This is a genomic window from Brevundimonas sp. UBA7507 (assembly GCF_002478355.1).
In the GTDB taxonomy this organism is placed as follows: Bacteria; Pseudomonadota; Alphaproteobacteria; order Caulobacterales; family Caulobacteraceae; genus Brevundimonas; species Brevundimonas diminuta_D.
Window position 1 is genome coordinate 116,342 of record NZ_DLNP01000011.1, and the last position, 97,642, is coordinate 213,983.

Genomic DNA, 97,642 nt, shown 5'->3' on the forward strand with positions numbered 1-97,642 from the left:
GCCGGACGGCTCCTGACCGCCCGCGCGGGCTGCCCGGCGTGGATGTCGCGCCCGCGCCGCTCGACCTCCCGCAGGATCGCCGCCAGCTCCTTGTCGGTCAGATGCTCGATGCCGATGAAGGCCGCGTCGGCCTTCTTCACCGCATAGACCAGCTCGTCCAGCTTGGCGTGCATGGCGGCGGCGTCGCGGTTCTGGGTGTTCTGGATCAGGAAGACCATTAGGAAGGTGACAATGGTCGTGCCGGTGTTGATCACCAGTTGCCAGGTCTCGCTGTACCTGAACACCGGTCCCGTCACGGCCCAGATCAGCACCACCGCCAGGCAGACGATGAAGGTCCACGGCCGCCCCGCAAGCTTGGCCGTTGCGTTCGCCAGATGATTGAACAGCTTTTCCATTCCGGCGGAACGGCGGCCGCAGGGCCAGGTTCCGCCGGATCAGAGTTCGCCTCAGTCCGCCTTCTGCGGCGCCCGCGTTCCGATGGTGCGATCCAGGAAGTCCAGATAGGTCCGCCACTGATGCAGCTGACGATCATTGCCCCGAATGCCGTGGCGCTGGCCCGGATAGAGCATGGTCTCGAAGGGGATGCTCTTTTCCTGAAGGGCGTTCAGAACTCGCGTGGTGTTCTCGAAGATGACGTTGTCGTCGGCCATGCCGTGCATCAGCAGCAGACGCCCGGTCAGATTGTCGAGGCGGTTCACCACGTCCGAGGCGGCGTAGCCGTCCACGTTCGCCTGCGGCGTCGACATATACCGCTCGGTATAGGCGGTGTCGTACAGGCTCCACTCCGTCGGCGGCGCGCCCGCCAGGGCGGCGGCCAGCCCCATCTTCGGCTCGGTCAGCGCCATCAGGCTCATGAACCCGCCGTAGGACCAGCCCATCATGGCGATCCGGCTGTCGTCGACATAGGGCAGCGAGCGCAGATAGTCCGCGCCGATGACCTGATCCGCGATCTCCGGCTGACCCATCTTCAGATAGAGGGCCTGTTTGAAGGCGGCCGAGCGATCGCCTTCGCCCCGGTTGTCCAGGCGGAAAACGATGTAACCGGCCTCGGTCAGCAGTTGCGTCGTCGCCGGCTGCCAGGCGTTCTTCACCCCGCCCCCCGAAGGACCGCCATAGACCTGCATCACCACCGGATACTGCTTCGACGGATCAAAGCCCGGCGGCGTGGTCATCTGCCAGACGAGGGTCTCGCCGTGGCTTTGAAGGGTTCCAAAGGTCGGCTTCTGCTGGCGCTCGGCATAGGGCCAGAAGGGGTGGCCGGGCTGGAGCCTGTTCTCCTCGATCCAGCGCACGCGCTGGCCGTTGATCGAATACAGGGCCGACTGCGCCGGGGTGTTCACGTCGCTGTAGTTGCCGACATAGGCCGTGCCGGTGTTGTTGACCGACGCGCTCCACCAGCCGCCGCGCGGGGTGACTTCCGTGGGGCTCAACGTCCGCTTGTAGCTGGCGCGGAACAGCTGCTGCTCGATCGGATATTCCCTGCCGTCGCGCATGGAGGCGGTGAAGAAGACCTCGCCCGTCTCCTGATTGACGCCGTCCAGCGCCTTGACCGGATAGTCGCCGCGCGTGATCGCCCGCAGGCGGCGGCCGTCCTTGTTGTAGAGATACAGGTGACGCCACCCGCTCTCCTCGCTGGACCAGATGAAGTTCCCGTCCTTCAGCGCCTTGAAGTCATGGGTGACGTTGACCCAGGCGTTCGAGGTCTGACTGGCGATCACCCGGCTGGCGCCCGTGGCCGGATCGACGCTGAGCAAGTCCAGCCGCTTCTGGTCGCGCGACAGGCGCTGGACATAGGCGACCGAGCCGTCCGCCGCCCAGTTCACCCGGCCCAGATAGATGTCGTTGTCAGCGCCCAGGTCGACCTTGACCCGCTGACCGCTCTGCACGTCCTGCACATACAGCTCGACCACGGCGTTGGGCCGTCCGGCGCGTGGATAGCGTTGCGAGATGACCGAGGCCCCGCCGCCCGTGATGTCCAGGCGCGGAATGACGTCGACCGTGCTCTCGTCCGTGCGCTGCAGGGCGATGTAGCGTTCGTTCGGGCTCCACCAGTAGCCGGTGTCGCGATCCAGCTCTTCCTGGGCGATGAACTCAGCCGTGGCCCAGGTGATCAGATCCTTGCCGTCCGTGGTGATCGCCTGTTCGGCGCCCGTCTCCAAGTTGACCAGGACCAGGTTCTGATCGCGCACGAAGCTGACGAAGGCCCCCTTGGGCGACACCTTGGCGTCGATCTCATCGGCCGCCGTCTCGGTCAGGCGCCGCACCGAGCCGTCGGCGCGGTTGGCCAGAAAGACATCGCCCTCCAGCGGCGCCAGGATATAGCGGCCCTGCTCGTCCCACGAATATTCGACAACGCCGCGCTGGGAAATCCGCATCCGCTCGCGCCGCGCCTTCTCGGCCTCGGACAGTTCGCCGGCGTCGGGGACCAGGGCGCGGGCGTCGATCAGCTTGAACGGCTCGCCCCCCTTCACCGGCGCGGCCCACAGGTCCAGCACGTCCACGTCATCCTCGCGCGAGCGCAGGAAGGCGACCAGTTCGCCGTCGGGCGACAGGCTGACGCCCTTGGCCACCGGCCCGGCCAGGGACGGATTGGCGAACACCCGCTCGACCGTCAGGATCGAGGACGCGGGCGCCGTGGCGGCGGGCGGAGCCGCGGGCTGCGGCGAGGATTGGGCGAAGGCCGAGGTCGCAGCCATCAGGATCGTCGAGGCGAGAAGAAAAGTGCGCATGGCGGTGAAGCTAGAGACGGAATCTTCCGTCGTCATCCGCAATTCGTCCTTCTCCCCTTGTAGGAGAAGGTGGGCCCGAAGGGCTCGGATGAGGGGTTTCTCCGACAGAGGCCAAAGCCGCGTGGTCGGAAAGGTTGCAAAACCCCTCATCCGTCAGGCTTCGCCTGCCACCTTCTCCCGCAAGGGGAGAAGGATCGCCGCACCACCCTTTCGCAACCGCCCGCGACAGCCTAGGTAGTCGCCATGTCCGACGCCTCCCTCGCCTCGCCGCCCGTCAAGGCCAGTCCTTTCCACGAACTCGAAGTCCTGTGGGTCCGCCACTGGAACGACCAGTTGTTCAGCTTCGGCGTCAAAAGGCCCGAGGATTTCCGCTTCCGATCGGGCGAGTTCGTCATGATCGGACTGCCCGGCGAAGACGGCGGCAAACCCGTGCTGCGCGCCTATTCCATCGCCTCGCCCTTCTGGGCCGAGGAGCTGGAATTCTTCTCCATCAAGGTCGAGGACGGCCCCTTGACTTCGCGCCTGCAGAAGATCGTCGCGGGCGACAGCGTCCTGATGGGCAAGAAGCCGACCGGCACCCTGGTTCTGGACGCTCTGACCGGCGGCGAGCGTCTGTGGCTGATCGGCACCGGCACGGGCCTGGCGCCCTGGCTGTCGGTGGCGCGCGACCCGGAAACCTACTCCCGCTTCAAGCAGGTCATCGTCTGCCACACGGTGCGAAACGTCGCCGACCTGGCCTACCGCGACTTCTTCAGCCACGAGATCCACGACGATCCGCTGATCGGCGACGAGGCCAAGGCCCAGCTGACCTACTATCCGACCGTGACCCGCGAGCGTTTCGAGACGCCGGGCCGGATCACCGACCGCATCAAGTCGGGCGACCTGTTCGCCGACCTGCAACTGCCCATCGGCTTTGCGCCCAACAGCGACCGCGTCATGCTGTGCGGCTCGATGGCCATGATCAAGGAGACCGGCGAACTGCTGGAAACCTACGGCCTGAAGGAAGGCTCGAACGCCGAACCCGGCGACTATGTTCTGGAGCGCGCCTTTGTCGGCTGACCTGATGACCTCTCCCCGCACCGTCGCCATCGACGACCGCAAGGCCCCGGAAGACTGCGCCACCATGGCCGATGTGCGTCAGGGCGTGGACGCCCTTGACCGCGCCCTTGTGACCCTGCTGGCCGAGCGCCAGCGCTACATGGACGCCGCCGCCCGCATCAAGCCGAACCGCGACGCCGTCTTCGACCAGGCCCGTATCGACGACGTGGTGGCCAAGGTGCTGAAGGCGGCCGAACCCGCCGGCCTGTCGCCCGACATCGCTGAGCCGGTCTGGCGCCTGCTGATCGACCGCTGCATCGCCCACGAGTTCGGAACCTGGGACAAAACGCGGGTCTGAACTTCCTTCTCTCCTTGCGGGAGAAGGACAGTCGCCCTCAGCCCTTAAGGCTCTTCAACGCCAGTTCATGGCGATAGGCCGCCACATCAGCCAGGGCCGCGTCCAGCGCCGTCTTCACCCGCTCCAGCCCGGCGGGCGCGGCCGCCTGCTCGCCGAACTCCACCTCTTCGCAGATCTGGGCCAGGGCCTTGGCCCCGATGCCCGCCCCGGCGCCGCGGATGGTGTGGACGGCGTCGCGCCAGCCTTCGCTGGACGCGTCCAGCATGGCCGACCACATGCGGGCCTGTTCGGCGAACAGGCCCAGCACCTCCTCCGTCACATCATCCATGCCCGCCGTCATGGCTTCGAGGACGGTGAAATCCACCGCCCCCGACAGGTCGCGTCTCGCCATCAGGCCTCGGACTCCTCGCCCTTGGCCAGGCGCGAGTTGCGCGACGACCACAGCAGGTACAGAGCCAGACCGAACAGGTTCCACAGCAGGAAGTAGAGTTGCGTCGAACTCTTCAGGCTGAAGAAGAAGACGATGCAGCCGACGATGGCGATGCCGCCGACCAGCCACCACAGCGGCGCCTTGAACTTGCGCTCGCGGTTCGGCTCGCGCACGCGCAGCACGATCAAGCTGACGCCCACGGCCATGAAGGCCATCAGGGTGCCCGCATTGGCCAGCGACGCCAGTTCGTCCAGGCGCATGATGCCGGCCAGGAAGGCCACGACGATGGCGGTGAACACCGTCACCACGGCCGGAACGCCGCGCTTGGAGATCTTGGCCAGACGGTTGGGCAGCAGGCCGTCGCGCGCCATGCCCAGGAAGATGCGGCTCTGGCCGAACAGGAAGGCCAGCAGCACGGTCGGCAGGGCGATCACGGCGGCGGCGGCGATCCACTGGGCGGCGACGCCCTGGCCCAGGCCGCGCATGATGTGGGCCAGCGGCTCCGGGCTGTCGGCGAAGCTGGCGACCGGGGCGGCGCCGATAGCAGCGGCGGCGACGGCGATATACAGCACGGTGCAGACCACCATCGAGCCGACGATCCCGATGGCCAGGTCACGCTCGGGCTTCTTGGTCTCTTCGGCCGCCGTGGCGATGGCGTCAAAGCCGTAGAAGGCGAAAAAGATGATGGCCGCCGCCGCCATGACTCCCGTCTGCACGAAGGGCGCCCCGAAGCCGTGCGGCATGAAGGGGGTGAAGTTGGCCGTATCGAAGTGCGGCATGGCGATGGCCACGAACACCACCAGGGCGGCGATCTTCACGAACACCAGAATGGCGTTCAGCGTGGCGCTCTCGCGCGTGCCCAGCAGCAGCAGGCCGGTCACGATCGCGATGATGAAGATGGCCGGCAGGTTGATCAGCCCGCCCTCGACGTGCGGCCCCACGGTCAGCGCGAACGGCAGGTCGACGCCCAGCCCCGCCAGGAAGGGCACGGCGTAGCCGGACCAGCCGACGGCCACCGTCGACACGACCAGCGAATATTCCAGGATCAGACTCCACCCCACGACCCAGGCAAAAATCTCGCCCAGCGCGGCGTAGGAATAGGTATAGGCGCTGCCCGAGGCGGGCATGATGGTCGACAGCTCGGCGTAGGCCAGGGCGGCGCAGGCGCACACCAGACCGGCCAGGGCGAAGCTGATCAGCACCGCCGGCCCCGCCAGACCCGCCCCGACCCCGATCAGGGTCAGGATGCCGGTGCCGACGATGGCGCCGACGCCCAGCGCCATAAGGTGCGGCCAACCCAGGGTTTTCTTGAGCCCCGGCCCCGAATGCGGGGCCAGCATCGCGTCGATCGAGCGACGACGGTTCCAGAACGCCATAATCTCTACTCCCCCTCGCCGCGTCTTTCCGGCGGCTGATTCAAGGCGCGACCTTAGCGCGCGATGCAATCGCGATAAAAGATGCATTTGACGCTTGCACCCGACACCGGTCCTGAGTAATAGGAGCGCCCTTCGCCAAGGCCATCAACGCCGCCGCGAAGGACCGGCGCCACACCAAGGGCGCAGACGACGGTACGGGTGATTAGCTCAGTTGGTAGAGCAGCTGACTCTTAATCAGCGGGTCCACAGTTCGAACCTGTGATCACCCACCATCGTCTCATTTCTTTGCATCGTTGGATGGCTGTCGCTTCGGCGCGAAACCATCCTGCCGCGTGCGGTTTCTGCTAGAAGACGCGCATGTCTGACGCCGTCTCGATTCCCGCCGCCCCCGCTTCCTCTCATGGCCCGCTGACGGGCGTGCGCGTTCTGGACCTGTCGCGCGTGCTGGCGGGTCCGTGGGCGACGCAGACCCTGGCCGATCTGGGCGCCGAGGTGATCAAGATCGAGCGGCCGGGCGCGGGCGACGACACCCGCCACTGGGGGCCCCCCTTCACCACCACGGCCGACGGCCAGCCGGGAGACGCCGCCTATTTCCTGTGCGCCAACCGGGGCAAGAAGTCGGTCGAGCTGGACATCGCCAGCCCTGAAGGCGCCGAGACCGTGCGCCGCCTGGCCGCGACCTGCGACGTGGTGGTCGAGAACTTCAAGACCGGCGGGCTGAAGAAGTACGGCCTCGACTACGCCTCGCTGGCGGCGGTCAATCCGAAGCTGGTCTATTGCTCCATCACCGGCTTCGGCCAGGACGGGCCGGACGCGCACCGGGCGGGCTACGACTATATGATCCAGGCCATGGGCGGGCTGATGTCGATCACAGGCCAGCCCGACGGCGCGCCGGGCGCCGAGCCGATGAAGGTCGGGGTGGCGGTCGTGGACCTGTTCACCGGCCTGTACGCCTCCAACGCCATTCTAGCGGCGCTGTGGCACGCACGGGCGAGCGGCGAAGGCCAGCACGTCGACATCGCCCTGTTTGACGTCCAGGCGGCCATGCTGGCCAATCAGGCGACCAACTACTTCGTGTCGGGCAAGGCGCCGAGCCGGATGGGCAACGCCCACCCCAACCTGGCCCCCTATCAGCCCTTCCCCTGCTCGGACGGCATGGTGATCATCGCCGTGGGCAACGACGGCCAGTTCCGCGCCCTGTGCGGCGCCCTGGGGCTGCAGGTCGAGGATCGCTTCGCCACCAACGCCCTGCGGGTCGCTGAGCGCGAGGCGCTGGGGCCGCTGATCGCCGCGAAGACGCAAGGCTTCACCATGCAGGGGCTGATGCAGGCGCTGGAGGCGGCGGGCGTGCCCTGCGGCCCCGTCAACACCATCGACCAGGTGTTCGAGGAGCCCCAGGCGATCCATCGCGGTCTGACCGTCGAGCAGACGCGGCCCGACCTGGCCGATCCCGTCCGCACTGTGGCTTCGCCTATCCGCCTGTCGAAGACGCCGGTGCGCTATGACGCCCCGCCGCCGAAACTGGGGCAGGATACGGAAGCCGTGTTGGAGGCGTTGAAGCGGAAGAGCTGATCTCGCGGCTCAGCTGACCTGCCGCTTCTCCAGCTTCCGCGCCAGGGTGCGGCGGTGCATCCCCAGGCGACGCGCGGTCTCGGAGATGTTGAAGTCGGTCTCGGCCAGCACCTCGTGGATGCGTTCCCACTCCAGCGTCTTGATCGAGGTCGAGCGCGCCGTCAGGGGCGCATCGGGATCGCCCGCCTCGCGGCCGAAGGCGGCTTCGATGGCGTCGGTGCCGGCGGGCTTGGCGAGGTAATGCCGCGCGCCCAGCTTGATCGCCTCGACCGCCGTGGCGATGCTGGCGAAGCCCGTCAGCACCACGATCACCAGGTCGGGATCAAAGGCGTGCAGCGTCTGCACGCAGGTCAGGCCCGACGCCGTTCCCAGCTTCAGGTCCACCACGGCGTAATCGGGATGGTGCGTCTTCAGCAGTTCGACCATCTGGTCATGGCTGTGAGCCGAGACGACCTGATAGCCGCGCCGCTCGAACGACCGACGCAGGGTGCGCGAAAAGGACTCGTCGTCCTCGACGATCAGAAGCTGGCGGGGTTCGTCGGTCATCTCATTCCCTCTTTCCAGGCTCCTCATTTCGGCGCCAGGGCGTCGATCGGCAAGGTCAGGCGCACCATGGCGCCGGCAGCGCCGCCCTGCCCTTTCGGGCGATTCACAGCCACGACCGTCCCGCCCAGCTTGCGCATCACATTCACCAGCAGGAACAGCCCCAGGCCCGAGCCCGCCCGCGCCTTGGTCGACTGATAGGGCTGGCCCAGCTTCTCGAGGATCGCCGACGAGAAACCCGGCCCGTCGTCCTCGAAGGCGATAAACAAGCCGCCCGCGTCGGCGGCGGCCCGCACCTCCAGGTTTCGCGCTCCGGCTTCATGAGCGTTGTCCAGAAGGGCGCTGAACACCTGCTTCAAGGCGGGATCTACGATGATGGACGGATTGCCGGGCGCCGGACCGTCCAGGGTCACGCGCATGGCCTCGCCCGACTTGTCGGACCATTCGGCGATGATCTCCTGCAGGAAGGCCTTCAAAGTGGTGACGGTCGGCGCCTCGCCCCGCGCCTCGCCCGCCGACATCAGGATGTTGGTGACGATGGATTTGCAGCGCTCGACCTCGGCCTGCATCTGCTCGATGTCCTGCACCAGGTCTTCGTCGCGGTTCAGCACGGGCATCCGCCGCCAGTCGCTGAGGATGACGGAGAGCGAGGCCAGGGGCGTGCCCAGCTCATGCGCCGCGCCTGACGCCAGCAGGCCCATGCGGACGATGTGGTCCTGTTCCGCCGCCTGCTGCCGGGCCTCGGCCAGATAGGCGTCGCGGGCGCGCACGTTCTGGCTGGTGCGGGTGACGAAGGCGACCAGCAGCACGGCGATCAGGATGAAGTTGATCAGGGCGCCCTGCTGGATCAGGCCCAGTCGCGCATCGGCCCCGGCGGGCAGGTCCAGCGGCTGTCGCCAGATCGCCAGAAAGGCCAGGCAGGCGCCCGTCGCCAACACAAAGCCCCAGGCGTAGGCCGGGCGCAGCAGCACCGCCGCCAGCACTACCTGCATCAGATACAGGGCCGCGAACGGATTGGTCGCCCCGCCGCTGAAGTAGAGCAGCCAGCTCAACGCCGCCACGTCGACGCATAGGGCCAGCAGGATCTCCGGGTCAGTGACGACCTTGCGCCGCAGAGTGACGGGCGCGCTGACCAGGTTCATCACCGCCAGGGCCGTCGGCGCCAGCAGCAGCGGCCCTAGCGGCAGATGGATGCCTAGCCCCCAATGGACGATGACGATGGTCGCCACCTGGCCGATCACAGCCAGCCAGCGCAACTGGATCAGCAGCAGCATGTTGCGCCGCCCCGCCGCGCCCGGCGACACGGGCGTCTCGGCGTTGGCGTCCATGCCCATCAGGGTGCGGGCGAAGCGGCTCAGGGTCTGGGTCTGCATCATCGGCCCGCGAGCCTACGGCGCCGCTCTTCGCGCAGCCACAGCACCGCACCGCCCGCCGACATCAGCGCTAGGCCGAACCAGGTCAGGGCGTAGACCAGATGGCTGTTGGCGAACCGCACCACGGTCAGCCCGCCGCGCGGCCAGCCGCCCGGATTGGGCGTCGCATCCGCGTCGATGAAATAGGGGGCGACCGGGCCGCTCAACTGCTTGGCCTCGGCGATCGCCGCCACGTCGCGCGAGAACCAGCGGTCGCCCGCCGGATCGTTGTCGCGCAGGAAGCCGCCCTTGGGCTCGCTGATCCGCAACAGGCCGGTGACGGAGACAGGCCCCTCGACCTGACCTTCGGCGCGGGTTTCGGGCGCGGCGCGCTCGGCCGGAACGAAGCCCCGGTTGATCAGGACGGTGAAGCCCCGCGCATCCTCCAGCGGCGTGACGACCCAGAAGCCCGGCCCCAGGTCCGTCACCGCCTTCACCCGTACCTCGCGGTCATGCGCGAAGCGACCGCTGGCGATGACGCGGCGGTACTGGTCCGCCTCGCGCGTCACGGCGTCGAAGTCTGCAGGCCCCGGCGCCGGGACAGGATCGGCGTGGATGCGGCTGTCGACCTGACGGATCAGCTCCTGCTTCCACGCCAGGCGCTGGACCTGCCAGGCGCCCAGCGCCGAAAAGCCCGCGATCAGCACGGCGAACGCCGCCAGCCCCGCGACCCGTCGACGGCGTGACGCCAGACGGGCGGCGGGTTCAGGGGCCGAAGATGACGTCAAGCGGCGCCTCCGCGTGCGAGAGGGCTCAGCCCATCCCCTGCATGTCGTGGACGGGCATCATGTTGGTGTTCAGGTGATACATGACCCAGACCGAACCGGCGACGGCGATGACCACGATCACCAGGGTGAAGATCAGCGCCAGCATGTTCCATCCGCCCTCGGACTTATGGTTCATGTGCAGGAAGAAGATCATGTGGACCACGATCTGCACCACGGCGAAGCCGGTGATGATCAGACCCGTCAGCTGCGGCGCCAGCACCCCGGCCATGACCAGCCAGAAGGGAATGGCGGTCAGCACGACCGATAGGGCGAAGCCGATCAGATAGCCCTTGTAGGTGCCGTGATCGTGGTCGTCGCCGTGGTGATCGTCGTGATGGTCCACGGCGTGCTCGTTTTGGGCTTCAGCGCTCATCGCAGCATCCCGAACAGATAGACGAAGGTGAAGACGCCGATCCAGATGACGTCGAGGAAGTGCCAGAACAGGCTCAGGCACATGAGGCGGCGCTTGTTGGCCTGGATCAGGCCCTTCTGACCCACCTGAATCATCAGCGTGATGAGCCAGATAATGCCGAAGGTGACGTGCAGGCCGTGGGTGCCCACCAGGATGAAGAAGGCCGACAGGAAGCCGCTGCGCTGGGGCGTGGCGCCCAGGTGGATCATGTGGGCGAACTCATAGAACTCGATCCCCAGGAAACAGAGGCCGAACAGGCCCGTGACCGCCAGCCAGACCTGCGTCTGCGCGACCTTGTTCCGGTACATCGCCAACATGGCGAAGCCGTACGTGATCGACGAGAACAGCAGCATCGACGTGTTCACCGCCACCAGCGGCAGGTCGAACAGATGCTTGGGCGCCGGGCCCGCCGCATAGTTGCCGCCCAGCACGGCGTAGACGGCGAACAGGATCGCAAAGATGAGGCAGTCGCTCATCAGATACATCCAGAAGCCCAGCATGGTGCTGTGGCCTTCCGGGTGGTGCGGCTCCTCTACCGGGTGGAAGATCGGCCGCCCGGCCTCGTCGACATAGTCGGGGTTGAGGGAAGGTGCGTGGCTCATCGGATCACCCTTGCGTCGCTGCTGCGGCCGCCAGGGCCTTGGTGCGCGCGTCCTCGGTCGCTTCAACCGTTTCGGCCGGGATGTAGTAGTCGCGCTTGTAGTTGAAGGTGTGGAAGATGGCGTAGGCGATCAGCGCCGCGAAGCTCGCGGCCGCCAGCCACCAGATGTACCAGATCAGCGCGAAGCCCACGATCAGCGACAGCGCCGACAGGATGAACCCCGCTCCGGTGTTGGACGGCATGTGGATCGGCTTGAAGCCTGCGGTCGGACGCTCATAGCCGCGCGCCTTCATGTCCCACCAGGCGTCGCCGTCGTGGATGATCGGCGTCTTGGCGAAGTTGTAGTCCGGCGGCGGCGACGAGGTGGCCCACTCCAGGGTCCGGCCGTGCCAGGGGTCGCCCGTCTCGTCGCGCAGCTTGTCGCGGTTGATGATGCTGACAGCGAACTGGATCAGCATGGCCAGGATGCCGACGGCGATGATCGCCACGCCCACGGCGGCGATGATGAACCAGATCTGATAGGCCGGGTCGTCGAAGACCCGCATCCGCCGCGTCACGCCCATGAAGCCCAGGACGTACAGCGGCATGAAGGCCATCCAGAAGCCGACCACCCAGCACCAGAAGCTGACCAGGCCCCACTTCTTCTCCAACTTGAAGCCGAAGGCCTTGGGCCACCAGTAGTTGATGGCGGCGAACAGGCCAAACAGCACCCCGCCGATGATGACGTTGTGGAAGTGGGCGATCAGGAACAGGGAGTTGTGCAGCACGAAGTCCGCCGGCGGCACCGCCAGCATGACGCCCGTCATCCCGCCGATCACGAAGGTCAGCATGAAGGCGACCGTCCACATCATCGGCAACTCGAAGCGGATGCGGCCGCGATACATGGTGAACAGCCAGTTGAACAGCTTGGCCCCTGTCGGGATCGAGATGATCATCGTCGTGATCCCGAAGAAGGAGTTCACGGATGCGCCCGAGCCCATGGTGAAGAAGTGGTGCAGCCACACCAGGTAGGACAGGATGGTGATCACCACCGTCGCATAGACCATCGACGTGTAGCCGAAGAGCTTCTTGCCCGAGAAGGTCGAGGTGACTTCGGAGAAGACGCCGAACAGCGGCAGGATCAGGATGTAGACCTCGGGGTGGCCCCAGATCCAGATCAGGTTCACGTACATCATCGGGTTGCCGCCGAAGTCGTTCGTGAAGAAGTTGGTGCCGATGTAACGGTCCGCCGACAGCAGGACCAGCGTCGCCGTCAGGATCGGGAAGGACGCCACGATCAGAACGTTGGCGCACAGCGAGGTCCAGGTGAAGACCGGCATCTTCATCAGGCCCATGCCCGGCGCGCGCATCTTCACGATGGTCGCGATCAGGTTGATGCCGGATAGGGTCGTCCCCACCCCCGCGATCTGCAGCGCCCATATGTAATAATCGACGCCGACGCCGGGGCTGTAGCCAATGCCCGACAGCGGCGGATAGGCCAGCCAGCCGGTGCGCGCAAACTCGCCGATGAACAGCGAGGCCATGACCAGCACGGCCCCCATCGTCGTCATCCAGAAGCTGAAGTTGTTCAGGAAGGGGAAGGAGACGTCGCGCGCCCCGATCTGCAACGGCACCAGATAATTCATCAGGCCGGTGATCATGGGCATGGCCACAAAGAAGATCATGATCACGCCGTGGGCGGTGAAGATCTGGTCATAGTGGTGCGCGTTCAGATAGCCCTCGGACCCGCCGAAGGCCATGGCCTGCTGGATCCGCATCATGATGGCGTCAGCAAAGCCGCGCAGGAACATGACCAGACCCAGGATCATGTACATGATCCCGATCTTCTTGTGGTCCACGGTCGTGAACCACTCCTTCCAGAGATAGCCCCACAGCTTATAGCGGGTGATCAGGGCCAGCATCCCCAGACCGCCGATGACGACGACGGCGAAGGTGGCGACCAGAATGGGCTCGTGGAACGGAAGCGAGTCCCAGTTCAACCGGCCCAGAAGCGGCGATGTGGTTTGTTCGACAGTCATGATCGTTCAGGCGCTCAGGATTGCGACGCGGCGGGCGCGGACGCCGTGGAAGGCGCGGAGAAGAGGGAGGCGAAACGCTCGCCCGGCTCGGATCGGCCGGGGCGTTCCAGCCCCTGCCCCATGACCCGGTTCAGCGGGGTGTCGCGGGCGACGTCCTCGCCGAAGGCCTGACGACGACGGGCGGCGTCGACGGCGGCGGCCTCGGCCTCCAGCGGGGTGCACAGCGTCATCACATAGGACTCGCCCCCGCCGAACACCGCGTCGCCGCGACGGGCGTATTTGTCATAGACCAGCGGCAGGGTGTTCTTGACCGCCGCCAGGCCCAGCCCGCCCTTGCGGTCGATGTCCATCATCTCGCCCATGCACATCTTGCCCGGCTCGACGCACATGTTGACCACGGCGTCGAACAGACGCGGATCAACCGAGCCGTAGTGGATGACCGGCACCTTTTCGCTGGGCTTTTCCAGCTCCAGATAGGTCTCGCGGTCCAGACCCTGATCGGCGGCGCGCACGCCCGCGACCCACTGGTCGAACCCGGCCTGATCCATGCCCCGGAAGGCGAAACGCATGTTCGAGAAGCCGTCGCCGGAATAGTTGGCCGAGAAGCCGACGTATTCGCCCGGGCGGTTGATGACGGCGTGCAGCTTCGTCTCCATGCCCGGCATGGCGTAGATCTGGCCGGCCAGCGCCGGGATGTAGAAGGAGTTCATTACCCCGGTCGCGGTGATGTGGAAACGGATCGGCCGGTCGACCGGCGCGACCAGCTCATTCACCGAGGCGATGCCGTATTCGGGGTAGATGAACAGCCATTTCCAGTCCATGGCCACCACCTCGACCTGCAGCGGGCGGTGATCCTCGGACACGGCCTGTCCCTCGGCGATACGGTCCAGCGGACGATAGGGGTCCAGCAGGTGGGTGCCCGCCCAGGTGATGGCGCCCAGGCAGATGATGATCAGCAGCGGCGCCGCCCAGATCACCAGTTCCAGATGGGTCGAGTGGTCCCAGTCCGGCTCGTAGCGCGCCTCCCGGTTCGATTCCCGATACTTCCAGGCGAAGAAGACGATCATCGCCATCACCGGAATGACGATGATCAGCATCAGCGCCACCGACCAGACCAGCAGATCGCGCTGCTGGGCGGCGATGTCTCCGGCGGGCGCCAGGACCACGGCCTCGCAGCCGGGCAGCAGGGCCAGAAGGGGCAACAGCAACAGGGGGCGCAGTCGGCGCACGGCGGCTCCAGTCGAGGTTCGAGGCAAGGGCACGGTCATCTTGCAGGCCCCGTAACCCCGCCCCCGAACAGGCGACATTGGACAATCTGCCCTATCCCCTGTTCCGACCATCGGGAGCAAAGGGGCTGTTTCAACATTCTATTGTCGCGGGCGCGCGTGCGCCCCGGTTCCTGGAGCCTCATCGGTCATGAACGCAGCCAGCGGCGCGCCTTCTTCAGAGCCCCTCGAGCGGGACGCCAGCCGGATCAACGCGCGAGACGGCAAAATCGACGCGGGCGAAATCGCCATCGGCGTCATCATCGGCCGGACGTCGGAATTCTTCGACTTCTTCGTCTACGCCATCGCCTCGGTCGTGGTGTTTCCGCAGCTGGTCTTCCCCTATGCGGGGCCGCTGGGCGGGACGCTGTTGTCCTTCGCCGTCTTCGCCGTGGCCTTCATCGCCCGGCCGTTCGGCACCGCCCTGTTCATCGCCGTCGACCGACGCTTCGGGCGCGGGACCAAGCTGACCATCGCCCTGTTCCTGCTAGGCCTGTCGACGGTCTGCTTGGGCTTCTTGCCGGGACACGCGCAGGTCGGTCACTGGTCGGCCGCCATGCTGATCGCGCTGCGGATCGGTCAGGGCGTGGCCCTGGGCGGCGCCTGGGACGGCATGGCCTCGCTTCTGGCCGTCGCCGCGCCCGAGAAGCGCCGCGGCTGGTACGCCATGGTGCCGCAACTGGGCGCGCCCTTCGGCCTGATCGTGGCCAGCGCCCTGTTCGCCTATTTCCTCAGCAAGCTGTCAGCCGCCGACTTCATGGACTGGGGCTGGCGCTATCCCTTCTTCGTGGCCTTCGCCATCAACGTGGTGGCCCTGTTCGCGCGCCTGCGCATCGTAGTGACGCCCGCCTTCCAGGCCGCCTTCAAGACGCTGGAGCTGCACCCCACGCCCGTGACCAAGGCCGTGCGAGAAGAAGGCGGAGGCATCGTCATCGGCGCCTTCGCCCCCCTGGCCAGCTTCGCCATGTTCCACATGGTGACGGTGTTCCCGCTGTCGTGGGTCTTCCTCTACACGGACGAGGCGCCCAGCCGCTTCCTGATGATCGAACTGATCGGCGCCGTCTTCGGTCTGATCGCCATCATGGCCTCGGGTTGGCTGGCCGACCGCTACGGCCGACGCGCCCTGCTGGCCGTCACGGCGGCGGGCATCGCCGCCTTCTCGGGCTTCGCGCCCCAGCTTCTGGACGGCGGCCCGGCGGGCGAGCTGACCTATATGATCCTGGGCTTCATCCTGCTGGGCCTGTCGTTCGGTCAAGCGTCCGGCTCGATCGCCTCCAGCTTCAGCCTGACCAACCGCTACACGGCCTCGGCCCTGACCTCGGATCTAGCCTGGCTGTTCGGCGCGGGCTTCGCCCCGCTGGCGGCCTTGGCGCTGTCGGGCAAGTTCGGCCTGGTGGCGGGTGGCGCCTATCTGCTGTCGGGCGCCATCTGCACCCTGCTGGCGCTATGGCTGAACCGCGAACTGGCCAAGGGCCGCGCGGGCGCCAAGGCGTAGGGCTTTCTCTAAGGCCCAAGATCAAGGGGCGCGGCCATCCGGTCGCGCCCCTTTTCAATTCCCCCTTCCCCTCGATGGGGGAAGGGCCGGGGATGGGGGTGCAGACGCGACGCTGACGAATGAAGCGCGAGAGACGCCGCGTCTCCGCAACCTTCTTGCAAAACCGCCTGCCGACACCCCCACCCAACCCTCCCCCATCGAGGGGGAGGGCTTCAGGGGTAGCGCCTCAGCCCTGCGCCTTGGCCTTGCGGCGCCAGTGGGTCAGCAGGTGTTCGGTGTAGCCGTTCGGCTGTTCGCTGCCCTTGAACACCAGATCGCAGGCCGCCTGCCACGCCGGGCCGTCATAGGCCGGCGCCAGCGGGCGATAGGCCGGATCCCCAGCGTTCTGACGATCCACCACGACGGCCATGCGCTTCAGCGCCTCCATGACCTCGTCCTCGGTCGTGACGCCGTGGCGCAGCCAGTTGGCCAGATGCTGGCTGGAGATGCGCAGCGTCGCCCGATCCTCCATCAGGCCCACGTCGTGGATGTCCGGCACCTTGGAGCAGCCGACGCCCTGATCCACCCAGCGCACGACATAGCCGAGGATGCCCTGCGCATTGTTGTCCAGCTCCTGCCGGATCTCGTCGGCGCCCGGCGCCTCCGTCGCGAACGGCGGGGTCAGCAGGGGCGTCAGTCCGGTCGGCGCGCGCGTCGCGATCTCGGCCTGACGCGCCCAGACGTCGACCTCGTGATAGTGCAGGGCGTGCAGGGTCGCCGCCGTAGGCGAGGGAACCCAGGCCGTCGAGGCGCCCGCGCGCGGATGGCCCGCCTTGGCCGCCAGCATGTCGCCCATGCGGTCCGGCGCCGCCCACATCCCCTTGCCTATCTGCGCCCGGCCCGACAGGCCCGCCTTCAGGCCGATATCGACGTTGCGGTCCTCATAGGCCTTGATCCAGCCCGTCTCGCGCACCGCCTCCTTGCGGACGACGGGGCCGCCCTCCATCACCGTGTGGATCTCGTCGCCCGTGCGGTCCAGGAAGCCGGTGTTGATGAAGACCACCCTGCCCTTCGCCGCCGCGATACAGTTCATCAGGTTGACGCTGGTGCGACGCTCCTCGTCCATAATGCCCATCTTCAACGTCAGGGCGGGCAGGCCCAGCATGGCCTCGACCGCCCCGAACAGTTCGTCGGTGAAGGCCACCTCGTCCGAACCGTGCATCTTGGGCCGCACGACATAGACCGAGCCCGCCGGACTGTTGCGCGCCTCGGCCGGACGGCGCAGGTCGTGCAGGCCGATCAGGCCGGTCATGGCGATGTCCAGCAGATGCTCGGGCGTCTCGCGCCCATGGGCGTCCAGTACGGCGTCGGTGGTCAGGTGCAGGCCGACGTTGCGCACCAGCATCAGGCTGCGCCCCTTCAAGGCCAACCGCGACCCATCCGGCGTCGTATAGAGGCGGTCGGGGTTCAAACGCCGCTCGACGGTGCGCCCGTCCTTCTCGAAATCGGCCTGGAGATCGCCGCGCATCAGGCCCAGCCAGTTGGCGTAGACCAGCCGCTTGTCCGCCGCATCGACGGCGGCGACGCTGTCCTCGGCATCGGCGATGGCGGACAGGGCCGCCTCGACCAGCACGTCGGCGACGCCTGCCGGATCGCTCTCGCCGATGCGGTGCGCGCGATCGATGACGATCTCCAGATGCAGGCCGTTGTGACGTAGCAGAACGCCCGACGGCGCATCAGCCGCTCCGGAATGGCCCGCGAACACATCGGCGCCCGCCAGCCCCGTCTCCAGCCCGCCGTCCAGCGTCACGATCAGCCGCCCATGCTCGACTCGATATGCCGTCGCCTGAGCGTGCGATCCGGTCGCCAGCGGCGCCGCCTGATCCAGAACGGCGCGAGCGCGGGCGATGACCTTGGCGCCGCGTTCGGCGTCATAGCCGCCCGCCTTCGGCGCCTCGCCCAGCGCATCCGTGCCGTAGAGGGCGTCATACAGGCTGCCCCAGCGGGCATTGGCGGCGTTCAGCAGGTAGCGGGCGTTGGTCAGGGGCACGACCAGTTGCGGCCCGGCCAGGGTCGCGATCTCAGGATCGACGTTCGCCGTCTCGGCCCGCACGCCGTCGCGTTCAGGCTCGATGTAGCCGATCTCGCGCAGATAGGCCTGATAGGCGTCTTGATCCGGCTGACCCGGATAAGCGCGGTGCCAATCATCCAGCTTGTTCTGCAGCTGGTCGCGACGCTCCAGCAGGTCACGGTTGCGGCGGCCGAAGCGGGCCAGCAGCCCCTCGACCCCGGCCCAGAAGCCTGCGGCGCTCACGCCCGTATCCGGCGTCGCCTGATCGCGCACGAACGCGTCCAGCTCTGCGGCGACCTTCAGGCTGCCGTGGCGGACATAGGCGTCGGCGGGGGTCTTGGGGGCGTCGAACATGGCGGTCTCCTTCATCGCCCAGACTAGTCGCGTCCTGCCGCGCTATCCACGGCGAAGAAAGACGCCTATCTTTGCGTAATCCACAAAGATGAGACCCCGCCATGCTGGCCGAGTATGAAATCTTCGTCCGTGCGCTGGAGGAAGGCAGCCTGTCCGCCGCCGCGCGGCGGCTGGACCTGTCGCCCGCCGTGGCCTCGCGCAGGCTGGCGCGGCTGGAGGACCGGCTGGGGGTGCGGCTGATCGAGCGCACCTCGCGTCGTCTGGCCCCGACCGAGGCCGGGCGGCTGGTCTATGACCGCGCGGCGCAGCTGCTGGAAGGGGTTGAGGATCTGGAGGCCGTGGTGTCGCGCCGTACGACCCAGGCGCGCGGCCTTCTGCGCGTCTCGGCGCCGACCTCGTTCGGACGGCGACGGCTGGCGCCCCTGCTCCAGCCGTTCCTGGCGGCCCAGCCCCGCCTGACGCTGGAGCTGAACCTGAGCGACGCCTTCGTCGACCTGATGGCCGAGGACGTGGACGTGGCGGTGCGGATCGGCGGCTATGAGGCGGAGAACCCGCTGATGCATCGCCTGGCGCCGAACCGGCGGGTGCTGTGCGCCTCGCCCGCATATCTGGCCGAGCACGGCGCGCCGGACAGTCTGGACGACCTGCGCCGCCACGCCCAGCTGGCGGCCGAGAACCAGTCGACCTGGAGGCTGGAAGGCCCCGAAGGCCCCGTCGTCTTCCGCGCCCGCAGCCGGGTGCGGACCAACTCAAGCGAAGTGGCGCGCGAACTGGCGCTGGCGGGCGGCGGGGTGGCCCTGCGCTCGACCTGGGACGTCGGCGACGAACTGCGCGACGGGCGGCTGAAGGTGGTGCTGCCGCAGTATGCCGGATCGTCGGACGTGGCGATCTTCGCCCTGACGGCAGGCCGGGCGCGGGCCGAAACCCGCGTCCGCGCCTTCATCGACTTCCTGTCCGGCCTCTATGGCGAGACGCCGGAGTGGGATCGATAGTCCTTCTCCCACAAGGGGAGAAGGACTGCGCATTATTTCATCCAGCGATCCAGCCAGGACGACATCTCATACAGGGTGTGGCCGACCGATTCCCGCGCGCGATAGCCGTGATCCTCCTTGGGCAGGACGACATAGCGCGCCGTCGCCCCATTGCCCTTCAGCGCGGCGTAGAAGCGTTCCGTCTGGATCGGGAAGGTGCCGGAGTTAGCATCCGCCTCGCCGTGGATCAGCAGGATCGGCTCATTCACCTTGTTGGCGTAGGTGAAGGGCGACATGGCGTTATAGGTCTCGGTCGCCTCCCAGTATGACCGCTGCTCGGCCTGGAAGCCGAAAGGCGTCAGGGTGCGGTTATAGGCGCCCGAGCGCGCGATGCCCGTCTTGAACAGGTCGGTATGCGCCAAGAGGTTCGCCGTCATGAACGCGCCGTAGCTGTGCCCCCCGACGGCGATCCGCTCCCGTTCCGCCACGCCAAGCGCCACCACGGCGTCGACCGCCGCCTTGGCGCTGGCCGACAGCTGCTCGATGTAGGTGTCGTTCGGCTCGGCCCCGTCGCGGCCGATGATCGGCATCGTCGGGTTGTCGAGAATGGCGTAGCCCTGGGTCAGCAGGAACAGGTGGCTCGATCCCGACGGCCGCACGAAGCGGTTGTCGGTGTCCACGACCTGACCGGCCACGGCGGCGTCGGTGAACTCAGCCGGATAGGCCCACATCAGCAGCGGCAGCGGGCCGTCGCGATCCTTGTCGTAACCGGCGGGGAGATACAGCGTCCCCGACAGCTCCACCCCATCGTCGCGGGTGTAGGTGATCAGTTGGCGCGTGGCCCCGGCCAGTTGCGGCGCCGGATCGGGGAAGTTCGTCAGTTGGGTGACTCCGCCGTCCAGGTCGCGCACGCGCAGGTTGGCCGGATCGGTGCGGCTTTCGCGATAGGTGACCAGCTTGCGGCCCCCTTCGTCCAGCACTCCCACGACGCTTTCATACTCGCCCTGGGCCGAGCGCCAGACGCGCTCCGTCTCGCCCGTATTCAAGTCCATCAGGTCGAGGAAGGGATAGGCGCCCTCGCGCGTCGCCCCGTCGCCCTCGACGAAGACCTTTGAGCCGTCGGCGTTGAAGCGCATGACCGAACGGCCGCGCGCGTTCGGCTCGGTCACGACCGAGCCGGGATCGTTGTAGCGATCCTGATAGTTGCGATCGACCAGGACGCGGCCCGCGCCGGGGTTCGATGGATCGACCAGGGTGCGCGTCTCGTGCCGGGTGTTGAACCAGCGGCTGTTGACGATGGCGGCGTCGTCCCGGCCCCACGTCGTTCCGGCGTAGCGTTCCTTCAGGTCGGCCAGGGTCTGCACCCGGTCGTTGAAGGGCGCGCGCAGCATGAAGACGCGGTCGCGCACCTCGGCGGCGTTGCGCGGATCGCCGCCGTCCTGAGCCTCGGCCCAGACCAGGGTGGCGTCGGCGTCGGCCCGCCACTGGACCGCGCGCGGACCCGGCGCCACGGCGTCGAACGGCGTCGGCACGTTATCGCGCAGCGGCAGATCGGCCACGCGGTGCACCTGACGCCCGTTCATGTCGGTGACGATGACGTCCGAGGGGAACAGGCTGGCCGGCACGACGTAGGAATAGGGCTTCTTGACCCGGGTCTGCAGGATGTAGCGCCCGTCGGGCGAGGTCGAGACGCCCAGGATGACGCCCGGCTGGCCCACCGAGCGCGCGCGGCCGTTCAGCGACACCACGGTCGGCTGGCTGGCGAAGTAGTAGTCGAACAGGGCCTCGTCACCCACGTTGGACAGCAGATCCTGATAGGTCCGCACCGGGGCGGCGCGGCCGCCCGTCTCGGTGATGATCGGACCTTCGGGCGGATGGTCGACGTTGGGCGCCAGGCCGCGCCCGGCCGGAACCGCCAGAACCAGCAGGCCCGAGGAGTCCGACAGCCAGGAGAAGCCCGACCCCGCCGCCGCATTGACCATCGGCCCGTTCAGCTTGCGCGCCTTGGCCTGGGCGACATCGGCCGTCCAAAGCTCCAGCCCGTTGGGCGCATTGACCAGGAAGGCCACGGCCTGGCCGTTCGGCGCCCAGCTGACGTTGGTCAGGCGCGCATTGGCGGGCAGGCCCGTCACCGGGCGCGCAGGCCCGCCGTCGACCGCCTGGAAGCTGAGCCCCGTCAACCAGGAGACGCGGCTGTTGGCCGGGCCGTTGTTCTTGGGATTGATGCGATAGCCCGCCAGCCGCAGCATCGGCTCGGCCAGTTCGGCGATGGCCGGCAGGTTGGAGCGGTCGGTCAGCAGCAGGGTCTTGCGATCCGGGCTGACGCTGACGCCCGGATTGGGCTTGGCGTCCAGGATCTGGGCGATCGGCGCCGGCGGCTGCTGATAGGTCGGCGCGGCGTCCTGGACGACCGCTGCGACCGGCAGGGCCAGGGCTGGAACGGCGGCGGCGAGCACTAGGGCGGGCAAGGCGGCCCGCAGCAGACGATGGCGCATGGATTTTCCCCACTGAGACGAGTCTTATGTGGCGCTAGGTGTGAGACCCCTGCGGTCCAGGGTCAACCGTCAGGCTTGTCACGCCATGCCTTCCCCTGCGTTGCGCTTGCCGCTTGCTCCGCTTCCCGGCCCGCTTTAAGGACGGAGGAGACCACGATATTCATCAGTTGGTGAAAAAGGGAGTCCGATGGGCAAGATTTACGCTGACGTGAAGTCCGCGCTGGAGGGGCTGACATTCGACGGCATGACCGTCATGTCCGGCGGCTTCGGCCTGTGCGGCATTCCCGAGAATCTGATCGCGGGTCTGCGCGACACGGGCGTCAAGGGTCTGACCGTCATCTCCAACAACGCGGGCGTCGACGGCTTCGGCCTGGGCCAGTTGCTGGAGACGCGCCAGATCGCCAAGATGATCTCGTCCTACGTCGGCGAGAACAAGGAGTTTGAGCGCCAGTACCTGGCCGGCGAGCTGCAGCTTGAGTTCAACCCCCAGGGCACCCTGGCCGAGCGCATCCGTGCGGGCGGCGCGGGCATCCCGGCCTTCTTCACCGCCACCGGCGTCGGCACCCTGGTCGCCGAGGGCAAGGAAGTGCGCGACTTCGACGGCCGCAAATACGTCATGGAGACGGGGCTGGTCGCCGACCTGGCCATCGTCAAAGCGTGGAAGGCCGACGAGCGCGGCAATCTGGTGTTCCGCAAGACGGCCCGCAACTTCAACCCGATGATGGCCACCGCCGGAAAGGTGACGGTCGTCGAGGTGGAAGAGATCGTCCCCGTCGGCTCGATCGACCCCGACCACATTCACACGCCGGGCGTCTATGTCGACCGCCTGATCCAGACCGTGTCCGAGAAGCGCATCGAACAGCGCACTGTCCGCAAGCGGGAGGCTTGATCCAAATGGCACGTACTCGCGAACAACTGGCCGAACGCGCTGCTAAGGAGCTGCAGGACGGCTTCTATGTGAACCTGGGCATCGGCATTCCGACGCTGGTGGCCAACTACATCCCCGAAGGCATGACCGTCACGCTGCAGAGCGAGAACGGAATGCTGGGCATGGGCCCCTTCCCCTATGAGGGCGAGGAAGACCCCGATTTGATCAACGCGGGCAAGCAGACGATCACCGAGATCGCCGAGAGTAGCTATTTCTCTTCGGCAGACAGCTTCGCCATGATCCGCGGCGGCCACATCAACCTGTCGATCCTCGGCGCCATGGAAGTGGCCCAGAACGGCGACATCGCCAACTGGATGATCCCCGGCAAGCTGGTGAAGGGCATGGGCGGGGCCATGGACCTGGTCGCCGGCGTCAAGCGCGTGGTCGTGGTCATGGAGCACGCCAACAAACACGGCCAGTCCAAGGTGCTGAAGGCCTGCACCCTGCCGCTGACCGGCACGGGCGTGGTCAGCCGCATCATCACCGATCTGGCGACCTTCGACGTCAAGCCGGACGGTTCGGGGCTGGAGCTGATCGAACTGGCCGAGGGCGTGACCCTGGATGAGGTCGCGGCCAAGACCGAGGCCGACTACACGGTGGCGGCGGGCGTGGGCTGAACCGCCCTCGCCCCTCTGTAAAAAAACACAAACCCCGGTGACCGCGAGGCCGCCGGGGTTTTTCATGTCTTCCTTCTCCCCCTGTGGGAGAAGGAATTTAGTCCCGCATCGCCTGAAAGCCCTGCTGATCCGTCCAGAGGACGATCTGACGGCTGGTCTCGGCCGTGGCGCGGTCAAAGGCGGCGACGATGGCCGACTGACGGTTCACGCCTGCGTTCTCGCTGACCGTGATGCGGTCCTCGGCCACGATCGAACGATCGCCCGGCCGGACCAGACGCAGCAGCACGACGATGGTCGCATCCGGTACGGCGCCCGGCGCAGCGTAGGACGCCTCGAACCGGCGCACGTCCACGCTCAGCAACAGGCCGTCGCGCGTCAGCGGACCGCTGCTCAGCACGGTGCACGTCCCGCCGTCCAGGAAGGCGTTGCGCAGGGCTTCCTCAAACAGAGTCTCGGCCGGAGACACCCAGCGCGCGCCCTTGATATAGGCCGCCTCGGTCCCCGTCACAGCCAGGATGCGGTCGCCGCGCGCCGCTTCGGGAAAGTCCACCCGGCGCATGGAGACATGGACATCCGGGCAGGCCGAGGTCGCACCCGTTCCGGCATAGGCCGAGGCGCCCCCGAAACGATACAGCTGAACCGGGTCCGGCGACGACAGCAAAGCGCAGCCAGACAGGGCGACCGACGCCCCCGCAATCATCAGTGTGGAACGGATCACGGCTGCACCTCGATTTCCTTGGACGGCGCCTTGGCGATGAACTCACGCGGACTGTCGCGCACGTTGTCAATGAGCGACTGCAGCGAGCGGGTCGCCCGATCCAGTTGGCGAATAGTGTCGTTCAACTGCGGCACGGTCTGCGTGCCGAATTCGCCCAATGGCCCTTCCAGTCCGGTCGCAGAACGGTTGATCGAGGCGATGGCGGCCTGCGCCTCGCGCGTCGCCTGGTTGATGTTGGCGATGGCCTGCTTGCCGTCGGTGTCGACCATCTGGCGCGCGCTGGCGCCCAGGGCCTGATACTCGCCGACAGCGGCGTTGGCCTTGGTGATGGTCTCTTCCAACTGCTGGAACATGCCCTTGCGGGCCTCCAGTTCGGCGGTCAGGGCCTCGACGTTCTTCACGCTGGTCGAGAAGCTGCGGATGTTGTCGTCCGACATCACGCGGTTGATGCGGTTCAAGGCGTCCACCGTCTGGGCCAGCACCGTGCCCGATCCGCTCAACAATTCGGCGATGGGGCTGGGCTGGCTCTGGATCACCGGCACGACGTTGTCCGGATACTGGTCCTTCAGCAGCGGGCTGTCCGGGGCGCCGGCGGTGATCTGGATGTAGTTCAGGCCGGTGATGCCCTGCGGCTCCAACTGGGCGCGCGAGGTCACGCGCACCGGCGTCGTGCCGTTCAACCGCACGCGGGCGATGACCTGATCGCCCTTCTTCGGATCCAGATTCAGGTTGGTCACCTCGCCGACGCGGATGCCGTTGAAGTGGACCTCTCCCCCCTCCGACAGGCCGCGCACCGGGCCGTAGAAGACGATGTCGTAGACGTCGAAATCCTTGTTGAACTGCAGCCGCGCCAACCAGATGGTGAACACCGCCAGCGCCAGCAGAAGGGCGACTGTGGCGATGCCGACGGCGGCGTAATGAGCGTCTCTTTCCATCGTTTCGCGTCCTCCTCAGGCCGCGCTCTTATGGGCGGCGCGTCCGCGCGGCCCCAGGAAGTATTCCTTGATCCAGGGGTGGTTCGAGCGTTCCAGCTCGGCGACCGGCGCCTTAGCCACCACATGCTTGTCCGCCAGCACGGCCACCTGGTCGCAGATGGCGTAAAGGCTGTCGAGGTCGTGGGTGATCATGAAGACTGTCAGCCCCAGATCCTCCGACAACTGGCGGATCAGATCGTCGAACGCCGCCGCCCCGATCGGGTCCAGCCCGGCCGTCGGCTCGTCCAGAAAGACCAGTTCGGGGTCAAGAGCCAGGGCGCGGGCCAGGCCGACGCGCTTGCGCATCCCGCCCGACAGCTCGGCCGGCTTCAGATAGAGGGCCTCGGGCTTGAGACCCACCATGGCCACCTTCATCTCGGCCAACTCCCGGATGGTCGTCCTCGACAGATCAGTGTGCTCGACCAGGGGCGAGGCCACATTATCCAGCACCGTCAGCGACGAGAACAGCGCCCCCTGCTGAAACAGCACGCCGGTGCGACGCTCGACGGCGGCCGCTTCCTCCTTGGTCATGGCGCTGCGGTCCTGCCCGAACAGGCTAACCTCGCCGCCTTCCGGCTCCTTCAGGCCGATGATGGAGTTCAGCAGCACGGTCTTGCCGGTGCCCGACCCGCCGACGACGCCCAGCACCTCGCCGCGCATCACGTCCAGATCCAGATCCTGATGGATCACCCGCTCGCCGAACTGGCTGAGCAGGCCCCGCACCTGGATGACGGCCTCGCGGTCGTCCGGTTTGCGCGTCTCAGCCGTCATATTTTCAGCTCGATGAAGATCAGGGCGAAGACGGCGTCCAGCAGGATGATGGCGAAGATCGCCTGCACCACCGCCGCCGTCACCCGGCGCCCCAGGCTTTCGACGTCGCCCGCCACCGACATGCCCTGGCGGCAACCGATGGCCGCGACCACCAGAGCGAAGACCGGCGCCTTGATCAGACCGACCATCATGTGGGTCGGCATATAGCCGTCCTCGACCAGCCGCTGGAAGAAGAAGGCCGGCCCCAGGTTCAACTGGCTCCATGACACCAGGACGCCGCCCAGCAGCCCCCCCACCATGCCCAGGAAGGTCAGCAGCGGCAGCATGACCAGCAGCGCCGCCAGACGCGGGATCACCAGGGCCTGAAAGGGATCGACGCCCATCACTCGCATGGCGTCCACCTCCTGCGTCATGCGCATCGAGCCGATCTCGGCGGCGAAGGACGAGGCTGAACGGCCCGCCAGCAGCACGGCGGTGATGACCACGGCGAACTCACGGAAGACGGCGACGCCGATCAGTTGCACCGTGAAGACCCCCGCCCCGAACTGGGTCAGCAGGTCCACGCCGATGAAGGCCACCACGGCGCCGATGAAGAAGTTTGTCACCACCACGATCGGAATGGCGTCCAGGCCGGTGCGTTCCGCCTGGCTGAACCAGGCGGCCCAGCGGATGCGGCCGGGGTGCTTCAGCGTGGTCAGCACCGCCGCCATCAAACGGCCCAGGAAGGCCAGGGACAGCATGGCCTCAGCGCCGAAATCATAGACCCCGCGCCCGACCTTGGCGAAGCCGCGCGTCATGGGGGCCGAGCGGCGCGGCGGCTCGGCCGTCATGCAGTCCAGCTTGGCCACCATGCGATACAGACGCCCGGCTTCGGGTCGCGTCGACCAGGCGGATTCCGGGATAGGCCGGCTCATGGCCTGGGCCACGGCCAGGGCGCCGGCGGTATCGAAACGGCCCAGGTCGTCCAGGTCCAGCGCGGTCACGGATCGACCGTCCAGCTCGGCCTTCAGCCGATCACCCATCCGACCGACGGCGACGGTCGACCAGTCGCCGGCCAACCGCAAGCGCGTCTGTCCATCCTGGCTTTCATCAATCTGGAAGTCCGCCCGATTCATGAATCCGACACTGACACAGGCCCGCCCGCACGCATACGCCGCTTAAAGCTCTGCTTTTCGCATTGTGTCAACGACCGATGACTCCCGATCTCTTCCGGCGCTGCTCGACACACGCCAAGGCCCGCCCGTCACGGCGCAGCTTTCAGAACGTCGACCAGCTATTTTCGTTCAGCGGGCCGCGCCGAACGCAACCTCGGGAAACGACCTAGCGCAGATAGTCCAGCAGGGAGACCTGGCGAAGCTGGCTGACCACCTGAGCCGAGGCCTGCAGGGAGATCTGCGCCAGCTCCAGTTCGGTGACGGCTTCGGCCATGTTGGCGTCGGTCTTGCCGGACAGGATGGTGTCGATCGAAATCTTGCGCGCCTCCTGGGATTCCAGCAGGCGGTCGACGCGGTTCTGCATCCCGCCGTTGGCGGCCTGCAGCTCCACCATCCCCTTCGCCGCCGCCTCGAAGCGGCCCATCTGAGTGGTCAGAAAGGTCTTCTGAGCGTCCGTCATCTTGCCGTCCAGCGGCGTCGTCTGATGCTCCAGCTGGATGTCGCGGAAGATGGCGAACAGCTCCGATCCCATGGCGTCGGCCAGGAAGCCCGTGTCCATCGAGACGTTCTCGTCCAGCCAGGACGACTGCTTCAGCTGGTCGTTGTGGAAGGCCGCGCTCTCATCGGGCAAGGCCGCCAGCTTGGCCATCATGCTGGCTCCAGGCTGACCGGGAATGTCGGGCAGGTCCACCGGCGCGCGATCAGTGACCCCGCCGCCGAACAGATACTTACCCTGATGCTTCATGTTCAGCCCGTCCTGAGCCTCCATGAACAGACTGTTCAGCGTCCCCATCAGGGTGTCCATCCGCCCGGCGGCGATGGCGTCGGCGATGGCCTGACGCGCCGCCGTCGAGGCGTCTGCGACCCGATCCATCGCCAGATCCTGGGTCTCCAGCCGAGCCGTGACGGTCTTGTTGGTGTCGATGAAGGTCTGGATGCGGGTCTGGCTCGTCATCAGCGCGCTGACCGTCTCGGAGCCTCGACCGAAACCGACCAGGTCCGTGGCGTTCTTCTTGGTGTTCACCTTCTGCTGGGCGTCAGCCATGCGCGACTGGGCCGACATCAGGTCAAGCAGGGCCGACTGATAGTTTCCGTAGGTCGAAACGCGGGTCATCGCACCATTCCCAGCAGGATGTCGTACATGTCCTTGGCCGCCTGAACCATGCGGGCCGAGGCGTTAAAGGCTTGCTGATAGGTGGTCATCAGCACCAGTTCCTCGTCCAGGTTGACCCCTTCGACCGAGACGCGGCGCGCCGTCGCCTCCTTGGCCAGGGCCGTGGCGCTGACGGCGTTGTTCTTGGCCATGGCGGCCCGGCTGCCGATCTCGCCCGACAGTTCGGATGCATAGCGCGCCAGCGACATGGAGCCGCCCGCCGCCCCGCCCGCCGCCGAAAAGGAAGCGGCGTTCTCGCCCGCGCTGGCCAGCAGGCGCGCGCCGCGCGCGTCGTTCTTGCTGACCACGGCCGCGCCGACCCCGCCCGTCGCGTCGGCCTTGGCGAAGGCCATCAAGGATGGGTCGCGGGCGACGTCGGCCCGGACCGAGAAGGCGTCGGCCCGCGAGGCGCGCGCGCCGCCCAGACCGAACAACTCGCTCATCGACACGTTCGAGGGAACCTGGGTGGTGCGGTCCTGAAGCACCGACAGGTTCGCGCCCGAGCCAGGTCGCGGCGTGAACGTCATTTCGCCCGTCGAGCTGAGGCTGAACGTCCCCATCCGCCCCGCGCCCGTCATCGGATCGTTCAGCGCCGCCAGCAGGCTGGTCATGTCGCCGCCCGCGGGCACCGCCACCTCGATGTCGCGCAGCTTGGCGCCCGCCGCGTCGCTGAAGCGGAAGGTGATGGTCTCGCCGGGCGTGAAGCCGTGCTGCGACGCCCCCGTCATGCCCGTTTCATAGATCGCCGGCTGCGCGCTGGTGATCAGGTCGTTCAGGCCGAAGAAGTGCGAAAAGCCTCGCCCGCCCTTGTTCGAGGGCGCGGCCGGATCATCGACCACCACCACGCCCGTGCCGGGCGCGCCTTCTATCTTCAGACGCCCGTCGACGAAGCTGGCGCTGCCATTGGCCCCCAGCTGGGCGTTCAGGTCGGCCAGGAAGGTCGCCGGATTCAGCGTCGCCAGGTCCAAATCGATCTTCTGCAGGGCCACGCCCTGATCATTGGTGATGACGATGGAGGTGCGGCCGGTGAAGCCCTGCAGGGCGGTCTCCAGCGACTGCCCGATGTTACGGCCCGTCAGGCTGTTGGGCGGCGGCGCGGCGGATGAGGCGTTGTGCGCCCGGTTCAGTTCGTCGGCCAGACGCGACATCAGTTCGGCCAGACGCTCGGCCGTCGCCGGCGCCTCGCCGTCGCGCAACTCCAGCAGCCCCTTGATCTCGCCCGAGCCCAAGCCTTCAGCCAGGGAGCGCGCCTTTCCGGCGGGGGGCTCGATGACCATGACCTCGTTGAACACCGTCTCGGCCGAGACGGCGCCGGCGCGCACATAGTCCAGCTTGGCCGCCCCCTGCCCCGCCAGCAGGATGCCGGCGCCGGTGCGGATCTCGACCCCGCCGACCGCACGGCCGGTGATGCGAACGTCCATCAGGCCCGACAGTTGGTCGATCAGAGCCGCCTGGGCCGTCTGCGCGCCCGAGGAGTCCGCATTGACCACCGTGGCCTTGGCGATCTCGACGTTCAGCTTCTCGATCTGCTCCAGCAGGCTGTTGGCCGTCTCGACCGCACTCTTGATGCGGGCGTCGGCGTCTTCGCGCACCGACTGAATCTGGCTGTTGATGCGGGCGGCTTCATCGAACAGGGCCTGCGTCTTCCAGATGGCGTCCTGGCGAGCGGGGCCGGAGGTGGCGTTCTCGGCCGAAGCGGCGAAGGCGGCGAAGACGCTGTCGATCTGCGAAAAGAAGCCGCTGTTGGAGCCCGGATCGCCGAACATCGACTGGATGCGGTCGTAGAGCTCATAGCGCACCGTCTGACGGCCGGCGTCGGCGCTGGCGTTCAGACTGGCGGCCTGCAGGAAGCGGTCGGTGGCCAGACGGATGCGGGCGATCTCCACCCCCGCGCCGACGCCCTGACTGGCCCAGGACTGCTGGTCGGCGATCTTGCGGACATAGCCGGGCGTGTTGACGTTGGAGACATTGTCCGAGACCACCCGCAGCTGCGTCTGGGCCGCGTTCATGCCCGAGGTGGCGATGTTCATGATCGAGTTGAGGGACATCAGACGTCTCCCACGCCGGGGCGCACGGGACGGCCGCTCGGCAAGCCTTGCAGGCAAGCGAGCAAATCTTGCCCGGCGAATTGAGCAGGTCTTCTGACCATCTCTTTGATTTTCCTAGACATCGGCGTTCAGCCCCTGTGCATTCGTCAGCAAGAGAGGCAAGCGACGGGCCAAGTCGAACGGCGCCGCCCGCGCCCGGCAAAAAGCGACAAGCGCGGCAAGAAGCGCCCGGCGTCACGTCGCTGAAACGGCGACCGAAACTCATCAATACCATTATATTTCAGTATATTAAGCTCGAAACCTACGCTTGGCCCAAGGCTTGCGGAGGCCCTGCCGAATGACCCAGGCGCAGCAGGCGCCGCCCCTCACCGACCGAAAGCGCCTGCCGCCCGCATGTCCGCCGTCAGCCTCATGTCCGTCCTGACGCCCGCCGCCCCCGGCGGCGCGAGCGTCAACGCCTCCGTCGAGGCGGCGACGGACAGCGCCGTCTTCGCGGACCTGATGCTGAAGGAAGAGGCGCAGGCCGCGCCGCCCGTCGTCTCGGTCGTCCCGGTCGCCCAAGCGTCCGAAACCACCGCGCCGATCGAGGCCGCTCCGGTCGAGCCCGCAAAGGACGACATCGCCGTCGCTCCGGCTCCGCCCGCCTGGTTCACGCCGCCCCCGCCGGTGCAACAGGCTGCGGCGCCGACAGCCCCTGCCGATCCGACGGCGCCGACGACCGAAACGACTCCTGTTGTCGCCGCCGCGCCGTCTCCCGCTCCGTCGGCCGTTTCTGAGGCTGTAGAGGCGGCTCCCATCGCCCCGACCACCGAACCTGCGGTCGCCGCCACCGCCACCGCCGCCACGGCTGCGCCCGTCTCAGCCGCGCCGCCCCCCCCTGCAACCATATCCGCCGCCCTCAAGGCGGCGCTCCCCGCCGTCTTTGCAGAGCCGGATGCGGCGCCGGAACCTCCGTCAACCGAGAGCGACGAGCCGTCGGACGCGCCGCCGCCGTCGCGCCCTGGAGCGGCCCTTCCTGCACAGGACGCCGCCCTGCTGGGCGTGACCGGCTTCCGGTCGGGCGCGGGCGAACGGCTGGCCTCGGCGCGAGAAGCGATACAGGCAGCAGCCACATCGACAGGCAACGCCGAAGCGACCGCCAACCGACCCGCCCAGGCCGATGCTTCCATTGATGCTGCAACGTCAGCGCCCGCCGCCCGCCCGGCCGTTGCGCCCGCCTTGGCCGAAACGCCTGCGGCGGCGACCGTCGCCGCGCCCCCGGTCGACGGCGAAGCCCCGGCCGCGCCGCAACAAGGCGCCGTCGAAGCCCCCTCTCAGGCGCCCGGCGCTCAACGCGATCTGGGCCTGTCCCAGCTGTCGCGCGCCACAGTCGAGACCACGGCCCAGATCGCCGCCCAGATCGTCAAGAAGCTGGACGGCCGCTCGACCCGCTTCAACATGGCCCTGACGCCCGAAGGCCTGGGCCGCGTCGACGTCAGTCTGGAGATCGAGTCTGACGGCCAGGTCACGGCCCGCCTGGCCTTCGACAATCCGGCGGCGGCGGCCGACCTGCGCGCCCGCGCCGACGAACTGCGCCGTCAGCTTCTGGACGCGGGGCTGCAGCTGTCGCGTGACGACCTGGAGTTCGCCGAGCGCGAACCTTCGTCCGGCTTCAGCGGCGGCGCGTTCGAGCGGCAGCCCGACCGCCGCGCCTTCTCCGGCGCCGCCCGCCTGGCCGCCGAGGCCGATTCCGTCGTTCCGCCGCCCAGCGCCTGGACGTCCCTTTCCCTGACGCCTGACCGCGTCGATCTGAAGGTCTGATCGATGGTTGACGCCGTCTCTTCCAACAACGCCGCGGGCCGGGTGAACGCCGGGGGTCAGATGCTGGCCTCCAACTTCCAGACCTTCCTGTCGCTGCTGACCACGCAGTTGAAGAACCAGGATCCGCTGTCGCCGGTGGATTCCAACGAGTTCACCGCCCAGTTGACCCAGATGGCGGGCGTCGAGCAGCAGTTGCTGACCAACGACCTGCTGACCGGCCTGCTGAAGGCCCAGCAGGGCGACGGCCTGACCGGCGCGGCGCAGTATATCGGCAAGGACGCCACCGCCGTCTGGGCCGCGACCCGCTTCGAGGACGGCGAGGCCAACTGGAGCTATGAGCTGGCCGCCGACGCGACCGACGCCACGCTTCAGGTGCTGGACGCCTCGGGCAAGGTGGTCTGGAGCGGCCCGGCCCCCGAAAAGACCAACGGCATGCATGACTTCAAGTGGGACGGAAAGACCACCGGAGGCGGCCAGGTCGACGACGGCGGCGTCTATACGCTGAAGGTCGTCGCCAAGGACGGCGCGGGCAAGGCCGTCGACAGCCAGGTGCTGATCCGCGGCCGTGTGACCGGCGTCGAGATGTACGACAACACGCCCTTCGTCATCATCGGCAACTCGATCATGCCGGTGTCCAGCCTGATCGCGCTGGAAGAACAGAAGGCCGCCGCCAAACCCGAGGACGACGCCGGCGCGGCCAGCGCTCTCGCCTCGAAACTCAACCCCTTCAATCTTCTCTCGTAAGGAATCCCAGACATGAGCATCAACGGCGCCATGATGGCCGGCGTGTCCGGTCTGACCGCCAACGCCGCGGCCCTTTCGACGATCTCGCAGAACATCGCCAACGTGAACACGGTCGGCTACAAGCGGGCGTCGACCGAGTTCGCGACCGTGGTCAACGCCCAGACGGCGGGCGTGAACTATTCCGCCGGCGGCGTTCAGGCCGCCGCCCGCCACTTCATCAGCCAGGCGGGCCAGCTTCAGCGCACGACCAACGGCACCGACCTGGCCATCGCCGGCCAGGGCTTCTTCGTCGTCACCGAAAAGTCCGAAAACCTGACCCTGTCGGACGCGCGCCTGTTCACGCGCGCCGGGGCGTTCAAGATCGACGACCTGGGCTATCTGCAGAACACCTCGGGCCTGTATCTGCAGGGCTGGCCGGTCGACGCCGACGGCGTGGTCAACAGCGATCCGTCCGACATGAGCCGCCTGCGCACCATCAACGTCGGCTCCGTCGGCGGCGCGGCCGAGCCGACCACCCGCGTCGGCCTGAACGCCAACCTGAAGTCCAGCCAGCCGGTCAATGAGGCCGCCCAGACCCCGCCCCCGACCGGCGTCACGGCCTATGACCCGACCACCCACTCCATGTCGATGTACGCCAACGACCCGGCGACGGGCGTGAAGCCCGACTTCGAGATCACCATTCCGGTGTCGGACTCCAAGGGCGGCCAACGCAACATCACCGTCTCCTTCCTGAAGAGCAGCGTCGCCAACGAATGGCACGCCGAAATCCGCGCCCCCGAGGGCACGGTGACCAACACAGACGGCTTGCTGAAGTCCGGCCGCATCGCCTTCACCCAGGACGGGCGTCTGGACGTGGCCAAGATGCAGGGCTGGACCGCGGGCACCGGCCTGTTCGACGACCCCACCAACGCCAGCCTGTCGCTGGGCTCGTCGGACGGCGCGACGGCGGGCGCTGACGGCGCCTGGGCCGCCGACCTGGGCATCGCGGCCCAGACCATCGCCTTCGACCTGAACGCCTCGGCGGGCGGCCTGACGCAGTACGACAGCACCTCCATCGTCCAGGCCACCTATACGAACGGCACCGCCTTCGGAAACCTGACCGAGGTGAAGATCGACGAGGCGGGCTTCGTCACCGCCATCTTCGACAACGGCGTCATGCGCAAGATCGCCCAGGTCGCCCTAGCCACCTTCCCCAGCGCCGACAGCCTGACCGAGGTGTCGGGCAACGCCTTCCGTGTCAGCCAGAACTCCGGCACCTTCAACCTGAAGGCCCCCGGCACCGGCGGCGCGGGCCTGCTGGGCGCCCAGCAGTTGGAAGCCTCGACCGTCGACCTGTCGACCGAGTTCACCGGCCTGATCACCACCCAGCGCGCCTATTCGGCCTCGTCCAAGATCATCACCACCGCCGACGAGATGCTGGCGGAGCTGATCAACATCAAGCGCTGATCGGCCAACAGGACTCCATGATCAAGGTCTCGTTAGACTCGATGAATCCTTCCTTTAGCCGGCGCAGAACGCGCCGGACCGGCCGGATGCGTCTTAGCCATTCCTTCACCACGACGCTTAAAAGCCTTTTAGCGGGCGGGGGCCTAGCCTGCGCGTCTATGGTGGTGGTGAGAGAGGCTTAAGCCCATGCTGCAAGAGCGACGCCTTAACAGTAACGGCGAACAGTACGTGGTCGGCCCGACGGGTACGCCCCTGACCCTGCGGGATCTTCCGCCCTCGGACACGAACCGCTGGGTCATCCGCCGCAAGGCCGAGGTCGTGGCCGCCGTGCGCGGCGGGCTGATCAGCCTGGAGGACGCCCTGGAGAAGTACCGTCTGACGGCCGAGGAGTTCATGGCCTGGCAGAAGGCCATCGACAAATGGGGCATGCAGGGTCTGCGCACCACGCGCATCCAGAGCTACCGCGACTAGGCTTTTCGCCTGAACGCATGATCACGGCCGCTCCAGAACGGGGCGGTCTTTTTCATTGGACGCGCCTTCGTTTCGAGCCAGGCCTCGAAATCGCGCGCATCAGGGCCTAAATGGCGGCGATGACCATGGACGCCCTGACCGACGACATCCTCTGCCCCGTTCCCGACATCGCCCCCATGTCGCAAGCCGACCTGGACGCCGCGATCGAGAGCGTGCGACAGGCCGTCGGCCTGCCGCAGGGCGCGCGCGTGGTCGCCGCCATGTCCGGCGGAGTGGATTCCACCGTCGTCGCCGCCCTGCTGCACAAGGCGGGCTATGACGTCGTCGGCGTGACGCTCCAGCTCTATGACCACGGCGAGGCGCTGAAGAAGAAGGGCGCCTGTTGCGCGGGTCAGGACATCCACGACGCCCGTCTGGCCGCCGACCTGATCGGCATTCCGCACTACGTCCTCGACTATGAAAACCGCTTCAAGGACGCGGTGATCGACCAGTTCGCGGATTCCTATCTGAAGGGCCAGACGCCGGTCCCCTGCATCCGCTGCAATCAGACGGTGAAGTTCCGCGACCTGCTGGACGTCGCGCGCGATCTGGGCGCCGAAGCCATGGCCACCGGCCACTACGTCCGCCGCGCGACGCACGGCAACCGCTCGCAGATGCGCAAGGCGGTCGATCACTCGCGCGACCAGTCCTACTTCCTGTTCGCCACGACGCAGGATCAGCTCGACTATCTGCGCTTCCCGCTCGCCGATCTGGAAAAGCCGCAGGTGCGGGGCGTCGCCGCGTCGCTGGGCCTGCGCATCGCCGCCAAGCCGGACAGCCAGGACATCTGTTTCGTGCCGACCGGCGACTATCGCACCCTGATCGACCGCCTGCGGCCACAGGGGCGTGGGGCCGGCGACATCGTCCACATGGACGGCCGGGTGCTGGGCCGCCATTCGGGCATCACCGACTACACCATCGGCCAGCGCCGGGGGCTGAACGTCGCCGTAGGCGAGCCTTTGTTCGTGGTCAAGCTGGACCCCGACCATCGCCGCGTCATCGTCGGCCCGCGCGAAGCCCTGCTGACCGCCCGCCTGACGCTGGAGGAAACCAACTGGCTGGGCGATCAGGCCACGATCGAGGAAGCCGCCCGCGACGGCGCTCCGGTCCTGGCCCGCGTCCGCTCGACCCGCCAGCCCTCCCTCGCCCGCCTCGCTTTCATCGATGACGCCGTTCAGGTGGTCTTCGATCAGGGCGAGGAAGGCGTCGCACCCGGTCAGGCCTGCGTCCTTTACGACCCGGCCGACGACGAACGGGTCCTGGGCGGCGGCTTCATCCAGTCGACCGAAGCCGTGGCGGTCTAACCCCCATCGTCACCCTCGGGGGCTGTCCCGAGGACCCAGCGCGGCGACACGTTTTTCGTTGAATTTGCAAGCCACGCGGACAGCCGCTCAGGTCACGCACACGTCCGCCATGGGCCCTCGGGACAAGCCCGAGGGTGACGGTTCCGATGGGCCGCGTAGACCCGCAGGCAGTTGCCGTCCGGGTCGCGCGCCACGAAGCCGTGGCCGCCGTCCATGTCCGTCGGCGGCAGGACGATGCGCGCGCCCCGGTCCCACCAGTCGATGTGCAGTTCATCCACCACGCCGGGCGCCTCCATGCGCAGGTCCGCCTGGGTTCCGCCTCGACCGCGCCACAGGCTGAGTCTCCGCCCCGGCGCCAGCAGGAAAACGGCATGGTCCGGCCCCGCCTCGACCGGTCGTCGGCCCAGCAGCCCGGCGTAGAAACGCGCGCTGGCGTCCGGATCGGCCACGTTCAGCACAATGTCGTCGCTCATGGTCAAGGTCCCTCCGCCTGAACAGAAAGAGAACTTAGCCGGACCTGCCGCCAGTTTCTGTCAGCATCATCGCAGCGGCCCCTGACGCTCGCAGGCCTCGTGCCAGCGCTTCAGCAGCACGGCCTTTCGCGTGGGATAGCGGGTCTCCAGCACCTCGGCCCCGACGATGCGGTCGGTGCGGAAGCTGCGGAAATCGCCGCGCAGTTCGCACCACCCGATCAGCAGCCGCACCCGGTCGAAGAAGGCCAGGGCGAAGGGCCAGACGACCCGGTCTGACGCCGTCCCCGCCTCGTCGCGATAGTTCATCCTCAGCTTGCGCTCGATGCGGATCGCCTTGCGCAAATGGGCCGGATCGACCGCATCGGCGGGGATCGGCGCGCCCGGTCCGATAAACAGGGCCGAGGCCTCCATCTCGTCGCGCAGATCCGGCGGCAGCACCGCCGCGATCCGCGCCTGGGCGCTCAAGGCCGCATCGCGCAATCGCGCATCCGCCCGCTCGGCCACCCAGCGCGATCCCAGGGCCAGGGCCTCGATCTCTTCCGGCGTAAACATCAGCGGCGGCAGCAGATAACCGGGCTTCAGCACATAGCCCACGCCCGGCTCGCCCTCGATCGTCGCGCCCTGCGCCTGCAGGCTGGCGATATCGCGATAAAGGGTGCGCAGGGAGACGCCGGTCTCCTCCGCCAGCGCGCGGCCGCTGACCGGCCGACGATGCCGCCGCAGGGTGTTCAGCAGATCGAGAAGGCGTTCGGACCGGGACACATCGGGAGCGTAGCAGAATTGCTGCCAGAAAACGGCAACATCGAAGACGCCTTTGCATTAGGGCCGCCACGCACGACGTAACGACGCTCACTTAATTTTCGACAGACCGCATCCGTACGCGCATGGTGCAGCCTCTATCGACCATCACGCTCCTCATGAGGCTCCGAATGCGCTCCTTCGCCTGCATGGTTTCCGTCTTGGCGCTTGCCGCCGCCGTCCCTGCCCTCGCCGTCGCTGAACCGGCCGCGCCAGCGCCGACGGCGTCGGCCGCGGTCACGCCCTACACCGCCGCGCAATTCTTCGAGACGACCAGCTTCTCCATGGCCAACCCTGACGGCCTGGCTTTCTCAGAGGGACGCACCCACGTCCTGATCTCGTCGGACAAGACGGGGGTGTTCAACGCCTACGCCCTGCCGGTCGCGGGCGGCGATCCCGTGCCGCTGACGGCTTCGACGACCAACGCCACCTTCGCGCAGAGCTATTTTCCCGACGGCCGTCGGGTTCTGGTGGCGGCGGATCAGGGCGGCAACGAACTGACCCACATCTATGTGCGCGAAATCGACGGGACGCTGCGCGACCTGACGCCGGGCGACAAGCTGAAGGCCGGCTTCGTCGGCTTCAGCGACGACGGCCAGACCTTCTGGCTGACCAGCAACGAACGCGACGCCCAGGTCTTCGACCTCTACGCCTATGACGCCGCCACCTACGAGCGCAAGCTGATGTTCCAGAACCCCGGAGGCCTGGATGTCGCCGCCGTCTCTGGCGACGGACGGCTGGTCGCCCTGACCAAATCCCATACCAGCGCCAATTCGGATATCTACCTGGCCGACCTTCAGGCAGGGGGCGAGCCTTATCTGATCACCTCGCATACCGGCGACGTCGCCTATGACGTCAGCGGCTTCGGCCCCTTCAACGCCACCCTGATCTACACCAGCAATGAGGACGGCGAGTTCGCTCAGGCCTACGCCTATGACATCGCCGACAAGGCCCACAACCGCACGACCCAGGCCGACTGGGACGTCATGTATGTCTCCTATTCGCCCAACGGCCGCTATCGGGTGACGGCGGTCAACGCCGATGCTTCGACCGAACTGACTATCGAGGATGCGCAAAACCGCGCGCCCGTGCGCCTGACCGGCCTGCCCCAGGGCGACATCACCGGCGTCCGCTTCGACCCCGGCGCAGGCCTGGCCGCCTTCACCGTGGTGTCCGACACCTCGCCCGCCGACGTCTTCGTCGCCGACCTGTCGACGGGCCAGGCCCGCCGCCTGACCCACGCGCTGAACCCGGCCATCCAGGAGAGCGACCTGGTCGAGGCGACGATCGTCCGTTATCCGGGCGAAGGCGGGGTGATGGTCCCGGCGGTCCTCTATCGACCCAAGGGCGCCTCGGCGGCCAATCCGGCCCCGGCGGTCGTCCTCGTCCACGGCGGACCGGGCGGTCAGACGCGGCGAGGCTATTCGGCCATGGTCCAGCACCTGGTCAATCACGGCTATGCCGTTCTGGGGGCCAACAACAGAGGCTCGTCCGGCTACGGCAAGACCTTCTTCCACATGGATGACAAGAAGCACGGCGAAGCCGACCTGCGCGACATCGTCGCCGGCGGCGACTGGCTGCGGGCGCAGGACTGGGTGGCCGACGATCAGGTCGCGGTCATGGGCGGCTCCTACGGCGGCTACATCACCGCCGCGGCCCTGGCCTTCCACCCCGAGAAGTTCGAGGCCGGCATCGACATCTTCGGCGTGACCAACTGGGTCCGCACCCTGCAGTCCATCCCCGCCTGGTGGGGCGCGCAGCGCGTGGCTCTGTATGATGAGATGGGCGATCCGGCGGTCGACGCCGAACGCCACCGCGCCATCTCGCCCCTGTTCCACGCCGACAAGATCCGCCGCCCCCTGCTGGTGGTCCAGGGCGCCAACGACCCGCGCGTGCTTCAGGTCGAGAGCGACGAACTGGTCGAGAAGGTGCGCGCCAACAATGTGCCGGTCGAATACGTCGTCTTCCCCGACGAAGGCCACGGCTTCCAGCGTCGCGAAAACCGGATCACCGCACAGGAGGCCTATCTGGCCTTCCTGAACCGCTACGTACGCAAGGCGAACTGAGACCGCTCGTCAGGCTGTTTCCTCGACGTGCAGGACGATCCGGTTGCGGCCTTCCTTCTTGGCGCGATACAGCGCCGCGTCCGCCGCCTGCACCAGGGCGTCGCCGTCACGGTCCATGCCCTTGGACCATTCGGCGACGCCGAAGGACATGGTGCTGCTGCCCAGCGGCTGCTTGCCCAGGCGCAAGGCGATGGCGGCGACAGCCTGGCGCACGGTCTCGACCCGCGGCGCCAGGGCCTCCGCCGTGGTGCCGGGCGCGATCACAATGAACTCTTCGCCGCCGTAGCGGCAGACGATGTCGCCGTCGCGGAAACGGTGGCCCAGTTCGGCGGCTACGGCCTGTAGCACCACATCGCCCGCTTCATGGCCGAACTCGTCGTTGAAGCGTTTGAAGTGGTCGACGTCGCACATAACCACGCATAGCGGCGCACCCGAACGCGCGGCGCGCGCCACCTCCAGCGCCAGCGCCTCCTCCATGTAGCGACGGTTGAACAGGCCGGTCAGCGGGTCGCGGATCGTCTGTTCCTTCAGGTCGCGCTGCAGCTTCTGGTTGACCATTGCCGAGGCGATGTTCTCGGCCAGGACGTTGAGACGGAACTGCGTCTCGGCCTCGACCAGTCCGTCCAGATGCAGGACGCCGATCACCTCGCCCGAGGCCAGCAGCGGCTCGCAGTGATAGGGCGGGGCCATATGGTCCACATGGCCGCAGACGACATCCGCGCCCGGCTCAGACACGAAATGGCTCTGCCCTCGACGCAAGGCCCAGCACTGATCCGGCGCAAAGCCTTCCGTCTCCGCCTCATGCCCGCCCCAGCCAGACAGCGGGACCAGCAGATTGCGCGAGTTGTTGTAAGCGTAGAGCGCCCCCGGCAGCCCCGGCAGGACACGCGGCACGAAGGCGTGGATGACCTGGGCCAGTTCGTCGTCCGTGCGGGCCGCCTGCATCCGATGGGCCATCCCGCCCAGAAGCTCGATGACCTCGCCCCGCTCCCGCAGGGTCTGGGCGCTGGCCAGCAGTTCCTCATGCACGCGCTTCAGTTCGCGCTCGCTGCGGCTCTGATCTTTCGCCGCCGTCGCCAGACGGTCGGCCATGTCGTTATAGCCGCGCGCCAGCCGGTCGAACTCCCGCGACCCCATACGGCTGTCGATCCTCTGGTTCAGGTCGCCCGCGCCCAGTCCGGTCATGGCGCGTGTGATGACGCGCACCGGCTGGCGGATGCCGCGAATGACCATGAAGGACACCGACAGGGAGAAGAAGGCGATCAACGGCCCGCCGATCAGGGCCAGCCCTCGCACTCGCGCCAACCGCCGCTCGGCCGCCTCGACGCGGCGCGCCTGCACCACCCGCTCTTCGTCCAGAAGTTCTCGCGCCGCCAGCACGAAGGCGCTCATGGAATCGAAACCGCGCCCTTCGGCGATGAGCGCCTCGGCCCTGGCGAAGTCCCCGCTTCGCGCCAAGGTCAAAGGCTGGCGCATCAGTTCGATCCGGCCAGACAGCTGCGCGCCCAGAGCCTGCACCCGCAGTTGCTGCGGCGGGTTGTCCCGCGTCAGCTCCACCAACTCGCTGAACGCCCGCAGGGAGTCTGAAACCCGTGCGTCAAAGGACTGGGCGTAGGCCGGGTTCTGCGTCAGCACATAGGCGCGCTGCCCCGACTCCGCGTCGCGCAGCCCGGCCACGGTCTCTTCCATCGCCTGGATGACCTGGGCGGAGTGCGTCACCCAACGAAAACTTTCGCGGGTCTGCCGCGAGGCGTCGGCCAGGGCGGCCACGAGAACCAGTAAAGCGACCACCACCAGGGCGCTGACGGCGGCGATCCTGGACGTAAGGGACTGAAACATGCCCCCACCGTTAACCTTCGACAGTTGACGGAGGTTGAATCGATCAGAGGGTCCTACGCGGCCTCGTCCTTGGTCGGCATGACCTCGCCGACGGTTGGGCGGTTCTCGGTGAAGACGACCTCCACCTCGCGCGGGCGGACCATCTCATTGCAGCAGCCGCAGGCGATGCGGGGCTTCAGGTCGTGCCCGCAGGTCTTGTGGCGCAGCACGATGCCCGACGGCTCGTCGCCATAGACGTGCTTCTCGCCCCAGGCGTGCAGGGTGACGAGGACGCCGTACAGATCCTTGCCCTTGGCCGTCAGCACATATTCGTTGCGCGGCGGACGCTCGGAATAGGGCCGCGGCTCCAGCACGCCGTGATGCACCAGCGACTTCAGCCGCGCAGCCAGGACATTGCGCGCCACGCCCAGCCGCTCCTGCCATTGCTCGAAGCGGCTGACGCCGTTGAAGGCGTCGCGGATGACCAGCATGGTCCACGGATCGCCGATCACCTCGAGGGTGGCGGCGACCGAGCAGCTCTGGCGCGAATAGTCGGCGGTGCGTCCCATGAGCGGAAAGTGACCTCGCGTCAGGCTTTTGACAAGGGTTGCCAATCGCGACGGAGTCGGTCAGTTTCTATTTGCAACTGACGGGACGGCTTCCCTCCCTCGACTCGGAGGCGGCGCCGTCGCAGGTTCCGCCTACGCTTTTCGATGTTGAGTTCATGACCAAGCCTGACCTGATCCACGCCGCCTTCCGCCTGACGCCCGAGGACGACGGGGCTTTGGCCGCCCACCTGTCGGGCGAGTTCTCCAACGGTCCGATCAGCGCCCCGCCCGAGGCGGGCTTCCCCTTCGGCGGCCTGCTGGCGGCCCTGTGCGCCGGGGCCATGCGCCAGGGTCTGGGGATCGAGGCGCCGCTGCGCAGCCTGACGGTCCAATATCTGGCGGCCGCCCGTTACGGCCAGTCGCTGCACTTCCGGCCCCGGATGCTGCGCGGCGGCCGCAACGTCGCCTACGCCGTGGTCGAGGGCGGCCAAGGATCGAAGCTGACCCACCACGCCAGCGCCACCTACGGCGCCGACGGCCCCACGCCTGTCCCGCTGACGCCCCTGCAGGCGCCGCCGCCCTCGCTGGACTGCTTGAAGGACGCGCCGGGCATCAGCGGCCCGATGGCGCCGCGCTTCTCGCAACACGTCGACTATCGCTTCGAGAACGGCCCCAACATTCTGGGCGGCAATGAGGGCAAGCCGGTCGTCGAGCGGGTTTGGATGCGGGTGAAGGACGGGGCGCCGCTGGACGAACTGCGGATGTGCTACCTGCTGGACGCCCTCTATCCGCCCGCTTGGACGGCTTTCAAGGCGACGCCGATGATGACGACGGTGGACCTGCGCTGCGACTTCCTGGCCGACCCGACGCCGGACGCCGCGCCCGACGGCTGGGTCTTCTTCGAATACCGCCTGCTCGATCACGGCCTGGGCTGGTCGGTGGACGAGGCGATCGCCTGGGGCGCAGACGGCAGCCCCCTCGCCCTGGCGCGCCAGCGCCGCAAGCTGCTGTGAGGCGCCGCTTGCCAGCGGGCCTTCGCCTCCCCTAATCCCCCACGAAACGATTCACTTACGGAAACGCTCGCCATGACCGCCGCTTCTGATCCCGTCGTCATCTGCTCCTTCGCCCGCACCCCGATGGGCGGCTTCCAGGGCGCGCTGTCGCCGGTCAAGGCCACCGACCTGGGCGCCGCCGCGGTGAAGGCCGCCGTCGAGCGCGCGGGCGTCGCGCCGGAGAAGATCGAGCAGATCTTCATGGGCTGCGTCTTGCCCGCCGGTCTGGGCCAGGCTCCGGCCCGTCAAGCCGCCATCGGCGCAGGCCTCGGCAAGCACGTCGAGGCGACGACGGTGAACAAGATGTGCGGCTCGGGCCTGCAGTCGGCCATGATGGCGCACGACGCCCTCTTGGCAGGCACGGCCGAGGTCATCGTCGCGGGCGGCATGGAGTCGATGACCGGCGCCCCCTATCTGATGAACAAGCACCGCGGCGGCGCCCGCATCGGCCACGACGTCATCGTCGACTCCATGATGATGGACGGCCTTGAAGACGCCTATTCCCCCGGCAAGGCCATGGGCGTCTTCGCCGAGGACGCGGCGGCCCAGTATCAGTTCACCCGCGAGGCGATGGACGAATACGCCATCGAAAGCCTGACCCGCGCCAAGGCCGCCATCGCCTCGGGCGCCTTCAAGGCCGAGATCGTCCCGGTCGAGGTCGCCACCCGCAAGGGCCCGGTGACGGTCAGCGAAGACGAACAGCCCGGCAAGGCAGACGCCGCCAAGATCCCGACGTTGAAGCCCGCCTTCGTCAAGGACGGCGCCGTCACCGCCGCCAACTCCAGCTCCATCTCCGACGGCGCGGCCGCCATGGTCATGACGCGCGAAAGCACGGCCAAGGCCCTGGGCCTGCCCATCGTCGCGCGCGTGGTCAGCCACGCCGCCCACGCCCATGAGCCGGCCCTGTTCACCACCGCCCCCGTTCCTGCCATGCAGAAGGCCCTGAAGAAGGCCGGCTGGTCGGTCGAGGACGTGGACCTGTGGGAGGTCAACGAGGCCTTCGCCGTCGTCGCCATGATCGCCCAGCAGGAACTGGGCATCGACCGCGCCAAGTTGAACGTCAACGGCGGCGCCACGGCTCTGGGCCACCCCATCGGCGCCTCGGGCGCGCGCATCCTGTCCACCCTGCTGGCGGCGCTTCAGGCGCGCGGCGGCAAGAAGGGCATGGCCTCGCTGTGCATCGGCGGCGGCGAGGCCGTGGCCATGGCGGTGGAACTGGTCTGATCCTGCGGCGTTGTCGGCGGTCAAGCTTACTGACTGTGGAGACCTCCCCCTTGAAACTCCCCGCCCTGCTCGCCGCCGGCGTCGCCGCCCTCAGCCTGACCGCCTGCGCCACCGCCCAGGCCGAAGGCGCCATGACCCAGGCTGACTCCGTGACCGGCCAGGCCGGTTCCGCCGACCTCAAGGCCTTCCCGGCCGCGACGGCGGGCCAGACCCGCCACGTCATCAACCTGCCGGCCCAGTCGGACGAGGACGCCCTGAAGGTTGAGCTGATCCTGGGCAAGACCCAGACGGTCGACTGCAACCGCCAGTTCTTCGGCGGCCGCCTTGAAACCCGCACCGCCGAGGGCTGGGGCTACGACTACTATGTCCTGCCCGCCCTGGGGAACGCGGCCAGCACCCTGATGGGCTGCCCTCCGGGCTCGGAGCGCGAAGCCTTCGTGACGACGCAGGAGCAGCCGCTGATCCGCTACAACTCGCGCCTGCCGGTGGTGGTCTACACCCCGTCGGACGTCGAAGTGCGCTATCGCGTGTGGCGCGCGGGCGAGACCCAGACCGCGCGCTGATCCGCGCCGTTCTTTGAGATCAGACGCGGGCGTCGATCGGATTCGATCGGCGCCCGTTTCGTTTCAGGCCCGCGTCTTCCATCCGCATCCCGCTGCATCAGCGAGGCCAAGGAGGCGCACCCGGCGCTCAGGACGATCATGGGCCGACTCCTGCATCTGCGAACCATTTGCAGGTTTGCGCAGAGTCGGCCGTCGTGCAAGCGTCCGTCTCCATTTCTCTCGGAGAGTCGCTATGCGCGAAGACGGCAAGCTGGATTATCTCGAACTGCCCGCGACGGATCTGGCGGCGCACAAGGCCTTCTACGCCCAGGCGTTCGGCTGGAGCTTCCAGGACTACGGCCCGGCCTATGCGGCGTTCAGCGAAGGGCTGGACGGCGGCTTCACCCCCGACGCCATGACGCCCAAGCCCCTGCCCATCCTGTACGCCCATGATCTGGAGGCCATGCAGGCCAAGGTCGAGGCGGCGGGTGGCGCGATCACCCACGCCATCTTCGCCTTCCCCGGCGGGCGGCGCTTCCACTTCCGCGACCCATCCGGCAACGAACTGGCCGTCTGGTCCGAGAAATAGGACTCTACTTCGGGTCGACGGTCTGGGCGATGCGCTCGGCCTCGTCGCGGTCGGCGCCGTCCTGGGCCATCACCCAGACGTGGACCTCGGCGGGTTCCGCCGAACGCTGGAACAGGTGCTCCATGGCGATGCGACGCTGGCCTTCGGTCGTCACCACCGAGACGCGGCCGCCGACCGTCACCTGTTCCCCGTCATAGATCGGAAATTGCGAGGAAGGCCCGGCGTAGATCATCAGATAGGTCTTGCCCGCCTTGCGCACCGAATAGACGTGGGCGCCCGGCGCCGCGCGCCCCTCGACCAGTTGGAAGCCCGGCGGCAGATCAATGATGAACGGCAAGGCGGCGCGTTCGGCGGCGCTCAAGCCTTGCAGCGCAGGCGTCGGCGTCGGCGTCGGTGCGGGAGCGGGCGTGGACGTTGCAACGGGCGCGGGCGCGCGCTGCGGCGCGGGCGAGGCCGATTGGGGCGCCGGTTGCGGGCGAGGCGCTGCGACGGGCGCCTGCTGGGCCTGCGGCGACGGGACCGGAGAAAGCTGAGTTTGCGGCCGCTGAGGCGGGACGGCGGATGAAGGCGCGGCCGCGGTCGAAGCGGCCACAGGCGGCGCGCCGTTCAGACGACGCGTCAACTCCTCGATGCGGACCCGTTCTGCAGGATCCTGACGGGCGGCGGCGGGCGGCGGGGCCGGTCGCTCCCGCCCCTGCGGCGCAACCGCGCGCTGCATCGGCTGAGGCGTCGGCTGGGGCGCAGCCTGGCGCGCCGGTTGGGGCGTCGGCTGTGCAGCGGGCGTCGTCGCTCTTTGCGGTGCGGGCGGCGCGCCGTTCAGTCGGCGCGTCAACTCCTCGATGCGGGCCCGCTCGGTCGGATCCTGCTGCGCGGCGGCGGGCGTCGCGGACAGGGCCAGAGGAGCGGCGAGCGACAGGGCGGCGACGAATACGGCTTTCATGACAACGACATTGACGGCCGGGGCCGCACCGGGTCAAGCGGCCATCGCGCCCGCCGGATCAGGCGCCCGGCAGTTCTACCCAGAAGGTCGCGCCATGCCCCGGCGCCGAAATCACGCCGATCTCGCCGCCCTGCAGTTCGACCAGCCGCTTGGCAAGGGTCAGGCCGACGCCATGCCCCTCAATGGCCGAACGCTCGAGGCCCAGACGGTTGAAGGGCTCGAACAGTTGCGCCTGCTTCTCGTCCGAGAGACCTGGCCCTCGGTCTGTGACCTCGATACGGACGCGGTCGCCGCTCCAGGCCGCGCGCAGGACGACCAGCCCGCCCGAAGCGCCGTATTTGACGGCGTTGTTGGCCAGATTGCCGACCACCTGCGTCAGACGTTGGGAATCGGCCCGCGCCACCAGGTGATCGCCGGCGGCGACCACGTCGATCTTCACCGCCGCCGCTTCAGGATTCAGCAGCAGGCTGCGGCGGACGTCCTCCAGCACGCCGGCGACGTCGGTCGGGCGAATATCCACCTTGACCGCGCCCGCCTCGGCCCGCGCCACGTCGAGCAGGTCGTGGGTCAGGGCCTCGACCTGGCGGGCCGTCTTGACCAGCATCTGCGCCATCTCGACCTGGTTGGGCGTGGCGGCGCCCAGGTGCCCTCCGGCCCACAGTTCGCCGATGCCGATGACGCCGCCGATCGGGCTCTTGATCTCATGGGCCACATTGGCCAGCAGCCGCGACTTGGCCGCCGAAGCGCGCTCGGCCCGCAGCCGTCCTTCCCTGGCGCGCTGCATCAGCCCGTCACGCTCTTCCAACAGGGCGGCGACCATCAGGATCGGCATATAGCCCAGCAGGATCAGCAACTGCGCCAGCAGGGCGCGATCCTCGGGATCGAACTGATGATAGGGACCGTGCCCGGCCATGGTGCCGCCGATGGCCACCACCGACACCACCAGCAAGGCCCAGGCCGCGCCGATCACGCGAAAGCGCACCGCCGCGAGCACGATCAACGGCAGCAGCAGAAAGCCGTAAGGCAGGCTCATATGCGAAAAGATGGCGTAGCAGGCGCTGGCGAGCAGCACGCCCAGCCCGATGGCCTCGGCCAGGCGCGCAGGCTGCTTCAGCATCCTGAAATGGGCTTTACGCAGGCTGAGGCCGAACACGCCGATCACGGCGAAGCCCAGGGCGTGGCCGCTCCACCAGATACGCAAGGCGTCCAGGAAGTTCTCGTCCGCCATATTGGACAGGGCCACGGCGGCGATCAGGGCCGACGGCAAGGGCGCGATCGCGCATACCGCCAGGAAACGCGCCAGGCCTTGCACGCTGTCGACATGCAACCCCGTGACCACACGACGCGTCAGCACGACCGCCAGAACGATCTCCAGCAGATTGGTCAGGGTGAAGAGGATCGACAGCGACGGACCGTTGCCCGCCAAGATTTCGCCGGCAAAGACGCCCGCCAGCACCAGGACGCCGAAACCGAGGTCGTATTGCAGGCCGCGGCCGCCGCGCAGCCATGCGGCCATAGCCAGGCCGCCGGCGCCCCACAGGGCGGCGACCAGACCGTTGGCGCGAGCGAAGCTGATCGCGAGAACCACCAGCACGGCCACGCCCAGCGCGGTCAGCATCGGAGCCAGCGGTCGGCGGAAGAAGTCGGCGTTCGGCGGCGCCAGGGTTTCAACCGGAGCGGTCCCCTTGCCCGTCGCGTCCAATGCGACTTCTCCTCTTTGGAGCGCGCGGCTCATGCTCATCAATCCGGCCTAGAACTAGGGTCTTAGGCTTGATCTTCGCGCGCGTTCCTAAACATCCCCTGAAGCGTGACCCTAGGATCAATACGCGGTTCGCAGCGCCTCATCGAAAGCGCGCATGGCCGCCGCCGGACCGTCAGGATGACGCCAGACCCCGGCGCTGACCGCCACGAAGTCGGCGCCGGCCGCTGCGATGGCCCCGGCGTTTTCGACCGTAACGCCGCCGATGGCGACGCAGGGAACCTCCATCGTCTCCTGCCAGATGGTCAGGATCTCCGGTTCGGCGTGATGGGCGACGTCCTTGGTCTGCGTCGGGAAGAAGGCGCCGAAGGCCACATAGTCGGCGCCGCCCTCGGCCGCCTCCATCGCCAGGTGGCGGCTGTCGTGGCAGGTGACGCCGATCATGGCGCCCTCGCCCATGATGCGCCGCGCCTCGGCCAGGGAGGCGTCCTCCTGCCCCACGTGCACCCCGTCGCAGCCCGTGGCGCGCGCCAGGTCCGGCCGATCGTTCAGGATCAGGGCCACGTCATGCGCCTGGCAGATCGGCTTCAGCCGGGCGACGGCCGCACGAATCTCCTCGTCCGAGGCCGCCTTCAGGCGGATCTGCAGGGCGGCGCAGTCGCCTGCCGCCAGAGCGGCCTCCAGCTCTGCGGCGAACGCCTCCAGGTCCGGGAGGGCGGCCGGCGTGATCAGGTACAGCCGGCAGGCCGGGCGGGCGGGAATTTGCGGTTGACGAGCCATGGCCGAGCCCTGCCCGTCGCCGCCGTCGTCGTCAATGTCGCATGTGCATGCGAATGATTTGCACCCGCCTTAATAAGTGCTATAGCGAGCCATTCTCAGTGTTCCAGGTGCCTCGCCTTGTACGTCTGCAACTGTAACGGTCTTCGCCAGCGTGACGTCGCCCTTGCCATCGAGGCGGGCGCCAACCGTCCCAAGGACATCTTCGCCAGCCACCAGTGCGCGCCTCAGTGCGCCAAATGCGTCTGCGAGATGCGCCAGATGATCCAGGAAACCCAGGCCGCCTTCGCCATCGCCGCCGAATAGAGGCGGATTTTGAAAGCGGATTTCACTCGCATTATCAATGCGGTGATAAGAACTCGCAAATAATCCACGGCGTTTCAGCCGTGTTATGAAGTCCTTACGGGCGGCCGAAAGGCTCTGTCGTCGCGCCGACGTCGCTTTCGCCGCCGCTGAAACAAGGACGATGACAATGAAGGGCGATCCCGCGATCATCCGCACCCTCAACGCGGTGCTGACCAATGAACTGACGGCGGTGAACCAGTATTTCCTGCACGCCCGCATGTTCGAAAGCTGGGGCCTCGCCCACCTGGGCAATGTCATCTACGAAGAATCGATCGGCGAGATGAAGCACGCCGACATGCTGATCAAACGCATCCTGTTCCTGGACGGCCTGCCCAACCTGCAGGATCTGCACAAGCTGAAGGTCGGCGAAGACCCCATCGAATGCCTGGGCGCAGACCTGCAGCTGGAAATCGACAGCCGCGCCGCCACCCGCGACGCCCTGACCCAGTGCGAAGAAGCCCGCGACTACGTCAGCCGCGACCTGCTGCTGAAAATCCTGGCCGACACCGAGGAGCACATCGACTTCCTCGAGAACCAACACAGCCTGATCAAGTTGATGGGCGCGCAGAACTATCTGCAGTCGGCCATGAAGGAAATCACCACCGACGGCGCCGCCACCGGGAACTGATCCGAAGACCGGGCGCGGCGTCGGAGGGCGGGAACGTCCGCCGCGCCCGGTTGTTCTTGGCTGCATGAGCAGCATGGACGACGCCCTCGACGCCGCCCGCGACCACGCAGCGGATTTTCTCAACGCCGAAGGCCGCGACTGGCGGCACGTCGCCTTGGGCGCCGCGCTGACTGTCGGCTTCGCCCTGGCGGCGACGGCCGTGGCGACCCGCGCCGTTCCCCCGCAGACACGCGGCCTGACCGGCGCCCGAAAACGCGAGGGTCCGATCACCGAGCGGCCGCGCGGACCGTTCAGCCTGATCCTGCCCGCCGTCTTCTCGGCCACCACCCTGTCGGCCCTGCGCGTGTGGAACGCCCCCGCCCGTCCCGGCCGCAACACTGCAATGGGTCTGTGGGCTGTCGCCCAGGCGGTCAACGCCGTCTGGCTGGCGGCGCGGCCTACTGGACGCTGGACCCAGATTCTGGCCGCCATGTCCTCAGCCGGTCTGGCCGCCGCCTTCGCCCATGAGGCGCGCAAGCTGGATCCCGGCGCAGGCAAGCTGGCCGCGCCCACCGGCATGGGAGTGCGCCTGGCCAATCAGGCGGAACGCGGCCTGGACGACGCCGCCTGAATCCGCGGGTCGCCGAGCAGCGCCATTGCCCTTTTTCGCTTGATCCTCTAGGGCTCGCCGCGATTTGGCGCGCCACGCCCTGGCGGTCGGCGCCTGCCGCCCCCCAGCAACGAGCCCTACGGTTCTCATGAAAATCAACGCCAACACCATCAAGCCCGGCATGGTCCTGCAACACAATGGCGGCCTGTGGGTCGTCACCAAGGCCAGCCACGTCAAGCCCGGCAAGGGCGGCGCCTTCGCCAACGTCGAGGCCAAGAACCTCGAGACCGGCAACAAGCTGAACGAACGCTTCCGCTCGGAAGACAAGGTCGAGCGCGTCACGCTGGAACAGCGCGACTATTCCTACCTGTTCGACAACGGCGAAACCCTCGTCTTCATGGACGACGAGTCCTATGAGCAGATCGAACTGCAAAAGGGCTGGGTCGGCGAAGACCGCATCCCCTACCTGCAGGAAGGCATGAAGGTCATCATCGAGTCGCACGAAGACCGCCCGATCGGCCTGGAACTGCCGGAACAGGTCGTGCTGGAAGTCGTCGAGACCGAGCCGACCGTGAAGGGCCAGACCGCCTCGTCGTCCTACAAGCCCGCCAAGGCCTCGAACGGCATCCGCGTCATGATCCCGCCCTTCATGTCGACGGGCGAGAAAATCGTCGTCGACACCTCGACCGGCGAATACGTCCGCCGCGCGGACTAACAAACGCCGTCATTCCCGGCCAAGGCCGGGCGCTGTAAAGACTACAGGGGCGCGGATGGTCCGCGCCCCTTTTGCTTCTCCGTCCATCCGGGCCGCTGGCTTTTTAAGGATCGACGGATCAGGAGAACCGCCTATGGCCCTCGCTTCCGCCCTGCTCCAGGTCATGATGGACGCCGTCCGCAAGACCGCCCGCCCGATGCTTCGGGATTTCGGCGAGGTGTCCCAGCTCCAGGTGTCCCGCAAGGGCCCCGGCGACTTCGTCACCGCCGCTGACGTCAAGGCCGAGCAGACCCTGTTCGAGCTGCTGCTGAAGGCCCGCCCCGGCTACGGCTTCCTGGGCGAAGAGCGCGGCATGGTCGAGGGCACCGACAAGACCCACACCTGGATCGTCGACCCGATCGACGGCACCACCAACTTCATGCACGCCATGCCCCACTTCGCCATCACGGTGGGCCTGGAGCGCAAGCACCCCGACGGCACGTCCGAGATCGTGGCCTGCGTCACCTACAACCCGGTCATGAACGAGATGTTCTGGGCCGAAAAGGGCAAGGGCTGCTATCTGAACGACACGCGCATCCGCATCGCCGGACGCGTCGACATGGCCGAGTGCCTGATCGCCACGGGCCTGCCCTTCATCGGCAAGTCGGGCCACGGCCAGGCCATCAAGGACATCCACGCCGTCGGCCAGCGCGTCGCCGGCATCCGCCGCCTCGGCGCCGCCTCCCTGGACTTCGCCTGGGTCGCCGCGGGCCGCTACGACGCCTATTTCGAGCGCAACCTGCAGCCGTGGGACGTGGCGGCGGGCATCCTGCTGGTCACTGAGGCCGGCGGCGTCGTCACCGCCATCGACCAGGACGGCGACCCGATGAGCGGCAAGCAGATCGTCGCCGGCAACCCCGAAATCCAGGCCAAGCTGCGCAAGATCCTGCGCGAGGCCTGACGTCACCCTCTCCCAATGGGAGAGGGCTTGAGCCTCCAAGAGCGAAGCGATTGGCCAGGCGAAAGGGTGAGGGTTCACGGCGAAAGTCGGCGTAAGCCGTCGCGCCGCGGCTCACGCCGACTGATAGGACAAGCCCCTCACCCTTTGGCTGCTACGCACCGCCCTTCGGGTCGCGCCAGAACGACCGCTACGCCGCCGCGCGCTCAAGCCCTCTCCCGCCGGGAGAGGGTCACGCGATCACGCGCCTGTCACGTCCGGCCCCTACCCTTCGGCCATGATCGCCGCCATCCTGACCGCCGTCCTCCTGTCTTCGAGCCAACCGGCCATGTCCGCTCCCTCAGCCAAGCCGACCGTCATCGCCCACCGAGGCGCCTCTGGCGAACGGCCCGAACACACCCGCGCCGCCTATGAGCTGGCGATTGAACAGGGCGCGGACTTCATCGAGCCCGATCTGGTCATGACCCGCGACGGCCATCTGGTCGTGCGCCATGAGAACGAGATCGGCGAGACCACCGACGTCGCCGACCGTCCCGAATTCACCACGCGCCGCACCACCCGCAACGTGGACGGCGTTCCTATCACCGGCTGGTTCACCGAAGACTTCACCCTGGCAGAGTTGCAGACCCTGCGCGCCCGCGAGCGGCTGCCCGCCCTGCGCCCTGCCTCGGCCGCCTTCGACGGCCAAGAGCCGATCCTGACCTTTGACGAGGTCGTCGCCATCGCCCGCGACGCCGGCGCCCGCACCGGCCGCATCATCGGCGTCGCGCCCGAACTGAAACACCCCTCCCACTTCGCCGCCTTGAACCTGCCGATTGAGGACGCCTTCGTCGCCGCGCTGGAGCGCCACGGCCTCACCGCCGCCGACGCCCCCATCCTAATCCAGTGTTTCGAGGTCGGGACGCTGGAACGGCTGAAGGCGCGCATTGATGCGCCTCTGCTGCAACTGATGCAGGCGGGCGGCGGCCCCGCCGACCGGCCGGACCTGACCTACGCCGAGATGGCGACGCCGCAGGGCCTGGCCGAGATCGCCCGCTACGCCGACGCCGTCGGCGTGCAGGATCTGATGGTCGTTCCGCGCGACGATACGGGCCGCGCGTTGGAGGCCTCGCCTCTAACGAAGGACGCCCATGCGGCGGGCCTGAAGGTCGTGGTCTGGACCTTCAGGGCGGAGAACCTGTTCCTGCCGTCGCAATATCGCGTGGGCGACGCTCCCGCCGACCACGGCGACCTGACAGGCTGGCTGAAGGCGATCTACGCGCTGGGCGTCGATGCGGTATTCAGCGACTTTCCCGCTACGGCCGTGAACGCGCGCTTAGCCCCCTCTCCCGATGGGAGAGGGCTTGAGCCTCCAAGAGCGTCAGCGATTGGCTAAGGCGAAAGGGTGAGGGTTCGCTTTTACGTCCCCTGGAACTGAAGCTTCGCCAGACGCGCATACAGCCCGCCCTTGGCTGACAGCTGCGCGTGCGTGCCTTCCTCGACCACCTGGCCGCCGTCCATCACCACGATGCGGTCGGCGCGCAGCACGGTCGCCAGACGGTGAGCGATGACCAAGGTGGTGCGCGCCTCCATCGCCTGATCCAGCGCGGCCTGAACCAGACGCTCGTTCTCGGCGTCGAGCGCGCTGGTCGCCTCGTCCAGAAGCAGGATCGGCGCCTCGCGGACCAACGCGCGGGCGATGGCCAAACGCTGGCGCTGGCCGCCCGACAGGCTCTTGCCGCGCTCGCCCAGAGGGGTGTCGAAGCCTTCCGGCAGGGCGTCGATGAAGCCGAGCGCCTGAGCCTCTGCGGCGACGGCGCGGGCTTCCTCCAGCGTAGCCGCTTCGCGGCCGAAGCGGATGTTCTCCAGCGCCGAACCCGAGAACAGCGGCGCCTCCTGCGACACCCAGGCGAAGCGGTTGCGCACATCGACCGGATCGGCCGCGCGCACGTCCACACCGTCCACCGACACCAGGCCCGACTGCGGATCATAGAAGCGCAGCAGCAGGCGGAAGACGGTCGACTTGCCCGCCCCCGACGGCCCGACCAGGGCCACGGTCTCGCCCGGCCGCACGGTCAGGCTGAAGCCCTTCAGCGCCGGCAGGTCGGGACGCCCCGGATAGGCGAAGTCCACCGCCGACATCGACACCTCGCCGCGCGGCGGCTGAGGCAGGGCGACCGGACTGGCGGGCGGCGCGATGGCGGGGGTCGCCCGCATCAGCTCGTCGATCCGCTCCATGGCGCCCGCCGCCTTCTGCACGTCGCCCCAGCTTTCGCCCAACGCGCCGACCGCGCCCGCCGCGAACACCGACAGCAGGACGAATTGCAGCAGGGCGCCCGGCGTCATGGTCCCGGCGATCACGTCCTGCGCCCCCAGCCACAACACCAGGGTCACGCCGCCGAACATCACCATGATGATCATCGCGGTCATCACGCCGCGCGCCCGCATCCGTTTCAGAGAGACGCCGAACGCCTCTTCCACCGCCGCGCCGAAGCGGCCGATGGCGCTCTTTTCACGGCCAAAAGCCTGAACCGTCTCGATGGCGTCGACGCTTTCGCCCGCAAAGCCCACGGCCCCGGCGAAGGTGTCCTGCGACTGCACCGTCAGGCGGCGCACCACCCGGCCGAACAGGAACAGGGGCACGATCAGCACCGGCACGATCAACAGGACGAAGCCGGTCAACTTCGGGCTGACGAAGAACAGCAGGGCGACGCCGCCGATCAGGGTCAGGAAGTTGCGCAGCGCATAGCTGATCGAGGTGGTCAGCAGCGTATCCACCAACTGAATGTCCGTGGTCAGGCGCGACAGCACTTCGCCCGTCCGCATATGGGCGAAGAAGACCGGGTCCAGCGTCAGGATGCGCTGGAACAGCGCCGTGCGCAGGTCGGCGATCATCCGCTCGCCCGTCTTGGTGACGTAGAAATAGCGCAGCGCCGTCGCCAGCCCCAGGATCACGGCGTTGAGACCCAGGATCAGGAACCACTTGTCGATATTGGCGCCGCCGTTCTCGAACCCCTGGTCGATGGCGCCGCGCGCCGTCGCCGTCAGCGCCAGCGACGCGACCGTCGATCCGATCAGCCACACCGTCGCAATCGCAGCGTCCATCTTGTGCCGCCCCAGAAAGGGCAACAGCCGTCCCAGAGGCCGGATGTTGCGGCTCTTGGCGCGCTTGCCGCCCGCCTCGTCCATCTGTTCGGCCAGAACGGCGCCGGCGCCGGGGCGGCCGGTTGGTTGGGCGTGACGTTGGGGTTCAGCGTGGGTCATGGTCGCGCTCTTGCCCCGGAACGCCCCCCGGTGTAAACGCCGCCCCTCGCTCCCGTCGCGCCCTGCGGCGGGATTCTCTATTTACGCGCAGTGACGGTCGGCATCGTCGTAGCGCAGAGACGGACAAGATCGATGAAAGCGGACACGCACCCCGACTACCACTTCATCACTGTTGTGATGACCGACGGCACCACCTACCAGACCCGTTCGACCTACGGGAAGGAAGGCGCCACGCTGAACCTGGACATCGACCCGACGTCTCACCCGGCCTGGACCGGCGGCAACCAGCACCTGATGGACCGCGGCGGCCGCGTCTCGCGCTTCAACAACAAGTTCGGCGGCTTCATCAAGAAGTAAGCCACGCTCGGTGCGACAAGTTCGCCACAAAAGCGCCGGTCCCAGGGCCGGCGCTTTTTTGTTGCCCGGAACACCGTTAACATGGGCGCGTTCGATTACTCGGGGCGTGGACGTTGGGTCCGGGCCGATATCGGACCACAAGAGTTACAGACGATGAACCGACGGGAATTGGGCCTTGGCGTCGCCACGACGAGCCTGACGCTGGCAGCCGCGAACGGGGCGCTGGCCCAGACGCGCACCACGGACCCGCAGATCTTCATCGCCGGCTTCGACGCCCAGGCCGGCCGCCTGCCCGCGGCCCAGCAGGCTGACGTCCGCGCCGTCTATCAGCTGACCGGCGGCAAGCCGATCTGGACCGCCGACCGCCTGCGCATCCTGCAGGAAGTCGCCCAGGGCGCCGAGCGTCACGGCCTGCCCGCGGGAGACTTCTTCGACTTCGTCGGCCTGGCCGCCGACCGCGAGACGGCCGAAATCCGCACCACCGCCGCCGCCCTGGCGTACGCCAAGGTTCTGGCCGAGGGCCGCGTCCGGCCCGAGACGGTCGAAGAGCTGTGGGAGATGCAGAAGAACAGCGTCGACCTGCCGCGCGGCCTGGTCGACGCCGTGGCCGCCAACAAGCTGAGCCAGTGGTTCGACGCCCTGCCCCCGACGGACCTGGGCTACACCAATCTGTCGGCCGGTTACGCCCGCTATCGCCGCATCGCCCGCCAGGGCGGCTGGCCCGCCTTCCGTATCGGCGGCACCATCGAGCCGGGAACCAGCGACCCGCGCATCCCGGCCCTGGTCGCCCGCCTGGCCGCCGAGGGCGACCTGAGCGCCGCCGCCGCCGAACGGTTGAAGGGCAACCTAGCCTACGGCCCCGAATTGGAGCAGGCGGTCCGCAGCTTCCAGACCCGTCACGGCCTGGGGTCCGACGGCCGCATCGGCGGCGCCACCCAGCGCTCGCTGACCGCCACCGCCGAGGATCGCGCCCGCCAGATCGCCTTGAACCTGGAGCGCCGTCGCTGGCTGAAGCGCGACCTGAATCCGGAGCGGATCGAGGTCAACACCGCCGCCGCCATCATGGTCTACTGGAAGGACGGCAAGCCGGTTCACTCCAACCGCGTGGTCGTCGGCACCGCCGCCAACCAGACCCCCAGCCTTGAAAAGCCCTTCGCCTCGGTCGTGGCCAATCCGCCGTGGACCGTGCCCATGGGCATCGCCCGCCGTGAAATCCTGCCCAAGGGCCCCGGCTACCTGGCCGCCAACGACATGTACGTCAACGCCGACGGCTGGGTGGTGCAACGCGCCGGGCCGAAGTCGTCGCTGGGCAATGTGAAGTTCGAGCTGCAGGACAGCTACGCCATCTTCCTGCACGACACCCCGGCGCGGGGCGCCTTCAACCTGTCGGTGCGCCAGCGCAGCCACGGCTGCGTGCGGGTGCAGGACGCCATCGGCTTCGCCCGCCTGCTGCTGTCGCCCGATCCCGATCGTCTGGCCCTGTTCGATGCGGCCCAGGCCAGCGGCGAGACCAAGCGCGTGACCACCGGCCGCAATATCGGCGTGCGCCTGCTGTACTGGACCGCCTTCGTCGACGGTCAGGGCCGCGTCGCCTTCCGCGAGGACGTCTACAAGCGCGACGCCAAGTTGGCCGACGCCCTGGGCATCGCCGTCAACCTGCCCCAGGTCATCGCCGACGCCCCGATCGATCCGGATGAAGTGACGCCGTAAGGCATCCACCTCTCTCTTGTCGTCGCATGGGAGGAGGAGCCTTATCCGAAGGCGGCGCGCAGCAGGTCCATCTGGTTCTGCACTGGATTGGCCGGCGCCTCGGCGGGCTCGACGTACATCTGGCGATCCAAATGCAGGACGCGGTCGTAGAGCTTCTCGGCTCGCACCGCGTACTCGATCAGGGCGATGGGCAGGTCGCCGCGACGCGGCTCCGTCTCGATGCGGCGATCGGCGAGGCGATAGCGGGGGTCGCCCGCCGCCTCGGCGCTCATGTCCTGCTCCCGCACGGCGCGCTGCACCAGCAGCCAGGACGCGATCTGCATCAGCCGCGTCGTCAGCTTCATGCTCTCGCCCGCATAGGACAGGGCGGCCGCGCGCGACAGCAGGCGCGAATCCTGGCGTCCGTCGCCGTCCAGATAGGCGGCGGTCTCCTCGACCAGCTCCATGCCTTCGCGGAAGGTGCGCTCGAACAGCTCCGAGCGTGCGAAGTCCAGCACTTCGGCACCGGCGAGGCGCGCCGGGGTCTGATCGGCTTCGATGGCTGTCACGGGCGTCTATCCATGCATCTCATGCATCCGCTGGGTGCAATCGTCATGCCACGGAAGCTGATTCTGCGGGAGAGGGCCGTCGAAACCGTCCCCAACCGCCCGCGCCTCAGCGGAAGTTGAACAGCGCGTCGGCGGCGCTGCGCTGCGAGGACTTGCCGTCGATCGCCGCGCGGGACCGAGCGATCTCGGCCTCCAGGGCGGCGATCCGCTCCTGCAGTTCGTCCACGGCGTAAAGGTCCAGGTCTTCGCGGCCCAGGGCGGAGAGGGCCTCGCCGCGCTGCGGCCGGGGCTCCAGATCTTCGAAACTCATCCTCGCCTCCTTGGCCATTTCGAGCATGAACCCCTATGTGAACGCCGCATTGATCCGGAATGCAAGCAAGGGAGCCGCCGTGTCCGCGACCATGAAGGCCATCGAGATCGAGAACGGGCGCGGCCCCGCCGACGCCCTGCGCCTGACCACGCGCCCCCTGCCCGCTCCGGGCCCCGGCGAAATCCGCATCCGCGTACGTGCGGCGGGCGTGAACCGTCCCGACATCGTCCAACGCGAAGGCCGCTATCCGCCCCCGCCGGGCGCTTCGGACATTCTTGGACTAGAGGTCGCGGGCGAGGTCGACGCCGTAGGCGACGGCGTGGCGCGCTGGGCCGTCGGCGACCGGGTCTGCGCCCTGTTGGGCGGCGGAGGATACGCTGAATACGCCGTGGTCGACGCCCGCCACGCCCTACCCATCCCCGACGGCCTCGACTTCACCCAGGCCGCCGCCCTGCCCGAAACCGCCTTCACCGTCTTCGCCAACGTCTTTGAAGGCGGCGGGCTGAAGGCGGGCGAGACCTTGCTGATCCACGGCGCCACCAGCGGCATCGGCGTCATGGCCATCCAGATGGCCAAGGCGGCGGGCGCCCGCGTCATCGCCACCTCTCGCGGCGCCGCCAAGGCCGAGGCCGCCCGCGCCCTGGGCGCCGACGTCAGCCTGGACGCGACTGAGCACGATCTGGCCGCCGCCATCCAGGAGACGGGCGGCGCCGACGTGGTGCTGGACATGGTGGGCGCGGCCTACGCCGAGCTGAACCTCAACGCCCTGAAGCCCGGCGGACGCTGGGTGGTGATCGCCACCCTGACCGGCGCCAAGGCCGAGATCGACCTGATGCGGATCATGCTGAAGCGGATCGTCCTGACCGGCTCGACCCTGCGCAGCCGTCCGGCTGACGAAAAGGCCCGCCTGGCCGCCTCAGTCGAGGCCACTGTCTGGCCTTGGGTCGCGTCCGGCGCCGTTCGCGCTCAGGTCGAGGCGACCTTCCACCTGACCGAAGCGGCCGCCGCCCACGCCCATCTGGAGGCGGGCGCCCACGTCGGCAAGGTCGTGCTTCTGCCCTAAAAGAAAGGGCGGGAGGCCGCAGCCTCCCGCCCTCGTTTCCAGACAGGCCGGTGTTTACCAGCGACCGCCGCCGCGCGCCGGACGCAGCGACGAAATCCGGTCGTTCATTCCCGTATTGGCAAGGTTGCGCACATCGCCGCTGACGATCTCGCAGCGCCCGCGATAATAGGCGTCTTCACAGACCTCCCAGGCGCCGCGCGACAGGCGGATCGAGCTGATGGCATCGTTCATGCCCATGTTGCGCAGGTTCGGGACTTCCTCGCGGAAGCTCATCGACTGGCCGCGATAATCAGAGTCGCGATAGACGGTGATCGAGGACCGGCCCCAGCCGCCGTTGCCGGGACGACCGTCGTCCCAACCGCCGCCGGGGCGGCCTGGACGCCCGTCATCCCATCCGCCGCCCGGACGGCCGGGACGGCCGCCGTTCTCGAAATCGCCCTGGAAGCGGCCGCAGACCAGGCGTCCGTCGCGGTTGATGATCTCCTCGCTGGAGCAGCGCGCCAGTTCGATCGACGTCTCGCGCATATTACCACGCATATCGCGGCAATCGGCGTAGAGGCGACCGCGGTTCACATAGGCGCCGGTGCAGCTCTGCGCATACGACCCGCGCGGCGCGCCGCGCGTCTGCACCTGCGCTTCCGCCGTGCTCACATTGACGACGGAAAAGCCGCCCGCCGTCATGACCAGTCCTGCCGCTGCAATCACGAACTTCTTCATGACACGGTCTCCTTCGAGGTTTCTCTTGGCGCACAACGCGCTCTGGCCCCCAATGTTCATCACGACAGATGAACCTTCGCTGTATGAAGACGACAGACGACGTTTTCATTTCGGCCAAGATCACCTATAAAGGCCTTCTCGCGCCCGGCCGAAAAGGTCGGGCGCCGTCGATTCAAACGCCCGTTTTTCGGGCCGCAACCGCCGGGATCCATGCCCATGACCGACATCCTGATGCCCAAGGCCACCGCGGTCTGGCTGGTGGACAACACCTCGCTCTCGTTCGAGCAGATCGCCGACTTCTGCGGCCTGCACCCGCTTGAGGTGCGCGGCATCGCCGACGGCGACGTGGCGCGCGACATTCGCGGCGCCGACCCCATCGTCAACGGCCAGCTGACTCGCGAAGAGCTGGACAAGGCCCAGAACGACGAAAACTACCGCATGAAGGCCGTGGTCAGCCGCCACGCCGAACTGCTGAAGCCCGCCAAGTCGGGTCCGAAATACACGCCGGTCTCGCGTCGTCAGGATCGCCCGGACGCCATCATGTGGTTCGTCCGCAACCACCCCGAAGTGACCGACGCCCAGATCGCCAAGCTGCTGGGCACCACCAAGGCCACGATCGAAAGCGTGCGCAACCGCACCCACTGGAACTCGGCCAACATCAAGCCGGTCGATCCGGTGACGCTGGGACTGACCGGCCAGCTGCAACTGGACGAAGTGGTGCGCAAGGCCGCCGACAAGAAGGCCAAGGACGACGCCAAGAACGGCGTCCTGCAACCCATCGAGCCCGAGGCCGAACCGGAAGTCGTCCTGGAAGAGGCCGAAGAAGAATACGGCCTGGGCGCCGAACCCACGGCCGAATCGGTGTTCGGCTCGCGCGACTGATCCAACCGGGTCGGCGAATACAAAACGGCCCCGGAAGATCGCTCTTCCGGGGCCGTCGTCTTTTCGGATGCTAGGCCCGCTAGTGGGTTCGGGCTTCCAGACTACTGATCTCTTCCTTAAGTCGCAGCTTTCGCTGCTTCAGCTCCCTGAGGTGTGTCGGGTCCGCGGTGGGGCGGCGCATCTCCTGCTGGATCGTTTCATCCAGCGACCGATGCCGATTACCCAGTTCGCGAATACGAGCCTCGATGGTCATGGCTTGCGCCTCCATGTCTAAGGGACCACTACACTGAGCGCCCGGTTCGGCGAGGTGTGGAATCACATTGCAGTGACCCCCGCCGCTCCGGACACGGACAGGTTGGAGGCGAATTTGGCCGATGTTGTGAACACGACCGTTCGGGCGCCGGCGCCCCCTCGGCTAGTCGTTGGAATCTCTGGCGCTTCGGGCGTCGTCTATGGCGCGCGCGTGCTGGACGCCCTGCGCGAATTGGGCGTCGAGAGCCATCTCGTCGTCACCCGCGCCGCCCTGCTCACCTTGTCGCAGGAGACGGATCTCACCCCCGACGACCTGACGGCCAAGGCGGATGTGGTCCATCGGCTGAACGACGTAGGCGCCACCATCTCCTCCGGCTCCTTCCGCACCCTCGGCATGATCGTCGCCCCCTGCTCAGTGCGGACCATGAGCGAGATCGCCACCGGCGTGACCTCGACCCTGCTGACCCGCGCCGCCGACGTGACGCTGAAGGAGCGCCGCCCCTTGGTGCTGATGGTGCGCGAGACGCCGCTGCATCTGGGCCACCTGCGCACCATGACCGCCCTGACCGAGATGGGCGCCGTCATCGCCCCGCCCCTGCCCGCCTTCTACGCCAAACCCGACAGTCTGGAGCAGATGATCGATCAGTCGGTCGGCCGGGCGCTGGACGTCTTCGGCCTGGACTGGTCGGCCGTGCGCCGCTGGGAAGGCCTGAAGGGCGGAGCCGAGGCATGAGCGACGATCTGTGGACCTGGGCCTGCGCCGCCTACGCCGCGCCGGGCGTCGCCGAGGCCTGCCTGTCGCTGCAGGACTATCACGAACAGAACGTGCCCCTGCTGCTCTGGGCCGCCTGGACCGCCGTCACCGGCCGCCGCCCGGACGAAGAGACGATCGAGGCCGCCTGCGACACCGCCCGCGCCTGGCAGACCACCACCATCGCCCCTCTGCGCGCCGTACGCCGCACGCTCAAAATGCCCGTGCCGGACCTTGAGACGGACGCCCGCCTAGCCGTGCGCGAGCAGGTGAAGGCCGCCGAACTGGCCGCCGAGCGCCATCTGCTGAACGGGCTCGAAGGCCTGGCTCCCGCCCCGACCGAAACGCCTCGCCCGCCCGTCGACGCCATGGCCGATGCAGCGCGCCTGTGGGATCGCGTCGTGCCGCGTCCGGCGCTCAGAACCCTGTCCGACCTGCTTCCGACCTGACGCCAGCTCAGCTATAATCCGCCGGTCCGGGGCCTGATCATGAACGACGACGAACCTTACCTGTCCGAAGAAGACAAGGAGCTGCGCGCGCAGCTCTCCCTGCTGTTGCAGGAGCACGCAGACCTGGACGCCTCCATCGAAGCCCTGGCCCTGCTGCCCGCGCCCGATCAACTCATGATCGCCCGCCTGAAGCGCAAGAAACTGGCCCTGCGCGACGATATCGTGAAGCTGCAAGACCAGATCCTGCCCGACATCATTGCCTGAATCGCCCTCCCTGTTCCGGCAGGGAGGGAGAGCCAGGTCGTGTCCGCTACAGCGGCAGGACCGAGGTGTCCTTGACCTCTTCCATCACGGCGTAGGTGCGGGTCTCGCGCACGCCCGGCATGACGATCAGGGTGTCGGCCAGGAAGATGCGGTAGGCCGCCATGTCCTTCATCCGCACCTTGACCAGATAGTCGAAGCCGCCCGCCACCATGTGGCACTCCAGCACCTCGGGCGAGCGGCGGATGCGCTCGGCGAACTGGTCGAAGATGTCCGAGGTCGTGCGGTCCAGCAGCACCTCGATGAAGATCAGCAGCTCACGCTCGGCGAACTTGGGATCGATCAGGGCGGTGTAGCCGGTGATGACCCCCCGCTCGCGCAGCCGCCGCACCCGCTCGAAACAGGATGACGCCGACATGTTGCAGGCGGCCGCCAGATCCTGATTGGTGATCCGTCCGTCCTGCTGCAGCACCCTCAGGATGCGGCGGTCGGCGTCGTCCAGCTTGTATTCCCCAGCGCTCATGCGCTCTCCCCCTTACGCTTTACAGTTTCCCGACACTGACAAAGCCGCAGGCGATCTGCAACGCGTCTGTCAGCGACGCATGGCCGACGCCCTCCGACGTCGGCCCGGTGTCGACTACTGCCCCGATCGCTTCGCCGCGGCGGCTTGCTTGCTCTGGGCGATGAAGGCTTCCATCTCGGCGGTCATGGCCGGGATGGTGGCCACGCCGATGGCCAGCAGGTGATCGTGGAAGGCCTTGATGTCGAAATCGGCCCCCAGCTCCGCCTCGGCCAGCCGGCGCAGGCGCACGATTTCGATCTCGCCCAGCTTGTAGGACAGGGCCTGCCCCGGCCAAGTGATGTAGCGGTCGATCTCGGTGCCGACCTCATGGTCGGACAGGGCGGTGTTCTCGCTCAGGAAGGCCACCGCCTGTTCGCGCGTCCAGCCCTGCGAGTGCACGCCGGTGTCGATCACCAGGCGCGCCGCGCGCCACATCTCATAGGTCAGGCGGCCGAAGTCCTCATAGGCGTCTTCATAGATGCCCATCTCGACGGCCAGCTTCTCTGTATACAGGGCCCAGCCCTCGCCGAAGGCCGAGATATAGGTCTGGGCGCGGTAATCGGGCATGGGCTCGTGCTCGCGGCGCAAATTGCCCTGCCAGGCGTGGCCGGGGTTGCACTCGTGCACCGTCAGCGCCGGGATGTTGTAGCGCGGCCGCGACGGCAGGTCGTAGGTGTTCAGCAGGCAGACGCCATTGCCGCCTCGACCGGCCGTGTAATAGGGCGCGATGGCGTCCGGCACGGGGATCAGGCTGAAGGTGTCGCGCGGCTTCAGATTGAAATACTGACCGATCTTGCCGTCGACCTTCTTGATGACCCAGGCGCCGTGCCACAGCAGATGCTCGGGCTTGTCATAGTGGAACTGCGGGTCGGTCTTCAGGAAGTGGAGGAACTCGGCGAAGGTGCCGGTCCAGCCGGTGCTGCGCATCACCGTCTCCATCTCGGCGCGAATGCGCGCGACCTCGCTGCGGCCGATGGCGTGGATCCGGTCAGGGGTCAGGTTGACGCTGGTGTATTGGCGAATCTGCGTCTGATAGAAGTCGTCGCCGTCCGGCAGGCGGTTGGCCCCCAGGGTGTCGCGCGCGCCCGGCATGTATTCGTCTCGGATGAAGCTCAGCAGAGTGCGATGCGCCGGCACGACCTGCTGCTGGATCGCCTGAACGGCTGCGGCGCGCAGACGCGCCTTGTCCGCCTCGGAAATGTTCGCCGGCATGGTCAGGAAGGGCTTGTAGAAGGGGTTCTGGGCGACGTCCGTCGGCTCCGTCACCGCCAGGATCGACACGTCCCGCCCGACCAGCGAGGCCTTGGGTTGGGTGAAGCCGCGCGCCAGGCCGGCGCGCATATTGGTGATCTGCTGATCGAAATAGCGCGGCACGTCGCGCATCTGGGACAGATAACGCTCATAGTCCTCGACCGAGGTGAAGTTGGCGCTGCCCAGCCCCGTCAGCGACGACCAGAAGGCGCTGTCCGAGTTGAAGGGCATCTCATACAGGCGGTGACGGCCGTCATCGACGAAGTTGTCGATCTGGTGCCTGTAGACGGCGTAGTTGGTGCGCTGGTTCGGCGACAGCTGATCCGGAGAAATGGCGTCCAGACGACGCTGAACATCGGTCCAGTAGGCCAGCCGGCGTTGCTGGGTGGCGGCGCTGACGTCCGGCAGGGTGCTGGGCTTGGCGTTACGGCCCGGCAGCTCCTTCTGGCGCCAGGCCCACTCCTCGGCGGCGATGGCTTCGAACTGGGCGTCCAGAGCCGAAGGCGCAGCGGCGGCGGGCGCCGCGTCGGGCGCACGAGCCAGGGTCGGCGTCGGGGCGGCGGCGAAGGCCAGCAGGCCGACGGCGACTGCAATGGCGCTATAGGCGGTCAGGGTCTTCATCGTCTTTCCCCCAAAAACAGAAACAGACGCCTTGCCAGCGTCTCCAAGGTGAGAAGCCGCCCGAGACCGGACGGCTTCCCATTCTGGATTAGAACTGGGCGTTCACGCCAATGTACACGTAACGGCCAAGGTTATTGTAGATGCTGGCGTTGAAGCCGTTATATAACGACGTTCCAGTCCAGGTGAACGGCGTCTGCGGCGGCGCTTCATCGGTGAAGTTGTTCACCCCGCCGAAGACAGAGAAGCGATCGAACCGATACTCGGCGCGCAGGTCGTGGGTCAGCCACGACGGAGCCTTCCACACTTCGTACGAGCCGACAGAGTCCTGATTGCTGCGCACGACGCTGCTCAGGTAGCGGTTGGCGTAGGACAGCGACAGCTTGTCATAGTCCCACGACACGCGGAAGTTGACCCGGCGCTTGGGATTGGGCGCCTCGCCGGCCTGTTCGTCGCGCACGCTGGCGTCGCCCGGCACCGGATCATAGGTCAGCTCGTCCAGGAAGCCCGCCGCCACGTTGAACGACAGGGAGCCGTAGGGCGGCAGACCCAAGGCTTCCAGATCCGTGCGGTAGGACGCCGTCACGTCCCAACCCGAGTTGGAGTATTCGGCGACGTTCATCACCTGGTTCACGACCTTGCTGATGTTGCCGTCCGACCCGCGCGTGACGTTGCCGCAGAACGGATTGTCCAGAGTGGGGCTGTCGACGCAGTTGTTGATGATCGTGCGCGCGCCGAAGGAGGCGATGACATCGCTGATCTTGATGTCGTAGTGATCAATAGTGACCGCCAGGCCCGGCAGGAAGGTCGGGGTCAGGACAACGCCCAGGGTGAGGGTCTCGCCTTCTTCGGGGTTCAGGTCCGGGTTGCCCTTGCTGATAGACGGCTTGGTGGTGATCGATTGAGTGAACTCCGGCGACAGACCCAGAGCCGCGCAGTTGGCCTTGCGGTTGGCGGGATAGTTGCCCAGGTTCAACCGTGTCGCGTCGCATGGATCGTCGAACAGATTGTAGCCTTCGCCGCCGCCGTCGAACAGTTCGCTGATGTTCGGCGCGCGCACCGCCTTGGCGTAGTTGGCGCGGAAGCGGATATTGCGGTCGACCGTCCACTCCATGCCCAGACCATAGCTGCTGTCGCCGCCCGTGGTGGTGTAGTCCTGGAAGCGATAGGCCGCCGTCAGATCTAGGTATTGGATGAAGGGCACGTCGGCCAGCAGGGGCAGATTCACCTCGCCGAAGATTTCCTTGGACTCATAGGCGCCCTCGGTTCTGGCCTGCTTGTTCTGGAAGATCAGACCCTGCTGCGACCGCATGTCCGGCACGGCGCGGCTGGCTTCCTTGCGCCATTCCACGCCCGCCGCGAAGGCGACCGGCAGGCTGGTCCCGCTGAACAGCGACGGATACGAGAACAGCTCGCCGTTGACGCTGGCCACCGCGTTCCACTGACGGATGCGATCATTGCGAACGGTGTAGATGTAGGAATAGTCGATCGCCTCCTGTGAGCCGACATAAGCGCCGAACAGGTTCAGAGGCTTGCAACCTCGCGCTATAGCCTCCTCACTGCGACAAACGATCTCGCCGTTACGCGAAACGGCGTCGATCGACTCATAGAACTCCTTCTGCAGGCGGTCGAAGTTGGTGAACTCCGATTCCGTCTGGCCGTAGTTGACGTAGGCCTCAAACCGCCACCCGTTGCTGAAGGCGCCGTCTACCCCGGTCACGAAGCGCGTGGTGTCGTAGACGCTTTCCGTAGTTCGGATTCCGAAGTCGGTGTCGATCCGGCTGATGTCGAAGAACGTCATATTGGCCTGCGCCAGCATGGTCTTCAGTTCATCAGGCAGGAAGGCGTTGTCGGCCTGGATGCGATAGGCGCTGCCCGTCGACATGCCCGGCGAGCTGTCGGCGAAGGTGCCGTTCCGCGCCTGGCTGCTGGCCTCCATGTGGAAATATTTGGCTTCGGCGAACAGGTTCAGTTCGCTGATGAAGTCGCCCGAGGGCTGGAACTGGTGGCGCAGCTGCAGCTCGCCGCCGAAACGCTCGACCGGGGTGCGCAGCATGTCGTCGCGCAGCTTGAAGCCGTCGCCGCCGATCGACAGCTTCTGCTCGCGCCCGGCGCCGTCGTACAGGATCTGGCCGCGGTCGAACGGGACCAGCTTGCCGTCCGGCGTGAACGTCAGGGCGAAGGCCTTGTTGGCGCCGATCGGCGTGACGATGACCGGGGTGAAGAAGTCGTTCTGGGTGTTGGTGTAGACGTCCCGCGCCATGATGAAGGACGGCAGGCCGTCGTTGGCGCTCTTCTTGTTCGGGTTCGGAATCTCGGCCAGGGAGCTCATGGCGTAGTCGCGCTCGTGGCGGAACAGCCCCTCGGACTTGTCATAGGTCAGGGCGCCCATGATGTTGGTCCGGTCGTCATTGAAGTTCCGACCCACGGCGACCGAGCCGTAGTAGGTGTTCGGACCGTCGGCCGAGCCGTACTGCGTCTGGATGGCGATGCCGTCGAAGTCCTGCTTGGTGATGAAGTTGACCACCCCGGCCACGGCGTCCGCGCCATAGACCGCCGACGAACCGCCCGTCACCGTGTCGATGCGTGCGATCGTCGTCTTCGAGATGGAGTTCACGTCCACCGCGCTGGTGCCCGCGGTGCCGGCGACATGGCGGCGGCCGTTGACCAGCACCAGGGTGCGGCTGGAGCCCAGATTACGCAGGTTCAGCGTCGCCAGCCCCTGCCCTGACACCGAGTTTGTGGTGCTCGAGGCCGAGGCGCCGAGGCCGACCTGCGGCTGACGCGACATGGCGTCGATCAGGTTGGTGACGCCGGTGTTCTCGATCTCCTGAGCGTCGACGACGTTGACCGGCGTCGCGGCCTCGACGTTCGGGCGGCGGATACGCGAGCCCGTCACGACGATGTCGGCGACGGCGCTGGCTTCCGGCTCGGCGGCCGGCGTTTCGGATTGGGCCCAGGCAGGCTGGGCGGCGGCGGCCGTGACGGCCAGGCCGGCGATTATCGTGCCGGTCTTCAGGTACGCAGACAGTCTCATTCGATCACCCCTCGTTTTTGATCTGAAACCCAGGCGGGCCGTCCCCATTCGGCGTCGCCTGCGTCGTTGTTTTGGATCAGCGCCCTCCTTGCGCCTCCCCTCGTTCGGCTTTTTGCCGATCGACCATCGCCCGCACGTCGGCCAACAAGGCCGGCGCGTCGTAGGCGACCCCGCGCGCCACCGTCCAACGCACCCCGCCGACCGTCTCGATGCGGTTCTCGGGGCTCAGGCGCTCATGTCCGGTGCCGTACAAGGTCTTGAAATTCGCCAGCGGATTCTCGGTCGTGATGACCAGATCCGCGCTCATGCCCGGCCGCACGACGCCGAAGGTCGGCGCCTTGCCGGTCGGTTCGGCCAGGGTCGTCGCCCCGTCCATCGTCGCGGCGCGCACGATCTCCAGCGGGTGGAAGCCCGCTTCCTGCAACAGTTCCAGCTCCTCGATGTAGCCGAAACCGTACAGCTTCCAGATGAAGCCGGAGTCCGATCCCACCGTCACCCGACCGCCGACCTTCTTGTAGTCGTTCACCAGCCGCATGAACCTTTCGTAGAAGCGGCGCCACGCCACCTCGTTCGAGGTCGTCCAGTCGAAGAAGTAGCTGCCGTGATTGTCGCGCGTGGACTGGAAATAGTCCGCCAGCGCCGGCAGCGTATAGGTCTGGTGCCAGGGCGCGTTGCGCGCCCGCATCAGGTCGCGCGACGCTGCATAGATGGTCATCGTCGGATCGAAGACGACGCCCGCCTTCTTCTGCGCTTCCAGATAGGCGTACCATTGCGCCGAACCCGGCTCGACCTCGTCCCAGATCTCGGCCGCTTCGCCGAAGCGCTTCTGCTCGTCGTAGAAGTTGTAGTCGGTCGGATAGTCCTGGATCGTCCGCCCGCCCAGCAGCGACTCGAAGTGGCCGTAGAAGTGGGTGATGGTCCCCAGGCCCGCCGCCGCCAGCTGTTCGGCGTTCAACTGGGCCACGCCCGGCTGGGCGATGTGGGCCACCGTGCCCATGTGGTTCTTCTTGGCCTCGTCGATGGCGGCCAGGACCACCTCGGGCGTCTCGTCGCCGCGCAGGAAGAATTTGATGCCGTCCACGCCGTTGGCCGCGCCCCAGCGCACCCATTCGCGCGCCATCTCGGGGTTGCGGATGCGGCCGCGCGACCAGCCTGAGCCGATGGTCTGATAGTTGAAGATGCGAGGGGCGACGATCTCGCCGCGCGCCGAACGGGCCTTCTCCGACACGGCGATGTCATGCGGCGCCAGGCTGACGCCGCGCACAGTGGTCACGCCGTGGGCCAGCCACAGCTTGTAGACATACTCCAGGTCCGGCGCCTTCTGCGGGCTGCCGCCGTGGGCGTGGGCGTCGACGAAGCCGGGCATGACGTACATGCCGCGCGCATCGATCTCATGCGCCGCGTTCAGCGGCGGGCGGCCCTCACGCTCGGGCAGTCCGGGCCAGCCGGCCTGGATGATGTCCGTGATCTTGTCGTTCTCGATGACGATATCGACCGGCCCCATGGGCGGCGCGCCCGTGCCGTCGATCAGCATGGCGCCGCGCACCACCATCAACGGATAGGGACCGAAACCCTCATCGGCGCGGCGCGGCGGCGCCGGATTGAGCGTGGCGCGCGCCTGAGCCGCCTGAGCCTGGCTCTGGGCCTGGTTTTGGGCCTGCGTCTGGGCCACAGCCGCGCTCGGCGCCCCCGTCGCCAACAACAGCGCCGCCGCGCAGACAGCCCCCGCCCCCATAAGGACAGCCTTCACCCCTAGCGTCGTCCGCAAGCTGCAATCCCTCCCAAGATTGGGGGCCGAAGCCCCTGCAAGCGCTTGTCCGGCGTTTGACCGGCCCTTGAATCGCTAGCACCCCGGAGGAAGCATGAGCTTCGGATATTGCCGGTATGACGAAATAAAATTCACACGAACGTCGAAAAACTGAGTCATCTTCGAAATGCGCTTTTTCAGGCCAAATGCAGGATCGAAACGTTGTTTCTGCGGCAAATCTGAATTTATGATCCAATGATCAGGATATGAAGCGGCCTTTCAGGGTCGTTTTTTCTGCTGCGGCACAGCTTGGTCACCCCAAGCCTTTGCCGAGAATACTACGGAAAAACACCGTTATTCCGAATATTTTCATATCCGCCGCCAAGAACCGTCTGGGGGAAGACGCATGAGTTTCATGACACGCCGCAAGGCCCTGCCTGCGCTGGGAGGGCCGCCCAAGGCTCATGGGCTGAAACCCACCCTGTCCTGGCCGCATCTGGTCGCCCTGGGCGTCGGCGCCATTGTCGGCACCGGCATCTACACCCTGATCGGCGTGGGGGCCGAACGGGCCGGACCGGCGGTCATGCTGGCCTTCGTCATCGCCGGAATCGTCTGCGTCTGCGCCGCCCTGGCCTACGCCGAACTGGCGACCATGATCCCGGAGTCGGGCTCAGCCTACACCTATTCCTACGCCACCCTGGGCGAGGGCGCGGCCTGGATGGTCGGCTGGAGCCTGATCCTGGAATACACCGTCGTCTGTTCGGCCGTGGCCGTGGGCTGGGCGGGCTATTTCTCGGGGATGATGGAGGGCATTGGCATGGGCCTGCCCGCCATGCTGACCTCGGCCCCGTCGCAGGGCGGCATCGTCAACCTGCCCGCCGTCATCATCGTCGCCGCCGTGGCGGGCCTGCTGGTCGCCGGCACCAAGGAAAGCGCCTCGATCAACGCCGTGCTGGTGGTGGTCAAGATCGCCGCCCTGATCGCCTTCGTGGCGATCGCCCTGCCCCACTTCAACCCGGCCAACCTCAAGCCCTTCATGCCCTACGGCTTCTCGCACGGCATCGGCGCCGAGATGGGCGTCATGGCGGCGGCGGCCATCATCTTCTTCGCCTTCTACGGCTTCGACGCCGTGGCCACGGCGGCCGAAGAGACCCGCAACCCCGCCCGCGACCTGACCATCGGCATCATCGGCTCGATGGCAGCCTGCGTCGTCATCTACATGGCCGTGGCCATCGCCGCCCTGGGCGCCATGCCCTTCACCGACTTCATGAAGTCGCCCGAACCCCTGTCCCACATCATCCGCACCGTCGGGTCAGACCTGTGGGCGACCCTGATCGCGGGCGCGGCGGTCGTCGCCCTGCCCACCGTCATCCTGGCCTTCATGTTCGGCCAGAGCCGCATCTTCTTCGTCATGGCGCGCGACGGCCTGCTGCCGCGCAGCCTGGCCCATGTGTCCAAGCGTTCGGGCGGGCCGGTGCGCGTGACGGCGGGCACGGCCGTCCTGATGGCGATCATCGCCGGCTTCATCCCGCTGGGCGACCTGGCCGCCCTGGCCAACGCCGGAACGCTGGTGGCCTTCGCCTCGGTCGGCCTGTGCCTGATCGTGCTGCGTCGTCGCGAGCCGGGCCGTCCGCGCGTCTTCCGTGCTCCGGCGTGGTGGCTGGTCGGCCCGGTGGCCATCGCGGGCTGCGTCTACCTGTTCTTCAGCCTGCCCGCCACGACCCAGATCAACTTCGTCATCTGGAACGTGATCGGGGTGGCGGTCTATCTGCTGTACAGCCGCCGCAACAGCCTGCTGAACGGTTAGGAAAAGAAGGGCGCCGAGGCTGACCTCGGCGCCCTTTTCAATTCGTCAGCGCGTCGCCTGCGGTCGCGCCTTCTTGCGCAGCCACATGGCTGCATCCGCCTCGGACAGCCAGACCTCCGCGTCGGCCTGTTCAGCATAGGCCCGCACGCCGAACGAACCGCCCAGCGCCAACCGCGTCTCATCCCAGATGAAGCCTTCGCTCTGCAGCGCCTCGCTCAGCCGCCGCGCCTTCTCGCGCCCTTCCTCGGCGCCGGCGTTCATCAGCAATACGGTAAACTCGTCCCCGCCCATGCGGCCCACGGCGTCGGATTCGCGCACGTTCGCCAGCAACAGCTCGGCCACGGCGATCAACGCCGCGTCGCCCGCCGCATGGCCCAGACCGTCGTTGATGCCCTTGAACCCGTCCAGGTCGAGATACAGCAGCGCCGCCTCGACCCCGTGGCGGCGGCAATAGGCCAGGTTGCGCGCCAGCACCGTCATGAAGCCGCGCCGGTTCAGCACGGGCGTCAGCACGTCATGATCCGCCAGAGCCTCGGCTCGCTCGGCCCGTTCGGTCAGGGCCGTCACCTCGGCGCGCAGGCGCGCGAGCTCGGCGTGCAGTTCGTCTTCCGAAACCGGAGCGATGGTCTGATCGGCCAGGTGGTTCAAGGCGGGCTCCGGCGTCGCTTTTCCGGCCGACTCAAAGGCCCGCGACGCATCAGAGTCTAGCGTCCTCGGTTGCGGGCGCAACGCGGGTGCTGTAACGGGCCGCTTTCCGCTTGGGGAGCCTTTGCGCATGACCGCCTCCACGCCGCCGGCCACGACGCCTCCTGTCGCCATCATCATGGGCAGCCGCTCCGACTGGCCCACGATGAAGTTGGCCGCCGACCGTCTGGATCAGCTGGGCGTCGCCTGGGAGGCCAAGGTCGTCAGCGCACACCGCACGCCCCAGCGCCTCTACGACTTCGCCACGACGGCCAAGGACAAGGGCTTCAAGGTCATTATCGCGGGCGCCGGGGGCGCGGCCCACCTGCCCGGCATGGCCGCATCGATGACCGATCTTCCGGTGCTGGGCGTGCCGGTCCAGTCCAAGGCGTTGAAGGGCCTCGATTCCCTGCTGTCCATCGTCCAGATGCCCGGCGGCGTGCCCGTCGCTACGCTGGCGATCGGCGAGGCGGGCGCCGCGAACGCCGGGATTCTCGCGGCCCAGATCCTGGCCCTGTCCGACGCGTCCGTCGCCGAGCGCCTATCAGCCTTCCGCGTCGCCCAAACCGAATCCGTCGCCGAAACCGTCGAGGACTGATGCCCCAGTTGCCCCTGCCTCCCGGATCGACCCTCGGCATTCTCGGCGGGGGCCAGTTGGGCCGGATGCTGAGCCAGGCCGCCTCGCGCCTGGGCTTCGACGTGGTGATCCTCGATCCCCAGCCGGACTGCCCGGCCGCCCGCGTCTCGCGCGCCCAGATCACCGCCCCCTATGACGACCCCGACGCGCTCCAGGCGCTGGGCCGTCTGTGCGACGTCGTCACCTTCGAGTTCGAGAACGTCCCCGCCGCCTCGGTCGAGACCCTGGCCGAAGCGGGCGCCCTGGTCGCGCCGGGACCAACCGCCCTGGCCGTCGGCCAGGACCGGGTGGACGAGAAGACCTATCTGAACGCCGTCGACGCCCCGACCGTGGCCTTCGCCGCCGTGACGACGCTGGATGACCTCACCAACGCCATCGAACGCCTGGGCCTGCCCGCCCTGCTGAAGACCCGACGCGAGGGCTATGACGGCAAGGGCCAGGTCTGGATTCGCGACGCCGCCGAGGCCGAGGCCGCCTTCGACGCCATCGGCCGCCGTCCCGCCGTGCTGGAAGCCGCCGCCGTCTTCCAGCGCGAGCTGTCGATCATCGCCGCCCGCGGCCACGACGGCGCGGTCGCTGTCTACCCCCTGGGCGAGAACGTCCACAAGAACGGGGTGCTGAAGACCACCATCGCCCCCGCCGCCGTCGATCCCGCCACGCAAGCGCGCGCCGAACAGATCGCCGCCGCGGTGCTGGACGGCCTCGACTACATCGGCGTCATGGGCATCGAACTGTTCGACATGGGCGCCGATTCTGAAGGGAAGCCCGAGCTGCTGGTGAACGAGGTCGCCCCGCGCGTCCACAACACCGGCCACTGGACCCAGGACGGCTGCGTCTGCGACCAGTTCGAGCAGCACGTCCGCGCCGTCGTCGGCTGGCCGCTCGGCCCGACGAATGCCCACGCCCGCATCGAGATGACCAATCTGCTGGGCGCCGAGATTGAGGATTGGCGCGCCCTGGCCGCCCAGCTCGACGCCCGCCTGCACTTCTACGGCAAGCACGACGCCCGGCCGGGACGCAAGATGGCGCACGTCAACCGCATCCTCTAAAACCTTTTCACCGCCGTCCCTCTCCCGATGGGAGAGGGCTTGAGTCTCCAAGAGCGAAGCGAGTGGCTAAGGCGAAAGGGTGAGGGTCGGCGCTCAGCCGTTGAGACGCCGCGCGTGCGACTGCACCGCTTCGATCAATAACTCCGGCGCCGCATAAGCTTGATCATTGGTCGCGCGGATTACCGTCCAGCCCAGCGCCTCAAGGACCTGCTGCCGCTCAATATCACGCGCCGCCATCTCATCCAGACGATGCACGCCGCCATCGATCTCAATGATCAGGCGCAGCCGGTTGCAGGCGAAGTCCGCATAATAGGGGCCGACGGGATGCTGGCGGCGGAACTTGTGCCCGTCGACCTTTCCGCCCCGCAGAATCGTCCAGATACGCTCCTCCGCGCGCCCGGAGGACTGGCGCAACCCACGCGCACGGTCGGTTCGCAGGGAAGTCATGGAAGTGACTTTGCAAGCGACGAGAGATGACGGCAAGCCGGGAACCCTCACCCTTTCGCGCAAGAGCGACGGCTGCGCCGCCGCGCGCTCAAGCCCTCTCCCATCGGGAGAGGGTCAGGCCTTTTGGCCATACCGCAGCCGCCCTAACACGTCGGTGATCGTGCGGACCGGGGCGTCGAAGTCCTTGCCCGCCTTCCACTTCTCGAAGGCCATGACGTTGTCGATGCGGCGGGCGACGAAGCCTTCCGCCGCCTCGCGCCCGTCGAACCAGCGCATGGTCAGGGCGGGGATCAGGATGCCGCCCAGAATCGCTCGCTTGGAGTAGTGATTCTGGTCCGTCGCCGTATCCCCGGCCCAGCGCCACAGGTGATCCGCCGTCTCCCACGCCAGTTTGAAGCCCAGGTCGACGTTGGTCGGCAGGCTGAGGAAGCCCGCGCATCGCTTGGCGGCCTCGATGTCCTGCGCCCCCGCTTCCATCCGCGCCGAGACGGCGGCGGCGATTCGTTCGCGAATCTTCATCGTGGCGGCGGGCGTGGCTTCCAGCGCCTTCAGCGCGCGGGCGTCATGGCGACGCGACAACAGGACCGCCAGATCGCGCGGGCCGTTCGGCAGCAACAGTTCCTGGTCGCCCAGCGACAGGCCGCAGGCCTCGCACGCGGCGCGCGTCAGGCGCGCGTTCCAGCCCAGCGCGGGCGCGCGTTCTATGGCCGCATCCAGAACGGCCTGTTCTGTGCGGTCGGCCCAATCGCCTTTCGGAGCGGTGTCGGCTGTCTCGGTCATGGGCGGCACGATACGCCCATCCGGCGGGCGTTTCGACCCATCACGATTAGGCGCGACGATCTGGACACGCCCCCCCCGATCATGTATCAGCGCGCCTTCACTTGAGAGGCCTTCCTCTCGAGCGTGGTTTTGTTTTGTCTGCCCGTCTCCCTTGGAAAGGACGCGGCGGGCGGCCAAAGGAGAGAGACCCCTGGTTCAGATTTTCGTCCGCGACAACAATGTCGATCAGGCGCTCAAGGCCCTGAAGAAGAAGATGCAGCGCGAAGGCAGCTTCCGCGAAATGAAGCGTCACGTGCACTTTGAAAAGCCGTCGGAAAAGCGCGCTCGCCAAAAGGCTGAAGCCGTCCGTCGCGCCCGCAAGCTGGCCCGCAAGCGCGCCCAGCGCGAAGGCCTGCTGCCGGCTCCGAAGGGTCGCGGTCGCTAAGACCCGCTGACGCCTGAAAGATCAAAGGCCGCCCCGGATCGCCGGGGCGGCCTTTTTCTTTGTCTGTTTCGGCTCACGGCCCCGGCTTCCGCCGGGATGAATGGGAGAGAGGCAAGGCCTCCCTCCCCTAGACCTCATCGCCCCGTCACGGCGCCCATGAAGCTCTTCCAGCTCAGCTTCACGTCCGACAGGGCGCCGGCGCGGAAGGCGCGCCCCGCCGCCCAGACCATCAAGGCCGCGAACAGGAACATCCCGATCAGGCCGCCGATGATCTCGATCAGGGGCGGCCCGCTGGGCGCGCGCGCGGCCATGACGAAGGGGGTGAAGGGCGGGATCAGGCTGATGACCTTCACCACCATGGCGTCCGGGGTGCGGATGGCCATCTGCATGACCAGGATCGGCACGATCAGCACCATCATGATCGGTCCCATCAGGGTCTGGGCGTCACGCGGCGTGTCGCAGAAGGCGCCGATGGCGGCGAACAGCACCGCGTACATCAGATAGCCGCCGACCAAGAACAGCAGGAAGTAGACGAACAGGCCGTCGGTCAGCAGCACCGAGCCGATGTCCCGCGCCACATCAGGCATGGCGGCCATCAGGCCGACGGCGCCGATGCCGCCCCAGGTTCCCAGCACGGCCAGGGTCAGCAGGGCCACGCCCAGCACCTTGCCCGTCAGGATCTCGGTCGCCGAAGCCGAGGACAGCAGCACCTCCAGGATCTTGTTCGACTTCTCCTCCATCACGCTGTTCAGCAGGATGGAGGCGCCGGTCATGATCAGCGACCACAGGATGAAGCCGACCGCCAGGCCGACGATCACCGGCAGTTTGTCACGGAACGACACCTCGCCTCCCGACGCGGCGCGCGGCGAGAAGACCGAGACGTCCGGTCGGAACATCTCCGTATCCGACACCACCGCCGGGTCGATGCCGCTGGCGACGAAGACGCGGCTGCGGTTGGCGGACTTCAGGGCGTCGCGGACGGCGTCCTCGACCACGTCGTCGGTGGCGCGTCCGGTCCAGACGCGGGCGCCCGGCTTGCCGTCCTTCTCGGTCAGGAAGACGACGGCGTTCAGCTTTTCGTCCTCGGGCGCCTCCTTGTCGACGTAGCGACGGGCCAGGGCGTCGCGCGCCTCGCCTGGCGCAGCGGCGGTCAGGGCGGCAGGCGCCTCGACCAGTTCGAACGCGCGCTTGGGCGTCTTGAAGCTTGCCCCAGCGCGCGGCGCCTCCTTCTTCAACGCCTCCAGCCCGGCGTCGAAGCCGCCTTTCTCGGCGGCTTCGCGCACGCGGTCGCCGCCCGCCGTCCCGGCTTCGGGCACGGCGGCCATGCGCAGGGCGGCGATGTCGGCCCGCCCGCGCTCCATCTCCAGCGCCTGACGCACGGCGGCGGCCAGACCGGACCCGGCCGGGGTCTCGTCAATGATGACGGCCTCGCGCACCGGCTCGGCGTGGTTCATCAAGGCGGGGATCGCCCCGCCCAGAACGGCGAACAGCGGAAAGGCCAGCAGGGACAGCCAGAAGCCGACCGTCTTGGCGTAGGCCAGGAACTCACGGCGCGCGATCAGAAGAATCCGGTTCATCAGGCGGCTCCCGCTTTATCGGTCTTGGAGACGGACTGGTCTTCGTCCGGGTGGTCGCCGGTCAGGGCGATGAAGGCGTCGTGCAGGGTCGGCTCCTTCATCTGGAAGCGCCTTACGTCCAGCCCGCCCAGGAAGGCGGCGCGCAGGGCGCTTTGCGCCTCCGCTCCCGGCGTCAGGCCGACGCGCAGGGTGCTGACGGGGCCGTCCTCGGCCAGCACCTCGATGCCGCCGACGCCCGGCAGGGCGACGACCGCATTGCGATCCAGCGTCCCTTCCAGCTCCAGGAAGCGCGGCGAGGTCGCCCGCGCCTCATCCACCGTGCCCTCGAACGCCTTACGGCCGCGGGCCAGCAGCACCACCTTGTCGCACAGACGCTCAGCGTGCTGCATGACGTGGGTCGAGAACAGCACCGTCGCCCCGTTATCGGCCAGGGCGCGGATCATGGCCTCCAGCCCCTGCTGATTCATCGGGTCGAGGCCCGAGAACGGCTCGTCCAGAATCACGAACTCCGGTTGATGCACCACCGAGGCGATCAGCTGGACCTTCTGGGCCATCCCCTTGGACAGCTCCTTCATCTTCTTCTTGCTGGCTTCGCCCAGGCCCATCTGCTCCAGCATCTCGCGGCCGCGACGACGGCCTTCGGGCAGGGGCAGGCCCTTCAGCCCGCCGAAGAAGGCGATGGCGTCCACCGGCGTCATCTTTTTATAGAGGCCCCGCTCCTCGGGCAGGAAACCGATCCGATCGCGCACCTTACGCCCGTCGTCCGCGCCCAGGATATCGATGCGGCCGCTGGTCGCCGGCTGCAGCCCCAGGATCATCCGCAAGGTCGAGGTCTTGCCCGCCCCGTTCGGCCCCAGAAAGCCGCAGATCGACCCCTTCTCGACCTGGAAGCTCAGGTCGGAGACCGCCTGGAAGCCTCCGTATCTCTTACTGATTCCATCCAGCGTCAGCGCCGCGACCATTCGGTCCCCCTGCAAAAAGCCCAAGGATCGAATCTAACGGCAGCGCGCAGGCAATGGAAAGGGTATTTTACATTACGGTTTGGTCATGATGCCGCGCCGTCTAATGCGGTCAGACCGGGGCCTTCACCCGGATGTCGAAGCTCTGGCCGACGATCTTGGCAGGATCGACCTGACCGCCGTTGCGACGCACCTCGAAATGCAGGTGGGGGCCGGTCGAATAGCCGGTCGAACCGACCAGGCCGATGCGCTCGCCCGCCGTCACCGTCTTGCCGGTGTGAACGTCGATGCGGCTGAGGTGGGCGTACAGGCTGGTCATGCCGTTGGGATGCTGCAGCTCGATGAAGTTGCCGTAGCCGCCCGCCTGATAACCCGCGCGCAGCACCTTGCCCTCGGTCGTGGCGAAGACGCCGGTGCCGGTCGGGGCGGCGACGTCCACGCCCCTGTGGGCCCGCGCCTTGGCCTCGATCGCCAACTTGCGCAGGCCGAAGGGCGAGTTGATGCGATAGCCCTTCAGCGGGGCTTCAAAGACGATCTTGCGGGTGACGGGACCGGCAGGCTCCGCCACCGCCTTCACCGGCGGAGCGATGGGCGCCGAAACCTCGACGACCTTCTCGGGCGAGGCGGCGATCATGCCGACAGGGGCGGCCGCCATCGCCAGGATCGCAAGACCGGCCAGAGCGCCTGTCTGACCGAAACGGATCACATGCGGCCGCACGGCCGGGGGAACTAAACGCATACTCTAACGACTCATTTTGAGCGCATCGTCAGCGCGGAGGAGCCGTCAGAAAGGCGCGAAACACGCGCACAGGCAGCGAAAACTCAACGTCGCCGACGGCCGGAATTGACCGTCTTTTGCAATTTCACCGGGACATGAATGGGGCGTTCCGAGGGCGACACGGGGTCGCACCTCGGAAACCTTCGTTTTCCAGACCTAAAGCGGCAGGCTCAGTTTCACCGCCGCCATATGGCTGTCGGCATGATCGCCGAAGCGGCCCTTGTAGCCGATCGACACCTTCAGCCGGTCCATGACCGTGCCCTCGATCCCGGCGGCGCCCAGCACCTGCCCCCCGAACGGCAGATCCACGTTGCGGGCCAGAACCTGGGCGGGATTGCCCAGGATGCCGGTGCGTACGGCGTCGCTGTCGTCGCTCAGGCTGTCGCGATAGCCGCCCTCGGCGTAGAAGCGGATCCGCTCGGTCCCGCCCTCGGCGCGCAGGGCGATCTCGGCCGTCGTCGCCTGCACCGAACGGTCGGCATAGGCGTATTGCGCCGCCGGACCCTGTTCATAGAATCCGTCCACGTCGGCGTTGATCCAGGCCACCGCCGCGCGCGGCGACAGGGCGAAACCGCCCATATCGAACCACATGCCGCCCTGGAGACGCGCCCCGGTCGAGACGCCGCGCGTCGAGCCGCTGTGGACGATCGGCGCCAGACTGGTCAGGCGGTTGACGTCGTTGAAGTCGTCCTGGGCCACGCCCGCCGCCGCATTGAGGAAGACATCACCGGAGCGCCAGCCGCCGTAGACGTCCAGCCCGAAGCTGTCGATGTCGGCGCGCAGGGCGCCCGCATCCACGTCCGCGTTGCGATAGGAGCCGGCCAGGCCGAAGCGCAGGCTTTCCGTCCCGCTTTCCAGCGCGATGCGCACGCCATAGCCGTCGGAAGTCGCCTTGCCGATGGCGCCGCGCGCATCCGTCTCGGTCTTGTCGGCCAGCCCCTCGACTGAGATCGAGGTTCCGCCCGTCCACGCCTCACGCCCCGACAGGGCGGCGGTCGAGCCGTCCAGAGCGTCCTCGCGGTGCCGCCAGGCCGTCTCGCCCAGCACCGCCGTCTGGCTGCCCAGATCGCCGTAGTAGAGGTAGTCGTTCGCCAGACGCGCGATCACCGCATGGCCCTTGGCCGTCGGGTGAACCCCGTCGAAGTAGAAGTAGTCGTCCGGGTTCGCGCACAGCGTCACACCGTTGAAGCAGGCCTGGGTCACGTTCGACACGCCGAAGGCGCTGGGGTTGGCCGAAATCACGTCCCCGACCTTGAACAGGTCCATCAGGATGATGTTCGTCCCCGGCCGCGCCGCCGCCGTCGTGTTCAGCCCGGTCAGCAGAGCCCCGTTGAACGTCGTGACGGCGTAGTCGGCCAGCGGCGCGGCGGGCGTGCCTCTGAACTGCGGCGTCAGACTCAGCTTGGGCAGGTTGGTGACCAGCACGGTCCCCGCCCCGGCTTCGGCGATGCCGTTGACGATGAAGTTGATGTCCGCCGCCGCGCTCTGCGCCACAGGGGCGATGGAGCCGGTCGGGTTGGGCGAAGCCCCCGCCGCCGGGAGACCCTGGAAGATGTTGTTCGCTCCGCCCAGAACGCTGACCAGATCGTTCGCGCCGAACTTGCCGCCGCGTTGCAGATACTGACCCAGTTGCAGCCGCATCCCCAGCGGCTGGGCCTGGCTATCGGTGCGCGCGCCGCCGAAGGCGTAGTTGATGCTGCCCGTCACCGGCCCCATGAAGTTGGCGGCGGTGAAACCCAGCCGCTCGGTGAACACCGGCCCGTTGGAGAATCGCCCCGCGCCATAGGGCGGCGAGGTCGGCGTAGTTCCGCCCGTCGCCAGATACAGGTTGCCGTTGTCCGACAGGCTGTCGCCGAACACCACCAGACGGTTGTAGCTCTGTGCCGAGGCGGCCCCGGCGGCGGATACGGCGGCCAGGCTCAGAGCAGCCAACGCCGCTCCGCGAAGAAGACGAGACATCGATTTCCCTCCCATCGACCGTCCGTATGCGGTCGTTATCCGCCACTCTGCGCCGCTTTTCGCAGGACGCAAGATGACGTGACGGAAGGTGATCGACGATCAGTGCAGCCGACGGAAGCGGATCGTGCCCGGAAGCTGCTTCAGCGCCGTCAGCGCCTCGCGGTCGTAGTCGCGATCCACGTCGGTGATGACATAGCCGGTCCGCTCGTCCGTCTTCAGGTGCTGGCCCAGGATGTTCAGCCCCGCATCCGACAGGGCGCGGTTCAGCTCGGCCAGCACGCCCGGCTGGTTGCGGTGGATATGCAGCAGTCGGTGGGCGCGCGTCACCTCGGCCAGCTGCACGTTGGGCAGGTTGACGCAGAAGGTGGTGTCGCCCCGGTTCAGATAGCCCAGCAGCCGCTCGGCCGCGAACTCGGCGATGGCTTCCTGCGCCTCTTCGGTCGAGCCGCCGATGTGCGGGGTCAGGATGGTCTTATCCAGGCCGACCAGAGGGCTGTCGAACGGGTCGGCGTTGGTGCGCGGCTCCTCGGGGAAGACGTCGACCGCCGCCCCGCCCAGACGGCCGGACTTCAGCGCCGCCGCCATCGCGTCCACATCGACCACATGGCCGCGCGAAAGGTTCAGGAACAGGGCGCCCGGCTTCATCCTGGCGAACTGGTCGGCGCCGATGATGGCGGTGTTTTCCTTGCGGCCGTCGACGTGCAGCGTCACCACGTCCGCCTCGGCCAGCAGGGCGTCCAGCGAGCGCATCCGCCGCGCATTGCCCAGCGCCAGCCGTTCCGACAGGTCGTAGAACAGCACCCTCATGCCCAGGTTCTCGGCCAGCACCGACAACTGGCTGCCGATAGCGCCGTAGCCGACGATGCCCAACGTCTTGCCGCGCACCTCGCGCGATCCCGTGGCCGACTTGTTCCACACGCCCTTGTGCATTTCACGCGACTTGTCCGCCACGTCGCGCATCAGGACGATCATCATGCCGATGGCCAGTTCGACCACTGAGCGGGTGTTGGAATAGGGGGCGTTGAACACGGCCACGCCCTTGTCCGCCGCCGCGTCGAGATCGACCTGATTGGTGCCGATGCAGAAGGCCGCCACGGCCATCAGCCGGTCCGCCGCATCCAGCACCCTGCGCGTGACATTGGTCTTGGAGCGGATGCCCAGGACGTGCACGCCCTTGATCGCCTCGATCAGGTCGTCCTCGTCCAGCGCGCCCTTCATGGTCTCGACGGTATAGCCCGCCTCCTCCAGCCGCTCGACGGCGGCGGGGTGGACGTTCTCCAGCAGCAGAATGCGGATGCGGTTGCGCGGATAGGACCAGCGCCCGGCCACGCCCTCGGCGTACAGCACCTCGTCCAGAGAGGCAGAGGCGGCGTCGGCGGCCTCGATCACCTTGGCGCGGCTGACGATCTCGGTGAAGGCGTAGAAGCGGTCGGCAGCGCCCTGAATCTTGACCTCGGCGTCGGTCCAGCCGTCACCGACCATGACCACCGGCCCTTCCAGGGTCAGCGCGCGGATCACCTCGGGCTTGCCGTTCTCGCGCGACAGCGGGTTGGCCGTGTCCACGCCCGTCACGCGGCCTTCGTCGTCATAGATCAGGTCGTTGGCCAGCACATGATCGGACGCCACGCCCAGCCGCTCGGCCAGGGGAGCGATCACCTCGCGAAAGCCGCCCGACAGGATGTAGATGCGCTCGGCGTTGCGCTGGAAGAAGTCGACGTTGCGGCGAATGGAGACCGTCGCCTCGTCCAAGATGCGATCGGTCAGGGTCTCGACGTGTTCACGGCGCAGCGCCAGCAGGTCCAGCCGCTGCTTCAGCGCCTCGCCGAAGCCTATGCGGCCGTTCATGGCGTCGTCGGTCAGGGCCGCGATCCGGGCCTTGCGCTCGGCGGCGTCCGGCGCATCCTTCAGCGCCAGATCGGCCAGCGCCTCCAGCGTTTCGATGCGAACCAGGGTGGAATCGAAGTCGAAGATGAAGACGGGCGAGATCATGCGCGGGCTCTAGACCTTCTTCGCACCCGCAGCAATAAAAAGGGGCGCCGCAGCACCCCTTTCCGCATATTTTTTCCATTTACGGCGAAAAACCGGCTTAGCGGCCGCCGTTTCCGGCGCGACGACGGCTTTCCAACGCCGCCGCGCCGATGGCGGCGGCGATGGTGGCCACAGCCAGAAGGGCGCCGCCTTCCTTGGCGTGATCGCGGGCGAAGTCGCCGGCGTCCTCGACATAGCGGCGCGCCTGCTTGGTGTAGCGGCGCATCGGACGGCGCGATTTCTTCCTGGTGCGGCGGTACCAGTCGTCAGCCCGATCCCGCGCCTCGGCGCCGAAGCGGCCCGCGCGATCCTGGGCGTAACCGCCCAGATCGGCCGCACGGTGGGTCAGGTCGTCCGCGCCGTCGCGCACGCCGCGCGCGATGTCGTCAAAGCGATGACGCAGGGCCTCGGCGTCGAACCAGCCGCGCGGGTCGATGCGGGTCTTGATCCGCTCATAACGCGTCGGGCCGGTGCGTTGGCTCAGCAGGATGGTCGCCAGACCCACGCCCGCCAGCACAGCCACCACCCCCGCCGTGATTCCGGGATGCTTGCGGACTTCGTCCACGACGTTGAACTCACGATCCATCATGTCAGACCTCTCGGGAAGGAAACGGTTTCATCTAAGGGAGCGAGCTTCAGCACAAAGGGTTCCCTTCATCCGGTCAAGCTTGTCGCCGCCGCGCGCGGTCGTGACGCAGGCGACACGCCCTCCCCTTACCAAGCCGCCCGCGGCTCCCTATGTTGCGCCGCTTCCGACAGTTTTCAGGATTTCACGCCGTGACCGATCACGCGCCCGACGCCCCCATCGCCGCCCCGACGGACGACTTCGCCGCCGCCTTCCAGATCGAAGGCTGGCCGGTGCGCGGCCGTCTGGTCCGCCTGGGCGAGGCGGTCGACAAGATCCTTTCGGCCCACGCCTATCCCGAGCCGGTCGCCGCCCTGCTGGGCGAAGCCTGCGTCCTGGCCGCCATCGTCGGTTCGGCGTTGAAGTTCGACGGCCGCCTGATCGTTCAGGCCCAGGGCGACGGGCCGGTGCGCTATGTCGTGGCCGACTACGGCACGGACGGCCATCTGCGCGGCTTCTGCCGGTTCGACCCGGAAGAAGTGGCCAAGGCGTCTGAAGGCTTCGCCCGTCCGGGGGCCAAGACCCTGCTGGGCGGCGGCGTCTTCATCATGACGGTGGACCGCGGCGCCGACTTCGAACGCACCCAGGGCGTGACCCCCATCGAGGGCGAGAGCCTGTCGCTGTGCGCCGAACACTACTTCACCCAATCCGAACAGGTGCCGACCAAGGTTCGCCTGGCCGTCGGCGAGGTCGAAACCGACGCGGGCCGCGCCTGGCGCGCGGGCGGGGCGATGATCCAGGTCATCGCCGGCGACGAGTCGCGCGGCTCGACCGAGGAAGTGTGGGAGCGCACCCGCGCCCTGTTCGCCACCCTGGGCGACGACGAGCTGATCGATCCGACCATCAGCGCCGAGACCCTGCTGTACCGTCTGTTCCACGAGGACGGCGTGCGGCTGGAAGGCGCCAAGGCCCTGGCCGCCGTCTGCCGCTGCTCGAAGGACCGCATCGCCACCGTACTGCAGTCCTTCCCGGCCGAGGAACGCGCAGAAATGGTCGAGGACGACGGCAAGATCCGCGTGACGTGCGAGTATTGCTCGACCAACTATGAGATCGACCCGGCCGAGCTGGAAACGGCCGAGGCCTGATCCCTCAGACCAGCATGAAGACGGCGTTGCCGTAGTTGTGCAGCAGGACCGGCAGCAGCACGCTGCCGGTCTTCTCACGCAGCCAGACCAGCAACAGGCCCGCCAGCCCCGTCGTCGCCATCGGCGCCCAGTCGAAGGTGAAGCCGCCGTCCTGATAGCCCAGGGCGTGGGTCAGGCCGAACGCCAGCGCCGTCAGCGCCGCGCCCCAGCCCATTGGCGCGCCCAGCACGTGGACCGGCCGCCCGAACGCCTCGTTCAGCATCAGCAGCAGCACGCCGCGATAGAAGATCTCCTCGTCCAGCCCCGGCATGGTCAGTTGGAAGGTCAGGCTGTCGGCGTCGAACCCCTCGCCCGGCATCGCGATCGCCAGCCCAAGAAACAGCAGGACCAGCAGGCCCGACAGGATCAACGCCCCCTTCAGCCCCTGCCGGTCCTGATGCAGGGTCAGGCCGCTGCGCCGCCACCCCACGATGGGCAGACTGGCGACCGCCAGGGACAGCAGCACGGCCAGCGTCTTGCCCTCCCAGTTCCAGCGCGAGGGTCCGAAATCCAGCGGGATATGGCCATAGCCGCGCGTCAGCACGGCGTCATAGACTGCCATCAGCAGCAGAGCTGCGGCCAGCCAGCCCCAGCGCACCTTGCCGCGCGACAGCACGGCCGCCGCCCCGCTCGCCAACGCAACCGCGCCGACCCAGCCTGACATGGCGATAATGGCGTCCGGCATGGCTCTTCCCTCCCCCGATGCGACGTCGTCGTTCAGAGGCGGCGGCATGGGCCAGCAGATGCAGATGAAGAAAAGTTAAGCTCCTGCTCCCCGCCCCCACACGCCCGGGCTTTGCCCCCATACGCGCCGTTTCCCGCCTCTACACGCCGTCATCCTCGGGCTTGACCCGAGGATCCAGGGCGACGGCGCGCTCACCCGTTCAACGCCGTGCAGGCGGACGGCTGGATCCTCGGGTCAAGCCCGAGGATGACGGCAGGGATGGGACGCCGTGGCGCGTCGTAGAGCGGTGTGGAGCGACGTGGCCCGCGCCGCAGGAGGCGCCGCCTAGTTATTCAAATCCAGCGAATAGCCCGCCGAGCGCACGGTGCGGATCGGGTTGACCGTGCCTTCGACGTTCAGCGCCTTGCGCAGGCGGCCGACGTGGACGTCCACCGTGCGGGCCTCGACATAGACGTCCGAGCCCCAGACCGCGTCCAGCAGCTGCTCGCGGCTGAACACCCGGCCCGGATGCTTGAGGAAGTGGTCCAGCAGGCGGAACTCCGTCGGCCCCAGATGAACTTCGCGGCCCGCGCGGCTGACGCGGTGGGCGACGCGGTCCATGATGATGTCGGCATGATTGACCCGGTCGTCGGCCAGGCCCGGACGGATGCGGCGCAGCACGGCGCGGATGCGCGCGGTCAGCTCCGTCATCGAGAAGGGCTTGGTCATGTAGTCGTCGGCGCCGGTGTCCAGGCCGCGCACGCGGTCCGTCTCTTCGCCGCGCGCGGTCAGCATGATGATCGGCAGGTTGCGGGTCTCGGCCCGGCCGCGCACGCGACGACACACCTCGATGCCCGATAGCTTGGGCAGCATCCAGTCCAGCAGGATCAGGTCGGGGGTGCGCTCGTCGATCTGCAGCATCCCCTCCTCGCCGTCGGCGGCGACGGCCACGTCATAGCCTTCCTTCTCCAGATTGTACTGGAGCAGGGTGGCCAGGGCGTCCTCGTCTTCCATCACCAGGATATAGGGTTGCACGTCAGCCTCTCCGGTTCGTCGAAGTCGTCAGCGATGTAGGGGGGATCAGTCGTCCGCCGCGTCGGGAGACGCGGACAGGTGCGGGGTCGGCGTCGGCTCTTCGCCGGGACCGGGCACGGCCTTCGGCCGCTCGCCCAGCATGTCCTCGCCCGTGATCTCATAGTGGACCGTCTCGGCGATATTGGTCGCGTGGTCGCCGATCCGCTCCAGGTTCTTGGCCATGAACAGCAGGTGGGTGCAGGCCGTGATCGTGCGCGGGTCGCCCATCATATAGGTGAGCAGTTCGCGGAACAGGGCGTTGTAGTGCTCGTCCACCTCGTCGTCGGTCTGCCAGACCGACAGGGCGCGCTCGATCTCAGAGGCCGTATAGGCGTCCAGCACGTCGCGCAGGCGGTTCGACACCAGCCGTCCCATCCGCTCGATCGAGCGGGTCAGGGGCTGCATCGGCTCGGCCTCGGCCAGGATCAGCGCCCGCTTGGCGATGTTCTTGGCCAGGTCGCCGGTCCGCTCCAGGTCCGAGGCCAGCTTCATGGCTCCCAGCGTCCGGCGCAGGTCGCTGGCGACCGGCTGGCGCAGGGCGATCAGGCGGATCGCCTTCTTCTCAATGTCGCGATGCAGGGCGTCCAGGCGGTTGTCGCGCTCGACCACCGCCTTGGCCAGAGCCACGTCGCGGCGGGCGACGGATTCGATGGCGTCCGCCACCTGGGCCTCGGCCAGGCCGCCCATGCGGACCACCTCGGCCGTCAACTGGTTCAGCTCGTCGCCGTAAGCCTTGACCGTATGCTGGTTCATCGTCGCGTCCTCAGCCGAAGCGGCCGGTGATGTAATCGAGCGTGCGCTTTTCGCGCGGGTTGGTGAAGATTTCTTCGGTGTCGCCGGTCTCGACCAGCTTGCCCATGTGGAAGAAGGCCGTGCGCTGCGACACGCGGGCCGCCTGAGCCATCGAGTGGGTGACGATGACGATGCAGTAACGCTCGCGCAGTTCGTCGATCAGTTCCTCGATCTTGGCCGTGGCGATCGGGTCCAGCGCCGAGCAGGGTTCGTCCATCAGGATGACTTCGGGTTCGACCGCGATGGCGCGGGCGATGACCAGACGCTGCTGCTGACCGCCCGACAGGCCGGTGCCCGGCGAGTGCAGGCGGTCGGCGACCTCGTCCCACAGACCGGCGCGCTTCAGCGACTTCTGAACGATCTCGTCCATCTCGCCCTTGGTCGAGGCCAGGCCGTGAATCTTGGGCCCATAGGCCACGTTCTCATAGATCGACTTGGGGAAGGGGTTCGGCTTCTGGAACACCATGCCGACCTGGGCGCGCAACAGCACCGGGTCGATCTTCCTGTCGTTGATGTCCGCGCCGTCCATGTCGATCCGGCCGGTCACGCGGGTGCCGGGGATGGTGTCGTTCATGCGGTTCATCGTCCGCAGGAAGGTGGACTTGCCGCAACCCGACGGGCCGATCAGCGCCGTCACCGTCTTGTCCGGAATCTCCAGCGAGACGTCGAACAGGGCCTGCTTCTCGCCATAGAAGACGCAGACGTCGCGCGCGGCGATCTTGATCGGGCCCAGCGGGGCCGAGGCGTGGGCGCCGACGGCCGGGGCGGTCGACAGGGTGGCGGCTTCAGAGGGGGCGGCGCCGGTCGACGAGCCGTCGGGAGCGCGGAAGGTGCGGGACTTCATAAGATTTACCACCGGCGTTCGAAGCGACGGCGCAGCAGGACTGCGGCGGCGTTCATGACGATCATGAAGGCGAGAAGGACAAGGATGGCGGCCGCCGTCCGTTCGTGGAAGGCGCGCTCGGACGCATTCTCCCAGATGTAGATCAGCGACGGCAGGGCGCCGACGGGCTCGTCGATGGCGTGCGGCACGCCCGGCACGAAGCTGATCATGCCGATCAGCAGCAGCGGCGCCGTCTCGCCCAGCGCATGGGCCATGGAGATGATGGCGCCGGTCATCACGCCGGGCATGGCCAGCGGCAGGACGTGGCCGAACACCGTCTGGGTGCGGCTGGCGCCCATGGCCAGGGCCGCCTCGCGGATCGACGGCGGCACCGCCTTCAGCGACGAGCGGGTGGCGATGATGATGGTCGGCAGGGCCATCAGCGCCAGCACCAGACCCCCGACCAGCGGACTGGCGCGCGGCAGGTGCATGAAGTTGATGAACAGCGCCAGACCCAGCAGGCCGTAGACGATGGACGGCACGGCGGCCAGGTTGTTGATGTTGACCTCGATGATCGCCGTGATGCGGTTGCGCGGGGAGTATTCCTCCAGCCAGACGGCGGCGCCGACGCCGACCGGAATGGCGATCAGGGCCGTCACCATCAGCATCAGGGCCGAACCGACCACGGCGCCCAGCAGGCCCGCCAGCTCCGGTTGGGTCGAGTCGCCCTTGGTGAACAGGGCCGCGTTGAAGTGGGCGCGCACCGCGCCCGAGGCCTTCATCCGGTCCAGCCAGTCCATCTGCTCATTGGTGACGCGGCGCTGGTCCTCGGGCTGATCGCGGGTGATTTTGCCCTTCAGATACATCTCGGCGTCGTCCGACAGCGGCGCGGCGACCGGCACGGTCTGGCCCAGCAGGCTGGGCTGGCGCGCGATCATCTTGGCGGCCTGGAACTTCAGCTCCGAGGACAGCAGGGCCTTCATGGTCGAGGCCTTGGTTCCCTGTTCGTCGTCCTGGATTCCCAGACGGCGGATCTGCTGCTCGGCGACGATCTGCTCGAAATTGGCGCCTTGCGGATAGGAACGGTCGATCCGCGCCGGGTCCATGTAGACCGGCAGGGTCACGGTATGGGCGTAGAAGGCGGTGTAGCCCTGGGTGACAATGCTGCCCAGCAGGATCACCAGGAAGGCCAGAGCCACGCCGATGGCCGCGCGGCCGTACCAGCGGAAGCGGGTCTCACGCGCATAGCGGGCGCGCAGGCGGCTTTTCAGACGCTGGGTGCGCGGGCTGACGCCGGTCGAGGGAGAGGCGGCGTCAGTCATACTGTTCCCGATAGGCTTGCACGATGCGCATGGCGACGATGTTCAGCATCAGCGTGACCACGAACAGGGTCAGCCCCAGGCCGAAGGCGGCCAGGGTCTTGGGGCTGTTGAACTCCTGGTCGCCGGTCAGCAGGGTGACGATCTGGACGGTGACGGTCGTGACCGTCTCCAGCGGGTTCAGGGTCAGCTTGGCGGCCAGACCGGCGGCCATGGTCACGATCATGGTCTCGCCGATGGCGCGCGACACGGCCAGCAGCAGGGCCCCGGCCACGCCCGGCAGGGCGGCGGGCAGCAACACCTTCTTGATAGTCTCGGACTTGGTGGCGCCCATGGCATAGGAGCCGTCGCGCAGCGACTGCGGCACCGCGTTCAAGATGTCGTCCGACAGGGAGCTGACGAAGGGGATCAGCATGATCCCCATGACCGCGCCTGCGACCAGAGCCATCTGGTTCTGCACCAGCGACAGGTAGAGGCCCAAATCGTTGAACGGCCCGCCGATCAGCATCTCACCGATGCCGTTGAAGAAGACGCGCAGAGCCGGCCCAACGGTCAGGGCGGCGAAGAAGCCGTAGACCACGGTCGGCACCCCGGCCAGAACCTCCAGCGCGGGCTTGACCAGGGCGCGGGTCTTCTTGCCCGAATACTCCGACAGATAGACCGCCGAGAACAGGCCGATCGGCGCCGCCACCGCCATGGCGATGGCCATGATTAGGAAGGTGCCCGCGAACAGCGGCACGGCCCCGAAGGCGCCCGACGACCCGACCTGATCGGCGCGGATGGCGATCTGCGGGCTCCACTTGGTGCTGAACAGGAACTCGGTGATCGGCACCATGCTGAAGAAGCGCAAGGAATCGATCACCAGCGAGAAGATGATGCCGACCGTGGTCAGCACCGCCACCGCCGAACAGGCGAACAGGACGCCGGTGATCCAGCCCTCGACCTTGTTGCGCGCGCGCAGGTCCGGGCGAATGCGGGTGAAGACGAACAGGCCGCCCAGCACGGCGGCGATCAGGGCGGCGACGCCCCCGCCCCAGTTCAGGGCCGCGGCGATGCGGTGGGCGCGGCGACCCTCGGCCGGCAGCTCCTCGGCGTAGGGCGCAGGCCAGATCTGGCGCGCCTCCTGCCCCGCCCCGACCAGACGGGCGTCGGCGAAGAAGGCTTCGCGGCGGAACGGCTCCAGCTGGGTGACGCTGTCAGGCGCGCCCGCCCGCATCATCTGCTGCTCGATGGGCGTGGAGAAGATCGAGGCGGCGATCAGCATCGCCAGGGCCGGAACACCGACCCAGATCAGGGCGTAAAGCCCGTGTTGGCCAGGACGCGAATGCGACTTCGCACCCTGGCTCCGACGAACGGCCAAGGCCCGCCCGGCCACATAGGCCAGGACGGCGAAGGCGATCAGCAGCAGCAGGAAAATCCAGATCATCCGGTCCGATCAGCGCAGGAATCAGCAACGCGCCGGGTTCGGTGCGTTTCGGCCGGGAAACTGCCTGCGATACGTCAGCGGATTAAGACGACTGGATGACAGTTCTGTTACGACGCCCAGCCGCAATGTCGCAGCTGCATGACGATCGCTCCGAATACGGACCTCACGCCTCGGATGCAGGAGCCAGCGGGAAACAGGCCGCGAAGATCGCTCCATGCCCCGGCGCGCTGTCCACTGACAGGCCGCCCCGGTGACGGATGATGATGTGGCGCACGATGGCCAGGCCCAGGCCCGTGCCCTGCCGATCGCCGCTCTTCTGGCCCTCGACGCGATAGAATCGCTCCGTCAGGCGCGGCAGGTGCTCGCGCGCCATGCCCGGCCCGTGGTCGCGCACGGTGACGACGGCGTAGCGCTGGCCCGTCTCGCGGTCCGGGGTCGCCAGCGACAGGCGGTTGCCCTCGGGCATTCGCGCCGCCATGGCCTCGTCCAGGGTGCGGTCGATCTCGATGCCGACCTCGATGGTCCCGCCCGCGCTGGAATATTTCAGGGCGTTGTCGATCAGGTTCTGCACCACCTGGGCGATCTCGTCCCGGTCGCCGGTCACGGCCGCGCCGCCGTGCGGCAGCTCCGCATGGATCGTCACCTGACGCTCGCGCGAGAGGACGCTGACCGCATCGACCACATCGGCCGTCGCCCGCGCCAGATTGACCCGCCCCAGGGGCGCGATGTGTTCATTCAGCTCAATCCGGCTCAGCGACAGCAGATCGGCCACCAGCCGCCGCATCCGGTCGGCCTGAACCGCCATGATGTCGAGGAATTTGTCGCGCGCCTTGGGGTCGTCCTTGGCGTGGCCCTTCAGCGTCTCGATGAAGCCCGACAGCGACGCCAGCGGCGTGCGCAGCTCATGGCTGGCGTTGGCCAGGAAGTCGACGCGCATCTTCTCCATGCGGCGCACGTCCGTCTCGTCGCGCAGGGCCAGCAGCGCCAGCATCCCGCCGCCCCAGGCCGAATCCTCGCGTGCGGGCAGAGGTCGGATGAAGGCGCGCCAATGCCGTTCCTGAACGCCGCCGCCGACATAGTCGACTTCAGCTCCGACGCCGCCGAACAGGGCCTCGTCCACCGCCTCCAGCACGCGCGGCTCGCGCAGGACCGAGACCAGCAGCCCGCCGCCCGTCCCGTTCAGCTTGAACAGCTCGCGCGCCGCCGCATTGGCCAGGGCGATGCGGCGGCCGGCGATGTCGTCCGCCTCGCCTCCGCTGATGATCAGCAGCGGGTCGTCCAGCGCCTCGAACACATCGCCCAACAGGGCCGCGTCCGGTCCCAGATCGACCCCGCGCGGCTCGAATTCCATCTCATCGGCGGCCGGCGGCGGATTGCGGTTCACCAGCCAGGTCGCCAGCGCGACCGCGACGGCCCCCGCCGCCAGCCATCCGGCCAATTCCGGCTTCATCACGGCCAGAACCGCCATCACCAGGATGGCCACGCCCCCGCTGGCGCCGGCCGTCCACAAACGGGACGACGCTGTAGGCGCAACGGGAGACGGAGAGTGATCGTAAGGCATTTCGACCGACGTTATCTCATTCTTCAGCAGCTCGACCTAGACTGGTCCGTCGGCAGCCCGCTGAGTCGGCCGGTTCGACGCACGGGATGTGTAGCTTGGTTTCTTCACGGATTTACGGCGGAACGGTTTAGGGGCTGAGGGCGCATCATGTTGGACGGTGTTCTGAGCTGTCTGGTTGAACGCCACGACTGGCGAATCGCCGCTTTCGCCATCCTGGCCTGTGTTTTCAGCCTCGGCATCGCCTTGTTGCTGTCCGAGCGTGCGCGACGCCTGTCGCCCCGAGCACGCCGCGCCTACACCCTGTCCGCGCCCCTGGTCGGCGGATTGGGCGTATGGACCACCCATTTCATCGCCATGCTGGCTTACGACGTGGGCGTCGAGGTCCGCTACGACGCCCTGCAGACCTTCCTGTCGCTGGTGATCGTGGCGGCCGCCTTCTGGATCGGGATGCAGTTGCACCTGATCGGCCCGGCGGATGCGAAGCTGCGGCGTCGATGGGGGCTGGTCGCCGCAATCGCCGTCACAACCGGCGTCGCGGCCATGCACTTCGTCGGCATGGACGCCATGCGCCTGTCCGGCGCGGTGCTGACGTGGAATGCGCCGCGCGTCATTCTGGCCGTCGCGGGCGGGCTGGTCCTGTTCAGCACGGTCGTCTTCCTGCCGCCCCTCGGCCGCTGGAAGCAGTTGGCCGCGGCGACCGCCCTGACCGCCAGCGGCGTCGCCTGGCTGCACTTCATCGCCATGACCGCCGTGAGCCTGACGCCGGCCCCCGGCGTGATCCTGCCCAGCGACGCGGCGAGCGCCGTCGTCGTCGCCCTGTGGATCGGCCTGGGCGTGACGTTGACTGTCGTCGTGGCGGCCTTCTTCACCGGCATGATCTGGTGGTCGCGGCGCAGCGTTCTGGGTCAATTGCTGGAAGCCGTCCACGCCATGCCCGACGGCGTCAGCGTCTATGACGCCGATGACCGGCTGATCCTGTGGAACCAGCGCTACAGCGAGATCGCCCCTCACCTGCAAGGCGTGCTCAGGCCCGGCGTCTCCTTCCGGGAAATATTGGAGGCCGGGATCAGAAGCGGCGTCTATCCCGACATCGTGGGCCGAGAGGACGCCTGGATCGAAGAGCGGCTGGCCTGCCGCCGCATCGCCACCGCCCCGCGCGAGATCAAGGTCGCCGACCGTTGGCTGCGGGTTCAGGATCGCCCGACCGTCGGCGGCGGCGCGGTCACGGTCTGCTCGGACATCAGCGACCTGAAACGAGACGCGGCCGCCCTGGCCGAAGCGCGCGATGCGGCAAACGCCGCCAATCGCGCCAAGAGCCGCTTCCTGGCCAATATGAGCCATGAGATCCGCACGCCCCTGAACGGCGTCATCGGGGTGGCCCAGGCTCTGACCCGCACGAAACTGTCACAGCATCAGCAGGAAATGCTTGAGCTGATCCAGTCCTCCAGCCGCACCCTCCAGACCCTGCTCAGCGACATACTGGATCTGGCGCGCGTCGAATCCGGGCGACTGGAGCTGAAGGAGGAACCGCTCGACCTCGCCCGGACGGTGGAGGAAGCCGCTCTCCTCTACGCCGCCGCCGCGCGCGACAAGGGCCTGCAGTTCATTGTCGAGGTCGCGCCTGAGGCGCAGCGTTGGATCTATGGCGACGCCGTCCGCCTGAAGCAGGTTCTGACCAACCTGGTCTCCAACGCCGTTAAGTTCACCGCCTCGGGCTTCGTCAGCCTGACCGTCGACGCCGTCCCGGCCGAAGCGCCCCAGACCTTGCGTTTCGTCGTCCAGGACACCGGGATCGGCTTTGACGCCCAGACGCAGGCCCGGCTGTTCAACCGCTTTGAACAGGCCGACGGCGACATCACCCGCCATTACGGCGGCTCTGGCCTGGGCCTGGCGATCTGCCGCGAACTGGCGGCCATGATGGGCGGCGACCTGGGCTGCGAAAGCGAGCCGGGCGCGGGCGCCGCCTTCATTCTCAGCCTGCCGCTCAAGCCGGCTCAGGCGCCGCCCGTCCCGCTTCGACCCGACCGGCAGGACGCCGACACAGCCGTCGCGGCCGTGGTCGACCAGGCGCCGCGCCGCCTGCGCATCCTGGCCGCCGACGATCACCCGACCAATCGCCGCGTCGTCGAGCTGATCCTGGACAGCGCCGTCTTCAACCTCGTCTCGGTCGAGAACGGGGCCCAGGCCGTCGAAGCCTACCGCGCCCAGACCTTCGACCTGGTGCTGATGGACATGCAGATGCCGGTCATGGACGGTCTGACCGCCGTTCGCGAAATCCGGCTGCACGAGTCCGTCCTGGGCCTGCCGCACGTTCCCGTCGTCATGCTGACCGCCAACGCCCTGCCCCAACATCTGGACGAGGCCCTGGCCGCCGGCGCCGACCGCCATATGGCCAAGCCCTTCAGCGTAGAAGACCTGCTGGCCATGGTCGCCGACCTGACCGCACAGACGCCTCAGGCCGCGGAAGCCGCGGCCTGAGGTCTCTTTCTTCCAATATCGAGCCGGCTCACTCGTAGCCGTGCGCCGCCTCGTTGATGACCTGGCTGGGCATGGTCGAGAAATCCACGCTCAGCGGACGGACCGCCTTGGCTTCGAAGGTCTTGAGGACGTGCTCCAGGCGGCGGCGCACCTCGCGCTCGGCCTCGGTCGATCCGTCCAGCGCCAGCGGCGCCAGGCAGAAGTCGATGACGGCTTGCGGACGGGTCATGGGCTCCATGTCGTTTCCTTTCCTGTGAGGCGTGGAACTCAGGCGGCGTGGAACTGGGCCGTCTCGGTCGAGTCCTTCAGGGCCGTGGTCGAGGACTGGCCCGAGGAGATGACCGTGGCGACATCATCGAAGTAGCCGGTGCCGACCTCGCGCTGGTGGCGCGTGGCGGTGTAGCCGGCGGCCTCATTGGCGAACTCGCGCTGTTGCAGCTCGGAATAGGCCGCCATGCCGCGATCGCGATAGCCCGAGGCCAGCTCGAACATCCCGTTGTTCAGGCTGTGGAAGCCCGCCAGCGTCACGAACTGGAACTTGTAGCCCATGGCCCCCAGCTCGCGCTGGAACTTGGCGATGGTGTCCTTGTCCAGCTTGGCTTCCCAGTTGAACGAGGGCGAGCAGTTGTAGGCCATCAGCTTGCCCGGATATTTCTTCTGGACCGCCTCGGCGAACTTCCTGGCGTCGTCCAGATCGGGGTGCGAGGTCTCCCACCACAGCAGGTCGGCGTATTTGGCGTAGGACAGGCCGCGCGCGATGCAGTGATCCAGACCCGTGCCCGGCTTCAGACGATAGAAGCCCTCGGGCGTGCGGTTTTCGCGGTCGATGAAGGGGTGGTCCCGCTCGTCGATGTCCGAGGTGATCAGTTGAGCCGACTCGGCGTCGGTGCGCGCCACCGTCAGGGTCGGCGTGCCGCAGACGTCGGCCGCAAGACGCGCCGCGATCAGGTTGCGCTCATGCGCCTGGGTCGGGATCAGCACCTTGCCGCCCAGGTGGCCGCACTTTTTCTCAGACGCCAGCTGGTCCTCGAAGTGGACGCCGGCGGCACCCGCCTCGATGAAGGCCTTCATGATCTCGAAGCTGTTCAGCGGGCCGCCGAAACCGGCTTCGGCGTCGGCGACGATGGGGGCGAACCAGTCGCGCTTGGCGCCGCCCTCGGCGTGTTCGATCTGGTCGGCGCGCTGCAGGGTGCGGTTGATGCGGCGGCACAGTTCCGGCGCGGCGTTGGCCGGATACAGCGACTGATCCGGATACATGGCGCTGGCCGTGTTGGCGTCGGCGGCGACCTGCCAGCCCGACAGATAGATGGCCTTCAGGCCCGCACGGACCATCTGCATCGCCTGGTTCCCGGTCACGGCGCCCAGGGCGTTGATGTAGGCCTCCGAGTGCAGCAGCTCCCACAGACGGTTGGCGCCGCGCTCGGCCAGCGTATGGGTGACCGGCACCGAGCCGCGCAGACGCAGAACATCCTGCGGCGTATAGGGGCGCTCGATGCCGTCGAAACGGCCGGCAGGCGAAGGAACCAGATCGGCGAAGGTCGTCATGTTCGTCTCGGTCTCGATAAGGCGCGGCCTTAAGAAGGAAGAATGGGCCGCCGTCCCGAAGACCTGAACACGCCGCCGTCATGATTGACACAGCGACAGCCGCATCATTCAAGTCAAACAGTCACATCATGACACTTGCCATGAAGTCATGATGTGACATCATCGCGCCATGAACGCCGCCGCTGATCGCAAGCTGTTCCTGGGCGGCCGCCTCAAGCGGCTGCGGCGCGACCTTGACCTGTCCCAGACGGCGATGGCGGCGGACCTGGGCGTCTCGCCCTCCTATCTGAACCATATCGAGCGCAACCAGCGGCCCGTCTCGGCCCAGCTGCTGCTGCGCCTGGCCGAAACCTATGACGTCGACCTTCGCAACCTCGGCCAGTCCGGCGGACCGGCGTCAGAGGCGGAACTGGCCGAGGTCTTCGCCGATCCCCTGTTCCAGGGTCTGGCCGTGCCGCGCCACGAGATCATGCAGCTGGCCGAGGATCAGCCCGCCGCCGCCGACGCCGTGCTGCGCCTCTATCGCGCCTTCAGCGACCGCCGCGTACGCGACCGGGCCGAGATCGAGGCGGGCGGCGGCGCGACCCCGACCGACAGTCCTTCGGAATGGGTGCGCGAATACGTCCAGTCCCGTCACAACCACTTCCCCGACCTCGATGCGCTCGGCGAGGCCCTGCACGACGCCCTGCGCGCCGAAGCCCCCGCCCCAGACGAAGGCTTCGAGGCGCTGGCCCGCGCGCGCCTGTTCGCCCGCCACGGCCTGACCGTCCGCACCCTGCCCGCCGAGGTCATGGTCGAATGGACCCGCCGCTTCGATCCGCATCGGGGCCGCCTTCTGCTGTCCGACACGCTCGGGCCGTCCTCGCGCGCCTTCGCCGTCGCCAATCAACTGGCGCTAATGGAGCACGGGCCTGAGCTTCAGGCCCTGACCGAGGCCGCAAACGCCCCCGACGCCCCGACGCGCAACCTGCTGAAGGCCTCGCTGGCCAACACCCTGGCCGCCGCCGTGCTGATGCCCTACGCCGCCTTCCAGCGCACGGCGGAGGAGACCGGCTATGATCTGGCCCGGCTTCAGGCTCGCTTCGGCGTCGGCTTCGAACAGGTCGCGCACCGGCTGACCACCCTGTCGCGGCCGACGGCGCGGGGCGTGCCCTTCTTCCTGATGCGGGTGGACCAGGCTGGCAATGTGTCCAAGCGCTATGCGTCGGGCGCCTTTCCCTTCTCGCGTTTCGGCGGGGCCTGTCCCCGCTGGCGGCTGCACTCGGCCTTCCGCACGCCGGGCCGCATCGTCACCCAGATCATCGAGACGCCCGACGGATCGCGCTGGTTCACCCTGGCCCGCACCGTCGACCGTCAGGGCCAGGACGCCTTCACCGAGGGGCACGACCTGGCCATCGGCCTAGGCTGCGAGCTTCGCCACGCTCACCGCCTGATCTACGCGCGCGGCCTGGACCTGCAGAAGCCCGAGGTCACGCCCATCGGCCCGGCCTGCCGCCTGTGCGAGCGCCACCCCTGCGCCGAACGCGCCGCC

Annotated in this window: 90 protein-coding genes, 1 tRNA gene and 1 pseudogene (1 of these 92 only partly in view); 38 read left to right on the forward strand and 54 right to left on the reverse strand. The window is 67.6% G+C overall.

The window, feature by feature from the left end:
• Together B3D50_RS06310 and B3D50_RS06315 are read right to left on the reverse strand one after the other, a co-directional pair.
• Positions 1 to 395, reverse strand: partial view of a low affinity iron permease family protein gene (locus B3D50_RS06310; protein ID WP_269299577.1) — the 5' portion only. The gene continues 19 nt to the left of window position 1, outside the view; 395 of the gene's 414 nt are visible here — the first part of the coding sequence; it begins with the start codon at positions 393 to 395; the stop codon falls past the left edge of the window.
• Positions 396 to 446: 51 nt separating this feature from the next.
• The gene (locus tag B3D50_RS06315; protein ID WP_286950207.1) at positions 447 to 2,765 is read right to left on the reverse strand and encodes a S9 family peptidase; all 2,319 of its coding nucleotides are present in this window, start codon (positions 2,763 to 2,765) and stop codon (positions 447 to 449) included.
• A gap of 207 nt (positions 2,766 to 2,972) precedes the next feature.
• Between B3D50_RS06315 and B3D50_RS06320 the strand changes: the two genes are divergently transcribed.
• Positions 2,973 to 3,788, forward strand: coding sequence for a ferredoxin--NADP reductase (locus B3D50_RS06320; RefSeq protein WP_286950209.1), 816 nt, complete (start codon positions 2,973 to 2,975; stop codon positions 3,786 to 3,788).
• A gap of 4 nt (positions 3,789 to 3,792) precedes the next feature.
• Complete coding sequence (locus B3D50_RS06325) at positions 3,793 to 4,125, forward strand: chorismate mutase (protein WP_003165630.1); 333 nt, start codon at positions 3,793 to 3,795, stop codon at positions 4,123 to 4,125.
• Between the two features lie 37 nt (positions 4,126 to 4,162).
• On the opposite strand, the gene B3D50_RS06330 is transcribed toward B3D50_RS06325, so the two are convergent.
• A complete protein-coding gene (locus B3D50_RS06330) occupies positions 4,163 to 4,516 on the reverse strand; it encodes an Hpt domain-containing protein (RefSeq protein WP_286950210.1) in 354 nt (117 codons plus the stop codon).
• Positions 4,516 to 5,931, reverse strand: a complete 1,416-nt coding sequence (locus B3D50_RS06335; protein ID WP_286950211.1) for an amino acid permease — start codon at positions 5,929 to 5,931, stop codon at positions 4,516 to 4,518. The genes B3D50_RS06330 and B3D50_RS06335 overlap by 1 nt, the downstream gene beginning before the upstream one ends.
• A gap of 196 nt (positions 5,932 to 6,127) precedes the next feature.
• Between B3D50_RS06335 and B3D50_RS06340 the strand changes: the two genes are divergently transcribed.
• Both B3D50_RS06340 and B3D50_RS06345 read left to right on the forward strand, forming a co-directional pair.
• Positions 6,128 to 6,203 (forward strand) — tRNA-Lys (locus B3D50_RS06340).
• A gap of 85 nt (positions 6,204 to 6,288) precedes the next feature.
• Positions 6,289 to 7,503, forward strand: a complete 1,215-nt coding sequence (locus tag B3D50_RS06345; protein WP_286950212.1) for a CaiB/BaiF CoA transferase family protein — start codon at positions 6,289 to 6,291, stop codon at positions 7,501 to 7,503.
• Between the two features lie 9 nt (positions 7,504 to 7,512).
• On the opposite strand, the gene B3D50_RS06350 is transcribed toward B3D50_RS06345, so the two are convergent.
• The 7 genes from B3D50_RS06350 to cyoA are packed head-to-tail and all read right to left on the reverse strand — an operon-like array spanning position 7,513 to position 14,485.
• Entirely contained in the window at positions 7,513 to 8,049 is a 537-nt protein-coding gene (locus tag B3D50_RS06350; RefSeq protein ID WP_087141195.1) for a response regulator transcription factor, read from the reverse strand.
• A gap of 23 nt (positions 8,050 to 8,072) precedes the next feature.
• A complete protein-coding gene (locus B3D50_RS06355; protein ID WP_286950214.1) occupies positions 8,073 to 9,422 on the reverse strand; it encodes an ATP-binding protein in 1,350 nt (449 codons plus the stop codon).
• The gene (locus tag B3D50_RS06360; RefSeq protein ID WP_286950215.1) at positions 9,419 to 10,186 is read right to left on the reverse strand and encodes an SURF1 family protein; all 768 of its coding nucleotides are present in this window, start codon (positions 10,184 to 10,186) and stop codon (positions 9,419 to 9,421) included. Before B3D50_RS06360 ends, B3D50_RS06355 begins: the two co-directional genes overlap by 4 nt.
• 25 nt (positions 10,187 to 10,211) lie before the next feature.
• Complete coding sequence (cyoD, locus tag B3D50_RS06365) at positions 10,212 to 10,598, reverse strand: cytochrome o ubiquinol oxidase subunit IV (protein WP_286950217.1); 387 nt, start codon at positions 10,596 to 10,598, stop codon at positions 10,212 to 10,214.
• Entirely contained in the window at positions 10,595 to 11,239 is a 645-nt protein-coding gene (gene cyoC, locus B3D50_RS06370) for a cytochrome o ubiquinol oxidase subunit III (protein WP_286950219.1), read from the reverse strand. Before cyoC ends, cyoD begins: the two co-directional genes overlap by 4 nt.
• Before the next feature lie 4 nt (positions 11,240 to 11,243).
• Complete coding sequence (gene cyoB, locus B3D50_RS06375; protein WP_286950221.1) at positions 11,244 to 13,256, reverse strand: cytochrome o ubiquinol oxidase subunit I; 2,013 nt, start codon at positions 13,254 to 13,256, stop codon at positions 11,244 to 11,246.
• 14 nt (positions 13,257 to 13,270) lie between these two features.
• On the reverse strand, positions 13,271 to 14,485 hold the full coding sequence (gene cyoA, locus B3D50_RS06380; RefSeq protein WP_286950223.1) for a ubiquinol oxidase subunit II: 1,215 nt from the start codon (positions 14,483 to 14,485) through the stop codon (positions 13,271 to 13,273).
• A gap of 187 nt (positions 14,486 to 14,672) precedes the next feature.
• Here cyoA and B3D50_RS06385 point away from each other — a divergent pair, with 187 nt between their 5' ends.
• Positions 14,673 to 16,016, forward strand: coding sequence for an MFS transporter (locus tag B3D50_RS06385; protein ID WP_286950225.1), 1,344 nt, complete (start codon positions 14,673 to 14,675; stop codon positions 16,014 to 16,016).
• 226 nt (positions 16,017 to 16,242) lie between these two features.
• Here the strand turns inward: B3D50_RS06385 and B3D50_RS06390 are convergent, their stop codons facing one another.
• The gene (locus B3D50_RS06390) at positions 16,243 to 18,420 is read right to left on the reverse strand and encodes a malate synthase G (RefSeq protein WP_286950226.1); all 2,178 of its coding nucleotides are present in this window, start codon (positions 18,418 to 18,420) and stop codon (positions 16,243 to 16,245) included.
• Positions 18,421 to 18,521: 101 nt separating this feature from the next.
• Between B3D50_RS06390 and B3D50_RS06395 the strand changes: the two genes are divergently transcribed.
• Positions 18,522 to 19,412, forward strand: a complete 891-nt coding sequence (locus B3D50_RS06395; RefSeq protein WP_286950228.1) for a LysR family transcriptional regulator — start codon at positions 18,522 to 18,524, stop codon at positions 19,410 to 19,412.
• A 32-nt stretch (positions 19,413 to 19,444) separates the two neighbouring features.
• Here B3D50_RS06395 and B3D50_RS06400 read toward each other — a convergent pair whose 3' ends face one another.
• Positions 19,445 to 21,886, reverse strand: coding sequence for a S9 family peptidase (locus B3D50_RS06400; RefSeq protein WP_286950230.1), 2,442 nt, complete (start codon positions 21,884 to 21,886; stop codon positions 19,445 to 19,447).
• Positions 21,887 to 22,073: 187 nt separating this feature from the next.
• Between B3D50_RS06400 and B3D50_RS06405 the strand changes: the two genes are divergently transcribed.
• Both B3D50_RS06405 and B3D50_RS06410 read left to right on the forward strand, forming a co-directional pair.
• Positions 22,074 to 22,775 (forward strand): CoA transferase subunit A, encoded by a 702-nt coding sequence (locus B3D50_RS06405; RefSeq protein WP_076223858.1) that lies wholly within the window; start codon positions 22,074 to 22,076, stop codon positions 22,773 to 22,775.
• 5 nt (positions 22,776 to 22,780) lie between these two features.
• A complete protein-coding gene (locus B3D50_RS06410; protein ID WP_286950231.1) occupies positions 22,781 to 23,431 on the forward strand; it encodes a 3-oxoacid CoA-transferase subunit B in 651 nt (216 codons plus the stop codon).
• Positions 23,432 to 23,528: 97 nt separating this feature from the next.
• On the opposite strand, the gene B3D50_RS06415 is transcribed toward B3D50_RS06410, so the two are convergent.
• The 6 genes from B3D50_RS06415 to flgK form a co-directional block, all read right to left on the reverse strand.
• The gene (locus B3D50_RS06415) at positions 23,529 to 24,149 is read right to left on the reverse strand and encodes an ABC-type transport auxiliary lipoprotein family protein (protein WP_286950233.1); all 621 of its coding nucleotides are present in this window, start codon (positions 24,147 to 24,149) and stop codon (positions 23,529 to 23,531) included.
• Positions 24,146 to 25,084: an MlaD family protein gene (locus B3D50_RS06420; RefSeq protein ID WP_003165649.1), complete on the reverse strand. Its 939-nt coding sequence runs from the start codon at positions 25,082 to 25,084 to the stop codon at positions 24,146 to 24,148. The genes B3D50_RS06415 and B3D50_RS06420 overlap by 4 nt, the downstream gene beginning before the upstream one ends.
• Before the next feature lie 15 nt (positions 25,085 to 25,099).
• Positions 25,100 to 25,894 (reverse strand): ABC transporter ATP-binding protein, encoded by a 795-nt coding sequence (locus B3D50_RS06425; RefSeq protein ID WP_286950235.1) that lies wholly within the window; start codon positions 25,892 to 25,894, stop codon positions 25,100 to 25,102.
• Positions 25,891 to 27,009 (reverse strand): ABC transporter permease, encoded by a 1,119-nt coding sequence (locus B3D50_RS06430; protein ID WP_286950237.1) that lies wholly within the window; start codon positions 27,007 to 27,009, stop codon positions 25,891 to 25,893. The genes B3D50_RS06425 and B3D50_RS06430 overlap by 4 nt, the downstream gene beginning before the upstream one ends.
• Positions 27,010 to 27,214: 205 nt before the next feature.
• A complete protein-coding gene (locus B3D50_RS06435) occupies positions 27,215 to 28,162 on the reverse strand; it encodes a flagellin (RefSeq protein WP_046653370.1) in 948 nt (315 codons plus the stop codon).
• A complete protein-coding gene (flgK, locus tag B3D50_RS06440; protein ID WP_286950238.1) occupies positions 28,159 to 30,249 on the reverse strand; it encodes a flagellar hook-associated protein FlgK in 2,091 nt (696 codons plus the stop codon). Before flgK ends, B3D50_RS06435 begins: the two co-directional genes overlap by 4 nt.
• A 393-nt stretch (positions 30,250 to 30,642) precedes the next feature.
• Here flgK and B3D50_RS06445 point away from each other — a divergent pair, with 393 nt between their 5' ends.
• The 5 genes from B3D50_RS06445 (at position 30,643) to mnmA (ending at position 36,053) form a co-directional block, all read left to right on the forward strand.
• A complete protein-coding gene (locus B3D50_RS06445) occupies positions 30,643 to 32,049 on the forward strand; it encodes a flagellar hook-length control protein FliK (RefSeq protein ID WP_286950239.1) in 1,407 nt (468 codons plus the stop codon).
• Between the two features lie 3 nt (positions 32,050 to 32,052).
• A complete protein-coding gene (locus B3D50_RS06450) occupies positions 32,053 to 32,793 on the forward strand; it encodes a flagellar hook assembly protein FlgD (RefSeq protein ID WP_003165656.1) in 741 nt (246 codons plus the stop codon).
• 12 nt (positions 32,794 to 32,805) lie between these two features.
• The gene (flgE, locus tag B3D50_RS06455; RefSeq protein ID WP_286950242.1) at positions 32,806 to 34,239 is read left to right on the forward strand and encodes a flagellar hook protein FlgE; all 1,434 of its coding nucleotides are present in this window, start codon (positions 32,806 to 32,808) and stop codon (positions 34,237 to 34,239) included.
• A gap of 186 nt (positions 34,240 to 34,425) precedes the next feature.
• On the forward strand, positions 34,426 to 34,710 hold the full coding sequence (locus tag B3D50_RS06460; RefSeq protein ID WP_024353268.1) for a DUF1153 domain-containing protein: 285 nt from the start codon (positions 34,426 to 34,428) through the stop codon (positions 34,708 to 34,710).
• A 110-nt stretch (positions 34,711 to 34,820) separates the two neighbouring features.
• The gene (gene mnmA / locus B3D50_RS06465) at positions 34,821 to 36,053 is read left to right on the forward strand and encodes a tRNA 2-thiouridine(34) synthase MnmA (protein ID WP_286950243.1); all 1,233 of its coding nucleotides are present in this window, start codon (positions 34,821 to 34,823) and stop codon (positions 36,051 to 36,053) included.
• A gap of 92 nt (positions 36,054 to 36,145) precedes the next feature.
• Here the strand turns inward: mnmA and B3D50_RS06470 are convergent, their stop codons facing one another.
• Both B3D50_RS06470 and B3D50_RS06475 read right to left on the reverse strand, forming a co-directional pair.
• Positions 36,146 to 36,526 (reverse strand): VOC family protein, encoded by a 381-nt coding sequence (locus B3D50_RS06470; protein ID WP_286950244.1) that lies wholly within the window; start codon positions 36,524 to 36,526, stop codon positions 36,146 to 36,148.
• A 66-nt stretch (positions 36,527 to 36,592) separates the two neighbouring features.
• Positions 36,593 to 37,288 carry a helix-turn-helix transcriptional regulator gene (locus tag B3D50_RS06475; protein ID WP_286950245.1) on the reverse strand — a complete coding sequence of 232 codons (696 nt, stop codon included), beginning with the start codon at positions 37,286 to 37,288 and terminating at the stop codon, positions 36,593 to 36,595.
• Between the two features lie 167 nt (positions 37,289 to 37,455).
• Between B3D50_RS06475 and B3D50_RS06480 the strand changes: the two genes are divergently transcribed.
• Positions 37,456 to 39,390 carry a S9 family peptidase gene (locus B3D50_RS06480; RefSeq protein WP_286950246.1) on the forward strand — a complete coding sequence of 645 codons (1,935 nt, stop codon included), beginning with the start codon at positions 37,456 to 37,458 and terminating at the stop codon, positions 39,388 to 39,390.
• Positions 39,391 to 39,399: 9 nt separating this feature from the next.
• Here the strand turns inward: B3D50_RS06480 and B3D50_RS06485 are convergent, their stop codons facing one another.
• Positions 39,400 to 41,229 carry a diguanylate cyclase gene (locus tag B3D50_RS06485; RefSeq protein ID WP_286950247.1) on the reverse strand — a complete coding sequence of 610 codons (1,830 nt, stop codon included), beginning with the start codon at positions 41,227 to 41,229 and terminating at the stop codon, positions 39,400 to 39,402.
• Between the two features lie 53 nt (positions 41,230 to 41,282).
• Positions 41,283 to 41,777, reverse strand: coding sequence for a winged helix-turn-helix transcriptional regulator (locus B3D50_RS06490; RefSeq protein ID WP_046653364.1), 495 nt, complete (start codon positions 41,775 to 41,777; stop codon positions 41,283 to 41,285).
• Positions 41,778 to 41,932: 155 nt separating this feature from the next.
• On the opposite strand from B3D50_RS06490, the gene B3D50_RS06495 reads away from it, so the two are divergent.
• From B3D50_RS06495 to B3D50_RS06510, 4 genes are all read left to right on the forward strand, one after another.
• Positions 41,933 to 42,769, forward strand: a complete 837-nt coding sequence (locus B3D50_RS06495) for an acyl-CoA thioesterase (protein WP_286950249.1) — start codon at positions 41,933 to 41,935, stop codon at positions 42,767 to 42,769.
• Positions 42,770 to 42,841: 72 nt separating this feature from the next.
• Entirely contained in the window at positions 42,842 to 44,032 is a 1,191-nt protein-coding gene (locus tag B3D50_RS06500) for a thiolase family protein (RefSeq protein ID WP_286950250.1), read from the forward strand.
• A 50-nt stretch (positions 44,033 to 44,082) separates the two neighbouring features.
• On the forward strand, positions 44,083 to 44,595 hold the full coding sequence (gene eco / locus B3D50_RS06505) for a serine protease inhibitor ecotin (protein ID WP_286950251.1): 513 nt from the start codon (positions 44,083 to 44,085) through the stop codon (positions 44,593 to 44,595).
• A 232-nt stretch (positions 44,596 to 44,827) separates the two neighbouring features.
• The gene (locus B3D50_RS06510; RefSeq protein WP_286950252.1) at positions 44,828 to 45,163 is read left to right on the forward strand and encodes a VOC family protein; all 336 of its coding nucleotides are present in this window, start codon (positions 44,828 to 44,830) and stop codon (positions 45,161 to 45,163) included.
• 4 nt (positions 45,164 to 45,167) lie between these two features.
• Here the strand turns inward: B3D50_RS06510 and B3D50_RS06515 are convergent, their stop codons facing one another.
• From B3D50_RS06515 to thiE, 3 genes are all read right to left on the reverse strand, one after another.
• The gene (locus B3D50_RS06515; RefSeq protein WP_286950253.1) at positions 45,168 to 46,103 is read right to left on the reverse strand and encodes a hypothetical protein; all 936 of its coding nucleotides are present in this window, start codon (positions 46,101 to 46,103) and stop codon (positions 45,168 to 45,170) included.
• A 58-nt stretch (positions 46,104 to 46,161) separates the two neighbouring features.
• Positions 46,162 to 47,838: a sensor histidine kinase gene (locus B3D50_RS06520; protein ID WP_286950255.1), complete on the reverse strand. Its 1,677-nt coding sequence runs from the start codon at positions 47,836 to 47,838 to the stop codon at positions 46,162 to 46,164.
• Positions 47,839 to 47,922: 84 nt separating this feature from the next.
• Positions 47,923 to 48,582, reverse strand: coding sequence for a thiamine phosphate synthase (gene thiE, locus B3D50_RS06525; RefSeq protein ID WP_286950258.1), 660 nt, complete (start codon positions 48,580 to 48,582; stop codon positions 47,923 to 47,925).
• Between the two features lie 117 nt (positions 48,583 to 48,699).
• On the opposite strand from thiE, the gene B3D50_RS06530 reads away from it, so the two are divergent.
• The 6 genes from B3D50_RS06530 to B3D50_RS06555 all read left to right on the forward strand — a co-directional run bounded on the left by B3D50_RS06530 (position 48,700) and on the right by B3D50_RS06555 (position 53,168).
• Positions 48,700 to 48,885, forward strand: coding sequence for a (2Fe-2S)-binding protein (locus B3D50_RS06530; RefSeq protein ID WP_003165676.1), 186 nt, complete (start codon positions 48,700 to 48,702; stop codon positions 48,883 to 48,885).
• A gap of 166 nt (positions 48,886 to 49,051) precedes the next feature.
• The gene (gene bfr, locus B3D50_RS06535) at positions 49,052 to 49,552 is read left to right on the forward strand and encodes a bacterioferritin (protein WP_040345814.1); all 501 of its coding nucleotides are present in this window, start codon (positions 49,052 to 49,054) and stop codon (positions 49,550 to 49,552) included.
• 73 nt (positions 49,553 to 49,625) lie between these two features.
• Positions 49,626 to 50,162, forward strand: a complete 537-nt coding sequence (locus B3D50_RS06540; protein ID WP_223850832.1) for a TspO protein — start codon at positions 49,626 to 49,628, stop codon at positions 50,160 to 50,162.
• A 127-nt stretch (positions 50,163 to 50,289) separates the two neighbouring features.
• Positions 50,290 to 50,856, forward strand: a complete 567-nt coding sequence (efp, locus tag B3D50_RS06545; RefSeq protein WP_269299504.1) for an elongation factor P — start codon at positions 50,290 to 50,292, stop codon at positions 50,854 to 50,856.
• Between the two features lie 133 nt (positions 50,857 to 50,989).
• Positions 50,990 to 51,796, forward strand: a complete 807-nt coding sequence (locus B3D50_RS06550; RefSeq protein WP_286950264.1) for an inositol monophosphatase family protein — start codon at positions 50,990 to 50,992, stop codon at positions 51,794 to 51,796.
• A 274-nt stretch (positions 51,797 to 52,070) separates the two neighbouring features.
• Entirely contained in the window at positions 52,071 to 53,168 is a 1,098-nt protein-coding gene (locus tag B3D50_RS06555; RefSeq protein WP_286950267.1) for a glycerophosphodiester phosphodiesterase, read from the forward strand.
• A 23-nt stretch (positions 53,169 to 53,191) separates the two neighbouring features.
• Here B3D50_RS06555 and B3D50_RS06560 read toward each other — a convergent pair whose 3' ends face one another.
• Complete coding sequence (locus B3D50_RS06560; RefSeq protein ID WP_286950270.1) at positions 53,192 to 55,036, reverse strand: ABC transporter transmembrane domain-containing protein; 1,845 nt, start codon at positions 55,034 to 55,036, stop codon at positions 53,192 to 53,194.
• A 132-nt stretch (positions 55,037 to 55,168) separates the two neighbouring features.
• Here B3D50_RS06560 and rpmE point away from each other — a divergent pair, with 132 nt between their 5' ends.
• Together rpmE and B3D50_RS06570 are read left to right on the forward strand one after the other, a co-directional pair.
• On the forward strand, positions 55,169 to 55,393 hold the full coding sequence (gene rpmE, locus B3D50_RS06565) for a 50S ribosomal protein L31 (protein ID WP_003168899.1): 225 nt from the start codon (positions 55,169 to 55,171) through the stop codon (positions 55,391 to 55,393).
• A 153-nt stretch (positions 55,394 to 55,546) separates the two neighbouring features.
• The gene (locus B3D50_RS06570; RefSeq protein WP_286950274.1) at positions 55,547 to 57,103 is read left to right on the forward strand and encodes a L,D-transpeptidase family protein; all 1,557 of its coding nucleotides are present in this window, start codon (positions 55,547 to 55,549) and stop codon (positions 57,101 to 57,103) included.
• A 41-nt stretch (positions 57,104 to 57,144) separates the two neighbouring features.
• On the opposite strand, the gene B3D50_RS06575 is transcribed toward B3D50_RS06570, so the two are convergent.
• Both B3D50_RS06575 and B3D50_RS06580 read right to left on the reverse strand, forming a co-directional pair.
• Complete coding sequence (locus B3D50_RS06575; protein ID WP_409516090.1) at positions 57,145 to 57,549, reverse strand: DUF1465 family protein; 405 nt, start codon at positions 57,547 to 57,549, stop codon at positions 57,145 to 57,147.
• Positions 57,550 to 57,757: 208 nt separating this feature from the next.
• The gene (locus tag B3D50_RS06580) at positions 57,758 to 57,961 is read right to left on the reverse strand and encodes a DUF1192 domain-containing protein (RefSeq protein WP_024353289.1); all 204 of its coding nucleotides are present in this window, start codon (positions 57,959 to 57,961) and stop codon (positions 57,758 to 57,760) included.
• Between the two features lie 91 nt (positions 57,962 to 58,052).
• Between B3D50_RS06580 and B3D50_RS06585 the strand changes: the two genes are divergently transcribed.
• Positions 58,053 to 59,024, forward strand: coding sequence for an NAD(P)H-quinone oxidoreductase (locus tag B3D50_RS06585; RefSeq protein ID WP_286950437.1), 972 nt, complete (start codon positions 58,053 to 58,055; stop codon positions 59,022 to 59,024).
• 54 nt (positions 59,025 to 59,078) lie between these two features.
• Here the strand turns inward: B3D50_RS06585 and B3D50_RS06590 are convergent, their stop codons facing one another.
• The gene (locus tag B3D50_RS06590) at positions 59,079 to 59,741 is read right to left on the reverse strand and encodes a beta/gamma crystallin-related protein (RefSeq protein WP_269299491.1); all 663 of its coding nucleotides are present in this window, start codon (positions 59,739 to 59,741) and stop codon (positions 59,079 to 59,081) included.
• Between the two features lie 216 nt (positions 59,742 to 59,957).
• On the opposite strand from B3D50_RS06590, the gene B3D50_RS06595 reads away from it, so the two are divergent.
• On the forward strand, positions 59,958 to 60,623 hold the full coding sequence (locus B3D50_RS06595) for a DUF1013 domain-containing protein (RefSeq protein ID WP_088410059.1): 666 nt from the start codon (positions 59,958 to 59,960) through the stop codon (positions 60,621 to 60,623).
• A 79-nt stretch (positions 60,624 to 60,702) separates the two neighbouring features.
• On the opposite strand, the gene B3D50_RS06600 is transcribed toward B3D50_RS06595, so the two are convergent.
• Positions 60,703 to 60,876 (reverse strand): YdcH family protein, encoded by a 174-nt coding sequence (locus B3D50_RS06600; RefSeq protein WP_081461894.1) that lies wholly within the window; start codon positions 60,874 to 60,876, stop codon positions 60,703 to 60,705.
• A gap of 126 nt (positions 60,877 to 61,002) precedes the next feature.
• On the opposite strand from B3D50_RS06600, the gene B3D50_RS06605 reads away from it, so the two are divergent.
• From B3D50_RS06605 to B3D50_RS06615, 3 genes are read left to right on the forward strand one after another with little or no spacing between them, the layout of a single operon-like run.
• The gene (locus B3D50_RS06605; RefSeq protein ID WP_286950439.1) at positions 61,003 to 61,608 is read left to right on the forward strand and encodes a UbiX family flavin prenyltransferase; all 606 of its coding nucleotides are present in this window, start codon (positions 61,003 to 61,005) and stop codon (positions 61,606 to 61,608) included.
• Positions 61,605 to 62,075 (forward strand): TIGR02444 family protein, encoded by a 471-nt coding sequence (locus B3D50_RS06610; RefSeq protein ID WP_286950282.1) that lies wholly within the window; start codon positions 61,605 to 61,607, stop codon positions 62,073 to 62,075. The genes B3D50_RS06605 and B3D50_RS06610 overlap by 4 nt, the downstream gene beginning before the upstream one ends.
• 39 nt (positions 62,076 to 62,114) lie before the next feature.
• A complete protein-coding gene (locus tag B3D50_RS06615; protein ID WP_046653338.1) occupies positions 62,115 to 62,339 on the forward strand; it encodes a YdcH family protein in 225 nt (74 codons plus the stop codon).
• A gap of 46 nt (positions 62,340 to 62,385) precedes the next feature.
• Here B3D50_RS06615 and B3D50_RS06620 read toward each other — a convergent pair whose 3' ends face one another.
• The 4 genes from B3D50_RS06620 to B3D50_RS06635 all read right to left on the reverse strand — a co-directional run bounded on the left by B3D50_RS06620 (position 62,386) and on the right by B3D50_RS06635 (position 69,572).
• A complete protein-coding gene (locus B3D50_RS06620) occupies positions 62,386 to 62,859 on the reverse strand; it encodes an Lrp/AsnC ligand binding domain-containing protein (protein WP_003165692.1) in 474 nt (157 codons plus the stop codon).
• Positions 62,860 to 62,973: 114 nt separating this feature from the next.
• Positions 62,974 to 64,770, reverse strand: coding sequence for a DUF885 domain-containing protein (locus B3D50_RS06625; RefSeq protein WP_286950286.1), 1,797 nt, complete (start codon positions 64,768 to 64,770; stop codon positions 62,974 to 62,976).
• Between the two features lie 88 nt (positions 64,771 to 64,858).
• Positions 64,859 to 67,804, reverse strand: a complete 2,946-nt coding sequence (locus tag B3D50_RS06630; protein WP_286950288.1) for a TonB-dependent receptor domain-containing protein — start codon at positions 67,802 to 67,804, stop codon at positions 64,859 to 64,861.
• 76 nt (positions 67,805 to 67,880) lie between these two features.
• Positions 67,881 to 69,572 carry an amidohydrolase family protein gene (locus B3D50_RS06635; RefSeq protein WP_286950290.1) on the reverse strand — a complete coding sequence of 564 codons (1,692 nt, stop codon included), beginning with the start codon at positions 69,570 to 69,572 and terminating at the stop codon, positions 67,881 to 67,883.
• 385 nt (positions 69,573 to 69,957) lie between these two features.
• Between B3D50_RS06635 and B3D50_RS06640 the strand changes: the two genes are divergently transcribed.
• On the forward strand, positions 69,958 to 71,358 hold the full coding sequence (locus B3D50_RS06640; RefSeq protein WP_286950293.1) for an amino acid permease: 1,401 nt from the start codon (positions 69,958 to 69,960) through the stop codon (positions 71,356 to 71,358).
• Positions 71,359 to 71,403: 45 nt separating this feature from the next.
• Here B3D50_RS06640 and B3D50_RS06645 read toward each other — a convergent pair whose 3' ends face one another.
• Positions 71,404 to 72,006 (reverse strand): GGDEF domain-containing protein, encoded by a 603-nt coding sequence (locus B3D50_RS06645; RefSeq protein ID WP_286950295.1) that lies wholly within the window; start codon positions 72,004 to 72,006, stop codon positions 71,404 to 71,406.
• 127 nt (positions 72,007 to 72,133) lie between these two features.
• On the opposite strand from B3D50_RS06645, the gene purE reads away from it, so the two are divergent.
• Positions 72,134 to 72,640, forward strand: coding sequence for a 5-(carboxyamino)imidazole ribonucleotide mutase (gene purE / locus B3D50_RS06650; RefSeq protein WP_286950296.1), 507 nt, complete (start codon positions 72,134 to 72,136; stop codon positions 72,638 to 72,640).
• Complete coding sequence (locus B3D50_RS06655; protein WP_286950297.1) at positions 72,640 to 73,728, forward strand: 5-(carboxyamino)imidazole ribonucleotide synthase; 1,089 nt, start codon at positions 72,640 to 72,642, stop codon at positions 73,726 to 73,728. The genes purE and B3D50_RS06655 overlap by 1 nt, the downstream gene beginning before the upstream one ends.
• Positions 73,729 to 73,821: 93 nt before the next feature.
• Here B3D50_RS06655 and B3D50_RS06660 read toward each other — a convergent pair whose 3' ends face one another.
• Together B3D50_RS06660 and B3D50_RS06665 are read right to left on the reverse strand one after the other, a co-directional pair.
• Positions 73,822 to 74,175, reverse strand: coding sequence for an endonuclease domain-containing protein (locus B3D50_RS06660; protein ID WP_286950298.1), 354 nt, complete (start codon positions 74,173 to 74,175; stop codon positions 73,822 to 73,824).
• Between the two features lie 114 nt (positions 74,176 to 74,289).
• On the reverse strand, positions 74,290 to 74,955 hold the full coding sequence (locus B3D50_RS06665) for a COQ9 family protein (protein WP_286950299.1): 666 nt from the start codon (positions 74,953 to 74,955) through the stop codon (positions 74,290 to 74,292).
• A gap of 190 nt (positions 74,956 to 75,145) precedes the next feature.
• On the opposite strand from B3D50_RS06665, the gene rpsU reads away from it, so the two are divergent.
• Entirely contained in the window at positions 75,146 to 75,379 is a 234-nt protein-coding gene (gene rpsU, locus B3D50_RS06670; RefSeq protein WP_087139870.1) for a 30S ribosomal protein S21, read from the forward strand.
• A 134-nt stretch (positions 75,380 to 75,513) separates the two neighbouring features.
• Here the strand turns inward: rpsU and B3D50_RS06675 are convergent, their stop codons facing one another.
• The 7 genes and pseudogenes from B3D50_RS06675 to B3D50_RS06700 all read right to left on the reverse strand — a co-directional run bounded on the left by B3D50_RS06675 (position 75,514) and on the right by B3D50_RS06700 (position 83,269).
• Positions 75,514 to 76,956: an ABC transporter permease gene (locus tag B3D50_RS06675; RefSeq protein WP_286950300.1), complete on the reverse strand. Its 1,443-nt coding sequence runs from the start codon at positions 76,954 to 76,956 to the stop codon at positions 75,514 to 75,516.
• Positions 76,956 to 77,918: an ABC transporter ATP-binding protein gene (locus B3D50_RS06680; RefSeq protein ID WP_286950302.1), complete on the reverse strand. Its 963-nt coding sequence runs from the start codon at positions 77,916 to 77,918 to the stop codon at positions 76,956 to 76,958. Before B3D50_RS06680 ends, B3D50_RS06675 begins: the two co-directional genes overlap by 1 nt.
• Positions 77,919 to 78,027: 109 nt before the next feature.
• Positions 78,028 to 78,654, reverse strand: a complete 627-nt coding sequence (locus B3D50_RS06685) for a M23 family metallopeptidase (RefSeq protein WP_286950305.1) — start codon at positions 78,652 to 78,654, stop codon at positions 78,028 to 78,030.
• Between the two features lie 195 nt (positions 78,655 to 78,849).
• Positions 78,850 to 80,652 (reverse strand): autotransporter domain-containing protein, encoded by a 1,803-nt coding sequence (locus tag B3D50_RS06690; RefSeq protein WP_286950307.1) that lies wholly within the window; start codon positions 80,650 to 80,652, stop codon positions 78,850 to 78,852.
• A 99-nt stretch (positions 80,653 to 80,751) separates the two neighbouring features.
• A complete protein-coding gene (gene serA, locus B3D50_RS06695; protein ID WP_349680854.1) occupies positions 80,752 to 81,981 on the reverse strand; it encodes a phosphoglycerate dehydrogenase in 1,230 nt (409 codons plus the stop codon).
• A gap of 135 nt (positions 81,982 to 82,116) precedes the next feature.
• Positions 82,117 to 82,641: pseudogene (locus B3D50_RS15750) on the reverse strand (HAD family hydrolase); the annotation flags it as partial.
• Positions 82,642 to 82,738: 97 nt separating this feature from the next.
• Complete coding sequence (locus B3D50_RS06700) at positions 82,739 to 83,269, reverse strand: hypothetical protein (RefSeq protein WP_052748047.1); 531 nt, start codon at positions 83,267 to 83,269, stop codon at positions 82,739 to 82,741.
• Between the two features lie 188 nt (positions 83,270 to 83,457).
• Between B3D50_RS06700 and B3D50_RS06705 the strand changes: the two genes are divergently transcribed.
• Positions 83,458 to 84,390, forward strand: a complete 933-nt coding sequence (locus tag B3D50_RS06705) for an Hsp33 family molecular chaperone (RefSeq protein ID WP_286950311.1) — start codon at positions 83,458 to 83,460, stop codon at positions 84,388 to 84,390.
• 4 nt (positions 84,391 to 84,394) lie between these two features.
• Here the strand turns inward: B3D50_RS06705 and B3D50_RS06710 are convergent, their stop codons facing one another.
• From B3D50_RS06710 to B3D50_RS06740, 7 genes are all read right to left on the reverse strand, one after another.
• The gene (locus B3D50_RS06710; protein WP_286950312.1) at positions 84,395 to 85,114 is read right to left on the reverse strand and encodes a CPBP family intramembrane glutamic endopeptidase, BDIM_20840 family; all 720 of its coding nucleotides are present in this window, start codon (positions 85,112 to 85,114) and stop codon (positions 84,395 to 84,397) included.
• Positions 85,115 to 85,438: 324 nt separating this feature from the next.
• On the reverse strand, positions 85,439 to 86,128 hold the full coding sequence (phoB, locus tag B3D50_RS06715; protein ID WP_003165711.1) for a phosphate regulon transcriptional regulator PhoB: 690 nt from the start codon (positions 86,126 to 86,128) through the stop codon (positions 85,439 to 85,441).
• A 45-nt stretch (positions 86,129 to 86,173) separates the two neighbouring features.
• Positions 86,174 to 86,920 carry a phosphate signaling complex protein PhoU gene (gene phoU, locus B3D50_RS06720; RefSeq protein WP_003165712.1) on the reverse strand — a complete coding sequence of 249 codons (747 nt, stop codon included), beginning with the start codon at positions 86,918 to 86,920 and terminating at the stop codon, positions 86,174 to 86,176.
• A 10-nt stretch (positions 86,921 to 86,930) separates the two neighbouring features.
• Entirely contained in the window at positions 86,931 to 87,803 is an 873-nt protein-coding gene (gene pstB / locus B3D50_RS06725; RefSeq protein ID WP_286950316.1) for a phosphate ABC transporter ATP-binding protein PstB, read from the reverse strand.
• Positions 87,804 to 87,808: 5 nt separating this feature from the next.
• The gene (pstA, locus tag B3D50_RS06730; protein ID WP_286950318.1) at positions 87,809 to 89,104 is read right to left on the reverse strand and encodes a phosphate ABC transporter permease PstA; all 1,296 of its coding nucleotides are present in this window, start codon (positions 89,102 to 89,104) and stop codon (positions 87,809 to 87,811) included.
• The gene (gene pstC, locus B3D50_RS06735; protein WP_286950320.1) at positions 89,097 to 90,527 is read right to left on the reverse strand and encodes a phosphate ABC transporter permease subunit PstC; all 1,431 of its coding nucleotides are present in this window, start codon (positions 90,525 to 90,527) and stop codon (positions 89,097 to 89,099) included. The genes pstA and pstC overlap by 8 nt, the downstream gene beginning before the upstream one ends.
• Before the next feature lie 163 nt (positions 90,528 to 90,690).
• Complete coding sequence (locus B3D50_RS06740; RefSeq protein ID WP_409516089.1) at positions 90,691 to 92,088, reverse strand: sensor histidine kinase; 1,398 nt, start codon at positions 92,086 to 92,088, stop codon at positions 90,691 to 90,693.
• 147 nt (positions 92,089 to 92,235) lie between these two features.
• On the opposite strand from B3D50_RS06740, the gene B3D50_RS06745 reads away from it, so the two are divergent.
• A complete protein-coding gene (locus tag B3D50_RS06745; RefSeq protein ID WP_286950322.1) occupies positions 92,236 to 94,566 on the forward strand; it encodes an ATP-binding protein in 2,331 nt (776 codons plus the stop codon).
• A 28-nt stretch (positions 94,567 to 94,594) separates the two neighbouring features.
• Here the strand turns inward: B3D50_RS06745 and B3D50_RS06750 are convergent, their stop codons facing one another.
• Both B3D50_RS06750 and aceA read right to left on the reverse strand, forming a co-directional pair.
• Positions 94,595 to 94,804: a hypothetical protein gene (locus B3D50_RS06750; protein ID WP_286950324.1), complete on the reverse strand. Its 210-nt coding sequence runs from the start codon at positions 94,802 to 94,804 to the stop codon at positions 94,595 to 94,597.
• Between the two features lie 29 nt (positions 94,805 to 94,833).
• The gene (gene aceA / locus B3D50_RS06755; RefSeq protein ID WP_286950326.1) at positions 94,834 to 96,111 is read right to left on the reverse strand and encodes an isocitrate lyase; all 1,278 of its coding nucleotides are present in this window, start codon (positions 96,109 to 96,111) and stop codon (positions 94,834 to 94,836) included.
• A gap of 169 nt (positions 96,112 to 96,280) precedes the next feature.
• Between aceA and B3D50_RS06760 the strand changes: the two genes are divergently transcribed.
• A partial coding sequence (locus tag B3D50_RS06760) for a helix-turn-helix domain-containing protein (protein ID WP_286950327.1) occupies positions 96,281 to 97,642 on the forward strand: 1,362 nt, incomplete at its 3' end.

Coding starts and splice junctions, on each gene's coding strand:
- B3D50_RS06590 (WP_269299491.1), bottom strand. CDS start 59,741: ATGAAGAAGTTCGTGATTGCAGCGGCAGGACTGGTCATGACGGCGGGC.
- B3D50_RS06600 (WP_081461894.1), bottom strand. CDS start 60,876: ATGACCATCGAGGCTCGTATTCGCGAACTGGGTAATCGGCATCGGTCG.
- B3D50_RS06745 (WP_286950322.1), top strand. CDS start 92,236: ATGTTGGACGGTGTTCTGAGCTGTCTGGTTGAACGCCACGACTGGCGA.
- rpmE (WP_003168899.1), top strand. CDS start 55,169: ATGAAAGCGGACACGCACCCCGACTACCACTTCATCACTGTTGTGATG.
- B3D50_RS06350 (WP_087141195.1), bottom strand. CDS start 8,049: ATGACCGACGAACCCCGCCAGCTTCTGATCGTCGAGGACGACGAGTCC.
- B3D50_RS06660 (WP_286950298.1), bottom strand. CDS start 74,175: ATGACTTCCCTGCGAACCGACCGTGCGCGTGGGTTGCGCCAGTCCTCC.
- cyoB (WP_286950221.1), bottom strand. CDS start 13,256: ATGACTGTCGAACAAACCACATCGCCGCTTCTGGGCCGGTTGAACTGG.
- B3D50_RS06345 (WP_286950212.1), top strand. CDS start 6,289: ATGTCTGACGCCGTCTCGATTCCCGCCGCCCCCGCTTCCTCTCATGGC.
- B3D50_RS06560 (WP_286950270.1), bottom strand. CDS start 55,036: ATGACCCACGCTGAACCCCAACGTCACGCCCAACCAACCGGCCGCCCC.
- B3D50_RS06585 (WP_286950437.1), top strand. CDS start 58,053: ATGAAGGCCATCGAGATCGAGAACGGGCGCGGCCCCGCCGACGCCCTG.
- B3D50_RS06320 (WP_286950209.1), top strand. CDS start 2,973: ATGTCCGACGCCTCCCTCGCCTCGCCGCCCGTCAAGGCCAGTCCTTTC.
- B3D50_RS06500 (WP_286950250.1), top strand. CDS start 42,842: ATGACCGCCGCTTCTGATCCCGTCGTCATCTGCTCCTTCGCCCGCACC.
- bfr (WP_040345814.1), top strand. CDS start 49,052: ATGAAGGGCGATCCCGCGATCATCCGCACCCTCAACGCGGTGCTGACC.
- B3D50_RS06625 (WP_286950286.1), bottom strand. CDS start 64,770: ATGAAGACCCTGACCGCCTATAGCGCCATTGCAGTCGCCGTCGGCCTG.
- B3D50_RS06640 (WP_286950293.1), top strand. CDS start 69,958: ATGAGTTTCATGACACGCCGCAAGGCCCTGCCTGCGCTGGGAGGGCCG.
- B3D50_RS06400 (WP_286950230.1), bottom strand. CDS start 21,886: ATGCGCCATCGTCTGCTGCGGGCCGCCTTGCCCGCCCTAGTGCTCGCC.
- B3D50_RS06470 (WP_286950244.1), bottom strand. CDS start 36,526: ATGAGCGACGACATTGTGCTGAACGTGGCCGATCCGGACGCCAGCGCG.
- B3D50_RS06330 (WP_286950210.1), bottom strand. CDS start 4,516: ATGGCGAGACGCGACCTGTCGGGGGCGGTGGATTTCACCGTCCTCGAA.
- B3D50_RS06555 (WP_286950267.1), top strand. CDS start 52,071: ATGATCGCCGCCATCCTGACCGCCGTCCTCCTGTCTTCGAGCCAACCG.
- cyoD (WP_286950217.1), bottom strand. CDS start 10,598: ATGAGCGCTGAAGCCCAAAACGAGCACGCCGTGGACCATCACGACGAT.
- B3D50_RS06315 (WP_286950207.1), bottom strand. CDS start 2,765: ATGACGACGGAAGATTCCGTCTCTAGCTTCACCGCCATGCGCACTTTT.
- B3D50_RS06685 (WP_286950305.1), bottom strand. CDS start 78,654: ATGCGTTTAGTTCCCCCGGCCGTGCGGCCGCATGTGATCCGTTTCGGT.
- efp (WP_269299504.1), top strand. CDS start 50,290: ATGAAAATCAACGCCAACACCATCAAGCCCGGCATGGTCCTGCAACAC.
- B3D50_RS06355 (WP_286950214.1), bottom strand. CDS start 9,422: ATGATGCAGACCCAGACCCTGAGCCGCTTCGCCCGCACCCTGATGGGC.
- B3D50_RS06630 (WP_286950288.1), bottom strand. CDS start 67,804: ATGAGACTGTCTGCGTACCTGAAGACCGGCACGATAATCGCCGGCCTG.
- B3D50_RS06540 (WP_223850832.1), top strand. CDS start 49,626: ATGGACGACGCCCTCGACGCCGCCCGCGACCACGCAGCGGATTTTCTC.
- B3D50_RS06680 (WP_286950302.1), bottom strand. CDS start 77,918: ATGGTCGCGGCGCTGACGCTGGATGGAATCAGTAAGAGATACGGAGGC.
- B3D50_RS06675 (WP_286950300.1), bottom strand. CDS start 76,956: ATGAACCGGATTCTTCTGATCGCGCGCCGTGAGTTCCTGGCCTACGCC.
- B3D50_RS06580 (WP_024353289.1), bottom strand. CDS start 57,961: ATGAGTTTCGAAGATCTGGAGCCCCGGCCGCAGCGCGGCGAGGCCCTC.
- B3D50_RS06620 (WP_003165692.1), bottom strand. CDS start 62,859: ATGAGCGCTGGGGAATACAAGCTGGACGACGCCGACCGCCGCATCCTG.
- cyoC (WP_286950219.1), bottom strand. CDS start 11,239: ATGAGCCACGCACCTTCCCTCAACCCCGACTATGTCGACGAGGCCGGG.
- B3D50_RS06595 (WP_088410059.1), top strand. CDS start 59,958: ATGACCGACATCCTGATGCCCAAGGCCACCGCGGTCTGGCTGGTGGAC.
- B3D50_RS06750 (WP_286950324.1), bottom strand. CDS start 94,804: ATGGAGCCCATGACCCGTCCGCAAGCCGTCATCGACTTCTGCCTGGCG.
- B3D50_RS06395 (WP_286950228.1), top strand. CDS start 18,522: ATGCTGGCCGAGTATGAAATCTTCGTCCGTGCGCTGGAGGAAGGCAGC.
- aceA (WP_286950326.1), bottom strand. CDS start 96,111: ATGACGACCTTCGCCGATCTGGTTCCTTCGCCTGCCGGCCGTTTCGAC.
- B3D50_RS06700 (WP_052748047.1), bottom strand. CDS start 83,269: ATGATGGATCGTGAGTTCAACGTCGTGGACGAAGTCCGCAAGCATCCC.
- phoU (WP_003165712.1), bottom strand. CDS start 86,920: ATGAACCAGCATACGGTCAAGGCTTACGGCGACGAGCTGAACCAGTTG.
- B3D50_RS06655 (WP_286950297.1), top strand. CDS start 72,640: ATGCCCCAGTTGCCCCTGCCTCCCGGATCGACCCTCGGCATTCTCGGC.
- B3D50_RS06485 (WP_286950247.1), bottom strand. CDS start 41,229: ATGTTTCAGTCCCTTACGTCCAGGATCGCCGCCGTCAGCGCCCTGGTG.
- B3D50_RS06515 (WP_286950253.1), bottom strand. CDS start 46,103: ATGAAAGCCGTATTCGTCGCCGCCCTGTCGCTCGCCGCTCCTCTGGCC.
- B3D50_RS06410 (WP_286950231.1), top strand. CDS start 22,781: ATGGCACGTACTCGCGAACAACTGGCCGAACGCGCTGCTAAGGAGCTG.
- B3D50_RS06510 (WP_286950252.1), top strand. CDS start 44,828: ATGCGCGAAGACGGCAAGCTGGATTATCTCGAACTGCCCGCGACGGAT.
- B3D50_RS06740 (WP_409516089.1), bottom strand. CDS start 92,088: ATGCCTTACGATCACTCTCCGTCTCCCGTTGCGCCTACAGCGTCGTCC.
- pstA (WP_286950318.1), bottom strand. CDS start 89,104: ATGACTGACGCCGCCTCTCCCTCGACCGGCGTCAGCCCGCGCACCCAG.
- flgE (WP_286950242.1), top strand. CDS start 32,806: ATGAGCATCAACGGCGCCATGATGGCCGGCGTGTCCGGTCTGACCGCC.
- pstB (WP_286950316.1), bottom strand. CDS start 87,803: ATGAAGTCCCGCACCTTCCGCGCTCCCGACGGCTCGTCGACCGGCGCC.
- B3D50_RS06520 (WP_286950255.1), bottom strand. CDS start 47,838: ATGAGCCGCGCGCTCCAAAGAGGAGAAGTCGCATTGGACGCGACGGGC.
- B3D50_RS06615 (WP_046653338.1), top strand. CDS start 62,115: ATGAACGACGACGAACCTTACCTGTCCGAAGAAGACAAGGAGCTGCGC.
- purE (WP_286950296.1), top strand. CDS start 72,134: ATGACCGCCTCCACGCCGCCGGCCACGACGCCTCCTGTCGCCATCATC.
- B3D50_RS06425 (WP_286950235.1), bottom strand. CDS start 25,894: ATGACGGCTGAGACGCGCAAACCGGACGACCGCGAGGCCGTCATCCAG.
- B3D50_RS06570 (WP_286950274.1), top strand. CDS start 55,547: ATGAACCGACGGGAATTGGGCCTTGGCGTCGCCACGACGAGCCTGACG.
- B3D50_RS06435 (WP_046653370.1), bottom strand. CDS start 28,162: ATGACCCGCGTTTCGACCTACGGAAACTATCAGTCGGCCCTGCTTGAC.
- B3D50_RS06385 (WP_286950225.1), top strand. CDS start 14,673: ATGAACGCAGCCAGCGGCGCGCCTTCTTCAGAGCCCCTCGAGCGGGAC.
- B3D50_RS06480 (WP_286950246.1), top strand. CDS start 37,456: ATGCGCTCCTTCGCCTGCATGGTTTCCGTCTTGGCGCTTGCCGCCGCC.
- pstC (WP_286950320.1), bottom strand. CDS start 90,527: ATGATCTGGATTTTCCTGCTGCTGCTGATCGCCTTCGCCGTCCTGGCC.
- B3D50_RS06450 (WP_003165656.1), top strand. CDS start 32,053: ATGGTTGACGCCGTCTCTTCCAACAACGCCGCGGGCCGGGTGAACGCC.
- mnmA (WP_286950243.1), top strand. CDS start 34,821: ATGGCGGCGATGACCATGGACGCCCTGACCGACGACATCCTCTGCCCC.
- B3D50_RS06335 (WP_286950211.1), bottom strand. CDS start 5,931: ATGGCGTTCTGGAACCGTCGTCGCTCGATCGACGCGATGCTGGCCCCG.
- B3D50_RS06550 (WP_286950264.1), top strand. CDS start 50,990: ATGGCCCTCGCTTCCGCCCTGCTCCAGGTCATGATGGACGCCGTCCGC.
- B3D50_RS06430 (WP_286950237.1), bottom strand. CDS start 27,009: ATGAATCGGGCGGACTTCCAGATTGATGAAAGCCAGGATGGACAGACG.
- B3D50_RS06460 (WP_024353268.1), top strand. CDS start 34,426: ATGCTGCAAGAGCGACGCCTTAACAGTAACGGCGAACAGTACGTGGTC.
- B3D50_RS06665 (WP_286950299.1), bottom strand. CDS start 74,955: ATGACCGAGACAGCCGACACCGCTCCGAAAGGCGATTGGGCCGACCGC.
- B3D50_RS06495 (WP_286950249.1), top strand. CDS start 41,933: ATGACCAAGCCTGACCTGATCCACGCCGCCTTCCGCCTGACGCCCGAG.
- B3D50_RS06325 (WP_003165630.1), top strand. CDS start 3,793: ATGACCTCTCCCCGCACCGTCGCCATCGACGACCGCAAGGCCCCGGAA.
- flgK (WP_286950238.1), bottom strand. CDS start 30,249: ATGTCCCTCAACTCGATCATGAACATCGCCACCTCGGGCATGAACGCG.
- B3D50_RS06420 (WP_003165649.1), bottom strand. CDS start 25,084: ATGGAAAGAGACGCTCATTACGCCGCCGTCGGCATCGCCACAGTCGCC.
- B3D50_RS06390 (WP_286950226.1), bottom strand. CDS start 18,420: ATGTTCGACGCCCCCAAGACCCCCGCCGACGCCTATGTCCGCCACGGC.
- B3D50_RS06690 (WP_286950307.1), bottom strand. CDS start 80,652: ATGTCTCGTCTTCTTCGCGGAGCGGCGTTGGCTGCTCTGAGCCTGGCC.
- B3D50_RS06610 (WP_286950282.1), top strand. CDS start 61,605: ATGAGCGACGATCTGTGGACCTGGGCCTGCGCCGCCTACGCCGCGCCG.
- B3D50_RS06710 (WP_286950312.1), bottom strand. CDS start 85,114: ATGCCGGACGCCATTATCGCCATGTCAGGCTGGGTCGGCGCGGTTGCG.
- thiE (WP_286950258.1), bottom strand. CDS start 48,582: ATGGCTCGTCAACCGCAAATTCCCGCCCGCCCGGCCTGCCGGCTGTAC.
- B3D50_RS06490 (WP_046653364.1), bottom strand. CDS start 41,777: ATGGGACGCACCGCCGACTATTCGCGCCAGAGCTGCTCGGTCGCCGCC.
- B3D50_RS06445 (WP_286950239.1), top strand. CDS start 30,643: ATGTCCGCCGTCAGCCTCATGTCCGTCCTGACGCCCGCCGCCCCCGGC.
- B3D50_RS06575 (WP_409516090.1), bottom strand. CDS start 57,549: ATGGAGCTGGTCGAGGAGACCGCCGCCTATCTGGACGGCGACGGACGC.
- B3D50_RS06405 (WP_076223858.1), top strand. CDS start 22,074: ATGGGCAAGATTTACGCTGACGTGAAGTCCGCGCTGGAGGGGCTGACA.